Here is a 112864-nt window from a genome sequence, read left to right on the forward strand (position 1 = left end):
AAGGTGACGGCGGTGTCGAGCTCGCAGGCCCAGCGCGCCTATGTCGAGGAGCAGGCGCGGCTGCGCGGGCTGTTGAACCTGCGCGTGGTCGCGGCGGACATGAACGTGTTCGCGCCCGATGGGCAGTTCGACCGCATCGTCTCGGTCGAGATGTTCGAGCAGATGATGAACTGGCGCAAGCTGATGACGCGCGTACGGTCCTGGCTCGCGCCTGACGGGCGCTTCTTCATGCACATCGTCACCCATCGCTCCGGCTCTCATCTGTTCGACCGCGCCAATCGCGAGGACTGGATCGCGCAGCATGTCTTCATGGATGGATTGATGCCGAGCCATCACCTCGTCAGGCAATTCGGCGACGTCTTCAGGATCGAGAAGGAATGGTGCTGGAGCGGAACGCACTATCAGCGCACCGCGAACGACTGGCTCGCCAATTTCGATGCGCATCGCGACACGATCGAAGCGTCCCTGCGCAGCGTCCATGGCGAGGAGACCGCTTTGTGGATGCGACGCTGGCGCTGGTTCTTCCTCGCGACATCAGGACTGTTCGGCTACGCCGATGGCAGCGAATGGGGTGTCAGCCACTACCGGATGAAGGCGGGTTAGAGCGCGTACTCCCGAAAGAACTTGTTAAGCGTCTTTCGTTGCGCAAACGGCACACGCCGCGTGTATCTTCGGAGCAGCACGTTTCGATTGTTGTCTGATCGTTTCTGCTCGCCTAGCGTTGTGGTTGTACTTCGTGGACCACACGACAAGAAAATCCGCATCCTCGAACGGTGTGGACGCAATTGGAATAGTGCATGCGCGAATGCATCGGGGCTGCTGCGACGATCCGACGACAATCAGATGACATGCTTCGCAGGAGTCCGAATCGGACTCGGCATTGTTCCCCAGGCACGTCCCGGACTCGCATGCTTCGCTTGCTGCTGGCGAGCCTGTTGGTTGTGGCGCTGTCGGCGCTGTTCGCACGATCAGCCTCGGCCCAGGCCAATTGGACCGGCTTGACCAGCAACGATTGGATGGCCGGCGGCAACTGGACGACCGCGGCCCCTCCCGTCCCAGGTCAAACCGTCAACATCGGTATCCTGGGTGCGCCGCCGCAACGGGAGACGATCCTCGGCGTCGGCGGCCCGTTCAGTGTTTCGGTGGGGACCATGTCCATTGGCAACAGCGGTGCAACGGCCGGCAATCTGACGATCCAGAACGGCAGCACGCTGACGAGTACCGGCTCATCGCGGATCGGAATTTCGGCCGGAAGCACCGGAATCGTGACTGTCACCGGACCGGGATCGCGATGGAACGTACCCGCCGGAACCTTCTATGTCGGCTTTCTAGGCGTCGGCACGCTCAACATTCAAAATGGCGGAGCAGTCGCCACAGGAGTCGGCACGATCCTGGGCGGCAACGCCTCCTCTTCCGGCACGCTCAACATCAGTGGCGGCGGCATGCTGCAAACTCAATCGTTGCGGGGCGGCCCCGGCGCGAGCCAGGCCAATTTCGACAATGGTATCCTGCGGGCGACGGCCAGCAACGCGACTTTCATCAACGGATTTTCGGGCACCAAGCTCAACATCCTCGCGGGCGGGCTGACGATCGACAGCGGCGCGTTCACGGTCGGCACCGATGCCACCTCTGCCTTCACGGGTGCCGGCGGACTGACCAAGATCGGCAACGGCACCCTGAACCTTGCCGCCAGCAGCCCTTATGCCGGCCAGACCGTGATCCAGGCCGGTATCCTTGCGCTCACCGGTGCGGGCGCCATCAGCAATTCGAGCCGCGTCGTCACCAACGGGACGTTCGATATTTCCGGCATCACCGCCGGCGGCACCAGCATTCAGAGCCTCGCCGGCAGCGGCGGCGTCAGCCTCGGCGCGAAGAACCTGACGATCACCAACGCGAACGACACGTTCGCCGGCGTGATCGGTGGCACGGGCGGCCTGACAGTCAGCGCCGGGGCGCAGACGCTGACCGGCGCCAATAGCTACAACGGGGCGACAAACGTGAGCGGCGGTACGCTGCGCGCGGGAGCGGCGAACACGTTCAGCGCAGCGTCGGCCTTCAACGTGGCCGCCGGCGGCACACTCGACCTCGCCGGCTTCAATCAAACGCTCACCTCGCTCGGCAATGCCGGCACGGTCACCCTCGGCGGCGCGCCGGGAACCACGCTGACCGTGGCCGGCAATTACGTCGGCAATGGCGGCACGGTTCAGCTCAACACCCGGCTCGGTGGCGACGGCTCGCCGACCGACCTGTTGCGGGTGCAGGGCAGCACGTCGGGCTCGTCGTCGCTGCGTATCACCAATGTCGGCGGCACCGGCGCGCAGACCACCGAAGGCATCAAGGTGATCGACGTGGCCGGTACGTCCAACGGCAGTTTTTCGCTCCTGGGCAGCTATGTCCTTCACGGCGAGCAGGCGGTGGTCGGCGGCGCCTATGCCTATACGTTGCAGAAGAACGGCATCGCCACTCCCGGCGACGGCGATTGGTATCTGCGCTCGAGCCTGATCAATCCGCCGGCCTCGGTACCTCCCGGTCCGCTCTATCAGCCGGGCGTTCCGCTGTACGAGAACTACGCGCAGGTGCTGCTCGGCATGAACGATCTGCCGACGCTGCAGCAGCGCGTCGGCAACCGCTATTGGGGTGGCAGCGACGCCATGGCGCGCGCCGGTGCCGCGCCGGTGGCAGGCACCGTTTCGCCGGCGCCCACCGCGTTCTGGGGCCGCATCGAAGGTGGGCATTCCGACCTGCAGCCCTCCAACACCACCAACTCGACCTACAAGGCCGATCATCTGAAAGTGCAGACGGGACTCGATGGCCTTGTGCTGGAGAACGAGCGGGGCCGGCTGATCGTCGGCCTCACCGCGCAATATGGCCTGACGACCGCCAATGTCGCGTCGTTCTTCGGCAATGGCCGTATCCGTGTTGAAGGGACGGGCGTCGGCAGCACGCTGACCTGGTATGGCGACAATGGCTTCTATGTCGACGGTCAGGCGCAGTCGATGTTCTACCGCAGCGATCTGTCGTCCGTGCTGGCTGACACCCTGACCCACGGCAATGAAGGGTTCGGCTATGCCTTCAGCGCCGAAACCGGCAAGCGGATCGGCATAGGCAATGGTTGGTCACTGACGCCGCAGGCGCAGCTCTCCTATTCGAAAGTCGCCTTCGACAGCTTTGCCGATCGGTTCGGCGCGCAGGTAGCGTTGCGCGATGGTGACAGCCTGCTCGGCCGTGCCGGCCTTGCCCTCAACCATCAGAGGACCTGGAACGATGCCACGGGCATCGTGCGATCCGATGTCTACGGCATTGCCAATCTGCGTTACGAGTTCCTCAATGGCACCAATGTCGATGTCGCAGGCATCGGTTTTGCCAATGCGCAGGATCGGCTGTGGGGCAGCATCGGCGGCGGCGGCACCTATAGCTGGGCCAACGGGCGCTACGCCGTCTTCGGCGAGGTCTCCTACAATGCGAGCCTCAACAACAGCTCGGACAACCGCAACTACAAGGGCACCGGCGGCTTCCGCCTCACGTGGTGAATCCAGCGCTTTGCACCGGCGCTATGCCGGGCCGAAAGACGGTCGTCTTTCAGGTTCGTAACGTTTCGTTGCGATCTTCTGTCGCAGCTCGCGGTGATGGAACTCGACTCACAATCCGGTGAGTCCCGAAAAGCGCCCTGAACTCAGCAGGATAGGTCATGTGGCATTGAGCCGCCCGCGCAATGCGTTGCGTCGCAGCAAGTACGTTCTATTTTGACGGCACCAGCCGCATGGAATCGCCCAGAACGGGTTCGCGCGGAGCGTGATTTCAGTTTCAACAACATCGGGGCACTTAACTTCATGTCAGGACTTCGCGCGCGATCGGCATGCGTTGCAATCATGCTCGCGGCCTTTACGCCGCTGCTGGCGGGCTGCGACGAATCCGTCTCTGCGGTGTCCGCTGCCCAGCCCGCCGACCCTGACGTCAGCATCGTCATCGTCAAGCCGCAGCCGCGCGCCGTGGTGCGCGAGCTGCCGGGCCGCATCGCGCCGACGCGCGTCTCCGACGTGCGGCCGCGCATCTCCGGCATCGTGGTCGAGCGCCTGTTCCGCCAGGGCAGCGAAGTGAAGGCCGGCGATGCGCTCTATCGCATCGATCCGCGTCCGTTCGAGGTCGAGGTGATGGCCACCGAGGCGGCCGTCGCCAAGGCCGAGGCCGGGCTGATGCAGGCCAGGCAGCAGGCGCACCGCATCGCCACCCTCACCAAGGATCGCGCCGCCCCGGAAGCCGAGAACGAGAAGGCGATCGCGGCCGAGCGTCAGGCCCATGCCGAGGTCGAAGGGCGCAAGGCGGAACTCGCACGCGCCAAACTCAATCTCGACTACGCCACCGTGCGCGCGCCAATCGACGGCGTCGTCGGTGCGGCGCTGGTCAGCGAGGGTGCGCTCGCTGTGCAGAACGAGACCAATCTCGCCAGCATCCAGCAGCTCGATCCGATCTATGCCGACTTCACCCAGTCGGTGACCGAGCTCAACCAGCTCCGCCGCGCCTTCGAGAGCGGCGACCTCGAGCGCATCGCGGCGGATGCCGCCAAGGTGCGCCTCGTGCTCGACGACAACACCCTTTATTCGCTCGACGGCAAGCTGTTGTTCTCCGACGCCAAGGTCGATGCGCATACCGGCCAGGTGACCTTGCGCGGCGAATTCCGCAATCCCAAGCGCGAGCTGCTGCCGGGCATGTATGTCCGCGTCCGCATCGACCAGGGTCTCGACAGCGACGCGATCGCCGTGCCGCAGCAGGCGATCCAGCGCAATGGCGGCGGCGGCAGCGAGGTGTTCGTCGTCAAGGACGACAACCACATCGCCGTGCAGCCGGTCCGCACGGGGTCGGTGCAGGACGGACTCTGGTTCGTGACCGAGGGCCTGAAGGCCGGCGACAAGGTCGTGGTCGAAGGCTTCCAGAAGTTCGCCGCCGGCGACAAGGTGAAGCCGCAATCCTGGTCGGAAGCGGACGCCACCGCGGACAATCGGCACGCCCAGAAGCTGACGCGGTAACGCGCCATGGCGAGTTTCTTCATCGACAGGCCGATCTTCGCCTGGGTGGTCGCGCTGTTCATCTGCTTGATCGGCGCGATCGCGGTCCCGCTGCTGCCGATCGCGCAATATCCGATCATCGCGCCGCCCTCGATCTCGATTTCGACCAGCTATCCCGGCGCCTCGCCCGAAAACCTCTACAACAGCGTCACGCGGCTGATCGAGGAGGAGCTCAACGGCGCCTCCGGCATCCTCAATTTCGAATCGACCAGCGACTCGCTCGGCCAGGTCGAGATCATCGCCAATTTCCAGCCGGGCACCGATACCAGCGCCGCCTCCGTCGAGGTGCAGAACCGCATCAAGCGCGTCGAAGCGCGGCTGCCGCGTGCGGTGATCCAGCAGGGCATCCTGATCGAGGAAGCCTCGAGCGCCGTGCTCCAGATCATCACGCTGAACTCGACCGACGGCAGCCTCGACGAAGTCGGCCTCGGCGACTTCATGATCCGCAACGTGCTCGGCGAGATCCGCCGCATCCCCGGCGTCGGCCGCGCCACGCTCTATTCGACCGAGCGCAGCTTGCGCGTCTGGGTCGATCCGGCAAAGCTCGTCGGCTACGGGCTGACCGCGGACGACGTCAACAAGGCGATCGCCGCGCAGAACGCACAGGTCGCTTCGGGCAGCATCGGCGCCGAGCCGTCGACCTCGAGCCAGCGCACCTCCTCGCTAGTGCTGGTCAAGGGCCAGCTCTCGTCCCCGGACGAATTCGGCTCCATCATCCTGCGCGCCAATGCCGACGGTTCGACGGTGCGGTTGCGGGATGTCGCACGCATAGAGGTCGGCGGCCTCAGCTACCAGTTCAACACGCGCCTGAACGGCAAGCCGACCGCGGGCCTCTCCGTGCTGATGTCGCCGACCGGCAACGCGCTGGCGACCGCGAGCGCGGTCGAGGAGAAGATGAAGGAGCTGTCGCGCTTCTTCCCGGCCAACATCTCCTACGAGATCCCCTACAACATCACGCCCGTGGTCGAGGCCTCGATCAAGAAGGTGCTGACCACGCTGGTCGAAGCCGTGGTGCTGGTGTTCGTGGTGATGTTCCTGTTCCTGCAGAACATCCGCTATACCATCATCCCGACCATCGTGGTGCCCGTGGCGCTGCTGGGCGCGTGTACCACGCTGCTGCTCGCCGGCTATTCCATCAACATGCTCTCGATGTTCGGGATGGTGCTCGCGGTCGGCATCCTCGTCGACGACGCCATCGTCGTGGTCGAGAACGTCGAGCGCATCATGTCCGAGGAAGGCCTGCCGCCGAAGGAAGCGACGCGGAAGGCGATGGCGCAGATATCGGGCGCCATCATCGGCATCACGCTGGTGCTGATGGCGGTGTTCGTGCCGATGGCGTTCTTCCCCGGCTCGGTCGGCATCATCTACCGCCAGTTCTCGGTGACCATGGTCGCCGCGATCGGCTTCTCCGCCTTCCTCGCGCTGTCGCTGACGCCGGCGCTGTGCGCGACGATTCTGAAGCCCGTCGCGGCCGGCCACGGCCATGCGAAGCGGGGCGTGTTCGGCTGGTTCAACCGCATGCTCGAAGGCGGCAAGGAGGGCTATTCCCGCACCGTCGGCTTCTCGCTGAAGCGGACCGGCCGCCTGATGCTGGTCTATGTCGCGCTGCTGGTTGGTCTCTCCTGGGCCTTCGTCAGCCTTCCCGGCGGCTTCCTGCCGATCGATGACCAGGGCTTCGTCACCACCGACGTGCAGACGCCATCGGATTCGTCGTATCCCCGCACCGAGGCCGTCATCGAGAAGGTCGAGAAATATCTCGCCGAGCGGCCGGGTGTGAAGGATGTCACCTTCCTCACCGGCTTCAGCTTCTCCGGCCAGGGCATGAACACCGCGCAGGCCTTCATCACGCTGAAGGACTGGTCGGAGCGCGGGCCGAAGGACTCCGCCGCCGCGATCGTCAACGACATCAACCGCGATCTGTCGTCGTCGATCCGCGATGCAAAGATCTCTGCGCTCCAGCCGCCGCCGATCGACAATCTCGGCAACTCCTCGGGCTTCTCGTTCCGCCTTCAGGACCGCGGCCAGAAAGGCTATCCGGCATTGATGCGCGCCGCCGACCAGCTGATCGCGGAGGCCAATGCGAGCCCGGTGCTGCAGAAGGTCTATATCGAGGGCCTGCCCGAGGCCGGCGTGGTCAATCTCGTGATCGACCGCGAAAAGGCGGGCGCCTTCGGCGTCACCTTCGAGGACATCAACAACACGATCTCGACCAATCTCGGCTCGAACTACATCAACGACTTCCCGAACCGCGGCCGCATGCAGCGCGTCGTGGTGCAGGCCGATGCCCGCGACCGCATGCGGACCGAGGACATCCTCAACTACAACGTCAAGAACAGCCGTGGCCAGCTCGTGCCGTTCTCCTCTTTCGCCACGGTCGAATGGGCGCGCGGCCCGACGCAGATCGCGGGCTTCAATTATTATCCCGCAGTGCGCATCTCCGGCGAGGCGAAACCCGGCTTCACCTCGGGCGACGCGATCGCCGAGATGGAGCGGCTCGCCGGCAAATTGCCGCGCGGCTTCGGCTATGAATGGACCGGACAGTCGCTCCAGGAAAAACTGTCGGGCTCGCAGGCGCCGTTGCTGCTGGCGCTGTCGGTGTTCGTGGTGTTCCTGTGTCTTGCCGCGCTCTACGAGAGCTGGACCATTCCGCTCGCGGTGCTGCTCACGGTGCCGCTCGGCATCGTCGGCGCGGTGGCTGCGGCGATGCTGCGCGGCCTGCCCAACGACGTCTATTTCACCGTCGGCCTGATCACCATCATCGGCCTCGCGGCAAAGGACGCGATCCTGATCATCGAGTTCGCCAAAGATCTGCGGAAAGAAGGCAAGCCGCTGGTGGACGCCACCATCGAGGCCTGCCGCCTGCGCTTCCGCCCGATCCTGATGACCGGCCTTGCCTTCATCTGCGGCGTGCTGCCGATGGCGATTGCGCACGGCGCCGGCGGCGCCAGCCAGCAGGCGCTCGGCAGCATCGTGATGGGCGGCATGATCGCGGTGGTGATTTTGGCGCTGCTGATGGTGCCGGTGTTCTTCGTCTCGGTGCAGCGCGTGCTGGCTGGGGACAGGGAGCCGAAGGCCGCGAAGGAAAGCGAAGCGTACGGCCCGCCGGCGCGGGTGAAGCCGGGGCGCTAGTCTAGCCTGTCGGTGACGCGCTGGTGCTCTCTGCTGGTTTCGCCACCCAGACGCCAAAAAAAGCTGTGCCGCCGCTGGCGATAACCCCTGCAAAGGCAGTCAATAGTGCGCCGCTGGCATCGCCCTTCACCGCGACGAGGTATGCCAAGACGGAGGCGAAGAGTACAAAAACAAATGCCGCTATGTATAAGCTGAATTTCTTCAGGGAGTAGGCGGCTTCCTTTTCCGACCATGATGGTTGTTTGAATAGGCGGTCGAAATAGGCGCCGAGCGTTTCGAATGTCTGGAAATAGAGTATCTGCCCAGATGCCTCGACAACGAAGCGATTAGCAAACTGCTTATACTGGTCTTTGACCCAAATTTCGTGCACTAGGCAATTTGCGATTGAGGTCGGACCATAATTATCCTCCCAAACATCACTATCGTTGTTCTGCTTAATTTCCTTTTTGAGTTCGTCTTGGGTCATTGGCATCTCAAAAATTCCTCCGCCCAGAGCGGTGTACTATAGGTTGAGATTCTCCCTAATTGCTACGAAAGGGTCAATAGGCTTTCGCGAGGGCGATTTCCGCTTACCCTCCCGTTTATTTCCGCAAAATCTTCACCAGCTCCCCGTGCACGAACTCATTGCCGCACACGACATGCCCGGTCACCAGCGCATCACCCGGCGTTGCGATGTCGCTCACCGTGCCGCCTGCCTCGCGCACCATGATCATGCCGGCGGCGATGTCCCAGGATTGCAGGTTGCGCTCCCAGTAGCCGTCGAGGCGGCCGGCGGCGACGAAAGCGAGGTCGAGCGAGGCGGCGCCGAAACGGCGGAGGCCTGCGACACGGTCCTGGATCGCGGTCATCTCGCGGCGGAATTCCTCGTGGTCGCCGCGGCCGATATGGGGCAGGCCGCAGGCCACCACGCATTCGTTGAGCTGGCGGCGGCCGGCCACGCGCAGGCGCTGGTCGTTGAGGAAGGCGCCCTTGCCGCGCTCGGCGATGTAGAGCTCGTCATTGGCGGGGTTGTAGATCACGCCCGCAATGATCGTGCCCTCGCGCACGAGGCCGATCGAGATCGCGAATTGCGGGATGCCGTGCAGGAAGTTGGTGGTGCCGTCGAGCGGGTCGACGATCCAGGTGTGGCTCTTGTCGCTGCCTTCGCGGGTGCCGCCTTCCTCGCCGATGAAGCCGTAGCCGGGGCGGGCCTTGGCGAGGTCCTGGTAGAGGATCTCCTCGGCGCGCTTGTCGGCGAGCGAGACGAAATTCGCCGGCCCCTTCAGCGAGACCTGGAGATGCTCGATCTCGCCGAGATCGCGCTTGAGGCTGCGGCCGGCGCGACGCGCGGCCTTGACCATGACGTTGATAGTGGCGGAATACAGCATGTGCTCTGGTCTTGATCGGGGGAAATGGCGCGAAATCGCGCCTGTTTGAAGGATGGGGTGCCCTGCGAGGGCCTTTGCGTCAAGTCATTTGGTCCCGAGCCATTTTCTGGCGGCGGCCTCGGCCTTGCCCCGGTCCTCGGCCGGCAGGTCGGACAATTGCTTGTCGAGCTCCGGATCGCCCTTGCCGGAGGTTTTCGCCACCAGGTGCCATTTAAAGCCCTCGACCTTGTCCACGGACGTGCCCATGCCGTTGATCAGCACCCAGGCCAGGCGGTTCTGCGCGATCGCGCTGCCCTGGCGGGAGGCCTTGCGGAGCAACGCGACGGCGGCCGGCTGGTTCTTCACCGTGCCGGTGCCGTTGAACATGGCGATGGCATATTCGACCTCGGCATCGACATTGTCCGCCAGTGAAGCCGCCTGGAGCAGCCGCACCGCGCGTTCCGGGTCCTTCGGCACGCCGGTGCCTTCCTTGTAGAAGGTCGCCAGCGCGTATTGCGCCTCGGGCAGGCCGGCATCGGCGGCCTGACGCAGCAGCTCGGCGGACCGCTTGACGTCCTGCGGCAGGGTCTGGCCGTCGAGGTAAAGCAGCGCGAGGTTATAGGCCGCCTTGGGCTCGCCGAGCTTGGCGGCGGAAGCCATCAGCTTCACCGCCTCGCTCTTGTCGACCGAGCCGCCGCGGCCGGAAATTCGCAGCATGGCGAGCGCGAACATCGCCTCGCGGTCGCCGGCATCGGAGGCGCGCTTGTACCATTCCAGCGCCTTGGCGTAGTCGCGGCGGATGCCCATGGCGTTGGAATAGAGCTCGCCGAGCATGGTCATCGCCTTGGGATCGCCCGCTTCTGCGCGGGCGGTGGCAAGATCGAACGCCGTCTTGTACTGGCCGCGCTGATAGGCGCCGAACACCAGATCGACATTGGGATTGTCGGTTGCCGGTGCGGGGATCACGGTTGCGGGCAGCGCCGGCTTGGGCGAGGCGGCCGGCTTGGGCGAGGCCGAAGGTTTTGGCGCCGGCGCGGCCTCCTTCTTCTTGGCGGCCGGAGGCGGCTTGGGCTTCTGTTTCTCAGGCACAGCGCTCGGCGTGGCCACCGGCGGCGTGATCTGGAGCTGCGCGGCCGCGGGCGCCGTCAGCAGCAGCGTGGCCAGGATGGTGATGCGCGGGAGCTTCATGTCGGGCGCTAGCCGTGCTCCTGACCCGCAAGCGCAGCCGCATGGGCCTTCTTGATCTCAGCGTCGACCTCGATCAGCGCGGCCTTGGGACCGCGCGGATCGGACCAGACGAAATCGCCGACCAGCACGAAATCGGCGCCGCTGGCGGCGAAGTCGTGCGCCTCTTCGAGCGAGGTGGCAAAGCCGACGCAGGGCGGCTCGAACAGCTCGGCCCACCAGTCCAGCCGCTCGGCGATCGCCTGGGACGACGGGCGTTGGCCCTTTGCATCAGGTTCGCCGAACAGCACGTAGTCCGCGCCTATCTCGCCCGCATCCATGGAATGGTGCCGCGTCGTCAGCCCGCCGACGCCGGCGATGCGATCGGGCTTGAGCGATGGCAGCGCCTCTTTCAGCGCGGCGATGCCGGGTAGGTGCGCGCCGTCGGCGCCGCCACGTGCGACCAGTTCGGCATGACCTTCAACGAGCAGCGCGGCGCCCGCCTTCTGGACCGGCGGGGCCAGCGCCTTGATGCGCGTGATCATGGTGCGCTGGTCGGTCTCCTTCAGCCGCAGCAGCACGGCCGCGACGTCGGCGGCAGCGAGCAGGCCCGGCAGCTCGGCGGCGAACGCAGCGGGATCATCGATGGCAGGCGTCGCGAGATAGAGACGCGGCGCCGGGCGCGGCGGAGGCGATTTGTTCGACAAGATCTAGGCTGCTTTCTTTTCCAGGCTGCTTTGCCATTCGCCCTTGGACGCCAGACCATTCATCCGGGCGCGATGGCTGAATGCACTTTGGCCGGCTGCGACATTCTCGGCCTTGCCGGACCAGGCCTTCTGCGGCGCGGCCTGCAGCGCGCGGCCGTAGGAGAAGGTCAGGCCCCAGGGCAGCGGGCCGAGCTTGTGCATGGCGTTGAGATGCGCAGTCGCCTCTTCGTCCGACTGGCCGCCGGAGAGGAAGGCGATGCCGGGCACGGCCGCGGGCACGCAGGCCCTCAACAGCCGAATTGTCTTCTCCGCGACTTCCTCGACGGGAGCCTGCTTCGCGCATTTCTTGCCCGAGATCGCCATGTTCGGCTTCAGCACCATGCCTTCGAGCGCGACGCGCTGCACGCGCAATTCCTGGAAGGTCTTGTTGAGTACGCGGGTCGTCACTTCATAGCAGCGGTCGATGTCGTGATCGCCGTCCATCAGCACCTCAGGCTCGACGATCGGCACGATCTGCGCGGCCTGGCACAGCGCTGCGTAGCGGGCCAGCGCATGGGCGTTGACGCCGATCGCGGTCATGGAGGGAATGCCGCTGCCGATATCGATCACCGCGCGCCATTTGGCGAAGCGGGCGCCGCGCTCGTAATATTTCTTCAGGCGCTCGGCGAGCTTGTCGAGCCCGACGGTGACGAGCTCGCCCGGGCACATCGGCAAGGCTTGCGTGCCCTCGTCGACCTTGATGCCGGGGATGGCGCCGCTCTGTTCGATCAGCTTGACCAGGGGCGTGCCGTCCTTCGCATCCTGCCAGATCGTCTCGTCATAGAGGATCACGCCGGAGATGCACTGGCTCATGGCCTCCCTGGAGCGGAACAGCATCTCGCGATAGTCGCGGCGATTGCCTTCCGTCGATTCCACCCCGATCGCGTCAAATCGCTTCTTGATGGTGCCGGAGGATTCGTCGGCGGCAAGGATGCCCTTGCCGGGCGCGACCATGGCGGTCGCGATCCTGTTGAGCTCAGTCAGATTCATCGAGAGGTCCTCCCAAAACGATGCTGCCCTTGCCTGTGAAAATAGACCGTTCTCGGGCAATTGCCGAGTTAACGTTCGTCGCAGGGTAAAAGGGGGGCCCTCTGTCATTCCGGGATGCGCCGAAAGGCGCAGGCCCGGAATCCATAACCCCAGGCTGTGGTTATGGATTCTCAGATGCGCAATTGCGCATCATAGCCCACGCTTCGCGTGTCCCGGAATGACGGGAGGATGTGGCTGAAGGCCTTACGCCACCTTCGGATCCAGCTCGCCCTTGGCGTAGCGCTTGGCCATCTCGGCGGGGGTCAGGACCTTCTTGAACTTGGAGGCCTGGCCTGCGGTATTGAACTCCTGGAGCCGCTGCTTGCACAGCTTGGTCATCGCTTCCATCGCCGGCTTCAGGTACTTGCGCGGGTCGAACTCTTCCGGGTGCTCCTTGAACACCTTGCGGATCTGGCCGGTCATGGCCATGCGGTTGTCGGTGTCGATGTTGATCTTGCGCACGCCGTTCTTGATGCCGCGCTGGATCTCGGCGACCGGAACGCCCCAGGTCGGCTTCATCTTGCCGCCGAACTCGTTGATGATGTCCTGGAGGTCCTGCGGCACCGACGAGGAGCCGTGCATCACGAGATGCGTGTTCGGCAGCTTGCGGTGGATCTCCTCGATCACCTTCATGGCCAGGATGTCGCCGTCGGGCTTGCGGGTGAATTTGTAGGCGCCATGCGAGGTGCCCATCGCGATCGCGAGCGCGTCCACCTTGGTCTCCTGGACGAACTTCACGGCCTCGTCCGGATTGGTCAGGAGCTGGTCGTGGCTCAGCTTGCCTTCGGCGCCGTGGCCGTCTTCCTTGTCGCCCATGCCTGTTTCGAGCGAGCCGAGCACGCCGAGCTCACCCTCGACCGAGATGCCGCCGAGATGGGCCATGTCGGTCACGGTCTTGGTGACGCCGACATTGTAGGTCCAGTCGGCCGGGCTCTTGCCGTCGGCCTTGAGCGAGCCGTCCATCATGACGGAGGTGAAGCCGGCCTGGATCGCGGTCATGCAGGTCGCAGCCTCGTTGCCGTGGTCGAGATGCACGCAGACCGGGATGTGCGGATAGATTTCGGTGACCGCGTCCATCATGTGCTTGAGCATGATGTCGTTGGCGTAGGAGCGCGCGCCGCGCGAGGCCTGGATGATGACGGGCGCGTCGACCGTGTTGGCCGCGTCCATGATCGCCAGCGCCTGCTCCATGTTGTTGATGTTGAAGGCCGGTACGCCGTAATCGTTCTCCGCTGCATGGTCGAGCAATTGACGTAACGTGATCCGAGCCATCTGTCTTTTTCTCCGGTTTGGGCCTGCAAGGCCGACTTAAAAGGCCGACTGATTACTTGGTGCGCAGAACTTCGACGCCGGGAAGGGGCTTGCCTTCCATCCATTCAAGAAATGCGCCACCGGCGGTCGAGACATAGGTGAATTGACCGGCCACATGGGCCTGGTTGAGGGCCGCGACCGTGTCGCCGCCGCCCGCGATCGAGATCAGCTTCTTCGCCTTGGTGCGCTCGGCGGCATGCTTGGCCGCCGACACGGTTCCGCGGTCGAAGGGCTGCATCTCGAAGGCGCCGAGCGGTCCGTTCCAGACCAGCGTGGCGGCGTCGTCGATGGCGGCGTGGACGCGCGCGATCGATTGCGGGCCGACGTCGAGGATCATGCCGTCGGCCGGGATCGCATCGAGCCCGTAGGCATGCGAGGGCGCGTTCGCCGCGAAATGATAGGCGACGGTGGCGTCGACCGGCAGGATGATCGCGCAATTGGCGGCTTCCGCCTTCTCCATGATGCGGATCGCCGTCGCGGCGAGATCCTTCTCGGCCAGCGACTTGCCGATCCCAACGCCCTGGGCGTGCAGGAAGGTGTTGGCCATGCCGCCGCCGATCACGAGCGCGTCGACCTTGGTCACGAGGTTTTCGAGCAGATCGATCTTGGTCGAGACCTTTGCGCCGCCGATGATCGCGATGACGGGCTTGGTCGGCGAGCCCAGCGCCTTCTCTAGTGCGACGAGCTCGGCCTGCATGGTGCGGCCGGCATAGGCCGGCAGCTTGTGGCCGAGGCCTTCGGTCGTGGCATGGGCGCGGTGCGCGGCCGAGAAGGCGTCATTGACCCAGATGTCGCCGAGTTTCGCCAACTCGGCGACGAAGGCGGGATCGTTCTTTTCCTCTTCCTTGTGGAAGCGGGTATTTTCCAGGCACAGGATGTCGCCATCTTTCAGCGCCGCTACGGCCGTGGCCGCGGGCTCGCCGACGCAGTCGTCGGCGAAGGCGACGGGCCTGTTCACGACCTTCGACAGCGCTTCGGCAACCGGCTTGAGCGACTCCTTGGGGTCGCGTCCTTTCGGCCGGCCGAAATGCGCGAGCAGGATGACCTTGCCGCCCTTGTCCGAGATTTCGGTGATGGTCGGCGCAACGCGCTCGAGCCGGGTTGCGTCGCTGACGCGCCCGTTGTCCATGGGCACGTTGAGATCGACGCGCAGCAGCACGCGCTTGCCCTTCACATCGACGTCGTCGAGGGTGCGGAATTTGTTGGTCATCGGACACTCTCTTGTCCCGGGCGCATAGCTGCGCGGAGTGCCGCTATGCAGAACCGGGACCTACGCTGGAGGGACATGGGTCCCGGATCTGCGACGCAGCGTTTCACGCTGCATCGCGTCCGGGACACGAGAGCGGAGTTAGATCACCTTCGCGAACGCGACGGCGGTGTCCGCCATGCGGTTCGAGAAACCCCACTCGTTGTCGTACCAGGACAGCACGCGCACCAGCGTGCCGTTCTGCACCTTGGTCTGGTCCTCGTGGAAGGTCGAGGAGTGCGGATCGTGGTTGAAGTCGATCGAGACGTTCGGCTGGTTGGTGTAGCCGAGAATGCCCTTGAGCTGCTGCTCGGAGGCGCGCTTCATCGCCGCGTTGATTTCCTTGGCGTCGGTGGCGCGCTTGGCGACGATCTTGAGGTCGATGACCGAGACGTTCGGGGACGGCACGCGGATCGAGACGCCGTCGAGCTTGCCCTTCAACTCGGGCAGCACGAGGCCGATCGCCTTCGCCGCGCCGGTCGAGGTCGGGATCATCGACATCGCCGCCGCACGGCCGCGATAGAGATCCTTGTGCATGGTGTCGAGCGTCGGCTGGTCGCCGGTATAGGCGTGGATCGTGGTCATGAAGCCGGTCTCGATGCCGACCAGGTCGTTCAGCACCTTCACGACCGGCGCGAGGCAGTTGGTGGTGCAGGAGCCGTTGGAGACGACCAGATGATCCTTGGTCAGCGTGTCATGGTTGACGCCGTAGACGATGGTGGCGTCGGCGCCGTCGGCGGGTGCGGAGACCAGCACGCGCTTGGCGCCGGCGGCCAGATGCGCGGACGCCTTGTCCTTCGCGGTGAAGATGCCGGTGCATTCCATCGCGATGTCGACGCCGAGATCCTTCCAGGGCAGCTTCGAGGGATCGCGCTCGGCGGTCACCTTGATCTTGCCGCCGCCGAGGTTGATGGAGTCGCCATCGACGGTCACGGTGCCGGGGAAGCGGCCATGGACGCTGTCGAAGCGAAGGAGATGCGCGTTGGTCTCGACCGGGCCGAGGTCGTTGATGCCGACGACCTCGATGTCCTTGCGGCCGGACTCGGCAATAGCCCGCAGGATGTTGCGGCCGATGCGGCCAAAACCGTTAATTCCGACGCGGACTGCCATGTTTCATCTCCTTATGACCGTTCAATGACGTGTTCGATAACCCCGATCATCCCGCACAACGCGCTTAGCGCGCCTGCGAGGGTTTTTTAGGGCGGACGCCCGGTTCGGCCGGGCGATGCTTGATCATATGAGAGACTACGTAGTCCTTTTTTTTGGCAAGCTCAACTCTCAGCTAACGCGCTTCAGCACAGCGTTAACCGCAGCCTCGGCGGTAATGCCGAAATGCTTGTAAAGATCCTTCGCCGGCGCGCTCGCGCCGAACGAATGCATGCCGATAAAATCGCCATCCTGGCCGATCACGGCGTCCCAGCCCCAGCGCACTGCGGCCTCGATCGCGACCTTCACCGGCGCGTTGCCGATGATCTCGGCACGCTTGGCTTCTGGTTGCGCTAACAAAAGCTCGAGCGAGGGCACCGAGACCACCCGTGACGCGATGCCGCGCTCGGCGAGCTGCTTCTGGGCGGCGACCGCGATCTCGACCTCGGAGCCGGAAGCGAACAGCGTTGCCTTGGCTTCGCCCTGGGCGGCGACCAGCTCGTAGGCGCCGGCTGCGCAGGGAATGTCGTTCGGCGCATTGGTGCGGAGCTGCGGCAGGTTCTGACGTGTCAGCGCCAGCACGGTCGGGCCGTCGATACGATTGAGCGCAAGCTCCCAGCACTCGGCGACCTCGATGGAGTCGGCGGGGCGGAACACGCGCATGTTCGGGATGGCGCGAAGTGCCGCGAGATGCTCGACCGGCTGGTGGGTCGGGCCGTCTTCGCCGAGGCCGATGGAATCGTGCGTCATCACGTAGACGACGCCGGCGCCCATCAACGCGGCAAGGCGCATCGCGGGACGCGCATAGTCGGTGAACACCAGGAAGGTCGCGCCGTTCGGCGCGAAGCCGCCATGCAGGAAGATGCCGTTCATCGCGGCCGCCATGCCGTGCTCGCGGATGCCGTAATGGATGAAGCGGCCCTTGGGTGTCTTGGCGGAGAAGGCGGTCGCCGACTTCGCCTTGTTGTTGTTGGAGCCGGTGAGATCGGCGGAGCCGGCGAGGAATTCCATCGGCATCGCGCCGGCAATGACTTCGATCACCGCTTCCGAGGATTTGCGGGTCGCCGCGGTCATCGGCTTTTCCAGCAGCTCCTTCTTGTACGCGCGCACGGCCTTCGCGAGCGAGGCCGGACGCTCGTGACGCAGACGGCGCTCGAACTCGGCGCGCTTGCGGCTGCCGAGCTCGCCGAGCCGTCCTTCCCATTCCTGTCGTGCCGCCGCGCCGCGGCTGCCGGCTGCGCGCCAGGCCTTAAGCACGTCATCCGGCACCGAGAACGGCTCGAGCGAGATGCCGAGATTTTCCTTGGCGGCCTTGAGCTCGTCGGCGCCGAGCGCCTCGCCATGCGCCTTCGCGGTGCCGGCCTTGTGCGGCGCGCCGAAGCCGATGGTGGTGCGGCAGGCGATCAGCGTCGGCTTGTTGGATTTTTGCGCGCGGGTGATCGCAGCGGCGATGGCGGCCTGGTCATGGCCATCGATCTTTTCGGCGGCCCAGCCCGCGGACTTGAAGCGCTTCACCTGGTCGACGGAATCGGAGATCGAGGTCGGCCCGTCGATCGAGATGCCGTTGTCGTCGTAGAGCACGATCAGCTTGTTGAGCTTCCAGTGCCCGGCCATCGCGATCGCTTCCTGCGACACGCCTTCCATCAGGTCGCCGTCGGAGGCGAGCACGTAGGTGTGGTGGTCGACGATCTTCTTGCCGAACTCGGCGGCCAGCATCTTCTCGGCGAGCGCCATGCCGACCGCGGTCGAGATGCCCTGGCCGAGCGGACCGGTGGTGGTCTCGATGCCCTTGGTGTGGAAGTTCTCGGGATGCCCCGGGGTCAAGCCGCCGAGCTGGCGGAACTGCTTGAGCTGATCCAGCGTCATGCCGGCATTGCCGGTCAGATACAGCAGCGAATAGAGCAGCATCGAGCCGTGGCCGGCCGAGAGCACGAAGCGGTCGCGATCGGGCCAATCGGTGACTGCGGCGTCGAATTTCAGGAATTGCGTGAACAGCACCGTGGCGACGTCGGCAGCGCCCATCGGCAGGCCAGGATGGCCCGATTTCGCCTTCTCGACAGCGTCCATCGAGAGGCCACGGATCGCGTTGGCCATGCGGTTGTGGTCGACTTGCGTCATGTCTGAAATCCGTCTGAAATGAGGCGCTTGGCGGTGGTGCGGGCCGCGTGGGGGGAGCCTGGCGGCCACGGAAGGTTGGGCTGGGATAGCACCTCGGTTCCGGGAGTCCAAGGCAATCAAACGTCGGTTTGGCCGTAAAAGTTGGTTAGCAGTGCATAGTTTCGCGGCGGCGTTGCGCTCCGCTAGCTTGCCACGTAAATTTCTGCTTCTAACCGTTTGCCGAACCGAGTCTTTTGCCGGACGGCAAGCCCCACGGGCAAGGCCACAGGTTCCGCCGCTGACTGCATGAACGATCGCGTTTCCAACAGCTCTGCCATGACGGAGTCCTCGGCCGTCGAGATCGAGATCGCGACCCGCAGACTCATGGCGGCGCTCGACGCGCTCGAAAGCGCGGTGGAGCGGCGGCGCGATGCCGATCGCGACGAGAACGAGCTCGCGGCGCGAATCCAGGCACTGGGCGCGGATCGCTCGCGGCTTGCCGATGAGCTCGACGGCGCGCTGGTGAAGGCGCGCAAGCTCGAGCGCACCAATCGCGAAATCTCCGATCGGCTGGATTCCGCAATCGTCACGATACGCTCGGTGCTCGATACCGGAGAGGACGGATGAGCCACATCAACGTCACCATCAACGGCCGGCAATACCGCATGGCCTGCGAGGAGGGCCAGGAGGTGCGGCTGCTCAAGCTCGCCGAAAGCCTGGAGACGCGAATTCAGTCGCTGCGCGGAAAATTCGGCGAGATCGGTGATGCCAGGCTCACCGTGATGGCGGCGCTGACCGTCTGCGACGAGCTGGTCGACGTCGGCAACCGCGTCCGCACCATGGAGCAGGAGCTGACTGAGCTCAGGGATTTCCGCAACGCCGCCGTCGAGCGCGCCCGGATGACCCAGACCGCCGTGGTGAATGCGCTCAACGCCGCCGCCGAGCGCATCGAGAAGTCGACCCAGGTCCTGAACCGGACGGTGGGCAACGGGATCGCGATCGGCTGATTTTGGGCGGACCGCCCGTTGGGCTGGCGGTTCGTCAGTATCGTTGTTACATTGCGCGGGCGAGGCTGCGACGTGCGTCAGGAGCCATATATCCCCGGGGCCTTATCGATCCTTTAGGGAACTGTCCCTGGCCGGGCCCGTGGGCTCGGACATATGGTGCCCACCTACTTTCGTAGGGAACTCCGGGATCGAGTGCTTCAACGGCGTTCGCGGCTTCGCACTTTTGTTTGCTTGGTTTGTGCTTGTCGAAACAACTGCGGCCAGTTCGGTAGATGTCGTGCTCCGGCTCGCCCGGGGCATTCAGTACGCCGCGGCCTCTGTGTGAATCACCACCGCCTCTGGAATGCTGGATCACCCGTCCCGGTGCGCAAGGGCGCACAAGGTGGGTGATGACGTGGGGGACCAAAGCGCATGTCCAATTCGAAAGCCGAACTCCGTGCCAAAGCCCTCGCGGCGCGCGATGCGCTGAGCGAGAAGAAGCGCACCGCCGCCGCCGCAAAGCTCGCCAAGCGCGGGCTGCCGTTCCCGCTCCTGCCCGGCAGCATCGTCTCCGGCTATTCCCCGATCCGCAGCGAGATCGATCCGCTGCCGCTGATGAAGGCACTCGCCGAGGCGGGCGCAAAGCTCGCGCTGCCCTGCGTCACCGCCCGCGGCCAGTCGCTGATCTTCCGCATCTTCCATCCGAACGACCGCCTGATGCTCGGCCCGCTCGGCATTCCCGAGCCGTCGCCGGCCGCGGCCGAAGTCATCCCCGACGTCATGCTGACGCCGCTCGCGGCCTTCGACCGTCTCGGCCATCGCATCGGCTATGGCGCGGGGCACTACGACCACACCTTCGCGCATCTGCGCAAGACCAAGCAGATCGTCGGCATCGGGCTTGCTTTTGCGGCCCAGGAGATCAAGGCCGTTCCGGCACTATCGCACGACGTCGCGCTGGATTATGTGCTAACGGAATCGGACGTGTTCGATTTCCGGAGTTCTGAAGTTGCGCATTCTCTTCGTGGGTGATGTCGTCGGCCGTAGCGGCCGCAACGCCATCGCCGAATATCTGCCCGGCATGGTCAAGGACTGGTCGCTCGATTTCGTCGTCGTCAATGGCGAGAATTCCGCCGGCGGCTTCGGCATCACGGAAGCGATCTATCAGGAGTTTCTCGATGCCGGGGCCGACGCGGTGACGCTCGGCAATCATTCCTGGGACCAGCGTGAAGCCCTGGTGTTCATCGAGCGCGCCGAACGCCTGGTGCGGCCGACGAACTACCCGCGGGGCACGCCCGGCCGCGGCGCCGCGCTGGTGGAGACCAAGAACGGCAAGCATGCGCTCGTCGTCAACGCGCTCGGCCGCGTCTTCATGACCCCGTTCGACGATCCCTTTGCCGCGCTCGAGCGCGAGCTTGGTGCCTGCCCGCTCGGCGTTGCCGCCGACGCCATCGTCGTCGACTTCCATTGCGAGGCGACCAGCGAGAAGCAGGGCATCGGCTTCTTCTGCGACGGCCGCGCCAGCCTCGTCGTCGGCACCCACACCCATGTGCCGACCGCCGACCACCAGATTCTGTCAGGCGGCACCGCCTACATGACCGACGCCGGCATGACCGGCGATTACGATTCCATCATCGGCATGCAGAAGGAAGAGCCGCTGCGGCGCTTCACGTCGGGGATTCCCTCCGGCCGGTTCGAGCCGGCGGCTGGCGTCGCGACGCTCAGCGGCGTGGCGGTCGAGACGGACGATGCGACGGGACTCGCGCTGAAGATTGCGCCGGTGCGCGTCGGCGGCCGGCTGGAGCCAGCGACGCCGAAATTCTGGTTGAGCTGAAGTCTCGCGGTATTGGCCACCCTCCCCCTCCAGGGGAGGGTAAGAGCAGCGTCGCTCATTTCGACGCGCCTCACGCCGCGGCGCGAACGGCCTGCCAGAGCTCAAGCACGTCCGCACGCGCGATGCCGCGTGTGATGAACACGATGCGCGAGCGGCGATCGCTGTCGGGCCAGCCGCTGAGCGCGACCGGCGGATGGAAGACGTGATGCACGCCATGGATCACGATCGGCGCCGGTTCGTCACGGAGATTGAGGATCCCCTTCACCCGCAGCAGATCCTGGCCGCGCGCGTTGCGTAAATGCGCAAGCCAGTGCGTCACGGCCATCCAGTCGAGCGGCTCGTCGAACGCCAGCATGAAGCTCGCGATCGACGCATCGTGATCATGATGGCCATGATCATGGTGCGCGTGATGATCGTGATGCGAATGGCCGGCGTGCGCATCTGGTTCCGCGAAGGCCCGCTCGTTGAGCCAGCGCTCGACGTCTATCCTTTTCAGCTCGGGATCGATCAGGCCGGCGCCGAATAGCTGCGCGGGATCGATCTCGCCGTGACTGACGCTTTCGATTCTGGCGCCGGGATTGAGCCGCCGCAGACGCAGCTCAAGCGCCGCGATGTCCTCGACCAGGTCACTCTTGGTGATCAACAGCCGGTCGGCCAACGCTACCTGTTTCACCGCCTCATACTGCCGGTCTAGCTGATGCGGCGCGTTGACCGCATCGACCGTGGTCACGACCGTGTCGAGCCGCAGGAAGTGCGAGACGAGCGGATTGTTGAGCAGGAGCTGCACGATCGGCGCGGGGTCGGCGAGCCCGGTGGTCTCGACCAGGATACGGCGGAACGGCGGAATCTCGCCGCGGTCCCGCTTCACCAGAAGGTCTCGCAGCGTCTGCTCCAGGTCGCTGCGGATGGTGCAGCAGATGCATCCGCTCGCGAGCACGGCGACTTCGCCGTCGACGCGTTCGACCAGGAGATGGTCGAGGCTGACTTCGCCGTACTCGTTGATGATGACGGCGCTGTCTTTCATGTCGTCGTGGCGCAGCAAGCGATTGAGCAGCGTGGTCTTGCCGCTGCCGAGAAAGCCTGTGATCAGCGATACCGGAAGTCGCTGCGCGGATTTATCGCTTTCGAACAGGCCCATGGGAAGCTCTCGCGTCGGCCGTCTTATTTTTGTCGCTGGACAACAGCGTAGCGGAGGAGGAGGCTAGCGGAAACAATTTTAGAGTCAGACATTGTTCTGACCACAACCTGGGAGGGTGGAATGTCTAACGAGATCAATAACGTAGATCAAGACGGCGGCGGCTCCACGACGGATCGCCGGACCCTGCTCCGCACCGCGGGCATCGCCGGCGTTGCTGGAGCCGCGCTCGCCGGCTCGATGCACGGCAAGTTCGCGCTTGCACCGATCAGTGAGGCCCGGGCGCAGACTGCAACCTCCATGCCCAAGGGCACCGACAAGCCCTGGTGGCCATCGAAATGGGGTAAGGATGACGAGTCCGGCGCATCCAACCACATCACCCCGGCGAAGGTCCTCGACGCGGCGAAATGGATCAAGGACGGCAAGATCTACAAGATCGGCCGCGTCTACGAAGCCGCCATGCCGCTGTTTGGTGCGCGTATATTCGCACTGCGCATTCCCGGCAGCCCGACCGGCGGCCCGTTCGGTGACAATAAGATGGTCTATCACGACGAATTCCTGGCCACCGAGATCGGCCAGACCGGTACGCAGTTCGACGGCCTCGGCCATATCGGCATCCAGATGGGCAAGGACGGCGACAAGAGCGAGATGCGATTCTACAATGGCTTCACAGCCGAAGAAATTAGCGACGCGTACGGTCTCAAGAAGCTTGGCGTCGAGAAGCTTAAGCCGATCTTCACCCGCGCGCATCTGCTCGACATGGTCGCGCTCAAGGGCGGCATGATGGATGCGGGGCAGGAGATCACCTCGGCTGACATCAAGGCGGCGCTGGCGAAGCAGAACATCCCCGAGAGCGACATCAAGCCTGGCGACGCGATCATGTTCCACACCGGCTGGGGCTCGCTGTGGATGAAGAACAATGATCGCTTCAACAGCGGCGAGCCGGGCATCGGCCTCGATGCTGCGAAGTGGGTGGTCGAAAAGGATCTTGCGCTGACCGGCGCCGACACCTGGGCGGTCGAGGTGGTACCCAATCCCGACAAGTCGCTCGCTTTCGTGGTCCACGCCGAGCTGCAGACCAAGCACGGCATCCACAACCACGAGAACCTGATCTTCGACGATCTGATCGCCGAGAAGAAGTATCAGTTCGTCTATTCCTTCACCCCGGCGCCCATCAAGGGCGCGACGGGAAGCAACGGATGTCCGATCGCGATTACGTGAGGGGGAAGATCGGTGCGGGCGGGTGAAGCGTCCGCGCCGATGTTATGGTTGAGCTGAAAGCGGCGCCACATCCTCGGTGTCGTCCCCGCCTAGTGCGCAATTGCGCACGGGGGCGGGGACCCATAACCCCAGGGAGTAGTGTGGGGCACAGCTCCCACACCGAATCTTCGCCAAATCCCGCCCTGTGGGTATGGGTCCCGGATCTGCGCTTCGCTTGTCCGGGACGACGGCGGAGATTGGCGCGCGATCACGCGTCAATCTCGTCGTACACTACTCCGCCGTCTGCTCCCGCAGCTCCGCAACATCCTTCGCCGTCAGCTTCGAGCCCTTGGTGCCGAACCGTGCCGTGACGTAATTCGCCACCGCCGCGATCTCGTCGTCGCTATACGCATCGCCGAACGCCGGCATCGAGAGCGCGCCGTCGGGCGTATGCCGCTTGGTACCCGACAGCACGATCTGCGCGACGTTGGTGGCGGCGGGGTCGTTGACGGCCCAGGTGCCGGTCAGCGTCGCCATCGGCGAGACCGGGCTCTCGCCGCTCCAGCCGTGGCAGCTGGCGCAGGCGCTGGCGAACACCATCTTGCCGCGTGCGTCGGCCGTGACGCCGTCCTTGTGCGAGGCGGGCGCGGCCGGTGCCGTGGTGGCAGGCAGGTCGGGCGAGGCCACCGGCGGCACGCTGCGCAGATAGGCGACGACCGCGCGGATGTCTTCGGGAGCGAACTGGCTGAAGCTGCGGTCGACCGCTTCGCCCATCGGACCCGAGGCCGAGCCGTGGCCCGGAGCGTGGCCGAGCGAGAGATACGAGATCAGGTCCTCGTCGCGCCAATTGCCGAGGCCGGTGGCCTTGTCGGAGGAGATGTTGAAAGCGCGCCAGCCCGCCGTGATCGCGCCGCCGAACTTCTTGCGGTTGTCGAGCGCAAAGCCGAGATTGCGCGGCGTGTGGCACTCGCCGCAATGCGCCAGCGCTTCGGCGAGATACGCACCTCTGTTCCACTCCGGGCTCTTCGAGGTATCAGGCGCAAAGCGCGCGTCCGGATTGAACACGGCCGACCAGAAGATCATCGCCCAGCGCTGGTTGAACGGGAACGACAGCGTGTTGTCGGGCGCTTTCGCGCGCACCGCCGGCAGGCTGAACAGATACGCCTTCACCGCCAGCACGTCCTCGTCCGTCATGTAGGTGTAGGACGTGTAGGGCATGGCCGGATAGAGCCGCGCGCCGTCATGACGCGTGCCGCGCTGGACCGCGTTGAGGAAATCCTGGTCGCTGTAATTGCCGATGCCGGTGTCCTTGTCCGGCGTGATGTTGGTCGAATAGAGCGTGCCGAACGGCAGCTTGAAGCCGAGCCCGCCGGAATATTCCTTCTCGCCGGGCTTGGTGTGGCAGACCATGCAGTCGGCCGCCTTCGCGAGATACTCGCCGCGCTCGACCACACTCGCTTTCTCCAGCTTGGCCGGTACGCCGGTCGGCTTGCCCGCGCGATAATCCGCCAGCGCCACTTTGGTGCCGTCGGCGAAGTCGAGCGGGCCGGGCCCGCGGATGATCCAGACGCCGAGCGCCGCCACGACGATGGCGATCACGACCAGGCTTGTGAGGATACGCATCTTGCCGCTCATGCCTTCTTCCCCGCAGCCAGAAGTTTCCGGTCGATCGGCAGGCGCCGCAGCGCCACGCCGGTTGCGGCGTAAATCGCGTTGCGCAGGGCCGGTGGTCCGGCATTGACGCCGGCTTCGCCGATGCCGCCGGGCGCTTCGCCGCTCTTGACGACGATGACCTCGATCTTCGGCGTCTCGTTGATGCGCATCATGCGGTAGTCGTGGAAGTTCGACTGCTGTACGCGGCCCTTGTCGATGGTGATCTCGCCATAGAGCGCGGCGGTGAGGCCGAAGATCAGCCCGCCCTCGATCTGCGCCTTGATCGTATCGGGGTTGACCGCAATGCCGGTGTCGACCACCGAGGTGATGCGGCGCAGTGTGATCTCGCCGATGTCGTCGATCTCGGCTTCCACAACAGTTGCGAGGAAGCTCGCAAACGATGGCTGCAGGCAGACGCCACGGCCAACGCGGGCCGGCAGCGGTTGGCCCCAGCCGGATTTCTCCGCGGCAAGGTTGAGCACCGCGAGCGCACGCGGAGTCTTGGTCAGCATCGACCTTCGGAATTCGACCGGATCCTTGCCGGCCTTGCGCGCAAGCTCGTCCAGCGCGCATTCGAACGCGAACACATTGTTGTTCGGGCCGACTCCGCGCCAGAAGCCGGTCGGCACAGCCGGTGGCTCGGCACGGACATATTCGACGTGGAAGTTGGGAAAGTCGTAGGGCGTCTCCACGGCGGCGTCGACCGCGTCGATATCGACGCCCTTCTGGAACGCTGGCGGCAGCCAGCGGGCAATCACCGCAGAACCTGCGATCTTGTACTTCCAGGCCGCCACCTTGCCGTCGACCAGGGTCGCATTGACCTGGTCGCGATAGACCGGGCGGTAGACGTCGTGCTGGATGTCCTCCTCGCGGGTCCATATCACCTTGACGGGATAGTCGACCTGCTTGGCGATCTTGACCGCCGCAACCACCATGTCGGGTTCGAGCTTGCGGCCGAAACCGCCGCCGAGCAGGTGCTGGTTGACGATCACCTTCTCGACGGGAAGGCCGGCGGCCTTCGCCGCCTCCGACTGCACGCGCGTCATGATTTGTGTGCCGGTCCAGATCTCGCAGGCATCCGGCCTGACGTGAACGGTGGCGTTGATCGGCTCCATCGAGGCATGCGCGAGGAACGGCAGTTCGAAGCTCGCCTCGAACTTGTCTCCGCTGGCAAGCCCCTTGGCGATGTCGCCGACGGATTTCGCGATCGCGCCATCCTTCTCGCTGGCCTTGCGTAAATCGTCCCAGATGTCCTTGGTGGAGATCTTGGCGTTCGGTCCTTCGTTCCACTCGATCTTGAGCGCTTCGAGACCTTTCTTGGCCGCCCACATGTGATCGCCGATCACGGCGACGGCGTCGTCGAGCACGACGACCTTGCGCACGCCGGCGACTTTCATCGCTGCGCTGTCATCGACCTTGCCGACCTTGCCGCCGAACACCGGGCAATTGGCGATCGCGGCAATCTTCATGTTGGGCAGGATCGCGTCGATGCCGTAGACGACTTTGCCGTTGACCTTGTCCGGTGTATCCAGCCGCTTCAGCGGTTGGCCTATGAGGACGAAGTCCTTGGGGTCCTTGACCGGGACATCCTTCGGCGGTGTCTGGCTCTGTGCCGCCAGCGCGAGCTCACCATAGCCGAGCTTGCGGCCGCTTGCCGCATGGATGACTTCGCCCTTGGACGTCGTGCAACTCGCGGGCTCGACCTGCCATTGCGCGGCGGCGGCCTGCACCAGCATCGCGCGCGCGCTGGCACCCGCTTCGCGTAGCGGCTTCCACCAGGCGCGGATCGACGTCGAACCACCCGTCGCCTGCAGTCCGAAGGCGGGATTGGCGTAGAACTTGTCGTTTGGCGGCGCGTGCAACACCCCGACCTTTGCCCAATCGGCGTCGAGCTCTTCGGCCAGAACCATCGAGATCGAGGTGTAGATGCCCTGACCCATCTCCACCTGCGGCATGATCAGCGTGGTCTCGCCGGTCTCGTCGATACGGATGAAGGCGTTGGGCGCGAACTTGCCGTCGGTCGTATCCTTCGGCTGCTCCGGCTCGTTGACGGCGGCGCGCAGCGGCAGATGGAAGGCGAGCAGGACGCCGGTGGCGAGACCGCCGGTCAGCAGCGCGCGGCGGGAGACGTTGTTGTGTGCATTCATGGCGGACCTCACGACTGCCGGCCGGAGGCCGCCTGCTTGATGGCCTCGCGGATGCGGACATAGGTGCCGCAGCGGCAGATGTTGCCGGCCATCGCGGCGTCGATGTCGGAATCATCAGGGTGCGGCGTTGACGCCAGCAGTGCGGCCGCGGCCATGATCTGGCCCGACTGGCAATAGCCGCACTGGATCACTTCGGCATCAAGCCAGGCCTTCTGCACCTTCGCACCCGACGGCGTGTTGCCGACGGCCTCGATGGTGGTGATGGCACGGTTCGCGACTGCGCTGACCGGCAGCACGCAGGACCGCACCGCCTTGCCGTCGACATGCACCGTGCAGGCGCCGCATTGCGCGATGCCGCAGCCGAATTTGGTGCCGGTCATGCCGAGGATGTCGCGCAGCACCCACAGCAGCGGCATTTCCGGCGGCGCGTCGAACGATTTGGTTTCGCCGTTGATGGTGAGAGTTGTTGCCATAAGCATCCCCTTGCTCGCTTGATCGCTTGCGGCGATCTCGTCGGCGAATTCGTGCGCGACAATAATCATACTGATGCGAAACGATGAAGCGCCAGAATTTCCGGCGATGCATATTTGCGCTGCCGACGCGTCAGGCCATGACGTTCACGAATTGGTGCGGCGATCGCCGCAACGGAATTGGGCTAATTGATATGATAAGCGTCATGTTTTGACGCATTTTCGTCGCAGCACCGTTGAGCGCCGCAGATGATCGTGCGAATGCGGAAATTCATGCGATGACGAAATTCGTGCGATTGGGAAAGTCGGGCCGTGGCGCGTCCTTGCTCGCGGCCATCCTTCGAGACGCCCGCCTACGGCGGGCCCTCAGGATGAGGACCGAGTGTGCGGCCGTCGTTTTGACGAGCACCGATGCCGCTTAGCCTCATCCTGAGGAGACCGCGAAGCGGTCGTCTCGAAGGACGAGGCGCGCGCTCAGGTCGTGCAAAATGCCATACGCGATAGCTCCACTTTGCGGGAGTGGGCTGCTGCGCTGGCAGATGCAGACTGACCCGGGTGAGGGGTTTGTCTGCACGTATGGGTGATTTCGGAATAGTAGTATTATGCGCCTGTTTTGCCCGACGCGTCAAACTGCGTCCTGGCCTGCCGGCGTAAGTCCTTGATTCCCCAGGCCCCCGCTACTGTGCATGGGGTTGTTTTTCAGGTTTTTGATTCAGGGGGCCGCCGGAGCGACCCTCAGCTCTGCCGAAAACCCATCCGGAAGGCGCCCCAGTGCTTGCCGCGGATCACGATCGGCGAGGACAGGTCCTTCATCAGCACGAACTGTCCGCCGCCCATGTCGCGGCGATAGGTCTGGAGCAGGAACGGTTTTGTGTTGGCCGCGACCTTCTTCACCGCGCGGTCGCTGAACAGGCGGCGGTTGCGGCAATTGGCGTTGTTCCAGACGGGGTCCTTGCCCTGCGGGAGGCGGTAGTTCGGGTTGTGGGTCGGCAGATAACCGCCCTTGGCCCAGGCGACGCAGAACACGATGCGGGAATCGGACTTCTGGATCGGGTCCTGGATGGCGGGCAGCACGCGGTCGGTGAAGTCGACGTAGTTGGTCTTGTATTGCTTGGGATCGGTGCCGGGGATTTCCCGGTAGTTCTCGTCCATGAGCTGGTCGAGCGTGATCTCGCCGCGGTCGATTGCGGCCTCGAACTCGTCCGATATCCGCTTTGCGGTCTCGACGACGACGCGGATCAGCGGCGCATCCGATGTCTCCACGCCGCTGTCGGCGATCATTGCGATCAGCGCTTCGGAGGTGTCGAGCAGCTTTGTCACGCGCTGATCGGCGTTCTTGAGATCGCGCGAGGACAGGTCGACGCCCTTGGCGAGCTCGTTGAGCTCGCTGATGACCGTGTCGCAATGGCCGAGATTGGAGGTGGCGGCGCGCGTGACGCTGTCGATCTCCGCTTCCACCGAGGCAAAACCCTGCTGGACCCGCGAGATGATGCCGGAGATCTGCTGGGCGCCTTCGCCGGCAGTCTTGGCGCGTTGCGAAGCGTCGCTGCTCTCGCCGATCAGGCCTTCGATCTGGCCGTCGAGATCGCGCACGGTGTCGGAGATCTGATGCGTGGCCGCACGGGTAGCCTCCGCGAGATTCTTGACCTCGCTTGCCACCACCGCAAAACCGCGGCCGGCATTACCGGCGCGGGCCGCTTCGATGGTGGCGTTGAGCGCGAGCAAATTGGTCTGCTTGGCGATCGCCTCGATCGAGCCGGACACTTTTGCCACCTGCGCCAGCGCCGAGCCGACGGCGCTCAAGCGCGCCTCGATCCGCTCCACGGCCGCGACGAGCTCGGAGATGTGGCTGACCGCGGTGTCGACCGCGCCGCGCGACTGCGCGATCTCGCCGACCGCCGCCGATGCGGTCGATTGCACCGCCTGCGATGCGTTGGCGATATCGTGATTGGCCGAGACCATCGTCTCGGCCGTCTCCTGGAGATGATGGAACCGTTCGGACTGGTTCGCGACGCGGTTTGCGACTTCCTGGACGTTGCCGGCGATGTCGGCGAGCTCGACGCCGAGGCCGCCGATGCGGTCGGCGAGCTGGTCGATCAGACGTTCGGCAAGTGTCCGGTTGGAGCCGGTGTCCAGGACTGCCAGTTGTGCGACGGACATGTTTTGAGAGTCCTCCAGTCAGAGCCGTTCGCCGGCTCCCCGCGGCATTCCCATTCCAATTCCAATTCCAGCCTTAAAGGATGATTCGCGGCCGGCGTCTTGCCTGAGCGTGCACTACAGCTTGTAAGCCGTGCGGAATCCGCCCCAGTGCCGGCCCTGGACGCGGATCGGGACGTCGATCTCGCGCATCATCACGGTGTTGCCGTTGCCCATGTCGCGGGCATAGCTCTGGACCAGGTACGAGCGCAGGTTGCGCGCGGCGGCGAGCCCTGCCGGGTCGTTGAAGATCCGCCGGTTGCGGCTGTTGGCGGTGTTCCAGGCGACGTCGCCCGGCCGCTGCGGATGCGAATAGATCTTGTTGTGCACCGGCAGGAAGCCGTTGCGGTCGACCATGGCGCAGAATGCCATGCGCGGTTCCTTGGCGAGAAAGGCCTCCTGGAACGGCGGCAGCGCGCGGTCGGCCCAGTCCAGATATTTCGTGCGGTATTGCTGCGGATTGGTGCCGGCGATTTCCGCATAATCGGTGTCGAAGAGGTCGTCGATCTTGACCTCGCCGCGTGCAACCGCCTGCTCGAAAATCCGGGTCAGCGCCGTGCCGGCCTCCATGGCGCGGGTGACGAACTCGGTGTTCTCCTCGTGGATCGACCAGAGCCTGTCTTCGATCTTCTCGTTGAGATCGGCATTGGGGCTGACGAATTGCGCGCGGGCGCCGGCCTTGGACTGCTCGATCACGCGCAGGCGGCAGGCGCCGACGCCTTCGAGCGTGCCGTCGACGACGGCCTGCGTGGCAAGCTTCGCCGCCTCCGCGCCGCCGATCAGCACGCCGTCCATCGCGATCTCGTAGACCTGCAACACGCCGCGCGCGGTTTCGAACTTGAGATGGCAGGGCAGCCGCTCGGTCTTGCGACGGTCGTCGTGCTCGCTCTGGCGCAGCAGCACCGCGCAGCGCGATTTCAGCTTCCGTGCGAAGGCGGTGACGGCCTTGCCGGCGCTGGCGACGTTCTCGCCGTGGGTCTCGGCCGCCTTGGTCGCGGCGTCGATCTCGGCCGCGCTCTCGCCGACCGAGATGATGAACTGCGACGCGCTGGCCGCGTTGCCGGAGACCTCGCTGGTGGTGGCATTCTGCTCGGCGACCGCGCCGTTGACGGTGTCGAACACCGGGCGGATCGCCTCGATCGCCTGCGCAATGCGATGCACGGCGTCGGCCGAGCCGGCGGCGTCGCGCTGGAGCGCGTCGATCTTCCTGGTGATCTCCTCCGTCGCGCCCTGGGTCTGCACCGCGAGCGCCTTCACTTCGGTGGCGACGACCGCAAAGCCCTTGCCCGCCGCACCCGCGCGCGCGGCCTCAATGGTCGAGTTGAGCGCGAGCAGCGTCGTCTGCCGCGCGATCTGCGCAATCAGATTGACGACATTGCCGATGGCAGCGGAGGATTCGCGCAGGCGGTCGACATTGGCGCGGGCTTCCTGCGCCGCGGCGCTGGCTTCGTCGGCGAGCTTGCCCGCCTCGCGCACCTGCGCGCCGATGCCTTGCGCGGACTGGGTGAACTTGTCGGCGGCATGGGCGAAGGTCGAGGCGTTCGACTGCGCCGCATTGGTGCGGCCCGTGAGGGCGTCGGTGCGTTCGCGAATGTCCGCGAGCGTTGCCGCGGTCGCCTCCGCGCCTCCGGCCACCGAATTGGCGGCCCGCTCGAGCTGGCGGATCATGGCACCGAGCTCGAGCTCCAGCAGTTCCAGGATTTCCCTGGCGGAATCGCCCTCGGCCGACGGGGCGGGCGCGGGATCGACCGGCGACGGCGCGGCCTGTGGGGGTGCCACGGGCGCGGACAAGTCGGGCAGACGCTTCCGAAACAATGCGAACGCCATCAGGTCACTCTTGTCGGGGAACGGGCGGTTGCTATTTTCGCAAGCCGGAATGAAATCAGGGTTAACGGTGCCTGACTCCTAGGCACGGGGCACTACGGTATTACCTTAAGGTCGTAGAGCCTCTTTCATTCCGGTGGGTTGGCGGCCTATAAGGCCGCGCTTCCCACCCTCACCTTTGGCGCACGATTCCTTACGAGACACGCATGGCCGGACATTCCCAATTCAAGAACATCATGCACCGCAAGGGGCGGCAGGATGCGCAGAAGTCGAAGCTGTTCGGCAAGCTGGCGCGGGAAATCACCGTCGCGGCCAAGCTGGGCACCCCCGATCCCAACATGAACCCGCGCCTGCGTGCGGCCATCATCGCGGCGCGCCAGGAGAACATGCCGAAGGACAATATCGAGCGCGCCGTCAAGAAGGCGCTCGGCAATGAGGGCGAGAACTATGACGAGATCCGCTACGAGGGTTACGGCCCCGGCGGCGTCGCCGTCATCGTCGAGGCGCTGACCGACAACCGCAACCGCGCCGCCTCCGACATCCGCTCCTTCTTCACCAAATCGGGCGGCAATCTCGGCGAAACCGGCTCGGTCTCCTTCATGTTCGACCGCACCGGCATCATCGAATACGACCGCGGCGTCGCCTCCGACGACGCGGTGCTGGATGCCGCGATCGAGGCCGGCGCCGACGACGTGGTCTCGGGCGAAGGCGGACACGAGATCTACGCCTCAACCGAAGGCTATCGCGACGTCGCCAAGGCGCTGGAAGCCAAGTTCGGCGAGCCGCGCAAGGCCGCGCTGATCTGGAAGCCGCAGAATACGGTCGCGGTCGACGACGAGACCGGCGAGAAGCTCTTGAAGCTGATGGACCTGCTCAACGAGCACGACGACGTCCAGCACGTCTACGCCAATTTCGAGGTGTCGGACGCGCTGATGGCGAAGATTGGCGGCTGACGCCGCTAGCCCCAAATTCCGCTGTCGTCGCCCGGCTTGACCGGGCGACCCAGTATTCCAGAGACGCCAGAAGGATACGGAGAAGCCGCGGCGTACTGGATACCCCGCCTTCGCGGGGTATGACGCCGGTTTGTGGTTGGCAGCAGCGCTCCCCATCACTTCCCCTGTTACTTCCGTTCTGTTTCTGTTTCCCCCACCGCAGCCAGCCGCTATCACTGGCCCATGACTGCGCTCCCGATTCGTGGCCCCGTTCGCATCATCGGCATCGACCCCGGCCTGCGCCGCACCGGCTGGGGCGTGATCGAGGCCGAGGGCAATCGTTTGATCTACGTCGCCTGCGGCTCGGTGGAACCGCCGGACGATCTGCCGCTGGCGAGCCGGCTGCTCGCGATCCATGAGGGGCTTGCCGCCGTCCTGTCCGGTCACAAGCCGATGGAAGCCGCGGTCGAGCAGACCTTTGTGAACAAGGACGGCGTCGCGACGCTGAAGCTCGGCCAGGCCCGCGGCGTCGCCATGCTGGCGCCTGCGATGTTCGGCATCACTGTCGCCGAATACGCGCCGAACCAGGTCAAGAAGACGGTGGTCGGCGCCGGCCACGCCGACAAGCACCAGATCGCGATGATGCTGAAGATCTTGCTGCCGAAAGCCGAGCCGCCGTCAGCGGACGCCGCCGACGCGCTCGCCATCGCCATCACCCACGCCCATCACCGCCAGAGCACGGCGCTCAGGCTGAAGGTGGTGGGCTTATGATCGGCAAGCTCAAGGGCCTGATCGATTCCTACGGCGAGGATTATGTCCTCCTCGACGTCGGCGGCGTCGGCTATCAGGTGCATTGCTCGGCCCGAACGCTGCAGCATCTGCCGGCGCCCGGCGAGGCCGCGGTGCTGTCGATCGAGACTTACGTCCGCGAGGACCAGATCAAGCTGTTCGGCTTCCGCACCGACCAGGAGCGCGAATGGTTTCGCCTGCTCCAGACCGTGCAGGGCGTCGGCGCCAAGGTCGCGCTCGCGGTGCTCGGCACGCTGGCGCCTTCCGATCTCGCCAACGCCATCGCGCTGCGCGACAAGGCCGCGGTGGCACGCACGCCGGGCGTCGGCCCCAAGGTTGCCGAGCGCATCGTCACCGAGCTGAAGGACAAGGCGCCGGCCTTCGCCAATGTCGATCCCGCCGTCGTGCATCTCGCCGGCGCCGTCGACGACCAGCGCGCGCCGCGCCCGGTGGCAGATGCGATCTCTGCGCTGGTCAATCTCGGCTACGGCCAGCCGCAGGCGGCTGCCGCTATTGCATCCGCATCGCGCAGCGCGGGCGAGAGCGCCGAGACCGCGCAACTCATCCGGCTAGGCCTGAAGGAGCTGTCGAAGTGAGCGCGGCCCACTCCAATCCCGTCGCCGCCCTGTTTCGTCGCCTTTCGCGCGTGGCCGGTATCGTCGTGATTTTCTCCATTGTCGGGCCGCTGACGACCGCCGCGTTGGTTGCTGTGACGGTAACGGCGCTCGGCGCCGCGGTGCTGCAGATGTTTCTCGTGTTCCTCGAACTGGAAGCACTGCGTGCCCTGGTTTCGATCGCGGTCGTGCTGTTGGCCATCGTCACGATTCTCGCCTCGTTCCTTCCTGCAGTCGTCGCCGGCCTGATATTTGCGCTGGCGGCGGTCTACGCCGATCTCAACATGATCTGGATGGCGTGGCTCGCCGCGGCCGTGGGCGCGGCCGGCTTCGTCATGGTTGGCATGTTCGTCGTGCCCTCCGAAACCTCGGCGGTGATCGTGCCGAGTGTCCGTTCCGCGCCCGAGGCGCTGAAGCTTTCGGCGATGCTCGCCGTCGTCGCCGTCATTCCGGCCAGCCTGTGCTGGTGGCTCGCGAAACCGCTGCATCGTGTTATCCTGCCCGCATGACCACTCCCCCACGCATCGTCACGCCCGAGCGCCGCTCCGATGACGTCGGCGACACCGCGCTACGCCCGCAGTCGCTGTCCGATTTCGTCGGCCAGCAGCAGGCGCGCAAGAATCTCTCGATCTTCATCGAGGCGGCGCGCAAGCGCGGCGAGGCGCTGGATCACGTGCTGTTCGTGGGCCCGCCCGGCCTTGGCAAGACCACGCTGGCGCAGATCGTGGCCAAGGAGCTTGGCGTCGGCTTTCGCGCCACCTCGGGTCCGGTGATCGCCAAGGCCGGCGATCTCGCCGCACTCCTCACCAACCTCGAAGAGCGTGACGTGCTTTTCATCGACGAGATCCATCGCCTCAGCCCGGCGGTGGAAGAAGTGCTCTATCCCGCGATGGAGGACTTTCAGCTCGACCTGATCATCGGCGAGGGCCCGGCGGCACGCTCGGTGAAGATCGAGCTGTCGAAATTCACGCTCGTCGGCGCCACCACGCGCGCCGGCCTCCTTACCAATCCCTTGCGCGACCGCTTCGGCATCCCGGTCCGGCTCAATTTTTACACCATCGAAGAGCTGGAAAGCATCGTCACCCGCGGCGCGCGCGTGCTCAATGTCGGCATGAGCGCCGACGGTGCCAACGAGATCGCGCGCCGCGCCCGCGGCACGCCGCGCATCGCCGGCCGCCTGTTGCGGCGCGTGCGCGATTTCGCCTCCGCCGCCGATGCCGCCTCGATCGACCGCAAGATCGCCGACCACGCGCTGAGCGCGCTCGAGGTCGACGCCGCGGGCCTCGACGCCATGGACCGCCGCTACCTCACGACCATCGCGCAGAACTATGGCGGCGGCCCGGTCGGCGTCGAGACGATGGCCGCCGCCCTGTCCGAGCCGCGCGATGCGATCGAGGACATCATCGAGCCTTATCTCATTCAGTGCGGCTATCTCCAGCGCACCCCGCGCGGCCGCCTGCTCACCTCGCACGCCTTCCGCCATCTCGGCATCGCCGAGCCCTCGCGCGATGCCGCGGCACAGTTCGGCCTGTTCGGCTCGGACGAGAGCGACGACTGATCTCGCGCAAATGCCGGGTGCAGCTATCGTCATGAACTTCCGGTAACCTTTGTGCAAACGGTCTGCACGCGAATGCAGGCCGTCTGCACGAGCGGACCCCAATTCCGCTCCAATCGGACCGCATCACAAAGGTGCATCACCATCGGGCTTCCATGATCACGCGTCGTCATCTCATCCGTTCCATCGGCGGCCTGTCCGCGCTCGGCGTCTCGACCGCGGCCTATGGCGTCGGCGTCGAGCCGCTGCGGCTCCGCGTCACCCGCTATCACCCGACCCCGCGGCAATGGCCGGCGGATTTTCCGCTCAAGATCGCCATCGTCACCGACATTCATGCCTGCGATCCCTGGATGTCGCTGGAGCGGATCGAGGGCATCGTCGATCGCACCAATGCGCTCAACGCAGATGTCATCGTGTTGCTCGGCGACTATGTCGCGGGTGTTCACCAGGTCACGCGCATCATTCCGTCGAGCGAATGGGCCAAGGTGCTCGCGGGCCTCAAGGCACCACTCGGCGTCCATGCCGTCATGGGCAATCACGACTATTGGGTGGACAGGGCCGTGCAGCAGGCCGGGCACGGGCCGACAGCCGCCCATCGCGCGCTGGAGGCGGCCGGTATTCCCGTCTACGAGAACGACGTCGTGCGTCTCACCAAGGACGGACGCTCCTTCTGGCTCGCGGGCCTCGGCGATCAACTCGCCTACTATCCCGCGAAGCGCTATGGCCGCGTGCATCGGCTTGGCGCCGACGATCTCGCGGGCACGCTGGCGAAGGTCACCGACGATGCGCCGGTCATCCTGCTCGCGCATGAGCCCAATATCGCGCCGCTCGTACCCGCGCGCGTCGCGCTGCAACTGTCCGGCCATACCCATGGCGGCCAGGTCCGCCTGTTCGGCTGGTCGCCGGCTGTTTCGCCTCAGCACGGCGTGCGGCTCGCCTATGGTCACTTCCGGCTGAAATGCGACGTCATCGTCTCCGGCGGCCTCGGTTGCAGCATCATGCCGGTCCGCGTCGGCGTGCCGCCGGAAATCGTCGAGGTGACGCTGGGAAGGACGCCGGCCGTGGCATAACCTGCGCTTGCGCGGCCGGCTGTTTTTGCGCAAAACGGACCGGTTGCAAAAAGCGAAGAGGCTCGCGACGTGACAGCCCATCTCGACGGCGAGATCCGCGACGGCCGCCATCACATGCAGGTCCGCGTCTACTACGAGGATACGGACTTCTCCGGCATCGTCTATCACGCCAATTATCTCCGATACATGGAGCGCGGGCGCACCAATCATCTGCGGCTGATGGGGGCCGAGCAGCAGGCGCTGTTCGACCAGGTCGAAACGGAGGGCGCGGGCTTTGCCTTCGTGGTGCGCTCGATGCATCTGGACTTTCTGAAGCCCGCGCGGATGGACGACGTGCTCGACGTCGTGACGTGGCCGGTTGCGGTGAAGGGCGCCTCCATCATGCTGGCGCAGGAGGTGCGGCGGGCCGAGGACGTGCTGGTGAAAGCCGAGGTCCGCGTCGCCTTCATCAGCGGCGGCCGCGCTCAGCCGATCCCGAAATCGATCCGCGCCCTGATGAAGGCCGATCTGATTTCCTGATCGCCCGATAAGTGATCGGCCGATAGGTGATGGCCTATCGACTCCGCCAATTGCGGCGATAAATTGCGGCCCGGACCAACCGATGAGGCCACCATGTCGCGCCCGCCGCTTCCACCCTTCACCCGTGAGACCGCCGCGCAAAAGGCGCGCATGGCCGAGGACGCGTGGAATTCGCGCGATCCGGTGAAAGTCTCGCTCGCCTATACCGAGGACAGCCGCTGGCGCAATCGCTCGGAGGTGTTCCAGGGCCGGGAGGCCATCGTCGCGTTCCTCACCCGCAAATGGGAGAAGGAGCGGGAGTATCGCCTGATCAAGGACCTATGGGCCTTCGACGGCAATCACATCGCGGTGCGCTTCCAGTACGAATGGCATGACGCCAGCGGCCAGTGGTATCGCTCCTACGGCAACGAGCAGTGGGAGTTCGACGAGCACGGGCTGATGCGGCGCCGCGAGGCGTCGATCAACGATATCGCGATTGCCGAGAAGGACCGCCGGTTTCACTGGCCGGCGCCGGGACCGCGACCGGCGGATGTGCCGGGCTTGGGGACGGATCCGTTCTGAGGTTTGCGGAGATAGTGCAGCGAGCTCGCTGCACCCTCTCCCCTTGTGGGAGAGGGTGGCTCGCCGCGTAGCGGCGAGACGGGTGAGGGGTCTCCCTCCGCGAGTCCAACTCTTATTGAATGCGTGGAGAGAGACCCCTCATCCGGCGCTTCGCGCCACCTTCTCCCACAAGGGGAGAAGGGAAGAGCCTGCGCGGTGAGCGCCGCGGACTACGGAGCCGCGCGCCGCGCCAAAAACCGCGTGATCGCCCCACCCAGCTTCGCGTTGTCCATCGGCTCCGCCAGCGACTCCCTCGCGGTCGCAACGACATCCTCCGGCGCCTTGCCGTCGCGGAGCTCGCAGCACACTTGCGCAAACTCCACGTCGAATTCCGGATGCGGCTGCACGGTCAGCGTGGTGCCGTTGGCGTAGAGCAGGCCGGCATGCGGGGTGAATTCGGACGAGAGGATCGTCAGCGCATCGCTGGGCGGCTCGACCACCTGGTCCTGATGCGAGGCGGCGATCGCAACCGCTTTGCCGTCGACGACGCCGTTCTCCGGCAGCACCTGATAGACGTGGCGGCCGATGCCCCAGCCCTTCTCCGACTTCTGCACGGTGCCGCCGAGCGCCTGCGCGATCAGCTGATGGCCGAAGCAGACACCGACCATCGGCGTCTTGTTGGCGTAAGCCGTGCGCACGAAATCTTCCAGCAGCGCGATCCAGTCGAGCCCGTCATAGACACCGGCGGCAGCGCCGGTGATCAGCACGGCCTCGAGCTTGCTCGGGTCGGGGAGTGCGTCGCCATTGGGGATGCTGACGACGTCCACCGTGGCGGTCGGGTCCTCGGCGCGGACCATGCGCTCGAACATGTCGGGAAACGAGCCGTGCTGCTCGCGGTATTTCTGCGGGACCTGTCCGGTCTCGATGATGGTGATGCGTGCCATGTGCCCCCCGGGTCAAAAGGTTGCGAAGCTCAGTCGCTTTCTGCCCCATGTTGCTGGTGTGGCGCTGGGCGCGCCAGCAGTGCGCTCTCTTTCCGGACCTCGTTGAGAAACGCCTTGGCCAGGCGCGACAGCGGCTCGGCTTCCGACCATAGCATATAGGCAACCGCGTGCGTCGTGGGCGTGAACGGCCGCACCACGAGGCCGCTGCCGCCGTTCTGCCGCGGCGAGAACGGATCGACCACGGCGGCGCCGACGCCGGCGGCGGCGAGCACGCAAGCCGTGTTGCAGTAGCGCACCTCGACGGTCGGCTGGAACGGCGCGCCGGCGCGGGCAAAGCTGTCGCGCACGGCCTCGCCGAGGCGCGTGCCGCGCTCGAGCCCGATGAAGGGCATGCCGGACAGATCGGCGGCCGAGATCACGGGCTTGTCGGCAAGCGGATGCTGCGGCGGCAGGACGCAGACCATCTCACCGGTATGCACCACCTCATGCGCGATGCCGGGATGATGCGTCAGCCCCAGCGCGAAGCCGAGCTCGGCGACGCGGCTGAGCACCCCCTCGATGATGCCCTCATAGCGCCGCACGTCGAAGAACACGCGCGTCTCAGGGCGGCGGCGAAGGAAGCTTGAGAGCGCCGACGGGATGATGCTGTAGGCCAGCGGCGGCGTCGCGACGAGCGCGAGATGCCCGGAGCGGTTCTCGCGCAGATCGCGGACGCGGTTCTCGAGCTTGGCGTGCAGCGCGAAAATCGCTTCGCTCTCCTTGTACAGCGCCATCGCCTCCGCGGTCGGAAACAGCCGGTTGTTGACGCGCTCGAACAGCGCAAAGCCCGCCTGCGCCTCCATCGTCTTCAGCGCGTTGCTGACCGCGGGCTGCGACAGCGCCAGTTCGTCCGCCGCCGCCACCGTGGTGCGATGGCGGATGACGGCACGCAGGATCTCGAGCTGACGCAGGTTCATATCACTGCCGATTATACTCTGGGCCAAAACATCATAGCAGAACGAATTGATTTTGCAGCCCCGCTTCCGCGTAATGGTCGCGGATTTGCACGTCGCATCAAAGGGTTCATTCGCCCATTGAGGCAGCACTGCGCACATATTGGAGGCAATCTTGGTTCGTGTCCTTCGCGCCGCCGCAGCTCAAATGGGGCCGACGCAAAAAGCCGATACGCGCGAGCATACGCTGGCGCGAATGCTCGACATGCTGGAGGAGGCCGCCGGCCGCGGCGCCAGCCTCGTGGTGTTTCCCGAGCTTGCCTTCACCACCTTCTTCCCGCGCTGGCTGCTCGAAGGCGACGCGCTCGACCACTATTTCGAGCGCGGCATGCCGAACCCGGCCGTGGCAAAACTGTTCGACCGTGCGCGCGCGCTTCGCGTCGGCTTCTATGTCGGCTATGCCGAGCTGACGCCGGACGGCCGCCGCTACAATTGCGCGATCCTGGTCGATCGCGACGGCGAGATCCTCGGCCGCTATCGCAAGGTGCATCTGCCGGGCTCGGTCGAGCCGCGCGAAGGCGCGCGCTACCAGCAGCTCGAGAAGCGCTATTTCGAATATGGCGATCTCGGCTTTCCCGCTTTCCGCGCCGGATCGGCCTGGGCCCACGCCATCATGGGCATGATGATCTGCAACGACCGCCGCTGGCCGGAATCCTGGCGCGTGCTCGGCCTGCAAGGCGTTGAACTCGTCTGCATCGGTTACAATTCGGCGGCCTATGATCCCAATGGCGGCGTCACTGAAGACGCGTCCTTGCGCACCTTCCACTCGACGCTAGTGACGCAGGCCAACGCTTACATGAACGCGACCTGGGCGATCTCGGTGGCGAAGGCGGGTGAGGAGGACGGCTCCGGGCTGATCGGCGGCTCCTGCATCGTCGATCCCAATGGCCGCATCGTCGCGCAAGCCCAGACTTTGGCCGACGAGGTGATCGTCGCCGATATCGATCTCGATCTCTGCCGCCAGGGCAAGGACAAGATGTTCAACTTCGCCGCCCACCGGCGGCCGGAGCAATACAGGGTGATCACCGAACGCGCCGGCGTCATCGAGCCGGCCGTTCTCGACGCGGACTGACTGGCACGGCGCTGGCAAAGGACTCAAAGCAAAACGTTGGCAAAGGAGCTGACATGATACGCCTCTCGCTCTCTCTCGGTTTCGCAGTACTGGCTACCGTAACGTCGGCGCAAGCGGCGGAGCTTCCCGCGGAGATCAAGCAGGCGGGCGCGTTGAAGCTCACGGTCAACTCCACCTACGCGCCGATGGAGTACCGCGATCCCGCCACCAACGAACTCGTCGGGCTTGACGTCGATCTGGCCAACGAACTTGCGAAGCGGCTTGGCGTAAAAATCGTCTGGAGCGAGACGCCGTTCGCCGAGCTGATCCCGTCGCTCCAGACCAGGCGCGCGGACTTCATCATCTCCGGCATCTCCGACCGCGCCTCGCGGCGCGAGACCGCCGATTTCGTCGACTACCTCGCGACGGGCCCGCAGTTCTTCGTGATGGCGGACAATGCGGCCAAGGACGCGACGGATCTCTGCGGCAAGAAGGTCGGCACCACCCGCAGCACCAGCTTCCCGGTCGAGATCGAGAAGTGGAGCAAGCAGAACTGCGAGCCGGCCGGCAAGCCGGCGATTCAGTACGTCCCCGGCGAGAACTCGATCGACGTCCGCAACCAGCTCAAGCAGGGCCGCATCGACGCCGCAGTGCAGGGCAGCGAGACGCTGCCTTACGCGCAGACGCAGGAACCCGGCAAATACCGCGTCGTCGGCGAGCCCTTCGCCAAAGGCTACCAGGGCATCATGTTCCGCAAGGACGATGCGGCTTTGCGCGAGGTGGTGACGGAGAAGCTCACGGCGATGATCGCCGACGGCGCCTACAAGGCCGTTCTCGATAAATGGGGCCTGGGGGCCAACGCGGTGGCCCAGCCCATGCTGAATGCGGCACCGCAATGAAGCCGGTGCCGGCACTCGCGGAGGGTTTCCCTGACTTGTCGGGGATGCGGATCGCGCGCGAGCCGCACTGGTTTCGCTGGCTCAGCGCGGCCCTGATCGTCCTCGTGCTTGCGGCGATCGTGCGCGCCTTCGCCGGCGGCCAGATCGAATGGTCCTATGTCAGCCGCTTCCTGACCGCAAAAGTCATTCTCGAAGGCATCGTCAACACCATGGTGATGGCGGTGCTGGCGATGGCGCTCGGCATTGTCCTCGGCGTCGTCGTCGCGGTCATGCGGCTGTCCCCCAATCCGGTGCTGAAGACGGTCGCGGCCGGCTACACCTGGCTGTTCCGTGGTACGCCGCTGATCCTGCAACTGCTGTTGTGGTTCAACCTCGCGCTGGTGTTTCCGACCATCGGCATTCCCGGCCTGTGGTCTGCGCGCGCGGTCGACGTCATGACGCCGTTCCTTGCCGCGCTGCTCGGGCTCGGCATCAACCAGGGCGCCTATACGTCCGAGGTGATGCGTGCCGGCATGCTGTCGGTCGACATCGGGCAATACGAGGCGGCACAGGCGATCGGCATGGGGCGGTTGCGCGCGCTGCGCCGGATCATCCTGCCGCAGGCGATGCGGGTGGTGATCCCGCCGCTCGGCAACGAGTTCATCGGCATGGTGAAGGCGACCTCGCTCGCAAGCGTCATCCAGTATCCGGAACTGCTGCACAACGCCGAAAACATCTACTACGCCAATTCGCGCGTGATCGAGCTCCTGATCGTCGCCGGGCTCTGGTACCTGCTCGTGGTCTCGATCCTGACGCCGCTCCAGATGCTGCTCGAACGCCGTTTTGCCCGCGGCACATTGCGGTTGGCGCGATGACAAAACCCCTCGTCGCGATCCGCTCCGTCAGCAAGAGCTTTGGCGAGTTCCAGGCTCTCAGAAGCGTCTCGCTCGACGTCTGGCCCGGTGAGGTGATGTGCCTGATCGGTGCCTCCGGCTCCGGCAAGACCACGCTGCTCCGTTGCATCAACCAGCTTGCCGCGATCGATGCCGGCGGCATCTGGCTCGACGGCGAGCTGCTTGGCGTGCGCGAGCAAAGCGGCAAGCTCTATCGCCTCAGCGAGCGGGAGATCGGGCGGCAGCGGCTGAAGACCGGCATGGTGTTCCAGCGCTTCAACCTGTTTCCGCACAAGACCGCGCTGGAGAATATCATCGAAGGTCCACTTCAGGTGCAGGGGCGTAAATCCGACGAGGTGCGCGCGGAGGCGCTCGAACTGCTCCGGCGCGTCGGATTGTCCGCCAAGGCGGACTGGTATCCCGCGCAGCTCTCCGGCGGCCAGCAGCAGCGCGTGGCGATTGCGCGCGCGCTCGCCATGAAGCCGATGCTGATGCTGTTCGACGAGCCGACCAGCGCGCTCGATCCGGAGCTCGTCGGCGAGGTGCTTGCGGTCATGAAGGAGCTGGCGAAGAGCGGCATGACCATGATGGTGGTGACGCACGAGCTCGGCTTCGCGCGCGAGGTCGCCGACCGCGTCGTCTACATGGACCAGGGCGCGATCGTCGAGCAGGGGCGCGCCTCGGACGTATTGGGTGCGCCGCGCGAGGAGCGCACCAAGGCATTTCTTTCGGCTGTGATCTGAAATGGGGGCGTGTTGATGAAGAGACTTTGGGTTGCGGCGGCGCTGTTCGGCGCCATGACCGTTTCGGCCTTGTCCATCGAGCTGCCGGCGGAGATCGCCAAGCGCGGCAGCCTCAAGGTGGCGCTGGTGCCGAACTATCCGCCGATGGAGTTCCGCGATCCCGCCACCAACGCGCTGTCCGGCTTCGACATCGATCTCGGCGAAGCCATCGGCCGCAAGCTCGGCGTCAAGATCGAATGGCAGGAGACGAGCTTTGCCGAGTTCATGCCGTCGATCTCGACCGGGCGGGTGGACGCGATCCTGTCCGGCTTCACGGACTACGCGAGCCGTCACGACATCGCGTCCTTCGTCGATTATCTCAGGAGCGGCCCGCAGTTCTTCGTGCAGCAGTCGCGCAAGGCGGAGTTCAAGGACGCGGCATCGCTCTGCGGCAAGAAGGTCGGCGCCAGCCGCCGGACCATGTTCCCGGCGCAGATCGCGGCGTGGAGCGAGAAGAATTGCGGCAGCAATCCGATCCAGTTCATCGGCACCGACGGCTCGGCCGACGCGCGGACCCAGCTCAGGCAGGGCCGCATCGATGCCGCCGCCCAGGGCAACGAGACGCTGCCCTACATCATGGACCTCGAGCCCGGCGCCTATGCGTCCGTGGGCGAGCCCATCGCGCAGCAATTCACCGGCATTGCCCTGCCGGTCAAGGAAAAGGCACTTCAGCAGGCCATTCTCGAAGCGGTCGATGGGTTGATCGCCGACGGCACCTACAAGACCCTGCTTGCCAAGTGGAAACTGAACGACAACGGATTAGAGAAGGCGACCATCAATGCTGGACAGTAAGGCACTCAAGAGCATCCCGCTCGTTCCGGCCAACACCGCCGATCCCGCGCCGGAATATCCCTGGCCGAAGCCGTACACTTCGGCGATGTTCCTGTCCTTCGACGTCGACGCGGAGAGCGCGTGGACCAGCAAGGACGCGGTGCACGCGCAGCGGCTCATCACCATGAGCTATGGCGGTTACGAGGCGCGCGTCGGCACGCCAAAACTGCTGGAGCTGCTCGACCAGCTCGATCTCAAGGCGACCTTCTTCGTCACGGGATGGTCTGTCGACGCGCATCCGGCGATGGCGGAGTCGATCCTCAAGGCCGGCCACGAGATCGGCCATCATGGCTATCATCATCTGCTGCCGGATCCCGGCGATCCCTGGATCGAGGAGGAGCTGGAGCGCGGCTTCGAGGCGCTCAAGCGCCGGCTCGGGGTCAGGCCGACCGGCTATCGCGCGCCCTATGGCGAGTTCACCGAGGAGCTGCGCGCAGCACTCGTACGTCACGGCATCGTCTACACGTCCTCCTTCCGCGACGACGTGCGGCCTTACCGCCATCGTCTCGCCGACGGCAAGCCCGGCACGATCGAGCTGCCGGTCACTGCGAGCTATGACGACTGGATGCACGGCCTGTCGGCCCGCTTCAGCCCGCGCTCGATCTTCCCCAAGGAGCACGTACTCTCGATCTGGAAGGACGAGCTCGACGAAACCAGGGACTGGGGCGCGATGGTGACGACCGTGCTGCATCCCCAGTGCAGCGGCCGTCCGATGCGGCTGCGCCTGCTGCGCGAGTTCCTGACCTACGCAAAGTCGTGCCCCGACGTCTGGATCACGACCGGCGAGAAGATCGCGGACAACTTCCTGCGCCACGAAGCCGGTAACCGCTGAGCAGTACCATGACCCGTCGCCGCATCCTCGTCATCAACCCCAACTCCTCGGCGTCGGTGACGGCGGCGATCGACGAGGCGGTCGCGCCGCTGCGCATTGCCGGCGGACCTGACATCGAGGTGGTTGGCCTCGCCGAGGGACCGCCGGGCATCAGCTCGCAGCGCGATGCCGACAGCGTGGTCATGCCGCTGGTCAATCGCGTCACGCGCGACAATGCGGATGCCTTCGTGCTTGCCTGCTTCAGCGATCCCGGCCTGCATGCGGTGCGCGAGGCAGCGGGCGGACGCCCGGTGCTGGGCATCGCCGAATGCGGCATCTTTCGCGCGCTGATGCTGGGCGAACGCTTCGGCATCATCGCGCTGTCGCCATCGAGCATTCGCCGCCAGCAGCGCATGGCGCGGGTGATGGGCGTCGATAGCCGTTACGCCGGAAGCTGGTCGGTCGGCGCGAGTGCCGCGGAGACGGCGAGTGCCGACATCCGCGGCCGATTGATCGAGGCCGGCCGCGCGTTGGTCACCCAATGCCGCGCCGATGTCGTGGTGATGGGGTGCGCCGGCATGGCCTCGCACCGCGCGGCGATCGCGGATGCGATCGGCGTGCCCGTGATCGAACCGGCGCAGCAGGCGGTCGCCGCTGCGATCGGCGCGGTGTTGTTGAACACGTAAGATCCTTCAGGAGCCTTTTGTCATGCCGATCTCCCGCCGCTCGCTCCTCAAGGCCGCCGCCGCAATGCCGGCGCTGTCGCTGCCGGGCATCGTCCGCGCCGAAGCGCAGAGCACCTTGCGCTTCATTCCCGTCATCGACCTCGCCTTCGTCGACCCCATCTATTCGACCGCGCAGGTGTCGCGAAACCACGGCTTCATGGTCTACGACACGCTCTACGGCATGAGCTCCTCGCTCCAGGTCTCGCCGCAGATGTTGTCGGGCCACGCCATCTCCGCTGACTTGCTGCAATGGGACCTCAGCTTGCGTGACGGCCTGTTCTGGCACGATGGCGAACGTGTGCTGGCCCGCGACTGCGTCGCCAGCATCCGCCGCTGGGCGGCGCGCGACGGCTTTGGCGGCGAGCTGCTGGAGGCGACCGCCGAGCTCTCGGCTGCCGACGACCGCGCCATCCGTTTCCGTCTCAAGCGTCCGTTCCCGCTGCTGCCGCAGGCGCTCGGCAAGGCCGCGATCAATCCCTGCTTCATGATGCCGGAGCGGCTGGCGAGCCAGGACCCGTTCAAGCCGCTGACCGAAGTCATCGGCAGCGGCCCGTTCCGCTATCTCGCCGACGAGCGCGTGCAGGGCGCGCGCAACGCCTATGCCAAATTCGAGCGCTACCAGCCGCGCACCGACGGCAAGCCGGACTGGACCGCGGGACCGAAGATCGTGCACTACGATCGCGTGGTCTGGACCACAACGCCCGATGCCGGCACCGGCGTCGCCGCGCTCCAGACCGGCGAGCAGGACTGGCAGGAGACCACGCCGCACGATCTGCTGCCGATCATCAAGGCCGCCGGCGATATCGAGACGCGCATCCTTGACCCCAGAGGCTACGCCTGCATGCTGCGCCTCAATCATCTGCAGCCGCCCTTCGACAATCCTGCCGTGCGCCGCGCGCTGCTGGGTGCGATCGATCAATCCGCGTTCATGACGGCAGTGGCCGGTACCGATCCGGCCTTCCAGGTCTCGCCGATCGGCTATTTCGCGCCTGATACCCCGATGGCGAGCGACGTCGGCCTCGACGTGTTCCGTGGGCCGCGCGACTACGCCAAGGTCAAGGCCGAGCTGAAGGCCGCGGGCTACAACGGCGAGAAGATCGTGGTGCTGGTCCCCACCAACTCGCTGGCGCAAAAACCGCTCGGCGAGATCGCGGTCGACAGCTTGCGTAAGGCTGGCATGAACGTCGAATATGCCGGGCTCGATTTCGCCGTCGTCCTGCAGCGCCAGTTGAAGAAAGACCCGATCGGGCAGGGCGGCTGGAGTGCGGCGGTCGGCAATTGGCAGGGCATCGACTGGCTCAATCCGGCCGGCAACACCAACATCCGCGGCGAGGGCAAGGTCGCCGGCTGGTACGCGAGCGAGAAGATGGGGCCGTTGCGCGGCCAGTGGCTGGCGGCCTCCGAACTCGCCGAGCAGCAGCGCATCTGCCGCGAGATCCAGGCGGTCGCGTTCGAGGAAATCCCCTATATTCCGATCGGCCTGTACAAGCAGCCGACCGCCTATCGCAAAGCCATCACCGGCATTCTCGACGGCACCGCCGTCTTCTGGAACGTACGCCCCGCATGAGCACCACAGCAATTTTCGGCAGCTATGTGCTGTCACGGAAAGACGGCGCGCAGGATGTGCTGCACGACCATTGGGTCCTGGTCGAAGGCAAGAAGATCGCGGCAATCACGCGCAGCAAGCCGAGTGCGGATCAAACTTACGACCGCCCCGGCCGCTTCGTGCTGCCCGGTCTCTTGAACCTGCACAATCACTGCTTCTCCGAAGCGGTGGCGCGCAGCCACACCGAGGATGGCAACGGCCGCAAGAACAACCAGAGCATCGTCTATACGGTGCTCTTGCCGCTGACCAAGCGCGGTGCCGATATCCTGTCGGCGGAAGAGCGCCTTGCGGTCGCGCGGCTCGGCATCCTCCAGCTCCTCAAGGGCGGCGCCACCACCGTGATGGAGCCGTTCCGGAATTCGATCCCCGAAATGTTCGATGCAGCCGAGGAGATGGGCATCCGCTTCTACGGCGCGCCCTATCTGTTCTCGACGTCAGATGCCAAGGCGGGTCCTGACGGCGTGGTGCGCTATTCCGGCGACGACGGCACCGCCGACATGGCAACGTGGGACGCGCTCTATCAGCGCTGGAACAATCGCGGCGACGGCCGCATCAGTCTTGCGATGAGCCCGCACGCCACGGACACCTGCGGTCCCGATCTGCTGAAGGCCTGCGCCGCACGGGCGCGCGAGCTTGGCGTGCCCATCACGACGCACATGGCGCAGAGCCGCGCCGAGGTCGAGACCATCGGCAAGCGCTATGGTGGCCGCACGCCGGCGCAATATCTGGACTGGCTAGGCCTGCTCGCGCCCGACCTCATGGCCGCGCACTGCATGTTCAGCACCGACGACGATCTCAGGCTGATGGCCGCCCGCGGCATGACCGTGCTGAACTGCCCGCGCGTGTTCGCCCGCGCCGGCGTCACCGCGGCGTTCAGCCGTTTTGCCGAGCACGGCGTGCGCACCGTGGTCGGCACCGACGGCTACAACATGGATCTGCTGGGCGAACTCAATGCGGCGTCGCTGATCTCCAAGGTCACCGCAGCCCGCGCCGATGTCGCCAATTCGCCGGAACTGATCGAGGCCAACACGGCCGTGGCTGCCGACGTCATCAAGCGGCCCGATCTCGGCCGGATCGAGCCCGGCGCGACCGCCGATCTCACCGTCGTCGATTTCACCCATCCGCATCTTCAGCCGCTGTTCGATCCGCGCCGCGCGCTGATCGCGCTCGCCAACCGCGCCAATATCGATCAGGTCATGGTCGACGGCCGCATGCTGGTCGATGAGGGATGCTATCTCGGCGCTGACGAAGCGGCGATCACGGCAGCGGGTACCGCTGCGATCGGCAAGATCTGGGACCTGCCGGAGGCGCAGGCCGCGTTCAGCGGCTGAGCGCTGCGTCGTCCTCGAATTCCACCAGCGCCTTGCGCATGGTCTCGACCAGATCGAGCGCCACCGGCGAGGGGCTGCGCTGCGCCGGAAAAACGGCAGAGAATTCGAAGTCGATGCGCGGCAGGAAGCGGCGCACGACGACGCCGCGGGTGGAAAATTCCTGCGCGGTGAAGGGATCGCAGATCGCGACGCCAAGCCCTGATGACACCATGCCGCACATGATCTCCGACAGCGTGGTCTCGACCCTGAGCACGCGGCGGACGTCGTGGCGATGGAAGACCTGGTCGACGAGGTGCCGGCTCGACGACCCCGCCGACAGCGAGATGAACGTCTCGCCCTCGAAATCGCGTGGCTCCAGCACCTCTTTCTCCGCGAGGTGATGACCGGTCGGCAGCACCGCGACGCGCGCCAACGCCGGCAGCCGCTGGCTCGGCAGGCCGGAATGGGCGATCGGCACCTCAGCAAAGCCGATGTCGCATTGATTGTTGAGCACCCAATCGACCACGATCGGCGAGATCACGCCGAAGAAGGCGAGGTTGAGGTTGGGCCGTTCTCTCAGGAAATGTCCGGCGAGCCGCGGCAGATAGCCGTTCGACAGCGCCGGCAGCGCGGCGATGCGCAGCGAGCCGGTGCGGCGGCCACGGATTTCCTCGGCGGCCGCCGTGATGCGCTCGAGCCCGACGAAGGAGCGCTCCACTTCGGTATAGAGCGCCATCGCCGCGGCGGTCGGCACCAGCCCGGTACCGCGCCGTTCGAACAGCTCCATCTTGAGGAGCGCCTGGAGGTCGCGCAGCAGCCGGCTGACCGCCGGCTGCGTCACGGTCATCAGCGCTGCCGCCTCAGTCACGCTGCCGGTCAGCATCGTCGCGCGGAAGGCCTCCACCTGCCGCGAATTGATCCGCGCCATCCCAATTTCCATCCATAATATTTAGGCATGCAGAGGGTGCCATTATTCATTGGACGATGGAAGCCAGGGTTTGCGATCTTTTTCATCAGGACTGGAGACAGCCCGCTTTTTCGGCAGATTGGAGGGGTTCAAACCTCCAGATCGCGCCAAAACCTAGCGAACAGGGGCCGGAGCCCTGTCCGGAGGGGTTTGCGCGGAAGGAAATGCGGAAGGCGCCTCAGTCAGAGATTTTTCGGCACGTCACCTCATCTCGGTATTGGAGATCGGTCCATATGAAGACTCTCAGCCTTCTGACCGCGGTCAGCATCGCAGCGCTCATCGCCGTCTCGTCGGCCGCCTCGGCCCAGCAGAAAACGCTCTACGTCGCCGGTTACGGCGGCTCGTTCGAGAAGACCATCCGCGATGAGGTGATCCCGGCCTTCGAGAAGGAGAACGGCGTCAAGGTCGAGTACGTCGCCGGCAACTCCACCGACACGCTGGCCAAGCTCCAGGCGCAGAAGGGCAACCAGCAGATCGACGTCGCCATCGTCGATGACGGCCCGATGTACCAGGCGATCCAGCTCGGCTTCTGCGGCAAGCTCGAAGGCTTGCCGGCCGCCGATCTCTATGACACCGCCCGCTTCAAGGACGATCGCGCTGTTGCGATCGGCATCGTCGCGACCGGCCTGATGTACAACACCAAGGTGTTCGCCGAGAAAGGCTGGGCGCCGCCGACCTCCTGGAACGATCTCAAGGACACGAAATACGCCAAACAGCTCGTGATCCCGCCGATCAACAACACCTACGGCCTCGAAGCGCTGGTGATGCTGTCGAAGATGAACGGCGGCGGCGAGACCAACGTCGATTCCGGCTTCAAGATCTTCAAGGAGCAGATCAATCCGAACGTGCTCGCCTATGAGCCGTCGCCGGGCAAGATGACCGAGCTGTTCCAGTCCGGCCAGGCCGTGATCGCGGTGTGGGGCACGGGCCGCGTGCAGAGCTTCGCCAACACCGGCTTCCCCGTGGACTTCGTCTATCCGAAGGAAGGCGCGGCGACGCTGCTGACGACGGCGTGTCCGATCACCAAGCCGAATGCCTCGCCGCTCGCCTCCAACTTCGTCAAGATGCTGCTCGACCCAAAAATCCAGCTCGTGATGCTGAAGGACTACGGCTACGGCCCGGTGCTGAAATCACTGGTGGTACCGCCGGAGCTCGGCAAGATGGCGCCGATCGGCGAGCGCGCGGCAAAGCTCTATAATCCGGACTGGACTGTGATCAACGAGAAGCGCGAGGAGTGGACCAAGCGCTGGAATCGCGAGGTCGAGCGTTGATCTGATCGTTGCGGAGACAGCGCATGGCCTATCTCGAGCTCGATCGGGTCGCAAAACAGTTCGGCGCGCAGACTGTGGTCGATGACTTCAGTCTGTCGGTGGGGAAGGGGGAGTTCATCTCCTTCCTCGGCCCGTCCGGCTGCGGCAAAACCACGACCCTGCAGATGATCGCGGGCTTCCTCGATCCCACACGCGGCGCGATCCGCTTGGAGGGCAAGGACCTGACCGCGATCCATCCCGCGAAGCGCGGGCTCGGCATCGTGTTCCAGAGCTACGCGCTGTTTCCGCACATGACGGCGGCGGAGAACGTCGCGTTCGGCCTCGAGATGCGCAACGTGCCGCGCGCCGAAAGAGCCGAGCGCGTCCGCGCCGCGCTCGCGATGGTCGGGCTTGCCGGCTACGAGGACCGCCATCCGCGCCGCATGTCCGGCGGTCAGCAGCAGCGCGTGGCCCTGGCGCGCGCGCTGGTGATCAAGCCGAGCGTGCTCTTGCTCGACGAGCCGCTGTCGAATCTCGACGCCAAACTGCGCGAGGAGATGCAGATCGAGCTGCGCCAGATCCAGCGCACCATCGGCACCACGACGATCCTGGTCACCCACGACCAGAACGAGGCGATGTCGCTGTCCGACCGCATCGTGGTGATGAGCCAGGGCCGCATCGAGCAGATCGGCTCGCCGCAGGAGACCTATGAGAAGCCAGCCTCGGCCTTCGTCTCGCAATTCCTCGGCAAGACCAACGATTTTGCGGCGACGATTGATCGGACCGCGACGGCGGTGCGGCTGGTGGCTGGCTCCTGGAACGCGCCGGCGCCGGCCGGGCTCAGTGGCCCCGTCACTGTCAGCATTCGCCCTGAACGGATCGGCTTTGGCGATACGGGGCTCGGCGCAAAGATCGTCACGCGTATCTTCCAGGGCAATCACTGGCTGTTCCAGTGCGACAGCGAATGCGGGCCGGCGATCGTGATCCGCCAGAATGACGGGACGGCGCCGCCGGCTGAGGGCGAGGCGGTTCGCCTCGTCTGGCGGCCCGAGGACATGAGCGTGCGCGCGAGGGCCGGCGCATGAGCACGGCCGCTGACGAGCGCAACGCGCGTGCGCCATGGGCGCTGACGGCGCCCGCCTTGATGCTGTTCGTCGGCGTGCTGCTGATTCCGCTGGCGATGACGGTGATGCTGTCGTTTCACGACTGGGGTCAGTACAAGGGCATCGAGCCGGTTTTCATCCTGAAGAACTGGCACGAGATCGCGACCGATCCCTATTACGCCGAAATGTTCTGGCGGACGTTTCGCATCGCGATCCTGACAACGCTGCTCACCGCCTTGCTCGGCGCACCCGAAGCCTACATCCTCAACCGCATGAGCGGCCGCTGGAAGAGCTTTTTCCTGCTGATCATCCTCGGGCCGCTCTTGATTTCCGTGGTGGCGCGGACGCTCGGCTGGGCGCTGCTGTTCGGCGGCAACAACGGCCTCGTCAACAAGCTCCTGATGTCGCTCGGAGTGATCCGCTCGCCCATTCCCTTCATGTTCACCGAGACAGGGATGGTGGTTGCGCTCGCCCATGTGATGATGCCGTTCATGGTGCTGTCGGTGTGGGCCGCGCTCCAGCGGCTCAACCCGCAGATCGAGAACGCCGCGATGTCGCTCGGTGCGGGGCCCGTGACCATCATCCGCCGCATCATCATGCCGCAGATCATGCCGGGCGTGCTGTCGGGCGCGATCATCGTGTTTTCGCTCTCCGCCAGTGCCTTCGCGACGCCCGCGATCATCGGCGGCCGCCGGCTCAAGGTCGCGGCGACGCTGGCCTATGACGAATTCCTCAACACGCTGAACTGGCCGCTCGGTGCAGCGGTCGCAACCCTTCTGCTGGTCGCGCTGGTGCTGATCGTCGTCGGCAGCAACGCGCTGATCGAGCGCCGCTACGCGGAGGTGTTCCGATGAGCCGGAACGGCCCGCTCGCGCTGATCTTCCACACCATCTTCGTCATCGTCATGGTCGCCCCGATCCTGGTGGTATGCCTCGTTGCTTTCACGCCCGAAGGCTTCCTGTCGCTGCCGACCAACGGCTTTTCGCTGCGCTGGTTCAGGGCGATCGCCAACTATCCCGAGTTCATCCATGCCTTCTGGGTGAGCCTGGGGCTCGGTGCGCTCTCGTCCTTCGTGGCGCTGCTGTTCGCGGTGCCGGCGGCGCTGGCGATCGCGCGTTATCGCTTCCGCGGCCGCGATGCGCTCGCGGCGCTGTTCCTGTCGCCGCTGATGATCCCGCATGTCGTGCTCGGCATCGCCTTCCTGCGCTTCTTCACCTCGGCTGGCCTCGGCGGCAGCTTTGCCGCGCTGATCATCGCGCATGTCATCATCGTGTTTCCGTTCGCGTTGCGGCTGACCCTGGCGGCGGCGACCGGCATGGACCTCTCGGTCGAGATGGCGGCAGTCTCGCTGGGCGCCAACGGCTGGACGCTGTTTCGCCGCGTGACGCTGCCGCTGATCCTGCCTGGCGTCATCAGCGGCTGGGCGCTCGCCTTCATCCAGTCCTTCGACGATCTCACCATGACCGTCTTCCTCGCGGCACCCGGCACCGAGACGTTGCCGGTGCGCATGTTCCTTTATATCCAGGACAACATCGATCCGCTGGTGACGTCGGTCTCGGCCTGCGTGATCGCGATCACCATGACAGCCCTCATTCTGCTCGACCGCTTCTACGGACTCGACCGTGTGCTCGCCGGCAAGGGCGATACGGGACGATAGGAGAAATTTATGTCAGGAGACTACGACGTCGCTGTGGTCGGCGGCGGACTGCTCGGCTCCGCCATTGCCTGGGGCCTCGGCCGGCTCGGCAAGAGCGTGGCCGTGCTCGACGAAGGCGACATCACCAAGCGCGCCTCGCGCGCGAATTTTGCGCTGGTCTGGGTGCAGAGCAAGGGGCTCGGCATGCCGGCCTACACGGTCTGGACCGTGCAGGCGTCGCAAGCGTGGGGCCGGCTTGCTTCCGAACTCAAGCAACAGACCGGCCTGGATGTCTCGCTTCAACAGAACGGTGGCTTCCATCTGACGCTCGGCGACGACGAATTCGGCCAGCGCACCGAGCTGGTGAAGCGCATGTACAACCAGACCGGTGCTGCCGATTACAAGATGGAGATGCTCTCCGCCTCCGAGGTGAAGAAGTCGTTGCCGCTGATCGGGCCGGAAGTGTCCGGCGGCAGCTATTGTCCGCTCGACGGCCACGTCAATTCGCTGCGGACCTTCCGTGCCTTCCACACCGGCTTCAAGGCATTCGGCATCGACTATTTTCCGGAGCGCCCGGTCTCGGCGATCAGCAAGAGCGGTGGCGAATTCCGCCTGACCACGCCCAAGGGCGAACTGCGCGCCGCCAAGATCGTGCTCGCGGCCGGCAATGCCAACCAGACGCTGGCACCGATGGTCGGCCTCCACGCGCCGATGGGCCCGACCCGCGGCCAGATCGTGGTGACCGAGCGCACCATGCCGTTCCTGCCGCACCCGCTGACCACGATCCGCCAGACCGACGAGGGCACGGTGATGATCGGCGACAGCAAGGAGGACGAGCTCGACGATCGCACCCTGAAGCATTCCGTCAGCGCCGTGATGGCCGATCGCGCGCAAAGGATGTTTCCGCATCTGGCGCGGCTCAACGTGGTCAGGAGCTGGGCCGGCATCCGCGTCATGCCGCAGGACGGCTTTCCGATCTACGACCAGTCGGAGACGCATCCCGGCGCCTTCGTCGCCTGTTGCCATTCCGGCGTGACGCTCGCCTCCAACCACGCTTTCGAGATCGCGCGCATGGTCGCAGCTGGCGCACTCGAGCCGGAGCTGGTCGGCGCGTTCTCGGCCAGCCGTTTCGGCGCCGCCGGTGCTGCGAACAACAGCGGCTATTAGAGATATCTAAAGGAGCCAAGAGGCATCCCATGTTTAGACGATCCGAACAGGACAAGCGACCGCAGGTCCAGATCTTCGTGGATGGCGCAGCCATCGCGGCGCGCCAGGGCGACACCGTCTCCGCCGCGCTGCTGGCCTCCGGCTGTGATGCGCGCCGTTCCACCGCAGTGAGCAGCGCGCCGCGTCTGCCCTATTGCATGATGGGCGTGTGCTTCGACTGCCTCGTCACCATCGACGGTGTCGGCAACCGCCAGGGCTGCCTCGTGCCCGTCGCCGAAGGCATGCAGATCGAGATTCAGAAGGGCAAGCGGGAGATCGGAAAATGACTGTGGCTCCCAAGCGCGAAGCCTATGACGTCGTGGTGATCGGCGCCGGGCCCGCCGGCCTCGCGGCCGCTGCGACGTCCGCCGAAGCGGGCCTGTCGACGCTGCTGCTCGACGAGAACATCGGCCCCGGCGGCCAGGTGTTTCGCGCCATCTCGTCTACGCCCGTGACCGACCGCAACCAGCTTGGCGCCGACTATTGGGTCGGTGCCGATCTCGTTCAGTCGCTCCGCGCGAGCCGCGCCGAGATTATCCATCGCGCCACCGTCTGGAGTCTCGACCGCAACCTCGAGATCGCCGTATCGATCGGCGGTGCGTCCGCTTTCCTCAAGGCGCAGCGCGTGATCCTCGCGACCGGCGCGCTGGAGCGGCCGTTTCCGATTCCCGGCTGGACCTTGCCGGGCGTGATGACCGCGGGCGCGGCGCAGACGATGCTGAAATCGTCGGCCCTGGTGCCTGACGGACGCACGGTGATCGCGGGGCAGGGGCCTCTGCTCTGGCTGCTCGCCGCGCAGATCTTGCGGCTGGGCGGCCGCATCGATCGCATCCTCGACACCACCGAGCGCGGCAACTACTTCGCCGCGCTGCCACATGCCTTCGCCTTCCTGACCTCGCCCTATTTCACCAAGGGGCTGTCGATGATGCGCGAGGTAAAAACCAAGGTGCAGGTCGTCTCAGGTGTGACCGAGCTCTCGGCATCCGGTGATGGCCAGCTCGCGAATGTGAGCTATGTCGCCGGCGGCAAGCGCGAGACGATTCCGGCGGACCTGTTGCTGCTGCATCAGGGCGTCGTGCCCAACGTCAATCTGGCGATGTCGGCCGGAATCGAGCATCGCTGGGATGATCTGCAATTGTGCTGGTCGCCGGTGTTAGACGCGAGCGGCAATTCATCGGTCGCTGGCATCGCGATCGCTGGTGACGGCGCCGGTATCGGTGGTGCCAATGCGGCTGTGGTCCGTGGCCGCATCGCGGCGCGCGCGGCGGTGGAGGCATTGGCGCCTGCGGTTGCGACAAAGCTTGCGCCGATGGCAACGCTCCGCGCCGATCTCGCCAAGGCCGAGCGCGGCCGCGTCTTCCTTGACACGCTGTTCCGCCCCGCGCCGCAGTTCCGCATTCCCACGGGCGACACCATCGTCTGCCGCTGCGAGGAAGTCACCGCGAAGGACATTCTCGATGCCGTTGCCATCGGCGCGACCGGGCCGAACCAGCTCAAGGCCTATCGCCGCACCGGCATGGGGCCGTGCCAGGGCCGGCTCTGCGGCCTCACCGTCACCGAGCTGATGGCGCAGGCGCGGGGCAAGACGGCTCAGGAGATCGGCTATTACCGGCTGCGCGCGCCGGTCAAGCCGATCACGCTCGCCGAGCTCGCCGCCGTTCCGAAGAGCGAGGCCGACGTCAAGGCGGTGGTGCGCGGATGACCCAAAACGTGGATGCGATCGTCGTCGGCGGCGGCATCCACGGATGCTCGACCGCGCTGCATCTGTGTCTCGCCGGCATGAAGCCGGTGCTGATCGAGAAAGACTACGCCGGCCGCCATGCATCCGGCGTCAATGCCGGCGGTGTCCGCCAGCTCGCGCGGCACGTGCCCGAAATCCCGCTCTCGATCCGCTCGATGGGAATCTGGGAGAAGATCAAAGATCTCCTTGACGACGATTGCAGCTTTGAGAGTTACGGTCAGGTTCTCGTTGCGGAGAACGAGGAGGAGCTCGCGGTCTGCCGCGCGCGCGTCGCTGAGCTGAACGCGCTCGGCTTCACCCATGAAGAGCTGATCGACGCGACTGAATTGCGACGGCTGGTGCCGGCCGTGGCTGAGACATGTCCGGGCGGCGTGGTGTCGCGCCGCGATGGTGCCGCCAATCCGGCGCAGACAACGACGGCGTTCCGGCGCAAGGCCGAGCAGCTCGGCGCGACCGTGCGCGAGGGCGTGGCGGCCAGCAACATCCGTCAGAGCGACGGCCTCTGGCACGTCGATGTCGGCACCGAGACTTATGCCGCGCCGGTGCTCGTCAATGCCGCCGGCGCCTGGGCCGGGAACATCGCCGCTGCGCTCGGCGAGCCCGTTCCGGTCGAGACCGTGGCGCCGATGCTGATGATCACCTCGCGCGTGCCGCACTTCATCGACCCCGTCGTGATCCTGCGCGGACGCAAGCTCTCCTTCAAGCAATTCACCAACGGCACCGTGCTGATCGGCGGCGGTCATCTGGCGACGCCCTATCAGGATCGCAACGAGACGGTGCTGGACTGGAAGAGCCTCGCAACCAGCGCGCGCACCGTGTTCGAGCTGTTCCCGGTGATGCGCAGCGCGACGATCGTCCGCGCCTGGGCCGGCATCGAGGCGAAGATGAAGGACGACATCCCCGTGTTCGGCCCGAGCTCGCGACACAAGGGCCTCTATCACCAGTTCGGCTTCTCGCTGCACGGTTTCCAGCTCGGCCCCGGCGCCGGCGCCGTGATGGCCGAGCTGATCGTCAATGGCGGCACCCAGACCCGAATCGGCGATCTCGGCATCGATCGTTTCCATCCTTCCACGCTCTAAGAAGAGGACATCATGAGCATCACCCGCAGCATCCGCACGCCCATCATGCACCGCGCCGTCGAGGCCAACGGCTTCGTATTCATCGGCGGCACCATCGCCGACGACACCTCGGTCTCGATGGGCGAGCAGACCCGCAACATCCTCGGCAAGATCGCCGGCTATCTGAAGGAAGCCGGCACCGACAAGTCGCGCGTCGTCAGCACCTCGATCTTCGTCACGGATCTCTCCAAGAAGAAGGAGATGGACGCGGCCTGGACCGAGTTCTTCGGCGACAACCTGCCGACGCGCGCCACAGTCGGCGTCGCCGATCTCGGCGGCGGTGCATTGATCGAGGTGGTGGTCACTGCGCTCAAGGGCTGATTGCGCTCTTCTCACGGACCCGTGAAGAGAGCCGTCGATCCGAACATGACGAAGATGTAATGGTCTGGATTAGCTGCGGCGCTTTGACGCGCCGCAGTTTCCGTTTATCAGTAGGGGACTCGGCTGGAATGCCCAATGTCCTCGCAGAATAATAACAACAAGCTCGCGATCAAATTTCGCTGCCCCGGAGAACTCGAAGGCCTGCTGCCGCAGCCGGTGCCGGCGAATCTCGGCGTTCCCGACTGGCTCAAGGCGATGCCGACCACGGCCTTCAGTGCCCTCAATCAGCAGGATGACGAGACGGTCAAGCGCTGCCCGCCGTTCATCGACGCGATGACATGCGGCTTCCTGATCCCGCTAATCTGCGATATCAGGGTCGAGGATGGCGAGATCAGCTGGGACAACGACATCCCGCCCGGCGGTGAGATCGATTTTCCGCGCTCGCCGATCAGCTTTCACGATCAGGGCCAGCTCACCGGCTCGCCGCTGTTCGAGGCCGATCGCTTCGTCATCAAGTTTCACAATCTCTGGACCATCGAGGCGCCGGAAGGCTATTCGCTGTTCTTCACCCATCCGGTCAATCGCTTCGACCTGCCGTTCGTCACGCTGAGCGGCCTCGTCGATTGCGATCGCTATCGCGACAGCTGGATCCACTTTCCGGCGCATTGGCACAATACGGGCTTTCGCGGCGTGCTGCCCAAGGGCACACCGATCGCGCAATGCATTCCGGTCAAGCGTGAGGATTGGACGCGGCAGACCTCGGCCTTCACCGAGGATGAAGCGCAGAAGGTCCACGCCCTGCGCGCCGCGCTGAAGCGCGAGCCGGGTCTGTACCGGCGGAAATTCAGGGCGTAGCCCGCTCGGGCCTGGCTCCCAGGAATTTCGCCGCGGCGCTCGGGCGGAAGAAGAAGCGGCCGTGCGACGAGGCGGCGAGTGTGAGGGCGGCGCGGCTGAGCATCTGCGGCCGTCCGCCATACACGGACCGCAGCGCCGCCTCGCCGCCATCGCGTTCGCCCATCTCCATCAGGCAGATCGCGAGATTGGCGCGGGAGAGAGCGTCGTCCGGGCGAAGCCCGAGCGCGTGACGGTAGGTGTCGGCGGCCTCCGCATAGGCGCCGTCGAGAAGCTCGGCCCAGGCAAGTTCGGTCAGGATATCGGTGCGTCCCGGCCCGATCGCGCGCGCCGCGGTCAGCACGGTACGCGCTTTGGCGCGATTGTTATTCCGGACATGCATGCGGCCAAGGTCGAGTTGCAGATCGACGCTGGCCGGGGCGAGCGCGAGGGCTTGCTCGATCATCCCGACCGCCTCGCCAACCTCGCCGGCGTTCGCAAGCTGGCCCGCCAGCTCCTGGAACGCGGGCAGATAGGGCGGACGGCGCGCTGTGGTTCGCCGCAGTTGCGCCAGTCCATCGCTTCTGCGCCGCGCGGCACACAGCACATGGCCGAGCAGCGTCTCGATTTCGGGATCGCTATTGCGCTTCGCGGCTTTCTCCAGCGGCGCAATCGCCTCCTCCGCACGCTCCTGGCCGAGCAGGGCATGGGCGAGGATCAGCACGGCATTCCGGTCGGTGCGATTTGATTTCAGGGCTTCGGTCGCAAGCTGCCTTGCAATGTCGAACTGCTTTGCACGTAGCGCCAGAAAGGCTTGCTGAAGCAGTTGGGCGAGGGGGCTATTCGGCTTGCCGCTCAAGAGATGGCCTCTTGGTTGAGACACGTTGTTTTTTGCCCCTTACCGCATGCCCCATGCAGCGTCCATCAACAGCTTCGTGATGCTTCGCTGATTGGCCCGGACGCGTCGCACGGAATGCGCCTTGATCTCGGCGCCCGGCGGTATTATCAGCGAGACATCAATCAGGAGTTTCGCATCCATGGATTTCACCCCGACCGCAACGCCCATCCGCCTTGCTCACGGGGAATTCCATGCCTGCATCGATCATTCTGTCGAACCTCTCGCTGTCCACGCCTGACGGCCGTCCTCTCCTTTCCGACCTCAAGCTGACATTTGGTGCCGAACGGGCTGGTCTCGTCGGCCGCAACGGCGTCGGCAAGACAACGCTGCTTGCTGCGATCACCGGAGAGCACATTCCCCAAGCGGGACGCGTTCTCCTGAGCGGAACCGTGGGAATGCTCCGCCAGGACGTCCAGCTTCCTGCGGGCGCCGCGGTGATCGATCTGTTCGGCGCGCGCGCAGCGCTGGAGCTGCTTCGCCGTGCCGAGCGGGGCGATGCATTCGCCGACGAAGTCACCGACGTCGACTGGACGCTTGAAGCGCGGCTTGCGTCCGCGCTCGCGCGTGTCGGGTTCGATCCTGATACCGACACGGAGCTGGATCGTTTGTCGGGCGGGCAGATCACGCGGATCCGTCTGGCCGCGCTGGTCTTCGCCGAGCCGGACTTCCTGCTGCTCGATGAGCCCACCAACAATCTCGATCGGGATGGACGTAAGTCAGTGGTCGACCTGCTCGCAGGCTGGCGGGGCGGGGCGATCGTCGTCAGTCACGACCGCGACCTGCTCGAGACCATGGATGCCATCGTCGAGATGACATCGCTCGGGGCAAGACGGTACGGCGGCAATTGGAGCAGTTACCGTGAGCAGAAGGCCATCGAGCTCGCTGCCGTCAGGCACGACCTTGCGCATGCCGAGAAGCATCTCGCCGAGATCGACGGCAAGGCGCAGGAGGCAGCGGAACGCAAGGCGCGCAAGGACAGCGGCGGCAGGAAGAAGCGCGCCAAGGGCGACATGCCGCGCATTCTCGCCGGTGCACGCAAGGACCGCAGCGAGGACAGCGGCGGAAAGACCGCGCAGATCGCCGAGCGGCGGCGCTCGGAGGCGATCGAGGCCGTCGACACGGCTCGCCGGCGCGTCGAGATTCGCCAGCCGCTGTCGGTCAAGCTGCCCCCGACCGGCCTGCCGGCGGGCAGGGAGGTGGTATGGCTCGATCGCGTCAACGCCGGCTATCAGCCGGAGCAGCCGGTCCTGCGCGATCTCTCACTCACGCTCGTCGGCCCGGAGCGCGTCGGGGTCGTCGGGCCGAATGGTTCCGGCAAGACAACGTTGCTCAAGCTCGTCACAGGCGAGTTGCGCCCGTTTGCGGGCACCGTGCGGGTCAGGCCGGACTTCGCGCTGTTCGACCAGAAGGTCAGCCTGCTCGATCCCGCGATCTCCATCCTGGACAATTTCGGGCGTCTCAATCCGAAAGCGAGCGCGAACGAGTGCCATGCTGCCCTGGCCCGGTTCGCGTTTCGCGCCGATGCCGCCTCGCAGATCGTGGGGAGCCTGAGTGGCGGACAGCTGTTTCGTGCGGGCCTCGCCTGCGTTCTAGGCGGGTCGACGCCGCCGTCCCTGCTCATCCTGGACGAGCCGACCAATCACCTCGACATCGAGTCCATCGAAGCCGTCGAGGCAGGCTTGAGGGCCTATGACGGCGCGCTGCTCGTGGTCAGTCACGACGAGGCGTTCCTGCAGGCGATCGAGATCGCGCGCAGGGTCGAGCTGGTCGCCAACGCGACTCTCTGAGGCTCTACCGGCTGCGTGGCGCGGCCTATGAGGCCGCGCTGCCGCCCGGTTCCAGCGCCTCGCCCATCTCCAGCGGATGCGCCATGGTCTCGTGCAGCGCCTCGCGATCGAGCTCGCCTTCGGAGATGCTGATGACGACGCAGGCGATACCGTTGCCGATCAGGTTGGTCAGCGCGCGGCACTCGCTCATGAACTTGTCGATCCCGACCAGGATCGCGATCGACTGGATCGGGATGTCGGGAACGATCGAGAGCGTCGCGGCAAGCGTGATGAACCCGGCGCCGGTCACGCCCGAGGCGCCCTTCGAGGTGATCATGGCGATGCCGAGAATTCCGAGCTCCTGCCAGATCGTCAGATGGGTGTTGGTCGCCTGCGCCAGGAACAGCGTCGCCAGCGTCATGTAGATGTTGGTGCCGTCGAGGTTGAAGCTGTAGCCGGTCGGAATGACGAGGCCGACCACCGAGCGTGAGGCGCCGAGATGCTCCATCTTCTGGATCATCTGCGGCAGCACCGTTTCCGACGAGGAGGTGCCGAGCACGATCAAGAGTTCGTCCTTGATGTAGGCGATGAAGCGCAGGATCGAGAAGCCGGAGAGCCGCGCGATCGAGCCCAGCACGATCAGCACGAACAGGATGCTGGTGAGATAGAACGTGCCGATCAGGGCGGCGAGGTTGAGCAGCGAGCCGAGGCCGTAGGCGCCGACGGTGAAGGCCATCGCGCCGAACGCACCGATCGGCGCCACGCGCACGATGATGCGGATGATGCCGAAGAACATTTTCGCGGCCTTGTCGATCGCCTCCGCGATCGGCTCGCCGGCCTTGCCGAGGAAGGCGATGGCGAAGCCCGACAGGATCGAGATCAGCAGCACCTGAAGCAGGTCGCCGCGCGCGATCGCGCCCACATAGCTGTCGGGAATGATCGCCATCAGATGGGCGACGATGCCTTCCTCCTTGGCCTTGGTGACGTAGGTCGCGACCGACTTCGGATCGATCGTGGCGGGATCGATGTTGAAGCCGTGCCCGGGCTGGAGAATCTCGCCGACCAGCAGGCCGATGGCGAGCGCGACGGTCGAGACCGTCTCGAAATAGATCAGCGACTTCAGCCCGACTCGGCCGACGCGCTTGAGGTCGCCCATCGAGGAAATGCCGTGCACCACGGTGCAGAAGATGACAGGCGCGATCATCATCTTGATCAGCGCGATGAAGCCGTCGCCGAGCGGCTTCAGCTCCTTGCCGAGATCGGGATAGAAATAGCCGATGAGCACCCCGAGTGCGATCGCGATCAGGACCTGGATGTAGAGGATCTTGTACCAGGGTTGATGCCGGCGATGGACGGCTGGCTGGATCGCGACTTGTGTCATAGTGTGTGCCCCGGAACGCATTGATTTTTGATTCTGCAAGATCTCAATTTTGCAAGCTTTGAATCTTGCATGACTCGCATCATGTGATGGTCGCCGCAGAAGCGACAATCACATTTTTGTCGGATCGCACGAAGATCGGTCGCTGCACCGCAACGGGGGGAATATGACAACCACGATGGGCTCGGACGAGCAGCCGCAAAGCTATTTTCCGCGCTGGAAATTCAAGGCCTCGGGCGTGATCATGCCGGAGGAACGGCTGTCATGGGGCCAGACCGTCGTCTCCGGTCTCCAGCATTGCGTCGCGATGTCGGGCTCGACGATCATCGCGCCGCTGCTGATGGGGTTCGATCCCAATGTTGCGGTCCTGTTCTCCGGCATCGGCACGCTGATCTTCTTCGTCATCGTCGCCGGGCGCGTGCCGAGCTATCTCGGCTCGAGCTTCGCGTTCATCGCCGTCGTCATCGCCGCCACCGGCTATGCCGGGCAGGGGCCGAATCCAAACCTTTCCGTCGCGCTCGGCGGCATCGTTGGCGCCGGCGTGCTCTACGGCGTGATCGCGCTGATCGTGATGTGGTCGGGCGTCGGCTGGGTCGAGCGCCTGATGCCGCCGGCCGTCACCGGCGCCGTGGTCGCCGCGATCGGCCTCAATCTCGCGCCCGTGGCGGTCAAGGCGGTGAGCGTCAACGCGTTCGACACCTGGATCGGGCTCGCGACGGTGCTGATCATCGGCGTGGTGGCCGTTGCCGCTCCAGGCCTGTGGCGCCGCCTACCGATCATCCTCGGTGCGATCGGCGGATATCTCCTGTACCTGCTGTTCGCGAACGGCCTCGGCTTCGGCAAGCCGATCGACTTCGCGCAGCTCGCGGCCGCGCCTTGGCTGGGCATGCCAAGCTTTACCACGCCGACGTTCCACGCCGATGCAATCTTTCTGATCGCGCCGGTTGCGGTCATCCTCGTCGCCGAGAACCTCGGTCACATCAAGGCCGTCGGCGCGATGACGGGCCGGAGCCTCGATGCCTATCTCGGCCGCGCGCTGTTCGCCGACAGCCTCGCGACCATCGTGGCAGCCTGCGGCGGCGGCACCGGCGTCACCACCTATGCCGAGAACATCGGCGTCATGGCGGCGACGAAAGTCTATTCGACACTGTTGTTTGCATTCGCGGCCACGGTCTCGATCCTGCTCGGCTTCTCGCCGAAATTCGGCGCACTGATCCTGTCGATCCCGGGTCCCGTCATCGGCGGCCTCTCGATCGTGCTGTTCGGATTGATCGCCGCGATGGCGGGCCGGATCTGGGTTGAGAACAAGGTCGACTTCGCAAATCCGGCGAACCTGATCACCGTCGCTGTGGCGCTGACCGCGGGCGCGGGTGATCTCACGCTCAAATTCGGCGCGTTCACGATCGGCGGGATCGGCACGGCGACCTTCGGCGCCATCATTCTCTACCAGATCCTGACCTCGCCGCTCGCGCGCCGCGCCGAGTGAATCCCTGCGATGCGCAAGCGGGATGGAACAAAACGCCGGTTCCGTCCATGATGAAGCATCCCCGGAGAAAGCTCATGCCGCAGACCGATCGCTCGACCCCGTTTTCCTCCCGCCTCGTCGGCCAATACGCGCTGGTGACCGGTGCCTCGCAAGGCATCGGCCGCGCCGTCGCCATCCGGCTCGCGCAGGAGGGCGCGACCGTCGCCATCAATTATGTCGATCACCCCGAGCGGGCCGAGGAGACGCTCGCGCTTGCAAGGACAGGATCGGCTGACCGCGGCCACGGCAAGCTCGATCATGTCGTCGTCAAGGCCGATGTCAGCAATGAGCAGGAGGTCGCTGCGATGTTCGAGACGGTGCTTTCGCGCTGGAAGCGGCTCGACTGCCTCGTCAACAATGCCGGCTTCCAGCGGGAGTCGCCGAGCGAGGCGCTCGACATCGACACCTACCGCCGCATCATCGACGTCAATCTCAACGGCGCCGTGCTCTGCGCGCAGAAGGCGCTCGCCCATTTCGTCGCGCGCGGCGGAGGCGGCAGCATCATCAACTGCTCCAGCGTCCACCAGATCATCCCGAAGCCGGGCTATCTCGCTTATTCGATCAGCAAGGGCGGCATCGCCAATCTGACGCGCACGCTGGCGCTGGAATTCGCCGGCCGCGGCATTCGCGTCAATGCGGTCGGCCCGGGCGCGATCGACACGCCGATCAACGCGGCGTGGACGGGTGATCCCGCCAAGCGCGGCGTCGTCACCAGCCACATTCCGCTGGGACGGGTCGGCGCGCCGGAAGAGATCGCCGCCGTGTTCGCCTTCCTCGCCTCGGATGACGCCAGCTACATCACGGGCCAGACCATTTACGCCTGCGGAGGCCTGACGCTGTTCCCCGAGTTTCGCGAGAACTGGGCCAGCTAGAGTTGACCGGCTTCGACCGCGGGCGGCTGTCACGTTGCGGCGGCGGACATCTGGCAAAACGACACGGCGCAGACTACATCTGCGCCATGGCAAACCCTCCGCAGGCAAACCGTTCGCTCGAAGATTTTGTCGGCCGGCACGAACGTCTGTTCGTGCTGACCGGCGCCGGCTGCAGCACCAATTCGGGCATTCCCGATTACCGCGACAGCCATGGCAATTGGAAGCGGACCCAGCCGGTCAATTTCCAGGCCTTCATGTCGGAAGAGCCTACGCGCCAGCGCTATTGGGCGCGCAGCCTGATCGGCTGGCGGCGGTTCGGCCAGGCGAGGCCGAACGATGCGCATCATGCGCTTGCCCGGCTCGAGGCGAGCGGGCGCTGCGAGATGCTGCTGACCCAGAACGTCGACCGGCTGCATCAGTCCGCCGGCCACCGGCAGGTGATCGATTTGCATGGCCGGCTCGATCTGGTCCGCTGCATGGGCTGCGGGGCGAAGACCCCGCGCAACGAATTCCAGGACAGGCTCGGCTGTGCCAATGCGGAATGGCTGACGCTCGACGCCGCGGATGCGCCTGATGGTGACGCCGATCTCGAGCATGCGGATTTCTCGTCGTTCAAGGTGCCCGCCTGCGAAGCCTGCGGCGGCATCCTCAAGCCCGATGTGGTGTTCTTCGGCGAGAACGTGCCGCGCGACGTGGTCGCCGCCGCGCAGGATCATCTGGCGCAGGCCGACGCCATGCTGATCGTCGGCTCCTCGCTGATGGTCTATTCCGGATTCCGCTTCGTGCAGTCTGCCGCGAACCGGCAGATCCCGATCGCCGCGGTCAATCTCGGACGCACCCGCGCCGACGATCTCCTCACGCTCAAGGTCGAGGAGCGCTGCGAGGCGGCGCTTGCATTCCTGCTCTGAGCGCGTGGGCCGCACCCTTCTACCGCATAGGTGCCACGCAAAACGGCTCGGACGCTTCACCCCGGGCGTTGTCGCTGGTATGAAAATTGCTGCGGTTTTCGCGCAGTTTGTCGATCAGCACGGAGAATTTGGAATGCTTGAGGGAGCCGAGGTGCGGCTTGCCGTTGATATCGGTGGCACGTTCACCGACATCGTGCTGGACGTGGGGCAGGATCGCAAGACGCGCAAGGTGCTGACGACGCCGCAGCGGCCCGAGCAGGCGGTGCTGGACGGCATGCGTCTCATTCTCGCTGACGCGCGCGCGCATATGAGCGACATCGACGTCTTCATTCATGGCACGACGCTCGCGACCAATGCGATCATCGAGCGCCGCGGCGCCAAGACCGCGCTGATTGCGACCGACGGCTTTCGCGACGTGCTCGATATCGGCACCGAGAGCCGCTATGATCAGTACGATCTCGGCATCGACAAGCCGAGGCCGCTGGCGCCGCGGTCTCTCCGCTTCACCGTGCCGGAGCGGATCGACGCACACGGCGCCGTTCGCCTCCCGCTGGACGAGGCGGCAGTACGTGCACTCGCGCCAAAATTGCGCGCGCTGAACGTCGAGAGCGTCGCGATCGCCTTCCTGCACTCCTACGCCAATCCCGAGCACGAGCGCCGCACGGCCGCGATCCTCAGCGAGGAGATGCCCGGCATCTCCGTGACCGTGTCCTCTGCGGTGTGTCCGGAGATCCGCGAATACGAGCGCACGTCGACCGCAGTCGCCAACGCCTATGTGCAACCGCTGATCGACGGCTATCTCGCCCGCATGGCGGATGCCTTGCAGGTCGAGCAGTTCCGCGGCGCGATCTATCTCGTCACCTCCGGCGGCGGCGTCACCTCGATCGAGACGGCGCGGCGCTTTCCGGTGCGCCTCGTCGAATCCGGTCCCGCCGGCGGCGCGATCTTCGCGGCGCAGATCGCAGCGCGGCTCGGCGAGAGCAAGGTGCTGTCCTTCGACATGGGCGGCACGACCGCAAAAATCTGCCTGATCGAAAAATACCAGCCCGAGACCTCGCGCGTGTTCGAGGTCGATCGCGCGGCGCGCTTCCTGAAGGGCTCCGGCCTGCCGGTGCGCATCCCCGTGATCGAGATGGTCGAGATCGGCGCCGGCGGCGGCTCGATCGCGCATGTCGATGCAATGAAGCGTGTCACTGTCGGCCCCGAGAGCGCCTCGTCGGAGCCGGGACCTGCCTGCTACGGCCGCGGCGGCCAGCGTCCGGCCGTGACGGATGCGGACGTAGCCCTCGGTATGATCGATCCTGATGCCTTTGCGGGCGGCACGATCAAGCTCAACCCGGAGCTTTCAAAGGAGGCGCTGTTGCGCGCCGTCGGTGAGCCGCTGGGGCTGTCGGCGGAAACCGCGGCTTATGCCGTGCACGAGGTCGTCTGCGAGAACATGGCGAGCGCGGCGCGCGTGCATGCGGTCGAGCGCGGCGAGATCGTCGGCCAGCACACGCTGATCGCCTTCGGTGGTGCCGCGCCGCTGCATGCGGCGCGCGTCGCCGAGAAGATCGGCGTCTCGCGGGTCATCGTGCCCTCGAATGCCGGCGTCGGCTCGGCCGTCGGCTTCCTGGCTGCTCCCATTGCCTACGAGCTGGTGCGCAGCCGCCATGTCCGCCTCGATGATTTCGACACCGAGGGGGTCTCGGACCTGCTCCAGGAGATGGTGACTGAAGCGCGCGCGCTGGTGGAGCCGGGCGCGGCCGGTGCGCCGGTGCGCGAACGTCGCGCGGCCTTCATGCGCTATGTCGGCCAGGGCCACGAGATCTCGGTCGAGTTGCCGAACCGGCGGCTGACATCGGCCGATCTCTCCGGCCTGCGCCAGAAGTTCGAGGCCGACTATTCGGCGATGTTCGAGCGGCCGATCCCGGGCGCTGCGATCGAGGTCCTGAGCTGGTCGGTGCTCGCGACCACCGATGCGCACAATCCTTCTGTCGTCGCTTCCGTCGCGCGCAAGCCCGCCGGCAAGGCCTCGGGCAGCCGCAAATTCTTCGACGGACGCGCGGGGGAGGTGATCGAGATCCCGCTCTATCGCCGCGAGGACATGGCACCGGGCGCGACCATTGCGGGTCCCGCCGTGATCGCCGAGGACGAGACGTCCACCTTCGTCTCCAACAGTTTTGACGCGCATATCGACGGTGCCGGCAGCATCGTCATGGAACGAAAGGCGGCCTGATCATGACCAAGGCAAATGGCGCGAGCCTGATCGACCTCCAGATCATGTGGCACCGGCTGATCGCCGTGGTCGAGGAGCAGGCGCAGGTGCTGCTCCGCACCGCCTTCAGCCCGATCGTGCGCGAATGCGGCGACCTCTCCGCCGGCGTGTTCGACCTCAGGGGACGGATGCTGGCGCAGGCGGTGACCGGTACGCCCGGCCACGTCAACTCGATGGCGGAATCGGTCAAGCACTTCATTGCGCATTTCCCGATCGAGACGATGAAGGAAGGCGACGCCTACATCACCAACGATCCCTGGATGGGCACAGGTCATCTCAACGACTTCGTCGTCACCACGCCCTGCTTCAAGGACGGCAAGCCGGTCGCGCTGTTCTCCTGCACCAGCCATCTCATGGACATCGGCGGCATCGGCTTCGGCCCTGACGCCACCGACGTGTTCATGGAGGGGCTCTACATCCCCATGCTCAAGCTGATCGACCAGGGCGTCGTCAACGATACGCTAATGGCGATGATCCGCACCAACACGCGGCTGCCGATCGACACCGAGGGCGACACCTATTCGCTCGCCGGGTGCAACGACGTCGGTTGCGAACGCCTGGTCGAGATGATGACCGAGTTCGATATCGACACGCTCGACGAGCTCGGCGACTATATCTGCGACCGCTCGCGCGAGGCCGTGCTGGCCGAGATCGCGAAATTGCCGAAGGGCAGCTGGCACAACACCATGGTCGTCGATGGCTATGATGCGCCGGTGACGCTCGCGGCGACGCTGACGATCTCCGAGACGGGCATCCATGTCGATTTCGACGGCACCTCGGCCGCCTCGAAGTTCGGCATCAATGTGCCGCTGTCCTACACCACGGCCTACACCGTGTTCGGCCTCGGCTGCGTCGTCGCCTCGCAGATCCCGAACAATGCCGGCTCGCTCTCGCCGCTGACGGTGTCGGCTCCCGCGGGCGCGATCCTGAATGCGCCGAAGCCGGCGCCCGTGGCGTCGCGTCATATCGTCGGACAGATGCTGCCGGACGTGGTGTTCGGCTGCCTGCGCCAGATCATTCCCGAGCGCGTACCCGCGGAAGGTACCTCGTGCCTGTGGAATCTCAACGTCCGCGGACAGACCCGCTCAGGTGCCGGCGGCAATTACGGGTTCTCGATGGCGGTAACTTCGAATGGCGGTACCGGCGCGCGCTTTGCGAAGGACGGGCTGTCGGCCACCGCCTATCCCAGCGGCGTGCGCGGCACGCCGGTCGAGATCGCGGAGACGCAAACGCCGCTGATCTTCTGGCGCAAGGAGCTTCGCCCGGATTCCGGCGGGGCAGGGCGCACCCGCGGCGGCCTCGGCCAGATCATCGAGGTCGGCAGCGGCATCGATGCGCCCTTCGACATCCTCGCTGCATTCGATCGCATCGATCATCCGCCGCGCGGTCGCGACGGCGGCAAGAACGGCGAGGCCGGCTATGTCGGATTGAAGTCCGGCCAGAAGATGCGTGGCAAGGGCTTTCAGACCATTCCACCGGATGACCGGCTGCTGGTGATGACCCCGGGCGGCGCCGGTATCGGCGACCCCAAGGAGCGCGATCGTGCAGCGATCAAGGATGACGTTGAGAGCGGTCTCGTGTCGGCTGACAACGCTGTTGCCGCTTATGGGTAGCTAACGCTCCGGCAACGACTGCGGCGATTACCCGCCGCAGTCGTTCGGCGCCGGCTTCCCGGCAAAGCGGTCGGTCATCCAGTTCACAGCGGCCATCGTGCTCGCCTGTGCGGCGCGGCCGTGTCCGATGTTGGGAAGGGTGACCATTTTCACGGGGCTGCCCGCCTTGCACAGCCGGCCCATATAGGCGCGCGTCACCGCGGGCCGGATGATCTGGTCGACAGTCCCTTGAGCGAGGAACACTGGCATGCCGGCGGGCAACGTGCCGGCGCTGTTCTTCTCCAGCAGCGAGCGCCAGGGCTCGCGCTTGGTCGGATCCGGCACGGTCAGAAAATATTTCTGGAGCGGCCGCTCGGTCCGCTGCCGGATGAAGATATCGAAGGGGCCTTCGATGCATTCGCGTGCCAGCCGGTCGATCACCGGCAGCGCGCGCGGATCGAGGACGCCGTCGAGCGCGGCGCCGTAGACGCGATGCCACGACCATAGCGTCATCGCCGTGATGTTCTTGCCACCGACGGAGTTGATGTCGTCGCTCATCAGCGTGGCAAGATCGGTTGCAGGCGCTGCAGCCGCAACGCCGAGCAGATGGAGATCGGGTGCATAGGTCGGCGCCAGCTGCCCGGCGAACAGCACAGCCTGTCCGCCCTGCGAGTGTCCCCACAAGGTAAAATCCTTAGTCCCGCCGGCGCCCGGCAGATCGCGCGCGACGCGCACGATGTCGAGCACGGCGCGGCCCTCGCTCTCGCCGACGAGATAAGGATGCGGACCCGGCGTGCCGAGCCCGGGATAGTCGGTCGCCGCGACGATGTAGCCACGCGCCACCATCGAGCGCAGTCCCTGGATCTGCTGGAACAGGAAGATCGCGAGCGACGGCGCGCAGCGCGGCACAATGCCTGACGTTGGATGCGCCCAGGCCACGATCGGGCGGCCGCCCGGTGGCGGCGGTCCTTGCGGCACGATGACGACGCCCGAGACGAGAATGGGCTCGCCTTTCAATCCGGTCGATCGGTAGAGCACGCGGTAGCTCGAGGCGCCGAGCGGCGCGCCATCCATCGGCTCCTGTCGCACCAGGCTGCCGGGCGGACCGTCCGCGAGCGATGCGGGCGCGTCGTAGAAGGGCGATTGCGCGCGTGCCGCTACCAACCCGGCGAACATGACGAGTGCGGCCATCACCGCGCGGCCGAATAGGCTCAGCATCTGCAAGCCGGTCCTGCGCATGGTCACATCCCGTACAGGATTTTCAGCTCGCCGCTGGCGCGCAGAGCGAGCGTCAGACCGTCGGCCAGCAGCAGTGCCTTGTCGAACTGAACCGACGACAGCTTTCCTTCTGCGCGAAAGCCGTCCTTGAGTGGCCGCGTCAGTCGCTGGTTCGCCGCCATCAGCAGGTTCTGGTAGGAAATGCCGTAGTCGATGTTCACGGCCTGCTTCAATTGCGCGACGATCGGTTGCAAGGCTGTGTCGCTCTGTCCGCCGTCCTGTGTGGCGACGTCGAGATCGCCAAGACCTACGCTCTTATTGCCGTCGTCAATCTTGAGCGCAGCGGCGAGATAACTCCATTGCCCCGCATTGGGATCGCTGTCAGAGGTATTCGCAAGACGAAGGCCGATCACAAGCTTGCCCGACGACGGATAGACCTGCACCTCGCGCAAATTCGTGTCCTGCGCCGGCAGCACTGCGATCGCCTGGTTGATCTTGTCCTTGATCGCGTCATAGCCGATGCGAACGGGGAGGATGACGTCGAACGTGCCCGGTGCGGCTACGTTGGTGCCTAGCGTCGGCAGCGGAGTCGGCACGACGCTCGCTCCCGGTTGTCCGATTGACGTCACTGCAGTGCCGGAGAGTTCGAGCGAGCCCGACAGAACCTTGTCGTTGGCGCGGACGCCGGCGAAGGCTGCGCTCTGCGGCGTCACTTGCAGCCACACCGGCGGCTCGTCGGCGAGCTTCATCGGTTCGAACGCATGCGTCCAGGCAGCAGCCGCCTTGTCCCGCAGATTGAGTTTCCTTGCCGCCGCCAGCGCACGTGATCGCACGCGCGCGAGCTGCGTACGGATGCGCGGCTCGACGTAGGGCGCAAGATCGAACTCGCGGCCGAGCACGTGCAAATAAGGTGCTTCGCTCCAGTGGAAGGAGTCGCTGAAATTCAGGTCGAGCGACCAGTCCTTGCGCAGCGCGGGCCGTGCCTCGGCCTCGATGGTCGCGCGCGCTTCGGTCTGGCCGCGGATGCGCGCGGTGAAGCGGTTGGCGCCCTGGCCTTCGGCCGCGCCGTAGATCGAGACTGCACCATAGACGCGGTCGCCGCGGCCATAGAGCGAGACGCCGCTGGTGCGATTGACGAAGCCAAACACGTCGCAATTGGCGTTGACACGGAACATCAGTACGCGGCGGTGCACGCAGTTGACGCGCTCGTCGATGGTGGCAAGCCGCTTGGGGATATCCTGCTCGATCGCCTTGGCGAGCGCCGGCAAACCGAACTCGATGGTTGCGGACACCCGCGAGGTCGTGGCGAGCGGCGCCGGCGGATCGGGAGCGAGCGGCGGCTTGTCGGCGGCGTGCGCGGCTTGCGCGAGTGCGGTGAGGGCGAGCGCAACAAGGCCGGCACGTTTCGTCGAACGAACAATTCGTAAAGAAACGGGCATTCTTCTTATTCCAGCTTGGCCCTGCTTCGCGCCCAGGCCGCCGGCCGCGGTGCCGTTCGGTCTTCAGAGCAAAATCGCGGAAGGAGAGGATGGTCAGTGGATCAATTATTGCTTGTATTCAATGGTCGCGTATCGCGGCACTTGTATGGCGCGGCGTCGCGCTTTGAGCAAGGCTTTGTATATCGCTCCGGTATGATGGCCGTTCTTGAATTGCTCAAAAGAGATTGACGCCGCCCCCGTCCAAATGATCACGCGATGAGGCTTCTCCGTGGGCGCTGCGATTTTTGAGTCCGAGATCTGCGGCCAAGACGAAACGGTCAGCGAAGCTGACGTTTCAAATTCGTGCTGCGCGTTAAATTCGCGCCGCTCGCGCATTCCATCTTTGCGCCCTCCCTCATCCGGCGTACTCTGTGAGAGCGAGCAGGAGTGCAACAGCAACCAGTCCAGGAAACGTAGCTCCTTTTGGCGATGTCCGCCGAGAGAGATCGAGAGCTGTTGGCAGCTCATATGCGATGGAGAAGAACCGACACTTAGCGAGCTGCAAACATCCCTCGCAGCGTCTGCGAGACGCGAGTTCAACAAAACACAAAAGCGGGAGGAACGGATGAAGAAGCGTTGGTGTAATTCTGGTCTACCTCTTGTTGTCGGCGCGACACTTGCGGCGTCGGCGGCGTTGGCCCAATCCGTGGATACTGCCCGGATCGAGAACGCCGGTCAGAACGATTGGCTCACCTATCATGGTTCATACAAATCCCATCACTACAGCCCGCTCGCGCAGATCAATGCGAGCAACATCGGCAATCTGGGCGTAGCCTGGACGCACATTCCCGGACGATCGACGCGCGGCCTGCAGTCAATGCCGCTCGTGGCCGACGGCGTGCTCTATTATTCGGGTTCGTACAGTCGGGTCTTTGCGCTGAACGGCGCGACCGGCGAGGTCATCTGGTCGTTCTTTCCGGAACTCGATGAGGCGCTCATCAGCCGACAGACCCACTCGCCCTACAACCGCGGTGTAGCCCTTGGTGAAGGCAAAGTCTTCGTCGGTACGATGGATGGTCGTCTGTTCGGGCTCGATGCGAAGTCGGGAAAGGTTCTCTGGGAAACCAGGCTGATCGACTCGCAGAAGCTCACGGTCGGCTTCACTGGCGCGCCACTTTACGCGAAGGGAAGCGTCATCATCGGCTCGCAGGGGGGTGAATGGCCGGGCCGTGGCCCGATCTTCGCCGTCGATGCCACCACCGGCAAGAAAAAGTGGGAGTTTCTGACGGTCGCGGGCACCGACGAGGCCATGAAGACCTGGGGCAACGATTCCTGGCGCACGGGCGGTGGCGGCGGCTGGATGCCGGGCACCTACGACTCCGAGACCAACTCCGTCCTGTGGGGCACCGCGAACCCGGCGCCGCTCTACGATTGGTCGGGCGCTGATTACAAGACGCAAGGTGCGCGTCCCGGCGACAATCTCTATACGAGTTCGGTCATCGCTCTCGATATCGATACCGGAAAGCTGAAATCCTACCATCAGGAACTGCCTCACGACGCCTGGGACTTCGACAGCGCCGTCGGCGAGTTCGTGATGCTCGAGCGCGACGGCCAGAAATACGTGGTTCATCCGAACAAGGGCGGCTTCGTCTTCGTCTACGACCGTAATCTTGGCGTGAAGAACGTCTGGCGGCTGGTTGAGAACATCAACTTCGTCAAGGATATCGATCCCAAGACGGGCGCGCTGATCGGCCGTCGCGATTTCCCTGTCGGGAAAGTCACTGAAGTACCGCTGTGTCCCTTCATTGGCGGCGGCATCAGCTGGAACGCCGGCTCATACAACCCGAAGACCGGTCTTTACTACAAGATCGGCCAGGAATGGTGCATGACGCTGGATATTCAGAAGACGACGCCGGTCACCGCGCCTCAGGTCCAGCTCAATATCGGCGCCGACTTCAAGATGGTGCCGCCTCCGAGCGGCGAGATCTACGGACATCTCGACGCGCGCGACCCGATAACGGGCGCGAAGAAATGGGAGGTTCGCTTTCCCGAGCCGCCGCTTGGGAGCGTTTTGTCGACCGGGGGTAATCTTGTGTTCGTACCCGACTCCCGTGGCATCCTTCACGCCTACGATGCCGAAACCGGGGCCGAGTTGTGGAAGCACAACAACGGCACCGGCCACCAGGGCGGTATCGTCAGCTACTCCGTCGGCGGCAAGCAATATATCGCCGTGGCGGCCGGCTTCGGCGGCATGCTGGCGGACGAATATGCGCCAAACTTCGGCGGCGTCTACAAGAGCATGCCGCGTGACGACGGCGCCCTCGTCGTCTTCAGCTTGAAATAGTCTGTCTCAAACGATCTGCCGAGGAGCGGGTGCAAACCCGCTCCTCGGTCGATTGCAGCGGCCGGGCGTGATTCAGGAATGGAGCGGACGTGTTGAAACTGCATTTGAAGTCGCTTCCGGCGGTGCTGGGCGCTTCGTTGCTGTGCGTTGTGGTGGCTCGAGCTCAATCTGCCACGCCGGCGCCGGACAACGGGTCGTTGGACGTCGAGCAGTTGTTCGCGGGGACCTGCGGCTTTTGCCACTCCGACGGCGGCCGGGCTGCTGGCAGGGGACCGCAACTGATGAATTCGCAACGAGACGACGAATTTCTGCACAACCGTATCAAGATCGGCAAGCAAGGTGCGATGCCGGCATTCGGCGAGAGCTTCAGTGACGCGCAGATCGACCAGATCGTCAAATATATCCGCGCCTTGAAGCCGCGCGAGGGCTGACCCGCCGGGACCTGATCCATCCAGATGAGACGCGGCATGAAGGCAATTGTCCTGATTATCGTCGGTGCCGCCATCGGGCTGTCCGGACCGGCGCACGCGCGAACCCTGGAGGCGATCCGCGCGAGTGGCGCGCTCGGACTATGCGCGCATCCCAACTCGCTTCCTTTTGCGCGCAAGGGCGGCGATCCATCCGGCTTTCAGGTCGAGTTGGGACAGGTGCTGGCACGCGAGCTCGGTGTCTCGCTACGGCTCGACTGGATCATCACGCAGTACCAAATGCGCAGCGCCAATTGTGACATTCTTCTGGATGTCATCGCCGATCGCGAAGCGCAAGGCGAGACCCGCTTGAGGATCTCGAAACCGTACTATCGCACGGGCGTCGCGCTCGCGGTGCCGTCATCCAGCGCGCTCACATCGTTCAAGAGTCTCGGCGAGCATACCAAGGTGGGGGTGCAGGTCGGCTCTGTCGCCGCCATGATCATCGGTCAACGGCACGTGCCCATATCGATCTTCGGCTTCGAGACCGACAGCCTCGACGCCGTATCAAACAAGGAGATCGATGCGGCTGCGGTCACGCCCACCGCGGCGGGCTATTTCAATCTGACGCATCCCGACAAGGCACTCCGGATCCTGGATCGCGACGAGGGCGTGGCCGACCTCAACTGGAATGTCGCCGTCGGCATGGTCCGCCCGGATGATGCGTTGCGCGAGGCGATCGACGGAGCGCTGGAACGGCTGCGCAACGACGGCACGATCGATCGGATCTACGGTCGCTATGGGATCGTGCTGCAAGCGCCGAGGTAGTCGATTGCCGAAAGAACGACGCCGTCCCGGTTTGGCCAGGACGACGTCGCTTTGCGAAGATATCGCTTTGGCCTTAAGCCGCCGCCTTCTTCCGCGCCTGTTCGGCCTTGTACAGCTCGAACTCTTCGGCGATCGCCTTCGCGACCGACGGCCGCTGGCGCAGGCGGTCGTGATACGCCTTCACGTTCGGCCATTTGGCGAGCTCGATCGGCGGGGTCGCCATGGTCCAGTTGATGACCGTGACGAGATAGGCATCCGCCACGCTGAAATGGTCGAGCAGGAAGTCGCGCCCCTTCAGGTAGTTGTCGAGATAGTCGAGCCGCGACAGGTTCTTCTCCAGTGCATAGGCCTTGGTTTCCTGCGGCGCCTTGCGGTCGAGCAGGGGGATGAACAGGCCCTTGTGCAGCTCGGTGCCGATAAAGCAGAGCCATTGATGCAGCCGGGTGCGATCGATGCCCTGGGCCGCACCGAGGCCGGATTGCGGGAACCGATCCGCGACATATTGCAGGATCGCGGCGTTCTCGGTCAGCACCACGCCCTCGTCGGTGCGCAGCGTCGGCACGAGGCCTATCGGGTTGACCGTGCGGAAGTCGGTGCCGTCGTTCAGCACTGTCTTGGTCGGCGGATCGACTTCGAGATAATTCGCTTCGGCGCCGGCTTCATACAGCGCGACGCGGGTCGCCATCGAACAGGCGAGCGGCGAGAAATAAAGATCCATCTTGGGCCTCCTTGGGCAATTCCTCTTTGGGTGTCGCTCAACCTGGCCAGATTGATTTTTGTACCATCTTGTATAATATGGCGGCGGTCAAGGATTAATTTGCGAAATGGTACAAAAATCGAAGCCGCCTGCTGCCGCCAATGAGCCGAAGCGGCGTGGCCGTCCGCGCGCCTACGAGCCCGACGTCGCGCTCGGCAAGGCGCTCGACCTGTTCCGCAGGCAGGGTTTTGCGGCGACGTCGCTGGACGATCTCAGCGAAGCGACCGGCATGAACCGGCCGAGCCTCTACGGCGCCTTCGGCGACAAGCGCGAGCTCTACATCAAGAGCTACCAGCGCTACCGCGAGGACGCGCGCGCTTCGATGGTGGAGATCTTTCGCCAGGAGATGCCGGTGCGCCAGCGGCTCGAGCGCATCTTCGCGTCCGCGCTGAACATCTATCTCTCCGGCGAGACCGGTCCGCGCGGCTGCTTCACCGTGGTGACCGCGGCGTCCGAAGCCGTCGGCGATCCCGAGATCCGTGCCATGGTGTTGGATGGACTGACCGAGCTCGATAAGGCCTTTGCCAGTTGCTTCCGCCGCGCCAAGGAGAAGGGCGAGCTGCCCGCGAGCGTCGACCCGGCCGTGCTGGCGCAGCTCGCCTCCGCAACCGTGCATTCTATCGCCATCCGCTCCCGCGCCCGCGTGTCGCGCAAGGAGCTCGAGGCGATCGTGAAGGGTGCGATTGACGTGATGGTGGGGGCCAAAAGTTAGGCCGTCGTCCCGGGGCGCGCGTAGCGCGAGCCCGGGACCCATAACCACAGGGAGTGGTTTGGCGAAGGCTGGTCGTTCGGTACTGCGACCATCCGCAACGATAAATCACGCGGTGTGGGTCCCCGCGTACGCGGGGACGACAGCGAGGGTGGGGCGCGTGCGTGCCTCTCTCAGCCTGCCGAAGCGTCTAATATCCCCGTGCCCGGTCCACCACGTTCTCCAGCGCACCGCCGGCCTCGAACTTTGCGATTTGCTCGGCGACATAGGCCGAGATTGCATCGGCGTCGGTGTCGGCCGCGTTGTGCGGGGTCAGCAGCACCTTGGGATGGGTCCAGAACCGGCTGTCGGCAGGCTGCGGCTCCTGCACGAAAACGTCGAGCGAGGCCGCGCCAAGCGTGCCGTCGTCGAGGCAGGCCAGGATATCGGCCTCGTTCTGCAAGCCGCCGCGACCCGCATTGATCAGAACGGGCGCGCCGAGCGGGCTGCTGCGGTTGAGCTTGGTGAAGACGTCGCGGTTGAGGATGCCGTGCGTATCCGGCGTCAGCGGCAACAGTGAGACCAGGATGTCGGTCTTGCGCAGGAACGCGTCGATCTGTGCGGCGCCATGGAAGCATTCGACGCCCTCGATCGTGCGCGGGCTGCGGCTCCAGCCGGCAACGCGAAAGCCGAGCCGGCGCAGCACGTCGGCGGCATCGGCACCCAGCGTGCCAAGCCCCATCACGCCGACGGTGACGGCGCTCGCCGGCCACTGATATTGCGGCTCCCAGCGTTTTGCGCGCTGCGAGTCCCGCAAGTACAGCTCCTGGCGGTGGTGCATCAGCACGTGCAGCACGACATATTCGGTCATGCGATTGGTGAGATCAGGCACGGCGACGCGCACCAGCGGCACGTCGGGCAGGCTCTTGTCGGCCATCAGCGCGTCGACGCCGGCGCCCAGATTGAAGATCGCACGCAGATTGGGGAAAGAGCTGAGGTCGCCCGGCACCGGCTTCCACACCGCGGCATAGTGCACCTCGGCCGGATCGAGCCCGGCGTCGGGCAGCAGCACCACGCGGCGGCCACTGCTGACCGCGTCGAACCGGGCCTTCCAGCGCTCCGGCAGCCAGTTCTGCTGCGTGCTGTTGATCAGGACGGCCAGTGTGCCCATGCTCATTCGAAGTGCCTCGTCGGTTCCGTTTTGAAAACCCTCCTTGGCACGATCCGACGGATTTTTCTCGCAAATTTTTTCCGCAGCCCTGTCGGGGCGGGGCATATTGGCTCGTCTTAAAAACAAGCGTTCAGGAAGGTGCTGCCCATGCTTTATGCGATCCTCTGCTATCACGACGAGGACTTCGTCGGCTCCTGGAGCAAGGACCAGGACGAGGCCGTGATGAAGAAGCTCGCCGTGGTGCAGGACAAGCTCACACAGCAGGGCCGGCTCGGTCCGGTGGCGCGGCTGTTGCCGACCACGGCGGCGGCGACGCTGCGCAAGGAAGACCCGCCGCTGGTGCTCGACGGCCCCTATGCGGAGACCAAGGAGCAATTGCTCGGCTTCTACATCGTGGATTGCAAGAACCTCGACGAGGCCCTCGACGTTGCGCGCGACCTCGGCGCGGCCAATCCCGGCGGCGCCTATGAGGTGCGCCCCGTCGGCGTATTCCGGCCCGGAGGAATTTCGACGTGAGCGAGGCCGACACCGCCTGGATCGAGACCGCGCTGACCTCGGCGCGACCCCAGGCGGTCGGCGCGCTGCTGCGCTATTTCCGCGATCTCGACACCGCCGAAGAGGCCTTCCAGAACGCCTGCCTGCGCGCGCTCAAGACCTGGCCGCAGAACGGGCCGCCGCGCGATCCCGCGGCCTGGCTGATCATGGTCGGCCGCAACGTCGCGATCGACGAGGTCCGCCGCGCCCGCAAGCAGCAGCCGCTGCCCGAGGATGACCAGGCCATCTCCGATCTCGACGACGCCGAGGGCGCGCTCGCCGAGCGGCTCGACGGCTCGCACTACCGCGACGACATCCTGCGGCTGATGTTCATCTGCTGCCATCCGCAGCTGCCGGCGACCCAGCAGATCGCGCTGGCGCTGCGCATCGTCTCCGGCCTCACCGTGAAGCAGATCGCGCGCGCCTTCCTGGTCTCGGAAGCGGCGATGGAGCAGCGCATCACCCGTGCCAAGGCGAAGGTCGCCGAGGCCGGGGCGCCGTTCGAAACGCCCGGCGCGGTCGAACGCTCCGAGCGCCTCGCCGGCGTTGCCGCGATGATCTACCTGATCTTCAACGAAGGCTATTCGGCCAGCGGCGACACGGCGGAGATCCGAAAGCCGCTGTGCGAGGAAGCGATCCGGCTGGCGCGGTTGCTGCTGCGGCTGTTCCAGAGCGAGCCGGAGATCATGGGGCTCGCGGCGCTGCTGCTGTTGCAGCATGCGCGCAGCGCCGCGCGCTTTGCCGCGGACGGCGCGGTGATCCTGCTCGACGACCAGGATCGTACGCTGTGGAACGGCAACATGATCGCGGAAGGCCTGGCGCTGATCGACAAGGCGATGCGCCATCGCCGTAGCGGCCCCTATCAGGTCCAGGCCGCGATCGCCGCGCTGCATGCGCGTGCGTCGACGCCCGAGGAAACCGACTGGACGCAGATCGATCTGCTCTACGGCGCGCTCGAAGTGATGCAGCCTTCGCCGGTGGTGACGCTCAACCGCGCGGTTGCGGTCTCCAAGGTGCGCGGGCCGCAAGCGGCGCTCGAACTGATCGAGCCGCTGGCGCCGAAACTCACCAACTACTTTCATTTCCACGGCGTGCGTGGTGCCTTCCTGATGCAGCTCGGCCGTAACGACGAAGCCCGCATCGCCTTCGACCACGCCATCGCACTCGCCAATACTTCGGCGGAAGCCGCCCATATCCGCATGCATATTGATCGCCTGATCCGGGATAGCCAGCCGAAGGGCGCCAATGGCGGCGCCAGGCAGGGCGCAAAGGCAAAGTGACGGCCAAAAATTTCGTCCCGCCGATTGTCGGCTCCCGCCGTTCCCCTTCGTCTTAATTCCATATCCAGGGAGCCACTCATGCTGAAAGCCATTGCCATCATCGCCGTCGTCCTCGCCGTCGGCATAGCCGCGGTCCTCGTCTTCGCATTGACAAAACCCGATACGTTCCGTGTCGAGCGATCGCTCGCCGTGAAGGCGCCGGCCGATGCGATTTATCCGCACGTTGCCGATTTCCATTTCTGGATGAGCTGGTCGCCCTATGAGGATCGCGACCCCGGCATGAAGCGGACCTTCGGCAGAACCGCGTCAGGCAAGGGCGCGACCTATGCCTGGGACGGCAACAACAATGTCGGCGCCGGGCATATGGAGATCCTCGAGGCGAGCACGCCGTCGAAGCTTCGCATCAAGCTCGATTTCGAGCGCCCGTTCGAAGGCCACAACACCGCCGAGTTCACCTTTGTGCCGCAAGGCGATGCCACACTGGTCACATGGGCGATGTACGGTCCGGCGCCGTTCATGTCCAAGGTGATGCAGGTGTTCATCAATATGGACAACATGATCGGCAAGGACTTCGAGGCCGGCCTCGCCAGCCTGAAGAAGCTCACCGAGAAGTAGCAAGGCTTGCTGCCCCAAGGAGCAGCCAAGGAACCGACAAGAAAACGAAGAGGAGAGAAACGATGATCAATGCCTATCTGTTCTATCAGGACACCTGCGAAGCGGCGTTCAACTTCTATGCCAAGGTTCTGGGCGGCAAGATCGACGCCATGATGCGCTCATCGGAAGCGCCGCCGGACATGCCCGCCGCGCCCGGCCGCGAGAAGATGATCATGCATGCGCGGATGTCGCTGCCCGACGGCAGCGTGCTGATGGCCTCCGACGCGCCACCCGAGCATTTTCAGAAAGCCCAGGGCTTTTCGGTCTCGCTCACGGTCACGGACCCCGCGGATGGCGAACGCAAGTTCAACGCGCTCGCCGACGGCGGCACCGTCATCATGCCCTTCAGCAAGACGTTCTGGGCCAAGGGCTTTGGCATGTGCGTCGACAAGTTCGGCATTCCCTGGATGGTGAACTGCCCGGCCGAGGGCATGTGACGGGCGCGTCGGCCTGACACGCCAAGCCGCGATCCCACTCCCGTTGTTACGGGAGTGGGTCACTCATGCCGTCGTCATGTCACACGGCTGATCGCCGCGTGCTCGCTCACCGGAGCGATCCGGTCGCGTCATCGCTTGGCGGCGGCGATTCAACGCAGCGAGGGCAGATCACGAGTTTCGTGCCAAGCTGCCTGTCGTTCTCCGCCTCGATTTCGTCATGGACCACCCACCACGCCTCGGAGAACGGGCGCAACGTGCCGAGCACTCTTTCCCGCTCCTGATTGGGATTGTCCTGCGCAGGCGCCGGGTTCGCGGCGCGCCGCTTTGTGACAGAGGAGCGGTGAGGGGCCTGGTTCGGATCCCGGCCGAGGCCGTCCCATGCGATCGGTCGGCGCTCCTGCGCCGACGCCGCCGCGCATCCGAGGAGCGCTGCGCAAAAAGTGAGCAAGACGAAGCCGTGACGCAGCATGCCGGACCCTTGGTGCGGTACGCGACACGCAAACTCCGCATGCGGAGCCTTGCATCGCGCCGGTTAAATGGAACCTAAGGGAAACGACGTGGCCGCCATGGCCCAATATGGAATCGTGCTCTCGCATCACATTGCGAGAGCAGTGAGGCCGCTTCGTGAAATCATGCGGATCGCATCGCACAACAACTGGCGAAATATTAGGCTGTAAACTCCACGACAGAATCGCTAATAATTTCTTCATAAATTCTACAAACTGGGGTGGGCGTAACTTGGGAAGGGAGCGACCGATGGCAGCGGCGCTACAAATCAATTTTGCACTTTGGGGCATGCTCATCTGCGCGACCTTGGAATTGGCGCAGACCATCCAGAGGCTCTACTAGGCTAGGCCCGACGAAATGCGTGACCGGCGCAATTTCGCCGTCGCGCTTGCCTGCTAGCTCACCAGCAACGCGATGAGCGTGAAGCTGACGCTCGCGATCACGATCATCGAGAGGATGTAGTTGCGCGGCCGTGCCGTTCGCGCACGCGGCGGTCTCCGCCGCTGCAGTGGCTCGCTCGCCTGCCACGTGGGCTCCGACGGCGCGAGCGCGGCCTCTGCGCCCGAGCCGATATATTTCACATAGAGCTCGAGCAGCCGCAGCTCGGACGGCAGGTCCATCAGGCCCTCGCGGTGGCTCCGCGACAGCAATTCGAATTCGACGGTTTCCTGGGAGCTCAACTGGCCAAGGACAATGCGTCCCTGGTCCGACAGGCGGTAGTGAAAATCGATGGGCTGCACGGCCTGCGACCGGTTTGAAAATGAGTAATCTTGAAAAAGCGGATCCATCCTAGTCTGTGACCATTGCTGAGATTATGACGGCCCTGCAGCCATCGTGACCCAAGCGGCCTCAATCTGGACGGGACCATCATAGACGGTCGGGAAAGGCCGCAAACCGCGTAAATTGGGCAGGCATTGCCAAGCGGTTGAGCGGATTCGTGTCCGGATCGTCGGGATTTTGCAAAACTGCCTAATCGCCGGACAGCGGCGGATGCAACCGGTCACATCGCTGGCGGCCGCCTGTTGCTCAGCGGCAGCGCGGATAGATCGCCGCGAGGTCGCGGCCCTTCAGCAAAAGCAATCTGGACGAGAGGCCACCGTGCCGACTGATCCAGTCGCGCACCGGGCCGGGATAGGCCTGCAGCACCGCGTCGGAGGCTTCGGGCTCGGCATAAAAGCGCCCGCGCCGGTCGACCGAACGCGCCGCGTGGAAGCCGAGTATCGCGCGTTTGGTGACGCAGATGCGCTCGCCCGGCACGATGCTGAGCACCAGCGTGCAGGCGGACAGGCACGGACCGTCGATCACCACGCGCTCGCCGCTCTCGCGCACCTGCTCGAACAGGTCGAGGAACGGCCCGACCTCTCCGCCCGGCGACTGGATGATGCGGATTTCGGCCATGGCGGGTGTGGTGGTAAAGAGCGCAGATGCGAGCATCCAGGCACCCACAAAGAACATGCGTCGCATGGAGCACTCCACTAACTCGATCCCGTAGGGTGGGCAAAGCGTAGCGTGCCCACCAATGGCATCGCAAATCTGGAGGGAAGGTGGGCGCGGCGCTTGCGCGCCTTTGCCCACCCTACGACGTTCACCCGTTCCGCCGTTCGCCGCGCAGCGTCGGCAGGCCGATGCCAGCCGCATCGAAGCCGCCATCGACGGCCAAAATTTGGCCGGTGATGTAGCTCGATCGTTCCGAGCACAGGAAATAGATCGCTTCGGCGAGTTCCTCCTCCAGGCCGTAGCGGTTGAGCGGAATGGCGTCGTGATAGTCGGCGCGGATCTCCCTGCTGTGCACCTGCTTCGCCATCGCGGTGTCGACCGGCCCCGGCGCGACTGCGTTGACGCGGATGTTGAGCGAGGCGAGCTCGACCGCGAGCTGCTTGGTCAGGTGCGCAAGGCCCGCCTTGCTGGTGCCATAGGCCGAACGCAGGGTCGAGGCGCGCACCGCCGAGATCGAGGTAACGTTGACGATGGCGCCGCCGCCTTGCTCGCGCATCAGCGGCGCGGCCGCCTTGGTGCACAGGAACGGGCCGGTGAGATTGACCGCCATGATCCTGTTCCAATCGGCGTCGCTGGTCTCCAGCACTGGCGCGAACACGGCGACGCCGGCGTTGTTGACGAGAGCATCGAGCCGACCGAAGCGGCTCATGACCGCCGCCATTGCAGCTCCCACGGCGGCTGCGTCGGACACGTCGCAGGTGATTGCCAGCGTGTTATCGGGATTCTTCAGGGCCGCCGCCGCGGCTGCCTGCAACTCCCCCTCGATATCGAGCAGCGCGACGCGCCACCCTTCGGCCAGGAATTTCTTGGCCGTCGCCAGCCCGATGCCTCGCGCGGCTCCGGTGACGAGGGCGACGTTTTGTGGGGCCTGCGGCATTTGCTAATCTGTCCTGTGTCCGAAAGGGGGCGCTTACGAGCGCCGGCTCCTTTTACTTCGCTTTCGTCCCGGCAAGAAGGGCTCCAGGCCATGCTCATCGATCCCAGCACGATCCCGCTCGAGGAATGGCGGCCAGGTGTGAAGACCCGCATGGTCACATCCGCGCGCAACGGCGCGACCGCGCTCTGCATCTTCGAGCAATGGGTCGATCCCGGCGCCGGCGCGCCGACGCACAGCCACACGGTCGAGGAGGTGCTCACCGTGCGGGCGGGCGAGGCGGAGATGTGGATCGAAGCCCGGCGTATCACGGTGACGGCCGGACAGGCGCTGCTGGTTCCCGCCGGCCGCAAGCACGGTTTTCGCAATTCGGGAGCGACCATGCTGCATGTGCATGCGGTGTTGGCCTCGCCGGTCTTCGAGATGCTGCCGGAAGGGGCGAGTGAAGCGACGCGACGCTGGGAGCGGTAGGATAAGGACGTCGGTCCCTCTCACCGTCACCCCTGAGGTGGCCGCTTCTTCAGCGGCCCTCGAAGGATGACGGGGATCGTGATAAAGCGAGAGCTTACGCCAGCTCCGCCGATGCGCGCTGCATGTTCGACGACATGTCGGAGGTCACGATGCTCTGCTCCTCGACTGCGGCCGCGGTGGAGGCGATGAACTCGTTGACGCCGGCGATCGCGGCCTTGATCGCGGTGAGCGAGCTCGCAACGTCGCCCGAGATGGTGTTCAGCGCGTCGATCTCGGAGGTAATCGTGTCGGTGGCCTGCTTGGCCTGGCTGGCGAGGTTCTTCACCTCGGAGGCGACCACGGCAAAGCCGCGGCCCGCTTCGCCCGCCCGCGCCGATTCGATCGTGGCGTTGAGCGCAAGCAGGTTGATCTGACTGGTGATGCCCGAAATCATCTCGACGATGCCGCTCATGGCCTGCGCGGCCGCGTTCAGTCGCTGGGCCTGACCGTCGGCGGCGTCGACCCGGCTGCTCGCGACCTTGGAGTTCTCGCGCGATTTCGCCATGGTCGCGGAGATCTCGCGGATCGAGGCGCTCATCTGCTCGCTGCCGGCCGCGACCGCCTCGATCAGCCCGCGCGCGTTGTCGGCCTTCTTGCGGCCGATCGCCTGCGCGGTGATGTCGGTGGCGTATTTCACCACCTTGTAGGGTTTTCCGTTGAGATCCAGAATCGGATTGTAGGACGCCTGGATCCAGATCTCGCGGCCGCCCTTGGCGATCCGCCTGTATTCGGCGGCCTGGTATTCGCCGCGGTTGAGCGTCTCCCAGAACTGGCGGTAGGCCGCCGAATTCCTCTCGTTCGGCTCGACGAACATGGAATGGTGCCGGCCCTTGATCTCGGCCAGCGAATAGCCCACCGCCTTGAGAAAATTCTCGTTGGCGGTGCGGATCGTGCCGTCCATGTTGAACTCGATCACCGCCTGCGACTTCTGGATCGCGGCGAGCTGGCCGTCATTGTCGGCGGCCTTCATCTTCTGCGCGGTGATGTCGGTTGCGAACTTCACCACCTTGAACGGCTTGCCGGTCTCGTCGAGGATCGGGTTGTAGGTCGCGAGAATCCAGATCTCCTTGCCGCCCTTGCCGAGCCGCTTGTATTCGGCCGCCTCGAACTCGCCGCGGTTCAGCCTGGCCCAGAATGCGGCATAGGCCGAGCTCGCGCGGTCCTCGGGCGTCACGAACATGCTGTGATGCTTGCCCCTGATCTCGTCGAGCGAATAGCCCATCGCGCCCAGGAAGTTCTCGTTGGCGGTGACGATGGTGCCGTCCATGTTGAACTCGATCACGGCCTGCGCGCGGTTGATCGCGGCGATCTTGCCGGAGTCTTCCATGGTCTTGATCTTGTACGCCGTGATGTTGGTGGCGAACTTGATGAAGCTGACCACCTTGCCGTTCTTGTCCAGCAGCGGGGCGTAGGAGGCATGAACCCAGACTTCCTTGCCGTTCTTGCCGAAGCGCTTGTATTGCGTGGTCTGGAATTCGCCGCGGTTCAGGCTGGCCCAGAAGTCGCGGTAGCGGGCGCTCTCGCGTTCGGCCGGGCTGACGAAGATGCTGTGATGCTTGCCCTTGATCTCGGCGAGCGAATAGCCGCTCATTTTCAGAAGGTTCTCGTTGGCATCGAGGATGGTGCCGTCGAGATCGAATTCGATGACGGCCTGCGAGCGATCGAGGGCGTCGACTTCCGCGAGCGCGTGCTGGATCCTGGCCTGCTGTTGAAATTGAACACTTGAAGATCCCCGGAGTGGTTCAACTATGCGTCGGCCGAGCTGCAACTGGCCTTCTCGAAAAAGTTGCATGCACGCGTTGATCAACTGTAAACCCTTGCAGCAAGCTGCGTGGTCTCCGTAGTTCCGCGTGCGCTGGCCATGTTGTTCTGCTTTCGAAGATTCTCGTCCTATATGCACGGCGGTGGACATAGTCGGTCCGTAATCGTACGGACCCGCCTCGCGATATTTTCGCATCGTCCCTGTTGAAATTCGGCAAGCAATGTCGGGGCACGCGTTCGTGCATCGTCTTCAAGAGGATCTTCTCTGCGGAGACCATCAATGCCCGACGACCGCGAGCGCCTGATTCGAGACCTCTTCGCAGCCTATCTCGGCAACGACCGGCAACGGGTCGCCGACGCATTGGCCGACGATTTCCGCTTCACCAGTCCGTTCGACGACGACATCGACAAGGCGGCCTATTTCGAGCGCTGCTGGCGGGACACCGGCTGGATCGCGCGACACGACATCGAGCGGATTTTCGTCCAGGGCGACGAGGCCTTCGTCACCTATCTCTGTCTGGGGACAGATGGCAGAAGCTTTCGCAACACGGAGCTTTTCCGGTGGCAAGGTCCGCCGCATCGACGTCTATTTCGGCGCGGCCCGGAAGGATGGGCGTTTCCTGCCGCAGCCGCGCTAGCGGTCGGCGCAATGACCTCCGGAATAATTTTCATCACCTTGTCGGTTCCGTAAAGGTTGGTTCGTCTTAGAGGTAAGGGTGGGCGGCCCGGGCCGCCGCTCCCGTCCTTCCGGGGGTGGCGCCGCGCCGCGCAAACCCGAAACGACAAAGCAAGCAAGGACTGCTCATGCGATTCATGATGCTGATGATTCCGCTCGGCTACGAGACCGCGCCGCCGGACGTGCAACTCGATCCCGAACGCGTCGCCGCGATGATGCGCTACAACGAGGCGCTGAAGGATGCCGGCGTGCTGATCACGCTCGACGGCCTTCACCCGCCGTCGATGGGCGCGCGCGTCTCGTTCGCGACCGGCGCGCCCATCGTGACCGACGGCCCCTTCGCCGAAGCCAAGGAAGTTCTGGGCGGCTACTGGATGATCGAGGTTGCCTCGCGCGAGGAGGCGATTGCCTGGGCGAAGAAGTGCCCGGCCTCCGCCAATGAAGTCATCGAGATCCGGCAGGTGCAGGAGATGGCCGACTTTCCGCCGGAGGTGCAGGCAGCCGCCGCCGGTTTCGACGATCTGAAGACGTAGCCGAGACGGCCGCGGATCAATTCGCGGCTCGTCAATCCATCATCCATCAACAAAGGAGAGAACCAATGAGCACCGATACTTATCTCGCCGTTTTCCTCGGCAGCAAGACCAGCCCGCAATGGGCCGCATGGAACGCGATGTCCGAGACCGCGCGGAAGGCGAAGGAGCAGGAGGGCATGGCGGCCTGGAAAGGCTGGGTCGAGAAGCATCAAGGCGCGATCCAGGCCATGGGCGGCCCTCTCGGCAAGACCAAGAAGGTCGACGGTAAGGGCGTCGCCGACATCGCCAACGAGATGGGCGCCTTCACCGTGGTCCGCGCCGCGTCCCATGAGGCCGCAGCCAAGATGTTCGAGAACCACCCGCACTTCGCGATCTTCCCCGGCGAACGCGTCGAGATCATGCCGGTGCTGCCGATTCCCGGCGGCTAGGCCGTGTCATTCCGGGGGCGCGCACACGCGCGAACCCGGAAATCTCGAGATTCCGGGTTCGGCTCGTCGAGCAGCCCCGGGTCGAGCCGCCCCCGGAATGACGAGTTGGCCGGTTAATCAAATCCGGCCTGCGCTAGTGACTTCACGCCCGGCTCATGTAAAAGCTGTTCACATGAGCTGGCGTAAGGACCAGGGCCGCACCGAGCGCGGCTATCACCACGGCAATCTGAAGGAAGCCCTGTTGCAGGCTGCCCTCGGGCTGATCGCCGAGAAGGGCGCGGCCGGCTTCACCTTTGCCGATGCCGCGCGCATGGCCGGCGTCAGCGCGGCGGCGCCTTACCGGCATTTCCGCGATCGCGAGGAGTTGCTGTCCTCGATCGCGCAGCGCGGCTTCGAGCAGTTCGAGCAGCGCCTGACCGCGGCCTGGGACGACGGGCGCCCGGATACGGTCACGGCGTTCGAACGCGTCGGCAAGGCCTATCTCGCCTTTGCCCGCGAGGAGCCTGCCTTCTACAACGCGATGTTCGAATCAGGCGTGCCGGTCGATTCAAATCCGGCCCTGCAGGCCGCCAGTGAACGCGCCTTCAACATCATTCGCGCCGCCGCCGAACGGCTTGCGGCGCTGGCGCCGCCCGGCACGCCGCGGCCACCAGCCATGATGATGGCGTTGCACATCTGGTCGATGGCCCACGGCGTGGCCTCGCTGTTCTCACGCGGCGACGCCGCGCGGCGAAAATTGCCGATGTCGCCGGATGACCTGCTCGAAGCCGAGGTGCTGATCTATCTCCGCGGCCTCGGCTTCCCGACCGACCGCCGTCCGCCGGCACGAAGCGCCGAGCCGCCGCCGGTGCCACCGGAGGCATCCTCCGGTTCTGGCCTGCCGCCCGGCGGCCCCTGGGGCAAGCCGAAATAAAATTGCGCAAATAATTCGGCGACCCTGTCAGGCGGCCGGCTTGACAAAATCGCGGGATGGTCTAGCTATGTAAATGTTATTTACATTCACAACGGCGCTGGTGCCGTGATGGAGATGGAAATGGCCTACACCGCTGATGTCAATCGATGGCGCGGTTCCTCTGACGAACGCTATGAGCGCCCCCACATGCTCGATACGCCCTGGCATCCCGGCTGGATCGCCGTGACCATCCTCGGCTTCATCATCTGGTGGCCGATCGGACTTGCCCTTCTCTTTTTCACACTCGGGAGCAGAAAAATGGGTTGCTGGAGCCACCAGGATCGCTGGCAGAACAAGATGGAGCGGATGCAGTACAAGATGGACCGCATGCGCGGCCGCATGGAGCGCCGTGGTTTCGGCTTCGGCTTCGGCCCGCCCTCGAGCGGCAACCGTGCCTTCGACGAATACCGCACCGAGACGCTGCAGCGGCTCGAGGAAGAGCAGGTCGAGTTCAGGAATTTCCTCGACCGTCTGCGTCACGCCAAGGACAAGGAAGAGTTCGACCAGTTCATGGCGCAACACAAGACGCGCCCGACCCCGCCGCCGACCGACCAGCCGCAAGGCTGATCTAAAAAGGCTGATCTAAAACGGCTGATCCGGGGTCTGCCTCTCAAAGCCTTCAGGCGCATGCCCCCAAAGTCCTGATGGCCCCGAGCCGCCCGCCTGCGCAACCCGCAGGCGGGCGGTTTGGTCTCAGGGGACCAGAACCAACTGCCGACGATCCGACACCAAGACTTGCGCGTGCCACCTCAATCCGCCGCGCTGCTGGACGACGCGCATCATGGACCTCTACACCCGCCTGCTGCTTGCCGTGACCGCCCTGGCGGTGCTGGGCTACATCGGCTTGGTCTATGGCAGCTGCGCGTCCGATCCCGATTGCCATTTTCGCCTCTGCGCCGGTGGGCGTGCGTTCTGCGGCGTTGATCACGTACATGTGCAGGACCGGTAGAACCCGATCCGCACCACGCCCGACCAAGCCCTGACGGCGCATCTCCCGCGCGCTGACGGGTACGACCATGACCAACGCCGGACGCAAAGAGATCAGTAATAGCATCGCGCTCCTCGAGCGCGCCTCGGCGCTGTTCGACCGGTTCGGAAACACCGTGCCGGTGGCGATCGCGTTCCTCAATGGATGGCCGACGGAAGTCCAGCTCTATCCGCAGTGGCAGCTCGGCGAATCCTGGCGGTTCTTTCTCAGCCTTTATCTCTATTGGTTCGCCTCGTTCGCACTCAGCCGCGCGGTCTCGTTTGCGAAGGGGAGTATCGCCCCATGATCCTGCTCCGCGATTTCGCGCTCTTCGTCCTGCCGGTGCTCATCGCGGCGGGCGGCTGGCTCTACGCGCTCAGCCTGCGCGAGCGGGCCCGGCCCGGTCTTGAGGGCGAGAGCAAGCGCGTCCCGGCGGCGTGACTGGCGCCCCGATCCGGACCGCCTATATTCGCCTTCACAAGAGTGGGCGGACCGGAGGCGACAATGGCGGAAGCTGCGATCACGGCGAGCGACGGCCTCTGGCGACAGATCCGCAGCGAGGCGCAGCGCGCGGCCGATGCCGACCCCGTGTTCGGCAAGGCCCTTGCGCGTGCCATTCTCGCTCACGATGATTTTGCCGCCGCTTTGGCCGATTTGATCGGGCAGCGGCTCGGCAGCGGCACCACCGGGCGCACGCGCTTCACGTCCTATTCCCGCGACGCCTTTCAAGGCGAGCCAGACCTGATCGAAACCGCCAGCCGAGATCTGCAGGCCATCGCATTGCGCGATCCCGCCATCACCGACCTGCTGCCGCCGCTGCTGCATTACAAGGGCTATGTCGCGCTGCAAGCCTGGCGCGTCTCGAATTGGCTCTGGCGTCACGACCATCGCGACGCGGCGCTGCTGTTTCAGAACGAGGCGTCCAACCTGCTGCAGATCAGCATTCATCCGGCCGCATCCATTGGATCGTCCGTCTATCTCGACCACGCCACCGGCATCGTGATTGGTGCGAATGTGGTGATCGGCGACGAGGTCACCATCCTCCAGAGCGTCAGCATCGGCCGTCGCGGTGAATTGCCGACGCGCTCGCCGCGCATCGGCCGTGGCGTCTACATCGGTGGCGGCGCGACCATTCTCGGTGACATCAATATCGGTGATTTCGCAAAGATTGGCGCCGGCGCTGTTGTGACCGGTGATGTGCCCGCTGGCTGCACCGCGATCGGCAATCCCGCGCGATTGACCAATTGCCCCGAGCCCGCCTCGGCGGCTTGAGCCATCAATCGATCCCTAGGAGACATGCAAATGAAGACGGCAATCGTGATCGGCGTTGGACCGGACCGCGGGGTCGGGGCCCGGCTTTGCAAGCGTTTTGCGGCCGATGGGCTCAAGGTGATCGTCGCGGGCCGGACGCTGTCTGCCTTGCAGGCCGTTGTAGACGACATCACGAAGGCGGGCGGCGCAGCCGTGCCCTTCGTTGCCGATGCGACCAGGGAGGGGGACATCGTCGCGCTGTTCGATGCCGCCGGCGACAACCTCGACCTCGCCATCTACAACGCCGGCAACAACACGCCCGGCAAGATCATCGAGATGGAGGCCGACTATTTCGAGAACGCCTGGCGCGTGGTCTGCTTCGGCGGCTTCCTGTTCGGCCGCGAGGCGGTGCGGCGCATGGTGCCGAAGAAGACCGGCACGCTGCTGTTCACTGGCGCCAGTGCCTCGCTGCGCGGACGCTCCGGCTACGGCGCCTTCAACTCGTCCAAGGCCGGCCTGCGCACGCTGGCGCAGGCGATGGCCAAGGAATACGCGATCGCCGGCATCCATGTCGGCCATGTCGTGGTCGATGGCGCGATCGCCGGCGACAAGATCTTTTCACGATTCCCGGATGCGGCCGGCCGCGAGGACAGCCTGATCGACATCGATGGCATCGTCGATGCCTTCGCCTTCCTCTATCGCCAGCCCGAGCGCGCCTGGTCGTTCGAGCTCGATGTGCGGACCTCGAAGGAGAAGTGGTAGAGGGGCGGCCCTCGACCATTTCTACCGCCGTCATTGCCCGCGAAGGCGGGCAATCCAGTATTCCAGAGACAGCATTGAGATGCGGAGGAGCCGCAGCGTACTGGATACCCCGCTTGCCGCCTACGCTAAAGCTTCGGCGCCCCCGGACCGCAGCCCCGGCGAAGCCTTGGCGTAGCCGGGTCGCGGGGTATGACAGTCGTAAGGGTGGCGTAGATCAATACCCTGCCGCCAGCCCACTGTTTCGGCGTGGATCGTTCGCACCGTAGTAACGATTATTGCCGACTTGCTCGCCGTTCAGCGACGGCGCGCCGACGATGATGACCGCCAGATGGTTGGCCGGCTGCGGCGGTCCGAATTTGTGGCCCATGCCTTCCAGGATATTGCGCGTGTCCGGTGACAGCGCATAGTCCTCGACATTGGTCATATCAGGCAGCCATTGCTGGTGGATGCGCGGCATGTCGACGGCCTCCTGCGCGTTCATGCCGTAGTCGATCGCATTGATCATGGTCTGCAGGACCGCCGTGATGATGCGGCTGCCGCCGGGCGTGCCCACCACCATGACGGTCTTGCCGTCCTTGGTGACGATGGTCGGGCTCATCGAGGACAGAGGACGCTTGCCGGGAGCAATCGCGTTGGCCTCACCCTGCACCAGGCCATACAGGTTCGGCACCCCGACCTTGGCCGTGAAGTCGTCCATTTCGTCGTTCAGCAGCACGCCGGTCTTGGCCGCCGTCACCTTGGCGCCGAACCAATCGTTCAGCGTGTACGTCACCGATACCGCGTTGCCGTCCTTGTCCGCGATTGAATAGTGCGTGGTGTTGCTGCCCTCGTGCGGCGCGACGCCCGGCTTGATGTCCTTGGAGATTGCGGCCTTGTTCGGATCGATCACGGCGCGGATCTTGGTCGCGTAATTCTTGTCGAGCAGGCGGTCGAGCGGATTCTTCACGAAATCCGGATCGCCGAGATAGCTGTTGCGGTCCACGTAAGCATGCCGCATGGCCTCGATCTGCACGTGGACGGCCTGCGCGGAATGGTAGCCCAGCTCCTTCAGAGGGTAGCCCTCCAGGATATTTAGGATCTCGCAGATGACGACGCCGCCCGAGCTCGGTGGCGGCGCGGAAATCACGTGATAGCCGCGATAGTCGCATTCGACAGGTGCGAGCTCGCGCGTCTTGTAGCCGTCGAGGTCGTCCTGCGTCAGCAGGCCCTTGCCGGCCTGGCTCGATGCCACGATGGCGCTGCCGACCCAGCCCTTGTAGAAGCCGTCGGTGCCCTTGCTGCTGATCTCGCGCAGGGTTTTCGCCAGTTCGGATTGCAGCAGTCGATCGCCCACGCCGAACGGCTGGCCGTTGTTGAGGAAGATCGCGCTCGATGCTGGATCGTCCTTGAAATCGTCGGTTGCCGAGCGCAGCAGGTCGATGTCCCCCTGGTCGAGTACAAATCCCTGTTCGGCGAACTGGATCGCGGGAGCGAGCAGGTCGGCGCGCTTCATGGTGCCGTATTTTTCGCGCGCATATTCCATGCCCGAGACGGAGCCTGGCACACCCACAGCCAGATGTCCCTTGGTCGAGATGCCCTTGATGACGTTGCCATCCTTGTCGAGATACATATTGGCCGTCGCCGCCTTGGGCGCGGTCTCGCGGAAATCGAGGAAGGTCTTGCGGCCGTCGGCGAGCTGGATCGTCATGAAGCCGCCACCACCGAGATTGCCGGCGGCCGGATAGACGACGGCCAAGGCATAACCGACGGCCACAGCGGCATCGACGGCATTGCCGCCGCGCTTCAGCACGTCGACACCGACTTGGGTCGCCAGATGCTGCGCGGACACCACCATGCCGTTTTGCGCGGCGACCGGCGCGACCGACGCCGCGTGCGCGGGGTCAAAGGCTGTGAGGCAGATCGATACGATCGTGGCGTTCAGCCACCGCAGGCGTGTTCCCGCATTTTGCACGGCTTGCTCCCTTGGCGAGGCCGGCTGTCCCGGCCCTTGTTGATCTATGCAAGCGCAGCCTATCAGGCGGAATCCGTCGGGCAAATCGGCCGCTGATGGCAGCGCTGATCGAACGGTCAGCGATAAGAAATCGGGTGCCCGCACGGAGCACACTGCGCTCCCTCCCCCCCTTGCGGGGGAGGGCGGGGGAGAGGGGTAGCCCAGGAAAAGGTGCTCGTTGCGTGTGTTCGATTTCGGTGGGAGCCCCCGTGTGGTACCCCTCTCCCTAGCCCTCCCCCGCAAGGGGGGAGGGAACCGACCTCGCCAGTGGACCCGGCTCCGATCCGTCGCCGCCATGTCCCGCGGCAAAGCGGCCAACCGCCTGCGCTGCCTACCTTTCCGGCAGCCAAATTCGGCCGTGGTAACCGCACGTTAACCATCGGCGGGCTCTGGTAATTGCGGACAGTCGTGCCCGGAGCCTGCTCAAGGCCCATAGTTTTGACATCTTGGCAGGGAATGCAGACGGCCGGCTTTGGACGAGCCCCTGTACCCCAGAAAGACAAGGCTTTGAGCGGGCTTGCCGGCCGCGCCGGTTCTAGCGCGGCTGTTGGGGAACCGGCAGCCATTTGCTGGCCGGAGAGGTCAGGGAAATGATCGCCTTGAGAGGATACTGCTTATGAATCCGGCCGACGTGGCTCAGTCAGCCCTTCCGGTTGCCGCTTCCGCGGACGTGTCGCTGATTGCGCTGTTCTGGCAGGCTCACTGGATCGTGAAAGCAGTGATGCTGGGGCTTCTCGCCTGCTCGGTCTGGGTTTGGGCCATCGCGATCGACAAGATCTTTCTTTACGCGCGCACGCGGCGCTCGATGGACCGGTTCGAGCAGGCCTTCTGGTCCGGCGAGTCGATCGAGGAGCTTTATCGCACGCTCTCGGCCAAGCCGACGCATTCCATGGCGGCCTGCTTCGTCGCCGCCATGCGCGAGTGGAAGCGCTCGTTCGAGAGCCACGCCCGCTCGGTCGCGGGCCTTCAGATGCGCATCGACAAGGTGATGAACGTCTCGATCGCGCGCGAGGTCGAGCGGCTGGAACGCCGGCTGCTGGTGCTCGCCACCGTCGGCTCCGCCGGCCCCTTTGTCGGCCTGTTCGGCACGGTCTGGGGCATCATGTCGAGCTTCCAGTCGATCGCGGCGTCGAAAAATACCTCCCTGGCGGTGGTCGCGCCAGGCATCGCGGAAGCGCTGTTTGCGACCGCCGTCGGCCTTATCGCCGCCATTCCTGCCACTATTTTCTACAATAAGTTCACTTCCGAGGTGAACCGGCAGGCCCAGCGGCTCGAAGGTTTCGCCGATGAATTTTCCGCCATTCTGTCGCGTCAGATCGACGAGCGGGGCTGACGGACGGCATGTATAGTGTGAGGGGCAATTTGGGCACTCGATCATGGCGATGAACGTAGCTAGTTCGTCCGGAGGCGGCGGGCGCCGTGGCCGGCGCAAGCCCGTCGTGGCCGAGATCAACGTCACGCCGATGGTGGACGTGATGCTGGTGCTGCTCATCATCTTCATGGTGTCGGCTCCGATGTTGACGGTCGGTGTGCCGCTCGACCTGCCGCAGACCCAGGCCAAGAGCCTCGAAAACAACGACCAGAAGCCAATCCAGATGTCGGTCGACATCAAGGGCAAGGTCTTCATCAACGACGCCGAGATCGCGATCAACGAGTTGATCCCGAAGCTGAAGGCGATCACGGACGCGCGCGGCGGGCTCGAGGAGCGCATCTATCTGCGCGCCGACAAGAAGGCGGATTACGGAACGGTGGCCAAGGTCATGGGCCTGTTGTCCGGCGCGGGCTTCAAGAAGCTGGCGCTCGTGACCGAGGCGGATCAGGGGTAAACCGGTGAAGGTGAACGTCGACAAGACACTCGTTGCGTCGATTGCCCTCCACGTCCTCGTGCTTGGATGGGGACTGGTCACCTTTAGCAGCAAGGCCTTTGTCGCGGAAGAGTCGCTTCCGATCGACATTATCTCCACCGATCAGCTTGCGCAGATGATGTCGGGGCAGAAGACCGGCAAGAAGGAAGAGCCGAAGCCCAAGGTCGAGAAGATCGCCGAGGCCAAGCCCGAGGAAGATGCGGTCGGCAAGGTCACCGAGAAGAAAGAGCTGATCAAGACCAACTCGACGCCCGAGCCGCCGCCGAAACCCGTCGAGAAGCCGGTCGAGAAGAAGCCCGAGCCGCCGAAGCCCGTCGCCGAGGCGAAGCCGAAGGAAGAGCCGAAGCCGCAGGAAAAGAAGCCTGATCCGGCCAAGGAAGATCCGATCGCCGAGCTCCAGAAGAAACTGGAGACCAAGAAGCCTCCGCCGAAGCCCGTCGAGCAGAAGGTCGCGGCGGTGCAGCCGCAGCAGCAACCGAAGCCCAAGGAGCGCAGCTTCGATCCCGCGCAGATCCAGCGCGACCTCGACAAGCGCGCGGCGACCCGGCACGAGCTCTCCGGCGCGGCGCTGAATGCGTCGGCTGCGCTGGGATCGACGACCGGGACTGCTGCCAACAACGTTGCGACGTGGGGAGGCGCGTTCACGAATGCGGTCCGGCGCTGCTTCACGCCCACCTATAACGGGCAAGACGCCGAGCAATACGAAGCTGACATCGATATCCCGATGAAAATCGACGGCTCGCTTGCGTCCGAGCCGGTTATCGTCGCGGTTCGCGGCCCGTCTCGGTCGATTGCTCAGGCGGTGGCGGAGAGCGCCAAGCGCGCCATCGTGCAGTGTCAGGTCTATTCGTTCCTGCCGAAGCAGCAGTATGACACCTGGAAGACCATTCCAATGCGCTTCGGCCTGAAAGATATGTTGTGACATCCGAACAAAAGAATTTTGCGATGAATGACGTCCTATCGATGAACCGCCGCCGCTTCATGACGCTGACAGGATCGGCGCTCGCGACGCTCGGGGGCGGACACGCCCTGGCCCAGGGCCAAAAGCGGCTCGAACTCAATCCAACGGAGTTTCGGCCGATCCCGATCGCGATCTCCAACTTCGTGCCGGGCTCGCCCGCCGACGGCGACGTCAGCAACGGCGTCACCCAGGTCATCACCAACAATCTGAAGCGGTCGGGCCTGTTCGCACCGATCGACCAGGCCGCCTTCATCGAGCGCATCAGCAACATCGACGTCGCGCCGCAATTCCAGAACTGGAAGACCATCAACGCCCAGGCCCTTGTCACCGGCCGCATGACGCGGGGGCAGGACGGAAGGCTCAAGGCGGAATTCCGCCTGTGGGACGTCATCACGGGCCAGCAGCTTGCGGGCCAGCAATATTTCACCTCGCCGGAATATTGGCGCCGTATCGCCCACATCATCTCCGACCAGATCTATGAGCAGATGACCGGCGAAAAGGGCTATTTCGACAGCCGCGTGGTGTTCGTAGACGAGACCGGTCCAAAGGAGCGTCGCGTCAAGCGGCTCGCGATGATGGACCAGGACGGCGCCAATGTGCGCTATCTGACCCGCGGCTCCGACCTCGTGCTGACGCCGCGCTTCTCGCCGAACTCGCAAGAGATCACCTACATGGAGTTCGGCCAGGGCGATCCGAAGGTCTATCTCTTCAACATCGAGACCGGCCAGCGCGAGATCGTCGGCAATTTCCCCGGCATGACCTTCGCGCCGCGCTTCTCGCCGGACGGCCAGCGCGTCATCATGAGCCTGCAGCAGGGCGGCAATTCGAACCTGTTTGTGATGGATCTGCGCTCGCGCTCGACCACGCGCCTCACCGACACGCCGGCGATCGACACCTCTCCGTCCTACTCACCCGACGGCACGCGCATCTGCTTCGAATCCGATCGCGGCGGCAGGTCGCAGATCTATGTGATGGCCGCGGGCGGCGGACAGGCGCAGCGCATCTCCTTCTCCAAGGACGACACCAACGCCACCTATTCGACGCCGGTGTGGTCGCCGCGTGGCGATTACATCGCCTTCACCAGGCAGGGCGGCGGGCAGTTCTCGATCGGCGTCATGAAGCCGGACGGCTCCGGCGAGCGTCTGCTCACCTCGGGCTATCACAACGAAGGGCCGACCTTCTCGCCGAACGGCCGCGTGCTGATGTTCTTCCGCGATCCCGGCGGCAGCGGCGGGCCGTCGCTGTTCTCCGTCGACATCTCCGGCCGCAACGAGCTCAAGGTGCCGACGCCGGGCTTCGCCTCCGACCCGGCATGGTCGCCGCTGCTGTCCTCGACACCCGGCTAGAACGCTTGCGAGCGAAGCGGATACAGGTTCGCGTGAAACATCGGGGCTAAGACATTGCGCGTTCAGACGCGCGATGTTTTCGAAAAAACATGCCGATTTTTTCGGGGTTTGGTGCAGGACGCAAGCTTTCCTTCACCTTGTGTCCGGCAACGCTTGCCTAGTTGCTTGATATTTCAGCGGAAACATGTTCGCTATTGCCGAAAAACAACTCGACTTTAACGATGTTCCCTCAGAAAGGCTTCATCAGGTCTGGGTAAAAGTACGCGCCAAACAGGACGCGTAACAAGCCGATGCAGCTGGCCGACCAGAAGCAGAGCGATCGAGACGAGCTGGAGCCGATACTCTACGCCGCTCTCATCAACTCTATGGTGCAGAATTTCTGGGCGATTTTCCTGGGCTCGGCCTCCGCGGCCGTGGCCGCGGTCATGACTGCGCTGAAGACAGGCGATGTCTGGCTGTGGCCGCTCGCATTTCTGCTGATCGCGATCGGCACCGCGCGCGCGTTCCAGATGCGCGGATACGAAAACCGCACGCACCCACTGTCGTTCGAGGAAGCCAAGCACCTGGAGCCGCGCTACTGGCTCGGCGCGCTCAGCTATGCGGCGGTGCTCGGCCTGTGGTCCTTCGTCGTCATCTACAACAATGACGATCCGATTGCCGACATGCTCTGTGTCGCCATCGGCATCGGCTACACCGCGGGCGGCGCCGCCCGCAATTACGGCCAGCCCCGGGTGATCCAGTGGCACGTCGCGCTCGCCTGCGCACCGATGTCGCTCGCGCTGCTGCTGCATGGCGGCTTCTACCACATCGGGCTCGCCGTCCTGCTCGTGTTCTTCTTCGTCGGGCTGAAGAACATCAATCTCAGCCTGCATGCGATCTTCGTCAAGGCGCTGACCTCGAGCTTCCGTGAGTCCGCGCTGGCAAGCCAGTTCGACACCGCGCTCAACAACATGCCGCATGGCCTGTGCATGTTTCGCGCCGACGGCCGCCTTGCGGTGATGAACCATCGCTTCGGCGAGCTGATGGCGTTGCCCGAAGATCTGGTCAAGCGTGGCGCCACCGCTGCCGACATCGTATCGGCCTGTATCGCCGCCGGCTCCATCTCGGCGGAGAGCGGCAAGCAGATCCTGGCCGAGATCGAGCATGCGCGGATCTGCGAGATCGTCACCACCGACCCGGATTCCGCGCGCGGCCGCGCGCTCGCCTGGACGTTCCAGCCGATGACTGGCGGCGGCACGGTGCTGCTGCTGGAAGACATCACCGAGCGCACCAACGCGGAAGCCCGGATCACTCATCTCGCCCGCTATGACGAGCTCACGGCGCTGCCCAACCGGGTCTCGTTCCGCGACGAGATCGAACGGTTGCTGGCGATCTCGCACGACGCCGAGCGCCTCTCCGCGCTGCTGTTCGTCGACCTCGACCAGTTCAAGCAGGTCAACGACACGCTCGGCCATCCCTGCGGCGACCAGCTCCTGTGCGCGGTCGCCAACCGCCTGCGCGAGATGCTGCGCCCCGAGGATTTCGTCGCCCGCTTCGGCGGCGACGAGTTCGTCGTGTTCCAGCAGAACATCAGCTCGGCCGAGGATGCCGCGAGTCTCGCCCGCCGCATCGTCGAACGCCTGAGCGAGCGCTACCGCATCGACAATCACCTGGTCGAGATCGGCGCCAGCGTCGGCATCGCGCTGACCTCGCCGGACGGCGACGTCAGGGCCGACACGCTGCTCAAGAACGCCGACATGGCGCTCTATCGCGCCAAGGCTGACGGCCGCGGCACCTTCTGCTTCTTCCGCGACGAGATGGCGGCGACCGTCGAGGCCCGCCGCATCCTCGAGCTCGACCTGCGCAAGGCGCTGGCCAACGAGGAGTTCGAGCTGTTCTACCAGCCGCTGGTCAATCTGAAGTCCGGCAAGATCACGACCTGCGAGGCGCTGCTGCGCTGGAATCATCCGGTGCGCGGTACGGTCTCGCCGGTCGACATCATCCCGGTCGCCGAAGACATGGGGCTGATCGTCGATCTCGGCCGCTGGATCCTGCGCCGCGCCTGCATGGAATGCATGAAGTGGCCCGACGGCGTCAGCGTCGCCGTCAACTTCTCGCCGCAGCAATTCCACCAGCGCGACGTGCTCAGCGAAATCCGCTACGCGCTCGAGGTCTCGGGGCTGCCGGCCCACCGGCTGGAGATCGAGATCACGGAGTCCTCGCTGCTTCGTAACACCCAGCTCACCCACGACACGCTGTCGCAACTGCATGCGCTCGGCGTGCGCATCTCGCTCGACGATTTCGGCACCGGCTATTCCAGCCTCAGCTATCTGCACAATTTCCCGATGCAGAAGGTGAAGATCGACCGCTCCTTCCTCGAGGGCATCGACACCGACCGGCCGCTGACGCTGCTGCGTGGCGTGGCGCGGCTGTCGGCCGACCTCGGCATGGCCGTGGTGGTCGAGGGCATCGAGACCAATGAGCAGCTCGAGCTGATCAGCGCAGACGGCACCGTCTCCGAGGCGCAAGGCTATCTGTTCAGCCGTCCGGTGCCCGCCGTGCGGATGCGCCAGCTCCTCAACGCCTCGCATGGACGGCGCGGCGAGGGCCTGCTCCAGGTTGTCAGCTCACGCTCCTTCGCCTGAGTCCACATCCAGAAATTGCACGTCGTTTCAGGCAGTTGCTGAACCGACCGTAGTGCTACGGGGGTTAACCCTATCGCGTCGATTGCTTTGCATCGTCGTTAAGGAGGTGTTAATAAATCGTCACGCGCGCGCAAGTTGTTCAGCGGCAAATGGCCCAGGTTCGCGTGGTGGTGTTGTTGGTGGTGGGTAAGGAGTTCGAATGCAGTCCTCAGCCAGATCTGTCATTTCGGCTGTTGGACGGGGAGCGGAGCTTCTGACCGACGTCGACTATCATCTCGCGGCGACGGACGCGGAGAAGGAGCAAATCTACAACCTCCGCTACCGCGCCTATCTGCGCGAGGGTGCCGTCAGGGAATCCGCGGAAGCCCGCGTCACCGACCGCTACGACGAGCTGCCGAACGCGTGGACCTTCGGCGTCTATCTCCGTGGCCAGCTCTGCAGCTCCGTGCGCATCAGCGTGCTGACTTCGGAATGGCGCGAGTCCACCTCGGCCGACGTCTTCCCCGACATCCTGCTGCCGCGGCTCGATCGCGGCGAGGTCATGATCGACCCGACCCGTTTTGTCGCCGATCCCGACCAGGTGAAGCGGGTTCCGGAATTGCCCTATCTGACGACCCGGCTCGCCTACATGGCGTGCGAGCACTTCAATGCCGATCTCGGCCTCGCCATCGTGCGTCCCGAGCATCAGGCCTTCTACCGGCGGGTGTTCCTGCACGAGACGATCGCCGAGCCCCGCCTGGTGCCGGGTCTCACCAAGCCCTTCGGACTGATGGCAGCGGATTTCCCGACTTTCCGGAAGAAGGTGTTCGAGCGTTATCCGATCATGCGCTCCACCGCCTTCGAGCGGCGGATGCTGTTCGGGCGCGGCGGACAGCGCGAGATCCCGCAGCGGTCGTCACTGGTGCCGGAAGCCGCTCACGTCTGATTGCCTGCCGTCACCGCCTCGAGCCGCCGCGCGCCTTTCGGCCGGGGCTCCGTTCATCCCCATCATCGTCCGCGCCCAAAATTCCAGCAAAAGCCTGCACTTTTGCCGTTGCTGCAGGTTGCTTCACCCTCGCGCCACATTTAGAACCCATTAACCATGACGGTTGCTTTTCGCGGTTTGGGGGCATTTGACCGGCTGAAGCAAGGTTCCATCAAGGTTGACGGAACGTTCGCTTAACCAACCCCCTGTAGACCGGACAGCAGTGGACGAACGTGAGCGTGGAGGCTCCGGAATGAAATACCCTATGCGTATCCTCCAGGGATTGAAGCTGGCTGCGGTGGTTGCGATCGCGCTGTCGATGGGCGCATGCGCGAACAAGAACGCAGCGACGGATGCGATGGCCAATGCTGCGACGCCTGGCAGCCAGCAGGATTTCGTCGTTAACGTGGGCGACCGCGTGTTCTTCGAGAGCGACCAGACCGATCTGACGCCGCAGGCGATCGTGACCCTGGAGAAGCAGGCTCAGTGGCTCCAGAACTATCGGCAGTACAGCTTCACCATTGAGGGGCATGCCGACGAGCGCGGCACCCGCGAATACAACATCGCACTCGGCGCCCGCCGCGCCCAGTCGGTGCGTTCGTTCCTCGCCTCGCGCGGCATCGATCCGAACCGCATGCGCACGATCTCCTACGGCAAGGAACGGCCGGTCGCCGTCTGTAACGATATTTCCTGCTGGTCGCAGAACCGTCGCGCCGTCACCGTGCTGAACGCGAGCTCCTGACGATCAGTCAGGCGCCGTTCATCTTCAGGAACCGATTATGCCGGCGCCCTCTCGGGCGCCGGTTTCGTTTCAGCCATCTGTGACCGAAACCCCGTGGTGCCAGTCACATTTTTGGCGTACTGCCTTTCAATGTGTGGCGCGTCGCAGGTTCCGTCGCAGATTTCGTTTTCGTCGTCAGGGCAAGATGTCATCCAGATCCAAGGTCTTTACCGGCACCGTGGCGATCGCCGCGCTGTTCTCTTTGTGCTCGCCCGCACTGGCGCAGTCGGACGATGACCCCGAGATGCGGATCGAGCGGCTGGAGAACCAGCTGCGCCAGCTCACCGGCCAGAACGAGGAGCTGCAATACCGCAACCGCCAGCTCGAAGAGCGGCTGCGGGCGCTTGAGGGTGGCGCGCAGGCCGCGCCCGGACAGGCGCCGGTCCAGCCCTCGGTCGCGGCCGTACCGCCTGCGCAGTCCGCGCCGGCCTATCGCCAGCAGCAACAGGCCCAGCCGAATTACGAGCAGCCGCAGATCGCTGCTCCCGCGCCGATCGTTCAGGAGCAGCCGGCGCCCGGTGCGCCCGGCGTGCGCCGCCGCGGTGACTCCTTCGATCCGAACCAGAACCCGAGCGCGCCCGGCGCGCCGCGCGCGCTTGGTGGCGGGCAGCAGCCGATGCCGGCAGGCGCCCCTGGCGGCGCGCCCGGCGGGCGCGCTGCCGGCGAGCCGCTCGATCTCGCCAACACCAGCCCGCGCTACCAGCAAGGCGTGCCGCCGGCAGCCCAGCCCGGCTATCCGCCGGCACAATCGGGCTATCCAGCGCCATCGGGCGGCACCGGCCTGACGACCCTGCCGCCCTCGGCAACGCCGCGCGACGAGTTCGACCTCGGCATCGGCTACATGCAGCGCAAGGACTATGCGCTGGCCGAGCAGACCATGAAGAATTTTGCGCAGAAACATCCGAGCGATCCGCTGCTCGGCGACGCGCAATACTGGCTCGGCGAAAGCTATTTCCAGCGCCAGCAATATCGCGACTCCGCGGAAGCCTTCCTCGCCGTCACCACCAAATACGACAAATCCGCCAAGGCGCCGGATGCCCTGCTGCGGCTCGGCCAGTCGCTGGCCGCGCTGAAGGAGAAAGAGGCCGCCTGCGCCGCCTTCGGCGAGGTCGGCCGCAAATATCCGCGCGCCTCCGCCGGCGTCAAATCCGCCGTCGATCGCGAGCAGAAGCGGGTGAAGTGCTGACGCGTGGCATTTGCGCCCTGACAATGCGGATGGCGCTGCGCTAAATTGTCTGGTGATTGCCTGGGCAGCGTCATGTCAGACGACGACAACTCACCGATCTCGGCGCGCGCGGCGAAGCAACTCTTCGCCGGGCTCAGAAACGCGCCGGCACTGGTGCTTGCGGTCTCCGGCGGACCCGACTCGGTCGCGCTGATGTGGCTCGCCGCGCGCTGGAAGCGCGGCCTGGCACGCGGTCCGCAACTGACCGTCGTCACCGTCGATCACGGCCTGCGGCCGGAGGCGGCGCGCGAGGCGCGCGAGGTCAAGCGGCTGGCGACTGAACTCGGCCTGCCACACCGGACCCTGCGCTGGCGCGGTGCCAAGCCGAACACGGGACTGCCCGCCGCTGCGCGCGAGGCCCGCTACCGCCTGCTTGCGCAGGCCGCGCGCAACGCCGGCGCGAGCCATGTGCTGACCGCCCACACCCGCGACGACCAGGCCGAGACCCTGTTGATGCGCCTTGTCCGCGGCAGCGGGCTTGCCGGGCTGTCGGCGATGGCGCGCCTCACGGAACGCGACGGCTTGGTGCTGGTGCGCCCGCTGCTCGATGTCCCGAAGTCGCAGCTGATCGCGACCTTGAGGCGGGCGAAGATCGGCTTTGCCGATGATCCCACCAATCGCGACACCGCCTTCACCCGGCCGCGGCTGCGCGCGCTGCTGCCGCAGCTCGCGGCCGAGGGGGGCGACAGCAGGAGCCTGGCACGGCTCGCAGGCAGGCTGGCGCGCGCCAATGCGGCGGTCGACGTGCTGGTCGATGGCGCCGAACGCTTCCTTCAGCTTCGGGCGCGCGGCGATGCGCCGCAGGCGGGCGTTCGCAGCTTCGAGGCCTCGGCATTCGCCAATCTGCCCGAGGAGGTCCGGCTGCGACTCCTGCTGCGGGCCGTCAATGCCCTTGGTCATGAGGGGCCGGCGGAACTCGGCAAGGTCGAGACCCTCCTGGCGGCGCTCGATCAGGCCATAGCTGCAAGTTTGGCTGCAAGCCCCCGCGCCGCCGCAAATGGCCGGCCGTTCCTGAAGCAGACCCTTGCGGGAGCCTTGATCAGCCTTGCCGGGGGGCGTATCCACATCGCACCGGCGCCCGCCCGGCGGTCCAAGGGACGGATGAGGGCGGATCAGGGCGGATCATGACACCGGCCGTTTCGGCCGCGTGCCGTCAGGACACCTTAACCAGGCAGGAAAAACCCCGGGCAGATCGCCATTATTTCAGCGGGAATCGCTCTAAGATGGGATAAATAGTCCCATCACGTTCCCTTGGCAGCGACCGGGGCGGCACCTAAATTGTATCCGTCTAACCAAGAGGATTCCTTGGGGATTTCCTCGCACTGACAAAGTAACTGCTACCGCCCAAGGATCAGGCCGCGATCCGCGCGACCATGAAGGAAGATCGATGAACGCCAATCTGCGCAATTTCGCCCTCTGGGTCATCATTGTCTTGCTGCTGTTGGCGTTGTTCACGCTCTTCCAGAATCCGGGTCAGCGCGCCTCCTCGCAGGACATCGCCTTCTCCCAGCTCTTGAGCGAAGTTGACCGCGGCAATGTGCGCGACGTCGTGATCCAGGGCCCGGACATCCACGGCACCTTCACCAACGGCTCGAGCTTCCAGACCTATGCGCCGAACGATCCGACGCTGGTGAAGCGCCTCTATGACAGCAAGGTCCAGATCACCGCGAAGCCGCCCGGCGACAACGTGCCGTGGTTCGTCTCGCTGCTGGTCTCCTGGCTGCCCTTCATCGCGCTGATCGGCGTGTGGATCTTCCTGTCGCGGCAGATGCAGGGCGGCGCCGGCAAGGCGATGGGCTTCGGCAAGTCGCGCGCCAAGATGCTGACGGAGGCCCATGGCCGCGTCACCTTCGAGGACGTCGCCGGCGTCGACGAAGCCAAGCAGGACCTGCAGGAGATCGTCGAATTCCTCCGCGACCCCGGCAAATTCCAGCGCCTCGGCGGCCGGATTCCGCGCGGCGTGCTGCTGGTCGGCCCTCCCGGTACCGGTAAGACCCTGATCGCGCGTGCGGTCGCGGGCGAAGCCAACGTGCCGTTCTTCACCATCTCGGGTTCGGACTTCGTCGAAATGTTCGTCGGCGTCGGTGCTTCCCGCGTCCGCGACATGTTCGAGCAGGCCAAGAAGAACGCGCCCTGTATCATCTTCATCGACGAAATCGACGCGGTCGGTCGTCACCGTGGCGCCGGTCTCGGCGGCGGCAATGACGAGCGCGAGCAGACGCTGAACCAGTTGCTGGTCGAGATGGACGGCTTCGAGGCCAACGAGGGCGTGATCCTGATCGCGGCGACCAACCGTCCCGACGTGCTCGATCCCGCGCTGCTGCGTCCGGGCCGCTTCGACCGTCAGGTCGTGGTGCCCAATCCGGACGTCGTCGGCCGCGAGCAGATCCTCAAGGTTCACGTCCGCAAGGTGCCGCTGGCGCCGGATATCAACCTCAAGACCATCGCGCGCGGCACCCCGGGCTTCTCCGGCGCCGACCTGATGAACCTCGTCAACGAAGCTGCCCTGACTGCCGCCCGCCGCAACAAGCGGATGGTGACGCAGGCCGAGTTCGAAGAGGCCAAGGACAAGGTGATGATGGGCGCCGAGCGCAAGTCGCTCGTCATGACCGAGGAAGAGAAGCTGCTGACGGCCTATCACGAGGGCGGCCACGCCATCGTCGGCCTCAACGTCGTCGCGACCGATCCGATCCACAAGGCGACCATCATTCCGCGCGGCCGTGCGCTGGGCATGGTCATGCAGCTGCCCGAACGCGACAAGCTGTCGATGTCGCTGGAGCAGATGACCTCGCGCCTCGCCATCATGATGGGTGGCCGCGTCGCCGAAGAGCTGATCTTCGGCCGTGAGAAGGTGACCTCGGGTGCATCCTCCGACATTGAGCAGGCGACGCGGCTTGCGCGCATGATGGTGACGCGCTGGGGCCTCTCGGAGGCGCTCGGCACCGTCTCCTATGGCGAGAACCAGGACGAGGTGTTCCTGGGCATGTCGGTGTCGCGCACCCAGAATGCGTCGGAAGCCACGGTCCAGAAGATCGACACCGAGATCCGGCGCTTCGTCGAAGAGGGCTACAACGAAGCGACCCGCATTCTCACCGAGAAGCGCGCCGATCTTGAAGCGCTCGCCAAGGGCCTGCTCGAGTTCGAGACGCTCTCCGGCGACGAGATCATCGACCTGCTCAAGGGCAAGAAGCCGAACCGCGAGTCCGTGCTCGAGCCGACCACGCCGCGCGCCTCCGCCGTGCCCCCGGCCGGCAAGTCGCGTCCGCGCCCCGATCCGGATCCCGGCCTGGAGCCGCAGCCGCAGGCGTAATCGAGAAGCGGCCAATCGAATTGAAAAACGCGGCGGAAACGCCGCGTTTTTTGTTGGCCGATGTTGATGCAGTTGCGCTTCAGACTGCGGTCTCGTGCCCCGGACGCAGCGCAGCAGCGTTGCACGCAGCAGCGCGTCCGGGACACGAGAGAGGTGCGCCCTAGCCGCAAACTCCGTCATTGCGAGCGCAGCGAAGCAATCCAGAATGTTTCCATGGCAGCAGTCTGGATTGCTTCGTCGCTTCGCTCCTCGCAATGGCGGCGTGGATGCAGTTGGGCTCGTAATGGCTCTGCACCGGTCTCGTAGGGTGGGCAAAGGCGCGTAGCGCCGTGCCCACCATCTCTCGGCAATTGCGATAGGCGCGGTGGGCACGCTTCGCTTTGCCCACCCTACGATATCTCACTTCGCCGCGTCCTTCCGTTCCAGAAAATGCAGCACGTCGTCGCTGAACTGCTCGGGATCCTGCAGGAACGAGAAGTGACTGACCTCCGGCTGGATCAGCAGGCCGGCGCCCGGAATGTTTGCCGCCATGAACTCGGTGTTCTCGCGCTTGATCGCCTCGTCGTGGTCGCCGTCCACGATCCAGGTCGGAACCTTGATGGAAGCGAGGTCCGAGGCCGTCCATTTCGGCTGGCTCTCCCACATTTTGGTAATCTCGGCGACGAAGCTCTTGTACTCGGTCGGGGTCGGCGACAGGCGCTTGTACTCCTCGCCTGCTCTCGCGATGTAGGCGTTGAAGACGTCGCTCGACGCGATGTCTGCAACGCCCGATGGATCCGAATTCGCCGCGAAGGCGAACAGCTTGCTCACCCGCTCGGGGTGCTTCATCGCGATGTCGAGGCCGATGATCGCGCCGTCGCTCCAGCCCACGATCGCAGCTTTCCTGATCTTCAGGTGATCGAGCAGCGCAACCACGTCCGAGGCCATCAGATCGTAGCCATAGGGCTCCTGATTGCGGCTGCTGCGCCCATGCCCGCGGCTGTCCATGACGATGACCTGATAGTGCCGTTGCAGCGCGCGGACCTGGCGGCCCCAATAGTTGGCGTTGGCGAGGCCGCCATGCAGCAACAGGACGGGCTCGCCGCGGCCGAAAATTGCGTACCAGACCTTGATGCCGTTGACGGGTGCAAAACCGCTCTGCGTCGCCCTGGGCAGGGTCGGCGTCGGCGGCAGGTTCAGCCATTGCGGCGCCGCATGTGCCGCGCTGATCGCGATCGTGACGACAAGCGCGGCGAGAAGATTGCGAAACATCATGATACGCCCTCCGGTTCGATCGGATATTTGCGCACGGCAAGTTGGGCGCGTCACGTCGCAACACGGTCCACCACCGAGACGTGAAGCCTCGTGATCTCCATTGCCGGGCAGACGACATCGATCCCACAACGCAACATCCGGGCTCAAATGGGGCGCGCGCTCGGTCTGACTTGTGTCATCGCCACGCCTGCGATCGCAAGCAGCCCGCCGGCGATCAACTTCGGGGTCATGCGCTCGCCAAGGAACAGCACGCTCGACGTCAAGGCGAACACCGGAAGCAGCAGGCCGAACGGCGCGACGCGGCCCATGGAGCAGCGGGCGATCAGCCAGAACCAAAGGCCGAACCCGACAATTCCGCCGATGAAAATCGTATAGGCGAGCGCCAGCCAGCCGCGTCCGTCCGCCGTGACGAGGCTCGCCAATTGTCCGTATTCGAGCAGCAGCGACATCGACATGACCTGCGGCACCGTGAACAGCGACGACCACCCCATCAGCATCAGGGGATCGAAAGGGCCGTAGCGTTTCGTCAGGACGTTGGACACCGCGAACGCGAAGGCGGCCCCGACCACGAGCAGCAGCGGAAGCGCGTTTGCCGACAGGCCAGGCTCCGCCGCCAGCACGACCACGCCGGCGAATGCGAGCAGCACGCCGGCGGACGTGGTGAGGGACGGCCGCTCGGCGAGCAACGGCCAGGCCAGCAGGACGGTGAAGGGCGTGGCGAGTTGATACGCGACGGCCGACATGCTGCCCGAGCCGAGCCCAAGGCCGACATAGAACAGCCCGAAGTTCAGACCGCCCAGGAAGACCGAAATGGCTGCGACAGGGCCGAGCTGCGCGCGCGTGGGCCTCTTCACGAACGGAACGAGCAGCAGCGCGATGGCCAGGAAGCGCAGCGCGAGGAAGAACAGCGGCGGAAACTCCGCGACGCCCACCTTGATGGCCACGAACTGATAACCCCAGAGCAGGGCAACGGCTACCGCGCAGACGATCTGGATGGCAGACATGGCATCCTTTCTTTCAAGACCGATTGGTCCAGATATTGACGCACCAAGTGCGGAGGCGTCCGGGGTGTGTTGACCTGATGGGGTTGCTACCTGACGAACCGATCGAGCAGAGCGTCAGCGGTGGCTTGCGATGTGGCCCGCGCCGGCGCCGTCTTGCCGACCACGCGCAGGCCCTCGACGAAACAGACCAGAATTTTGGCGGCACTCGCGGGATCGACACCGTCGGCCAGCTTGCCCGCCACATTCGCACGGGACAGGGCATCGGCCAGGCGGGCCTCCATGGCCCTGAAGAAGCCCGCGACGCGACGACCAATCTCGGCATCCTGGCCAGCCAGCTCCATGGCCGTGGCCACCAGCAGGCAGCCGCGCCGGCCGTTGGCACCGCTGGTGCGATCGACATAGCCGGCAAGATAGGCCCGCAGGGCGTCGACCGGCTCCCTGCGGGGCGCGAGCTCGACATCCATCCGTGTCACGGCATCGGCAATGTAGCGATCGAGCGCGCGCAGGAAGAGCGAGTGCTTGTCGCCGAACGCCGCATAAAGGCTGCCACGCGAGAGTTTTGTCGCGCGAAGCAGGTCCGGCAGCGCCGTGGCGTGATAGCCGCGCGACCAGAACACCCCCATCGCGCGTTCGACCGCGGCGTCCACGTCGAAGCTTCGGGGGCGGCCACGGGGCAACTGCACTGGGGTTTGGCGGCTCATGATCGATATATAGACCGATCGGTCGTTAAATCGCAAGTGCCCGCTTCGGGGCGAAAGCTGGCGTCAGCTTCGAACGCCGAATTGGCTGCTCAGGGCTAGTTGCAGACATCCGACAGCCGTGTGACCATGGCGGCCGTTGTTGCAGCCGACGATCAAGAAATTCCCAAAAAGTGATGGTTGGCTGAGACAAAGGCTCCGCGAGATCGACGAGTCATCGAGGCCCGCCGGAGGGCATATATTTGAGAAACTCAAGCAACGCTGCGCGTCTTGGCGAAGGTGCAATCCAGATCGGCGGTCGATCACTGGCTTACCTTCAGGTAGGCGACCCGAACGGTCCGCTCGTACTTCACAATCATGGTGGACCATCGAGCCGGCTGGAAGCCAAGGTTTTTGCGTCTCACGCGCTCAAACTTGGTTTGAGATTCGTGTGCGTCGACCGTCCAGGCCAAGGCAAATCAGATCCTCAACACGGTCGCACCTTCGCAGGCTGGGCCGCAGACCTGGGAGCGATTGCCAACGCTTTTGAGACCGATCGCTTTGCGGTCACAGGCTGGTCTGAGGGTGGTCCTTGGGCGCTCGCGGCAGCGGCGTACCTCGATCCCGCGAAGCTGATACACGTGGCCAGCATCGCTCCCGGATCCTACGGCGCATTCGGTACGAATTGGGCGGCGAAGGATCTGTCCTCGACCGACGCCATGGGCGGGTTCCTTGCACTGCATTTCCGGCCGGGTTTCCAGCTGATGTATGACCTGATCGATCTCGCTGCGACGCGGTTTCCGGAGCAGTACAAGAAGGCATTGCTGAAGGCGAGCTGCCCCGCTGACCTCGCGGCGCTTGCTGATGACGATGTGTTGAGTGCCATCGTGGAGTCTGGACGCGAGTGCTTCCGGCAAGGCGTTGACGGTCTCGTGGCCGATGCGCAGATGCTCTACCAACAGTGGCCATTCGACGTCACGGCGATCCATAGGCCGGTTCATCTGTGGCAAGGCAGCGCCGATACGTTTGTGCCTTACGTAGTGAACAAACCGCTGGGTGAGCGGATGCCTGGAGCGGTATGGCACGAAGTCGCTGAAGGCGGGCACTTTATCGCGATTTCACATGCCGCCGAAATATTGGCGGTCGTTGCCAACGATCTGGCAGCAACGGCGTGATTTCGGTCTCCCATCGTCCCGATGGGAATGTCCGCTACGGGCCAAAATGCGAAGAACGCAGAGCGGGCAAAGTCAGTCCGCTCTACCCCACCAAGCGGACCTCAATGAAAGGTGTCGTCACTTCGCTGATGGGCCAAGAGCCGACATCAACCCCTGGCATCCCGTCAAGGCGTGCTTGGCACTGCCGTCTGATCCGTCATACAGTGTGCTGTGGGTTGGATAGCGTGCCATGGCAGAAGAGCGGCCGGTCCGGGTCGAGCGCAGGTTGTCGGCGATATTGGCCGCCGACGTGGCTGGCTATTCGCGGCTCATGCACCATGACGAAGAAACGACGCATGCCAAACTGACGGCACTCCTAGCGGACGCTGTTGAACCGAGTATCGCCGAGCACGGTGGCCGCGTGGTGAAGAACACCGGAGACGGGTTCTTGGCGGACTTTCCGAGTGCGGTCCAAGCGGTTCGGGCTGCTGTTCAGTTTCAAACCCGCATCAAGGAACTTACAATTGGTGACGCGGAAGACAGACGCATTGCTTTGCGCGTGGGCGTCAATATCGGCGACGTAATTGTCGAGCCCCATGACATCTTTGGAGATGGCGTCAACGTCGCGGCGAGACTTGAGAGCATCGCAGAACCCGGCGGCATCTGCATCTCGTCTTCTGCCTACGATCAAGTCCGAGGCAAGGTCGGGGTTGAGTTCACCGATCTGGGCGAGCAGAACCTCAAGAATATTGCTCGTCCGATCCGAGCCTATGCCGTGGCCCGAGAGGGACTTAGCCCGGTGACAAAGGTCGGCAGCACGACGCCAAGCTCGCTTTCAGCGCCGCATCTGTCCATGGTGGTGCTGCCGTTTGCGAATATTGGTGGCGATCCCGAGCAAGACTATTTCGTTGACGGCGTGACCGAGAGCCTGACCACAGACTTGTCGCGCATCAATGGCTCATTCGTGATTGGCCGACACACCGCATTTACGTTCAAAGGCAAAGCGGTTGATCTCAAGCAGATCGGGCGCGAGTTAAACGTCCGCTACGTACTGGAGGGCTCGGTGCAGCGTGGTGGCAACCGGCTTCGCGTGAATGTTCAGCTGATCGACGCCGAGACTGGCAAACACCTGTGGGCCGAACGGTTCGATAAGCCAGTCGCTGATCTATTCGATATGCAGGACGAAATCGTATCGAGGCTCGCCAACACGCTAAATACTCAACTTGTTGAAGCTGAGGCGCGGCGGGCGGAGCGTTCGCTGCATCCCGATGCGATGGATTTGATTTTCCAGGGCATGGCTTGCTTAAACAAGGGAAGGACTTCCG

General features: G+C 64.8%; 106 protein-coding genes, 1 other RNA gene and 1 pseudogene (2 of these 108 cut by a window edge). 74 read left to right on the top strand and 34 right to left on the bottom strand.

Annotation, left to right across the window (positions count from 1 at the left end):
• The 4 genes from IVB46_RS15490 to IVB46_RS15505 all read left to right on the top strand — a co-directional run.
• Window positions 1-603: the 3' portion of a cyclopropane-fatty-acyl-phospholipid synthase family protein gene (locus IVB46_RS15490; RefSeq protein ID WP_247343068.1), read on the top strand. The gene continues 423 nt to the left of window position 1, outside the view; the window shows 603 of its 1026 coding nt (coding positions 424-1026); its start codon lies off the left edge, out of view; its stop codon occupies window positions 601-603.
• 305 nt (window positions 604-908) lie between these two features.
• A complete protein-coding gene (locus tag IVB46_RS15495; protein ID WP_247302272.1) occupies window positions 909-3530 on the top strand; it encodes an autotransporter outer membrane beta-barrel domain-containing protein in 2622 nt (873 codons plus the stop codon).
• A 300-nt stretch (window positions 3531-3830) separates the two neighbouring features.
• The gene (locus IVB46_RS15500; protein ID WP_231143938.1) at window positions 3831-5024 is read left to right on the top strand and encodes an efflux RND transporter periplasmic adaptor subunit; all 1194 of its coding nucleotides are present in this window, start codon (window positions 3831-3833) and stop codon (window positions 5022-5024) included.
• A gap of 6 nt (window positions 5025-5030) precedes the next feature.
• On the top strand, window positions 5031-8192 hold the full coding sequence (locus tag IVB46_RS15505; RefSeq protein ID WP_247302274.1) for a multidrug efflux RND transporter permease subunit: 3162 nt from the start codon (window positions 5031-5033) through the stop codon (window positions 8190-8192).
• 1 nt (window position 8193) lies between these two features.
• On the opposite strand, the gene IVB46_RS15510 is transcribed toward IVB46_RS15505, so the two are convergent.
• The 9 genes from IVB46_RS15510 to tkt all read right to left on the bottom strand — a co-directional run bounded on the left by IVB46_RS15510 (window position 8194) and on the right by tkt (window position 18298).
• Window positions 8194-8658 carry a hypothetical protein gene (locus IVB46_RS15510; protein ID WP_247302276.1) on the bottom strand — a complete coding sequence of 155 codons (465 nt, stop codon included), beginning with the start codon at window positions 8656-8658 and terminating at the stop codon, window positions 8194-8196.
• 115 nt (window positions 8659-8773) lie between these two features.
• Window positions 8774-9559, bottom strand: coding sequence for an inositol monophosphatase family protein (locus IVB46_RS15515; RefSeq protein WP_028150910.1), 786 nt, complete (start codon window positions 9557-9559; stop codon window positions 8774-8776).
• A gap of 84 nt (window positions 9560-9643) precedes the next feature.
• Window positions 9644-10726 carry a tetratricopeptide repeat protein gene (locus IVB46_RS15520; protein ID WP_208073093.1) on the bottom strand — a complete coding sequence of 361 codons (1083 nt, stop codon included), beginning with the start codon at window positions 10724-10726 and terminating at the stop codon, window positions 9644-9646.
• An 8-nt stretch (window positions 10727-10734) separates the two neighbouring features.
• The gene (locus tag IVB46_RS15525) at window positions 10735-11409 is read right to left on the bottom strand and encodes a thiamine phosphate synthase (protein ID WP_247302278.1); all 675 of its coding nucleotides are present in this window, start codon (window positions 11407-11409) and stop codon (window positions 10735-10737) included.
• Window positions 11410-11412: 3 nt separating this feature from the next.
• The gene (locus tag IVB46_RS15530; protein ID WP_247302280.1) at window positions 11413-12438 is read right to left on the bottom strand and encodes a class I fructose-bisphosphate aldolase; all 1026 of its coding nucleotides are present in this window, start codon (window positions 12436-12438) and stop codon (window positions 11413-11415) included.
• 243 nt (window positions 12439-12681) lie between these two features.
• A complete protein-coding gene (gene fba / locus IVB46_RS15535) occupies window positions 12682-13749 on the bottom strand; it encodes a class II fructose-bisphosphate aldolase (protein ID WP_071916654.1) in 1068 nt (355 codons plus the stop codon).
• Window positions 13750-13801: 52 nt separating this feature from the next.
• On the bottom strand, window positions 13802-14998 hold the full coding sequence (locus IVB46_RS15540; protein WP_063981025.1) for a phosphoglycerate kinase: 1197 nt from the start codon (window positions 14996-14998) through the stop codon (window positions 13802-13804).
• A gap of 138 nt (window positions 14999-15136) precedes the next feature.
• The gene (gap, locus tag IVB46_RS15545; protein ID WP_247302282.1) at window positions 15137-16144 is read right to left on the bottom strand and encodes a type I glyceraldehyde-3-phosphate dehydrogenase; all 1008 of its coding nucleotides are present in this window, start codon (window positions 16142-16144) and stop codon (window positions 15137-15139) included.
• Window positions 16145-16312: 168 nt separating this feature from the next.
• Entirely contained in the window at window positions 16313-18298 is a 1986-nt protein-coding gene (tkt, locus tag IVB46_RS15550) for a transketolase (RefSeq protein WP_247302284.1), read from the bottom strand.
• A gap of 315 nt (window positions 18299-18613) precedes the next feature.
• Between tkt and IVB46_RS15555 the strand changes: the two genes are divergently transcribed.
• From IVB46_RS15555 to IVB46_RS15575, 5 genes are all read left to right on the top strand, one after another.
• On the top strand, window positions 18614-18904 hold the full coding sequence (locus IVB46_RS15555) for a DUF4164 domain-containing protein (protein ID WP_011084341.1): 291 nt from the start codon (window positions 18614-18616) through the stop codon (window positions 18902-18904).
• On the top strand, window positions 18901-19284 hold the full coding sequence (locus IVB46_RS15560; RefSeq protein WP_028150902.1) for a cell division protein ZapA: 384 nt from the start codon (window positions 18901-18903) through the stop codon (window positions 19282-19284). The genes IVB46_RS15555 and IVB46_RS15560 overlap by 4 nt, the downstream gene beginning before the upstream one ends.
• Before the next feature lie 59 nt (window positions 19285-19343).
• Window positions 19344-19504: non-coding RNA, 6S RNA (ssrS, locus tag IVB46_RS15565), on the top strand.
• A gap of 191 nt (window positions 19505-19695) precedes the next feature.
• The gene (locus IVB46_RS15570) at window positions 19696-20292 is read left to right on the top strand and encodes a 5-formyltetrahydrofolate cyclo-ligase (protein WP_247302286.1); all 597 of its coding nucleotides are present in this window, start codon (window positions 19696-19698) and stop codon (window positions 20290-20292) included.
• Entirely contained in the window at window positions 20270-21094 is an 825-nt protein-coding gene (locus IVB46_RS15575) for a TIGR00282 family metallophosphoesterase (RefSeq protein ID WP_028150900.1), read from the top strand. Before IVB46_RS15570 ends, IVB46_RS15575 begins: the two co-directional genes overlap by 23 nt.
• Before the next feature lie 70 nt (window positions 21095-21164).
• Here the strand turns inward: IVB46_RS15575 and IVB46_RS15580 are convergent, their stop codons facing one another.
• Complete coding sequence (locus tag IVB46_RS15580) at window positions 21165-22232, bottom strand: GTP-binding protein (RefSeq protein ID WP_247302288.1); 1068 nt, start codon at window positions 22230-22232, stop codon at window positions 21165-21167.
• 120 nt (window positions 22233-22352) lie between these two features.
• Here IVB46_RS15580 and IVB46_RS15585 point away from each other — a divergent pair, with 120 nt between their 5' ends.
• Entirely contained in the window at window positions 22353-23450 is a 1098-nt protein-coding gene (locus IVB46_RS15585) for a cyclase family protein (RefSeq protein WP_247302291.1), read from the top strand.
• Between the two features lie 270 nt (window positions 23451-23720).
• Here the strand turns inward: IVB46_RS15585 and IVB46_RS15590 are convergent, their stop codons facing one another.
• The 5 genes from IVB46_RS15590 to IVB46_RS15610 form a co-directional block, all read right to left on the bottom strand.
• Window positions 23721-25064, bottom strand: a complete 1344-nt coding sequence (locus IVB46_RS15590; RefSeq protein WP_247302293.1) for a cytochrome c — start codon at window positions 25062-25064, stop codon at window positions 23721-23723.
• Window positions 25061-27229: a xanthine dehydrogenase family protein molybdopterin-binding subunit gene (locus tag IVB46_RS15595; protein ID WP_247302295.1), complete on the bottom strand. Its 2169-nt coding sequence runs from the start codon at window positions 27227-27229 to the stop codon at window positions 25061-25063. Before IVB46_RS15595 ends, IVB46_RS15590 begins: the two co-directional genes overlap by 4 nt.
• Before the next feature lie 8 nt (window positions 27230-27237).
• Window positions 27238-27702, bottom strand: coding sequence for a (2Fe-2S)-binding protein (locus IVB46_RS15600; protein ID WP_247302297.1), 465 nt, complete (start codon window positions 27700-27702; stop codon window positions 27238-27240).
• A 732-nt stretch (window positions 27703-28434) separates the two neighbouring features.
• Window positions 28435-29859 carry a methyl-accepting chemotaxis protein gene (locus IVB46_RS15605; RefSeq protein WP_247302299.1) on the bottom strand — a complete coding sequence of 475 codons (1425 nt, stop codon included), beginning with the start codon at window positions 29857-29859 and terminating at the stop codon, window positions 28435-28437.
• Window positions 29860-29973: 114 nt separating this feature from the next.
• Entirely contained in the window at window positions 29974-31722 is a 1749-nt protein-coding gene (locus IVB46_RS15610; RefSeq protein WP_247302301.1) for a methyl-accepting chemotaxis protein, read from the bottom strand.
• 203 nt (window positions 31723-31925) lie between these two features.
• On the opposite strand from IVB46_RS15610, the gene IVB46_RS15615 reads away from it, so the two are divergent.
• The 8 genes from IVB46_RS15615 to IVB46_RS15650 all read left to right on the top strand — a co-directional run bounded on the left by IVB46_RS15615 (window position 31926) and on the right by IVB46_RS15650 (window position 37759).
• Entirely contained in the window at window positions 31926-32672 is a 747-nt protein-coding gene (locus tag IVB46_RS15615) for a YebC/PmpR family DNA-binding transcriptional regulator (protein ID WP_247302303.1), read from the top strand.
• Between the two features lie 222 nt (window positions 32673-32894).
• Window positions 32895-33422, top strand: a complete 528-nt coding sequence (ruvC, locus tag IVB46_RS15620) for a crossover junction endodeoxyribonuclease RuvC (protein ID WP_247302305.1) — start codon at window positions 32895-32897, stop codon at window positions 33420-33422.
• The gene (gene ruvA / locus IVB46_RS15625; RefSeq protein WP_247302306.1) at window positions 33419-34036 is read left to right on the top strand and encodes a Holliday junction branch migration protein RuvA; all 618 of its coding nucleotides are present in this window, start codon (window positions 33419-33421) and stop codon (window positions 34034-34036) included. The genes ruvC and ruvA overlap by 4 nt, the downstream gene beginning before the upstream one ends.
• Window positions 34033-34563, top strand: a complete 531-nt coding sequence (locus tag IVB46_RS15630) for a hypothetical protein (RefSeq protein WP_247302308.1) — start codon at window positions 34033-34035, stop codon at window positions 34561-34563. Before ruvA ends, IVB46_RS15630 begins: the two co-directional genes overlap by 4 nt.
• On the top strand, window positions 34560-35612 hold the full coding sequence (gene ruvB, locus IVB46_RS15635; protein ID WP_063981038.1) for a Holliday junction branch migration DNA helicase RuvB: 1053 nt from the start codon (window positions 34560-34562) through the stop codon (window positions 35610-35612). The genes IVB46_RS15630 and ruvB overlap by 4 nt, the downstream gene beginning before the upstream one ends.
• 152 nt (window positions 35613-35764) lie before the next feature.
• Entirely contained in the window at window positions 35765-36679 is a 915-nt protein-coding gene (locus IVB46_RS15640) for a metallophosphoesterase (protein WP_166345069.1), read from the top strand.
• 69 nt (window positions 36680-36748) lie between these two features.
• Window positions 36749-37198: a tol-pal system-associated acyl-CoA thioesterase gene (gene ybgC / locus IVB46_RS15645; protein WP_084794960.1), complete on the top strand. Its 450-nt coding sequence runs from the start codon at window positions 36749-36751 to the stop codon at window positions 37196-37198.
• 93 nt (window positions 37199-37291) lie between these two features.
• A complete protein-coding gene (locus IVB46_RS15650) occupies window positions 37292-37759 on the top strand; it encodes a nuclear transport factor 2 family protein (RefSeq protein WP_063981040.1) in 468 nt (155 codons plus the stop codon).
• 209 nt (window positions 37760-37968) lie between these two features.
• On the opposite strand, the gene IVB46_RS15655 is transcribed toward IVB46_RS15650, so the two are convergent.
• Both IVB46_RS15655 and IVB46_RS15660 read right to left on the bottom strand, forming a co-directional pair.
• Entirely contained in the window at window positions 37969-38682 is a 714-nt protein-coding gene (locus IVB46_RS15655; protein ID WP_247302309.1) for a type 1 glutamine amidotransferase, read from the bottom strand.
• Between the two features lie 29 nt (window positions 38683-38711).
• Window positions 38712-39638, bottom strand: a complete 927-nt coding sequence (locus IVB46_RS15660; protein ID WP_247302312.1) for a LysR family transcriptional regulator — start codon at window positions 39636-39638, stop codon at window positions 38712-38714.
• Window positions 39639-39789: 151 nt separating this feature from the next.
• Between IVB46_RS15660 and IVB46_RS15665 the strand changes: the two genes are divergently transcribed.
• The 9 genes from IVB46_RS15665 to IVB46_RS15705 are packed head-to-tail and all read left to right on the top strand — an operon-like array spanning window position 39790 to window position 48582.
• Window positions 39790-40746, top strand: coding sequence for an N-carbamoyl-D-amino-acid hydrolase (locus IVB46_RS15665; RefSeq protein ID WP_166344532.1), 957 nt, complete (start codon window positions 39790-39792; stop codon window positions 40744-40746).
• Between the two features lie 53 nt (window positions 40747-40799).
• Window positions 40800-41624 (top strand): ABC transporter substrate-binding protein, encoded by an 825-nt coding sequence (locus IVB46_RS15670; protein ID WP_247302313.1) that lies wholly within the window; start codon window positions 40800-40802, stop codon window positions 41622-41624.
• Window positions 41621-42478 (top strand): amino acid ABC transporter permease, encoded by an 858-nt coding sequence (locus tag IVB46_RS15675; protein WP_014492344.1) that lies wholly within the window; start codon window positions 41621-41623, stop codon window positions 42476-42478. Before IVB46_RS15670 ends, IVB46_RS15675 begins: the two co-directional genes overlap by 4 nt.
• Entirely contained in the window at window positions 42475-43239 is a 765-nt protein-coding gene (locus IVB46_RS15680) for an amino acid ABC transporter ATP-binding protein (RefSeq protein ID WP_247302314.1), read from the top strand. Before IVB46_RS15675 ends, IVB46_RS15680 begins: the two co-directional genes overlap by 4 nt.
• Window positions 43240-43254: 15 nt before the next feature.
• Window positions 43255-44070 carry an ABC transporter substrate-binding protein gene (locus IVB46_RS15685; RefSeq protein WP_085401802.1) on the top strand — a complete coding sequence of 272 codons (816 nt, stop codon included), beginning with the start codon at window positions 43255-43257 and terminating at the stop codon, window positions 44068-44070.
• Complete coding sequence (locus IVB46_RS15690; RefSeq protein WP_038932298.1) at window positions 44057-44941, top strand: polysaccharide deacetylase; 885 nt, start codon at window positions 44057-44059, stop codon at window positions 44939-44941. The genes IVB46_RS15685 and IVB46_RS15690 overlap by 14 nt, the downstream gene beginning before the upstream one ends.
• 8 nt (window positions 44942-44949) lie before the next feature.
• Complete coding sequence (locus tag IVB46_RS15695) at window positions 44950-45606, top strand: aspartate/glutamate racemase family protein (protein WP_247302315.1); 657 nt, start codon at window positions 44950-44952, stop codon at window positions 45604-45606.
• Between the two features lie 22 nt (window positions 45607-45628).
• Complete coding sequence (locus tag IVB46_RS15700; RefSeq protein WP_247302316.1) at window positions 45629-47212, top strand: ABC transporter substrate-binding protein; 1584 nt, start codon at window positions 45629-45631, stop codon at window positions 47210-47212.
• Window positions 47209-48582 (top strand): amidohydrolase family protein, encoded by a 1374-nt coding sequence (locus IVB46_RS15705; RefSeq protein ID WP_247302317.1) that lies wholly within the window; start codon window positions 47209-47211, stop codon window positions 48580-48582. The genes IVB46_RS15700 and IVB46_RS15705 overlap by 4 nt, the downstream gene beginning before the upstream one ends.
• On the opposite strand, the gene IVB46_RS15710 is transcribed toward IVB46_RS15705, so the two are convergent.
• Window positions 48572-49489, bottom strand: a complete 918-nt coding sequence (locus tag IVB46_RS15710; RefSeq protein ID WP_247302318.1) for a LysR substrate-binding domain-containing protein — start codon at window positions 49487-49489, stop codon at window positions 48572-48574. The genes IVB46_RS15705 and IVB46_RS15710 overlap by 11 nt on opposite strands.
• A gap of 272 nt (window positions 49490-49761) precedes the next feature.
• Between IVB46_RS15710 and IVB46_RS15715 the strand changes: the two genes are divergently transcribed.
• The 10 genes from IVB46_RS15715 (at window position 49762) to IVB46_RS15760 (ending at window position 58758) form a co-directional block, all read left to right on the top strand.
• Window positions 49762-50799 (top strand): ABC transporter substrate-binding protein, encoded by a 1038-nt coding sequence (locus tag IVB46_RS15715; RefSeq protein WP_247302319.1) that lies wholly within the window; start codon window positions 49762-49764, stop codon window positions 50797-50799.
• Between the two features lie 23 nt (window positions 50800-50822).
• On the top strand, window positions 50823-51863 hold the full coding sequence (locus tag IVB46_RS15720) for an ABC transporter ATP-binding protein (protein WP_247302321.1): 1041 nt from the start codon (window positions 50823-50825) through the stop codon (window positions 51861-51863).
• A complete protein-coding gene (locus tag IVB46_RS15725) occupies window positions 51860-52735 on the top strand; it encodes an ABC transporter permease (RefSeq protein ID WP_063981056.1) in 876 nt (291 codons plus the stop codon). Before IVB46_RS15720 ends, IVB46_RS15725 begins: the two co-directional genes overlap by 4 nt.
• Entirely contained in the window at window positions 52732-53538 is an 807-nt protein-coding gene (locus IVB46_RS15730; protein WP_071909709.1) for an ABC transporter permease, read from the top strand. Before IVB46_RS15725 ends, IVB46_RS15730 begins: the two co-directional genes overlap by 4 nt.
• Window positions 53539-53547: 9 nt before the next feature.
• Entirely contained in the window at window positions 53548-54684 is a 1137-nt protein-coding gene (locus tag IVB46_RS15735) for an FAD-dependent oxidoreductase (protein WP_247302324.1), read from the top strand.
• 29 nt (window positions 54685-54713) lie between these two features.
• Complete coding sequence (locus IVB46_RS15740) at window positions 54714-55010, top strand: (2Fe-2S)-binding protein (protein WP_247302326.1); 297 nt, start codon at window positions 54714-54716, stop codon at window positions 55008-55010.
• Window positions 55007-56425: a (2Fe-2S)-binding protein gene (locus tag IVB46_RS15745; RefSeq protein ID WP_247302328.1), complete on the top strand. Its 1419-nt coding sequence runs from the start codon at window positions 55007-55009 to the stop codon at window positions 56423-56425. The genes IVB46_RS15740 and IVB46_RS15745 overlap by 4 nt, the downstream gene beginning before the upstream one ends.
• Window positions 56422-57543, top strand: coding sequence for an FAD-dependent oxidoreductase (locus IVB46_RS15750; protein ID WP_247302330.1), 1122 nt, complete (start codon window positions 56422-56424; stop codon window positions 57541-57543). The genes IVB46_RS15745 and IVB46_RS15750 overlap by 4 nt, the downstream gene beginning before the upstream one ends.
• Window positions 57544-57555: 12 nt before the next feature.
• Window positions 57556-57903, top strand: coding sequence for a RidA family protein (locus IVB46_RS15755; RefSeq protein WP_247302332.1), 348 nt, complete (start codon window positions 57556-57558; stop codon window positions 57901-57903).
• Window positions 57904-58038: 135 nt separating this feature from the next.
• Window positions 58039-58758 carry a hypothetical protein gene (locus IVB46_RS15760; protein WP_247302334.1) on the top strand — a complete coding sequence of 240 codons (720 nt, stop codon included), beginning with the start codon at window positions 58039-58041 and terminating at the stop codon, window positions 58756-58758.
• Here the strand turns inward: IVB46_RS15760 and IVB46_RS15765 are convergent.
• Together IVB46_RS15765 and IVB46_RS15770 are read right to left on the bottom strand one after the other, a co-directional pair.
• Window positions 58748-59593, bottom strand: a complete 846-nt coding sequence (locus tag IVB46_RS15765) for a tetratricopeptide repeat protein (RefSeq protein ID WP_084794962.1) — start codon at window positions 59591-59593, stop codon at window positions 58748-58750. The two genes, IVB46_RS15760 and IVB46_RS15765, sit on opposite strands and share 11 nt — an antisense overlap.
• Before the next feature lie 39 nt (window positions 59594-59632).
• Entirely contained in the window at window positions 59633-59800 is a 168-nt protein-coding gene (locus IVB46_RS15770) for a hypothetical protein (protein ID WP_247302336.1), read from the bottom strand.
• 23 nt (window positions 59801-59823) lie between these two features.
• Between IVB46_RS15770 and IVB46_RS15775 the strand changes: the two genes are divergently transcribed.
• Window positions 59824-61419: an ABC-F family ATP-binding cassette domain-containing protein gene (locus IVB46_RS15775; RefSeq protein ID WP_247302339.1), complete on the top strand. Its 1596-nt coding sequence runs from the start codon at window positions 59824-59826 to the stop codon at window positions 61417-61419.
• 25 nt (window positions 61420-61444) lie between these two features.
• Here the strand turns inward: IVB46_RS15775 and IVB46_RS15780 are convergent, their stop codons facing one another.
• Window positions 61445-62779 carry a dicarboxylate/amino acid:cation symporter gene (locus tag IVB46_RS15780; RefSeq protein ID WP_071909716.1) on the bottom strand — a complete coding sequence of 445 codons (1335 nt, stop codon included), beginning with the start codon at window positions 62777-62779 and terminating at the stop codon, window positions 61445-61447.
• A 163-nt stretch (window positions 62780-62942) separates the two neighbouring features.
• On the opposite strand from IVB46_RS15780, the gene IVB46_RS15785 reads away from it, so the two are divergent.
• The 5 genes from IVB46_RS15785 (at window position 62943) to IVB46_RS15805 (ending at window position 69951) form a co-directional block, all read left to right on the top strand.
• Entirely contained in the window at window positions 62943-64262 is a 1320-nt protein-coding gene (locus IVB46_RS15785) for a solute carrier family 23 protein (RefSeq protein ID WP_247302341.1), read from the top strand.
• Window positions 64263-64336: 74 nt separating this feature from the next.
• The gene (locus IVB46_RS15790; protein ID WP_247302342.1) at window positions 64337-65173 is read left to right on the top strand and encodes an SDR family oxidoreductase; all 837 of its coding nucleotides are present in this window, start codon (window positions 64337-64339) and stop codon (window positions 65171-65173) included.
• A gap of 86 nt (window positions 65174-65259) precedes the next feature.
• Entirely contained in the window at window positions 65260-66081 is an 822-nt protein-coding gene (locus tag IVB46_RS15795) for an NAD-dependent protein deacetylase (protein WP_247302344.1), read from the top strand.
• Window positions 66082-66214: 133 nt separating this feature from the next.
• Window positions 66215-68299: a hydantoinase/oxoprolinase family protein gene (locus IVB46_RS15800; protein ID WP_247302347.1), complete on the top strand. Its 2085-nt coding sequence runs from the start codon at window positions 66215-66217 to the stop codon at window positions 68297-68299.
• A gap of 2 nt (window positions 68300-68301) precedes the next feature.
• Complete coding sequence (locus IVB46_RS15805; RefSeq protein WP_247302349.1) at window positions 68302-69951, top strand: hydantoinase B/oxoprolinase family protein; 1650 nt, start codon at window positions 68302-68304, stop codon at window positions 69949-69951.
• A gap of 27 nt (window positions 69952-69978) precedes the next feature.
• Here the strand turns inward: IVB46_RS15805 and IVB46_RS15810 are convergent, their stop codons facing one another.
• The gene (locus IVB46_RS15810) at window positions 69979-71169 is read right to left on the bottom strand and encodes an alpha/beta fold hydrolase (RefSeq protein ID WP_247343072.1); all 1191 of its coding nucleotides are present in this window, start codon (window positions 71167-71169) and stop codon (window positions 69979-69981) included.
• A 2-nt stretch (window positions 71170-71171) separates the two neighbouring features.
• On the bottom strand, window positions 71172-72587 hold the full coding sequence (locus tag IVB46_RS15815) for a DUF4403 family protein (RefSeq protein WP_247302353.1): 1416 nt from the start codon (window positions 72585-72587) through the stop codon (window positions 71172-71174).
• Window positions 72588-73191: 604 nt separating this feature from the next.
• On the opposite strand from IVB46_RS15815, the gene IVB46_RS15820 reads away from it, so the two are divergent.
• From IVB46_RS15820 to IVB46_RS15830, 3 genes are all read left to right on the top strand, one after another.
• Window positions 73192-74910, top strand: a complete 1719-nt coding sequence (locus tag IVB46_RS15820; protein WP_063981075.1) for a PQQ-binding-like beta-propeller repeat protein — start codon at window positions 73192-73194, stop codon at window positions 74908-74910.
• 89 nt (window positions 74911-74999) lie between these two features.
• A complete protein-coding gene (locus tag IVB46_RS15825; RefSeq protein ID WP_135214749.1) occupies window positions 75000-75341 on the top strand; it encodes a cytochrome c in 342 nt (113 codons plus the stop codon).
• A 36-nt stretch (window positions 75342-75377) separates the two neighbouring features.
• Window positions 75378-76145 carry a transporter substrate-binding domain-containing protein gene (locus IVB46_RS15830; RefSeq protein WP_247302355.1) on the top strand — a complete coding sequence of 256 codons (768 nt, stop codon included), beginning with the start codon at window positions 75378-75380 and terminating at the stop codon, window positions 76143-76145.
• 73 nt (window positions 76146-76218) lie between these two features.
• On the opposite strand, the gene IVB46_RS15835 is transcribed toward IVB46_RS15830, so the two are convergent.
• Window positions 76219-76863, bottom strand: a complete 645-nt coding sequence (locus IVB46_RS15835; protein ID WP_208084621.1) for a glutathione binding-like protein — start codon at window positions 76861-76863, stop codon at window positions 76219-76221.
• Between the two features lie 106 nt (window positions 76864-76969).
• Between IVB46_RS15835 and IVB46_RS15840 the strand changes: the two genes are divergently transcribed.
• Window positions 76970-77614, top strand: coding sequence for a TetR/AcrR family transcriptional regulator (locus IVB46_RS15840; RefSeq protein WP_071909728.1), 645 nt, complete (start codon window positions 76970-76972; stop codon window positions 77612-77614).
• A gap of 187 nt (window positions 77615-77801) precedes the next feature.
• Here the strand turns inward: IVB46_RS15840 and IVB46_RS15845 are convergent, their stop codons facing one another.
• Window positions 77802-78767, bottom strand: a complete 966-nt coding sequence (locus IVB46_RS15845) for a glyoxylate/hydroxypyruvate reductase A (RefSeq protein ID WP_247302357.1) — start codon at window positions 78765-78767, stop codon at window positions 77802-77804.
• 141 nt (window positions 78768-78908) lie between these two features.
• On the opposite strand from IVB46_RS15845, the gene IVB46_RS15850 reads away from it, so the two are divergent.
• The 4 genes from IVB46_RS15850 (at window position 78909) to IVB46_RS15865 (ending at window position 81666) form a co-directional block, all read left to right on the top strand.
• Window positions 78909-79277, top strand: coding sequence for a YciI family protein (locus tag IVB46_RS15850; RefSeq protein WP_063981079.1), 369 nt, complete (start codon window positions 78909-78911; stop codon window positions 79275-79277).
• Window positions 79274-80575 (top strand): RNA polymerase sigma factor, encoded by a 1302-nt coding sequence (locus IVB46_RS15855; protein ID WP_166079988.1) that lies wholly within the window; start codon window positions 79274-79276, stop codon window positions 80573-80575. Before IVB46_RS15850 ends, IVB46_RS15855 begins: the two co-directional genes overlap by 4 nt.
• Before the next feature lie 78 nt (window positions 80576-80653).
• On the top strand, window positions 80654-81190 hold the full coding sequence (locus IVB46_RS15860; protein ID WP_063981081.1) for an SRPBCC family protein: 537 nt from the start codon (window positions 80654-80656) through the stop codon (window positions 81188-81190).
• Window positions 81191-81252: 62 nt separating this feature from the next.
• Window positions 81253-81666: a VOC family protein gene (locus IVB46_RS15865; RefSeq protein ID WP_247302359.1), complete on the top strand. Its 414-nt coding sequence runs from the start codon at window positions 81253-81255 to the stop codon at window positions 81664-81666.
• 106 nt (window positions 81667-81772) lie between these two features.
• Here the strand turns inward: IVB46_RS15865 and IVB46_RS15870 are convergent, their stop codons facing one another.
• From IVB46_RS15870 to IVB46_RS15885, 4 genes are all read right to left on the bottom strand, one after another.
• Window positions 81773-82135 carry a hypothetical protein gene (locus IVB46_RS15870; protein WP_085401831.1) on the bottom strand — a complete coding sequence of 121 codons (363 nt, stop codon included), beginning with the start codon at window positions 82133-82135 and terminating at the stop codon, window positions 81773-81775.
• A gap of 433 nt (window positions 82136-82568) precedes the next feature.
• Window positions 82569-82913 carry a hypothetical protein gene (locus tag IVB46_RS15875; protein WP_247302361.1) on the bottom strand — a complete coding sequence of 115 codons (345 nt, stop codon included), beginning with the start codon at window positions 82911-82913 and terminating at the stop codon, window positions 82569-82571.
• 286 nt (window positions 82914-83199) lie between these two features.
• A complete protein-coding gene (locus tag IVB46_RS15880) occupies window positions 83200-83637 on the bottom strand; it encodes a hypothetical protein (protein WP_247302362.1) in 438 nt (145 codons plus the stop codon).
• Between the two features lie 121 nt (window positions 83638-83758).
• Complete coding sequence (locus IVB46_RS15885) at window positions 83759-84547, bottom strand: SDR family oxidoreductase (RefSeq protein WP_166079991.1); 789 nt, start codon at window positions 84545-84547, stop codon at window positions 83759-83761.
• A gap of 90 nt (window positions 84548-84637) precedes the next feature.
• Between IVB46_RS15885 and IVB46_RS15890 the strand changes: the two genes are divergently transcribed.
• Window positions 84638-85015 (top strand): cupin domain-containing protein, encoded by a 378-nt coding sequence (locus IVB46_RS15890; protein ID WP_247302363.1) that lies wholly within the window; start codon window positions 84638-84640, stop codon window positions 85013-85015.
• Window positions 85016-85109: 94 nt separating this feature from the next.
• Here IVB46_RS15890 and IVB46_RS15895 read toward each other — a convergent pair whose 3' ends face one another.
• Window positions 85110-86846 carry a PAS domain-containing methyl-accepting chemotaxis protein gene (locus IVB46_RS15895; protein ID WP_247302364.1) on the bottom strand — a complete coding sequence of 579 codons (1737 nt, stop codon included), beginning with the start codon at window positions 86844-86846 and terminating at the stop codon, window positions 85110-85112.
• Window positions 86847-87095: 249 nt separating this feature from the next.
• On the opposite strand from IVB46_RS15895, the pseudogene IVB46_RS15900 reads away from it, so the two are divergent.
• From IVB46_RS15900 to IVB46_RS15945, 10 genes and pseudogenes are all read left to right on the top strand, one after another.
• A pseudogene (locus IVB46_RS15900) lies at window positions 87096-87453 on the top strand (nuclear transport factor 2 family protein).
• 166 nt (window positions 87454-87619) lie between these two features.
• A complete protein-coding gene (locus tag IVB46_RS15905; protein WP_247302365.1) occupies window positions 87620-88024 on the top strand; it encodes a YciI family protein in 405 nt (134 codons plus the stop codon).
• A gap of 65 nt (window positions 88025-88089) precedes the next feature.
• Entirely contained in the window at window positions 88090-88452 is a 363-nt protein-coding gene (locus tag IVB46_RS15910; protein WP_063981089.1) for a YciI family protein, read from the top strand.
• Between the two features lie 172 nt (window positions 88453-88624).
• Entirely contained in the window at window positions 88625-89365 is a 741-nt protein-coding gene (locus IVB46_RS15915) for a TetR/AcrR family transcriptional regulator (protein ID WP_063981090.1), read from the top strand.
• A 120-nt stretch (window positions 89366-89485) separates the two neighbouring features.
• On the top strand, window positions 89486-89971 hold the full coding sequence (locus IVB46_RS15920; RefSeq protein WP_028152211.1) for a DUF2852 domain-containing protein: 486 nt from the start codon (window positions 89486-89488) through the stop codon (window positions 89969-89971).
• Between the two features lie 214 nt (window positions 89972-90185).
• Window positions 90186-90353, top strand: a complete 168-nt coding sequence (locus IVB46_RS15925) for a hypothetical protein (protein ID WP_144030761.1) — start codon at window positions 90186-90188, stop codon at window positions 90351-90353.
• Between the two features lie 67 nt (window positions 90354-90420).
• Window positions 90421-90678 (top strand): hypothetical protein, encoded by a 258-nt coding sequence (locus IVB46_RS15930; RefSeq protein WP_247302366.1) that lies wholly within the window; start codon window positions 90421-90423, stop codon window positions 90676-90678.
• Window positions 90675-90812 carry a hypothetical protein gene (locus IVB46_RS15935; protein WP_247302367.1) on the top strand — a complete coding sequence of 46 codons (138 nt, stop codon included), beginning with the start codon at window positions 90675-90677 and terminating at the stop codon, window positions 90810-90812. The genes IVB46_RS15930 and IVB46_RS15935 overlap by 4 nt, the downstream gene beginning before the upstream one ends.
• A 63-nt stretch (window positions 90813-90875) precedes the next feature.
• Window positions 90876-91643, top strand: coding sequence for a serine acetyltransferase (locus IVB46_RS15940; RefSeq protein WP_247302368.1), 768 nt, complete (start codon window positions 90876-90878; stop codon window positions 91641-91643).
• Between the two features lie 30 nt (window positions 91644-91673).
• Window positions 91674-92384 (top strand): SDR family NAD(P)-dependent oxidoreductase, encoded by a 711-nt coding sequence (locus IVB46_RS15945; RefSeq protein WP_247302369.1) that lies wholly within the window; start codon window positions 91674-91676, stop codon window positions 92382-92384.
• Window positions 92385-92598: 214 nt separating this feature from the next.
• On the opposite strand, the gene ggt is transcribed toward IVB46_RS15945, so the two are convergent.
• Window positions 92599-94335, bottom strand: a complete 1737-nt coding sequence (gene ggt, locus IVB46_RS15950; protein WP_247302371.1) for a gamma-glutamyltransferase — start codon at window positions 94333-94335, stop codon at window positions 92599-92601.
• A 655-nt stretch (window positions 94336-94990) separates the two neighbouring features.
• Between ggt and tolQ the strand changes: the two genes are divergently transcribed.
• The 10 genes from tolQ (at window position 94991) to ftsH (ending at window position 107450) form a co-directional block, all read left to right on the top strand.
• Window positions 94991-95707, top strand: a complete 717-nt coding sequence (gene tolQ, locus IVB46_RS15955; protein ID WP_014492404.1) for a protein TolQ — start codon at window positions 94991-94993, stop codon at window positions 95705-95707.
• 43 nt (window positions 95708-95750) lie between these two features.
• On the top strand, window positions 95751-96200 hold the full coding sequence (gene tolR, locus IVB46_RS15960) for a protein TolR (protein ID WP_028152217.1): 450 nt from the start codon (window positions 95751-95753) through the stop codon (window positions 96198-96200).
• 4 nt (window positions 96201-96204) lie between these two features.
• Complete coding sequence (locus tag IVB46_RS15965; RefSeq protein WP_166080000.1) at window positions 96205-97161, top strand: protein TolA; 957 nt, start codon at window positions 96205-96207, stop codon at window positions 97159-97161.
• Window positions 97162-97184: 23 nt separating this feature from the next.
• A complete protein-coding gene (gene tolB / locus IVB46_RS15970; RefSeq protein ID WP_028152219.1) occupies window positions 97185-98546 on the top strand; it encodes a Tol-Pal system beta propeller repeat protein TolB in 1362 nt (453 codons plus the stop codon).
• A gap of 290 nt (window positions 98547-98836) precedes the next feature.
• Window positions 98837-101170 carry an EAL domain-containing protein gene (locus IVB46_RS15975; RefSeq protein WP_247302374.1) on the top strand — a complete coding sequence of 778 codons (2334 nt, stop codon included), beginning with the start codon at window positions 98837-98839 and terminating at the stop codon, window positions 101168-101170.
• Between the two features lie 199 nt (window positions 101171-101369).
• A complete protein-coding gene (locus tag IVB46_RS15980) occupies window positions 101370-102095 on the top strand; it encodes a hypothetical protein (RefSeq protein WP_063981096.1) in 726 nt (241 codons plus the stop codon).
• A 292-nt stretch (window positions 102096-102387) separates the two neighbouring features.
• On the top strand, window positions 102388-102876 hold the full coding sequence (pal, locus tag IVB46_RS15985; RefSeq protein WP_028152222.1) for a peptidoglycan-associated lipoprotein Pal: 489 nt from the start codon (window positions 102388-102390) through the stop codon (window positions 102874-102876).
• Window positions 102877-103060: 184 nt separating this feature from the next.
• Complete coding sequence (gene ybgF, locus IVB46_RS15990) at window positions 103061-104101, top strand: tol-pal system protein YbgF (protein ID WP_247302376.1); 1041 nt, start codon at window positions 103061-103063, stop codon at window positions 104099-104101.
• Between the two features lie 72 nt (window positions 104102-104173).
• Window positions 104174-105268: a tRNA lysidine(34) synthetase TilS gene (gene tilS, locus IVB46_RS15995; protein WP_247302378.1), complete on the top strand. Its 1095-nt coding sequence runs from the start codon at window positions 104174-104176 to the stop codon at window positions 105266-105268.
• Between the two features lie 259 nt (window positions 105269-105527).
• Window positions 105528-107450: an ATP-dependent zinc metalloprotease FtsH gene (gene ftsH, locus IVB46_RS16000; protein ID WP_071909744.1), complete on the top strand. Its 1923-nt coding sequence runs from the start codon at window positions 105528-105530 to the stop codon at window positions 107448-107450.
• A gap of 399 nt (window positions 107451-107849) precedes the next feature.
• Here the strand turns inward: ftsH and IVB46_RS16005 are convergent, their stop codons facing one another.
• From IVB46_RS16005 to IVB46_RS16015, 3 genes are all read right to left on the bottom strand, one after another.
• Window positions 107850-108704 carry an alpha/beta hydrolase gene (locus IVB46_RS16005; RefSeq protein ID WP_247302379.1) on the bottom strand — a complete coding sequence of 285 codons (855 nt, stop codon included), beginning with the start codon at window positions 108702-108704 and terminating at the stop codon, window positions 107850-107852.
• 143 nt (window positions 108705-108847) lie between these two features.
• On the bottom strand, window positions 108848-109708 hold the full coding sequence (locus IVB46_RS16010) for an EamA family transporter (RefSeq protein WP_247302380.1): 861 nt from the start codon (window positions 109706-109708) through the stop codon (window positions 108848-108850).
• A gap of 86 nt (window positions 109709-109794) precedes the next feature.
• Window positions 109795-110409, bottom strand: coding sequence for a TetR/AcrR family transcriptional regulator (locus IVB46_RS16015; protein WP_247302569.1), 615 nt, complete (start codon window positions 110407-110409; stop codon window positions 109795-109797).
• 239 nt (window positions 110410-110648) lie between these two features.
• Here IVB46_RS16015 and IVB46_RS16020 point away from each other — a divergent pair, with 239 nt between their 5' ends.
• Both IVB46_RS16020 and IVB46_RS16025 read left to right on the top strand, forming a co-directional pair.
• Window positions 110649-111560 (top strand): alpha/beta hydrolase, encoded by a 912-nt coding sequence (locus IVB46_RS16020; protein WP_247302381.1) that lies wholly within the window; start codon window positions 110649-110651, stop codon window positions 111558-111560.
• Between the two features lie 229 nt (window positions 111561-111789).
• Window positions 111790-112864 carry the 5' portion of an adenylate/guanylate cyclase domain-containing protein gene (locus IVB46_RS16025; protein WP_247302382.1) on the top strand. The gene runs 716 nt beyond the window's last position, so 1075 of the gene's 1791 nt are visible here — the first part of the coding sequence; its start codon is at window positions 111790-111792; the stop codon falls past the right edge of the window.

It is taken from the genome of Bradyrhizobium sp. 61 (assembly GCF_023073075.1).
Taxonomy (GTDB): domain Bacteria; phylum Pseudomonadota; class Alphaproteobacteria; order Rhizobiales; family Xanthobacteraceae; genus Bradyrhizobium; species Bradyrhizobium barranii.

Excerpts from the sequence above, each read along its gene's own strand:
- IVB46_RS15770 (WP_247302336.1), bottom strand. The coding sequence starts at position 59,800 with ATGGGCGTTGCGGTCGGGGTGAAATCCATGGATGCGAAACTCCTGATT.
- IVB46_RS15680 (WP_247302314.1), top strand. The coding sequence starts at position 42,475 with ATGACAAAACCCCTCGTCGCGATCCGCTCCGTCAGCAAGAGCTTTGGC.
- IVB46_RS15915 (WP_063981090.1), top strand. The coding sequence starts at position 88,625 with ATGAGCTGGCGTAAGGACCAGGGCCGCACCGAGCGCGGCTATCACCAC.
- IVB46_RS15725 (WP_063981056.1), top strand. The coding sequence starts at position 51,860 with ATGAGCACGGCCGCTGACGAGCGCAACGCGCGTGCGCCATGGGCGCTG.
- IVB46_RS15555 (WP_011084341.1), top strand. The coding sequence starts at position 18,614 with ATGACGGAGTCCTCGGCCGTCGAGATCGAGATCGCGACCCGCAGACTC.
- ybgF (WP_247302376.1), top strand. The coding sequence starts at position 103,061 with ATGTCATCCAGATCCAAGGTCTTTACCGGCACCGTGGCGATCGCCGCG.
- IVB46_RS15850 (WP_063981079.1), top strand. The coding sequence starts at position 78,909 with ATGCTTTATGCGATCCTCTGCTATCACGACGAGGACTTCGTCGGCTCC.
- IVB46_RS15590 (WP_247302293.1), bottom strand. The coding sequence starts at position 25,064 with ATGAGCGGCAAGATGCGTATCCTCACAAGCCTGGTCGTGATCGCCATC.
- IVB46_RS15810 (WP_247343072.1), bottom strand. The coding sequence starts at position 71,169 with ATGCGCAGGACCGGCTTGCAGATGCTGAGCCTATTCGGCCGCGCGGTG.
- IVB46_RS15515 (WP_028150910.1), bottom strand. The coding sequence starts at position 9,559 with ATGCTGTATTCCGCCACTATCAACGTCATGGTCAAGGCCGCGCGTCGC.
- IVB46_RS15570 (WP_247302286.1), top strand. The coding sequence starts at position 19,696 with ATGTCCAATTCGAAAGCCGAACTCCGTGCCAAAGCCCTCGCGGCGCGC.
- IVB46_RS15675 (WP_014492344.1), top strand. The coding sequence starts at position 41,621 with ATGAAGCCGGTGCCGGCACTCGCGGAGGGTTTCCCTGACTTGTCGGGG.
- IVB46_RS15785 (WP_247302341.1), top strand. The coding sequence starts at position 62,943 with ATGACAACCACGATGGGCTCGGACGAGCAGCCGCAAAGCTATTTTCCG.
- IVB46_RS15795 (WP_247302344.1), top strand. The coding sequence starts at position 65,260 with ATGGCAAACCCTCCGCAGGCAAACCGTTCGCTCGAAGATTTTGTCGGC.
- IVB46_RS15530 (WP_247302280.1), bottom strand. The coding sequence starts at position 12,438 with ATGAATCTGACTGAGCTCAACAGGATCGCGACCGCCATGGTCGCGCCC.
- IVB46_RS15945 (WP_247302369.1), top strand. The coding sequence starts at position 91,674 with ATGAAGACGGCAATCGTGATCGGCGTTGGACCGGACCGCGGGGTCGGG.
- IVB46_RS15520 (WP_208073093.1), bottom strand. The coding sequence starts at position 10,726 with ATGAAGCTCCCGCGCATCACCATCCTGGCCACGCTGCTGCTGACGGCG.
- IVB46_RS15865 (WP_247302359.1), top strand. The coding sequence starts at position 81,253 with ATGATCAATGCCTATCTGTTCTATCAGGACACCTGCGAAGCGGCGTTC.
- IVB46_RS15880 (WP_247302362.1), bottom strand. The coding sequence starts at position 83,637 with ATGCGACGCATGTTCTTTGTGGGTGCCTGGATGCTCGCATCTGCGCTC.
- IVB46_RS15790 (WP_247302342.1), top strand. The coding sequence starts at position 64,337 with ATGCCGCAGACCGATCGCTCGACCCCGTTTTCCTCCCGCCTCGTCGGC.
- IVB46_RS16010 (WP_247302380.1), bottom strand. The coding sequence starts at position 109,708 with ATGTCTGCCATCCAGATCGTCTGCGCGGTAGCCGTTGCCCTGCTCTGG.
- IVB46_RS15940 (WP_247302368.1), top strand. The coding sequence starts at position 90,876 with ATGGCGGAAGCTGCGATCACGGCGAGCGACGGCCTCTGGCGACAGATC.
- IVB46_RS15585 (WP_247302291.1), top strand. The coding sequence starts at position 22,353 with ATGTCTAACGAGATCAATAACGTAGATCAAGACGGCGGCGGCTCCACG.
- IVB46_RS15820 (WP_063981075.1), top strand. The coding sequence starts at position 73,192 with ATGAAGAAGCGTTGGTGTAATTCTGGTCTACCTCTTGTTGTCGGCGCG.
- tkt (WP_247302284.1), bottom strand. The coding sequence starts at position 18,298 with ATGACGCAAGTCGACCACAACCGCATGGCCAACGCGATCCGTGGCCTC.
- IVB46_RS15510 (WP_247302276.1), bottom strand. The coding sequence starts at position 8,658 with ATGACCCAAGACGAACTCAAAAAGGAAATTAAGCAGAACAACGATAGT.
- IVB46_RS15930 (WP_247302366.1), top strand. The coding sequence starts at position 90,421 with ATGACCAACGCCGGACGCAAAGAGATCAGTAATAGCATCGCGCTCCTC.
- ruvC (WP_247302305.1), top strand. The coding sequence starts at position 32,895 with ATGACTGCGCTCCCGATTCGTGGCCCCGTTCGCATCATCGGCATCGAC.
- IVB46_RS15730 (WP_071909709.1), top strand. The coding sequence starts at position 52,732 with ATGAGCCGGAACGGCCCGCTCGCGCTGATCTTCCACACCATCTTCGTC.
- IVB46_RS15605 (WP_247302299.1), bottom strand. The coding sequence starts at position 29,859 with ATGTCCGTCGCACAACTGGCAGTCCTGGACACCGGCTCCAACCGGACA.
- tilS (WP_247302378.1), top strand. The coding sequence starts at position 104,174 with ATGTCAGACGACGACAACTCACCGATCTCGGCGCGCGCGGCGAAGCAA.
- IVB46_RS15905 (WP_247302365.1), top strand. The coding sequence starts at position 87,620 with ATGCGATTCATGATGCTGATGATTCCGCTCGGCTACGAGACCGCGCCG.
- IVB46_RS15830 (WP_247302355.1), top strand. The coding sequence starts at position 75,378 with ATGAAGGCAATTGTCCTGATTATCGTCGGTGCCGCCATCGGGCTGTCC.
- IVB46_RS15755 (WP_247302332.1), top strand. The coding sequence starts at position 57,556 with ATGAGCATCACCCGCAGCATCCGCACGCCCATCATGCACCGCGCCGTC.
- IVB46_RS15495 (WP_247302272.1), top strand. The coding sequence starts at position 909 with ATGCTTCGCTTGCTGCTGGCGAGCCTGTTGGTTGTGGCGCTGTCGGCG.
- IVB46_RS15740 (WP_247302326.1), top strand. The coding sequence starts at position 54,714 with ATGTTTAGACGATCCGAACAGGACAAGCGACCGCAGGTCCAGATCTTC.
- IVB46_RS15750 (WP_247302330.1), top strand. The coding sequence starts at position 56,422 with ATGACCCAAAACGTGGATGCGATCGTCGTCGGCGGCGGCATCCACGGA.
- IVB46_RS15660 (WP_247302312.1), bottom strand. The coding sequence starts at position 39,638 with ATGAACCTGCGTCAGCTCGAGATCCTGCGTGCCGTCATCCGCCATCGC.
- tolQ (WP_014492404.1), top strand. The coding sequence starts at position 94,991 with ATGAATCCGGCCGACGTGGCTCAGTCAGCCCTTCCGGTTGCCGCTTCC.
- IVB46_RS15840 (WP_071909728.1), top strand. The coding sequence starts at position 76,970 with ATGGTACAAAAATCGAAGCCGCCTGCTGCCGCCAATGAGCCGAAGCGG.
- IVB46_RS15845 (WP_247302357.1), bottom strand. The coding sequence starts at position 78,767 with ATGAGCATGGGCACACTGGCCGTCCTGATCAACAGCACGCAGCAGAAC.
- IVB46_RS15910 (WP_063981089.1), top strand. The coding sequence starts at position 88,090 with ATGAGCACCGATACTTATCTCGCCGTTTTCCTCGGCAGCAAGACCAGC.
- IVB46_RS15800 (WP_247302347.1), top strand. The coding sequence starts at position 66,215 with ATGCTTGAGGGAGCCGAGGTGCGGCTTGCCGTTGATATCGGTGGCACG.
- IVB46_RS15870 (WP_085401831.1), bottom strand. The coding sequence starts at position 82,135 with ATGCTGCGTCACGGCTTCGTCTTGCTCACTTTTTGCGCAGCGCTCCTC.
- IVB46_RS15720 (WP_247302321.1), top strand. The coding sequence starts at position 50,823 with ATGGCCTATCTCGAGCTCGATCGGGTCGCAAAACAGTTCGGCGCGCAG.
- IVB46_RS15890 (WP_247302363.1), top strand. The coding sequence starts at position 84,638 with ATGCTCATCGATCCCAGCACGATCCCGCTCGAGGAATGGCGGCCAGGT.
- ftsH (WP_071909744.1), top strand. The coding sequence starts at position 105,528 with ATGAACGCCAATCTGCGCAATTTCGCCCTCTGGGTCATCATTGTCTTG.
- IVB46_RS15745 (WP_247302328.1), top strand. The coding sequence starts at position 55,007 with ATGACTGTGGCTCCCAAGCGCGAAGCCTATGACGTCGTGGTGATCGGC.
- pal (WP_028152222.1), top strand. The coding sequence starts at position 102,388 with ATGAAATACCCTATGCGTATCCTCCAGGGATTGAAGCTGGCTGCGGTG.
- IVB46_RS15540 (WP_063981025.1), bottom strand. The coding sequence starts at position 14,998 with ATGACCAACAAATTCCGCACCCTCGACGACGTCGATGTGAAGGGCAAG.
- IVB46_RS15650 (WP_063981040.1), top strand. The coding sequence starts at position 37,292 with ATGTCGCGCCCGCCGCTTCCACCCTTCACCCGTGAGACCGCCGCGCAA.
- IVB46_RS15775 (WP_247302339.1), top strand. The coding sequence starts at position 59,824 with ATGCCTGCATCGATCATTCTGTCGAACCTCTCGCTGTCCACGCCTGAC.
- IVB46_RS15760 (WP_247302334.1), top strand. The coding sequence starts at position 58,039 with ATGTCCTCGCAGAATAATAACAACAAGCTCGCGATCAAATTTCGCTGC.
- IVB46_RS15500 (WP_231143938.1), top strand. The coding sequence starts at position 3,831 with ATGTCAGGACTTCGCGCGCGATCGGCATGCGTTGCAATCATGCTCGCG.
- IVB46_RS15920 (WP_028152211.1), top strand. The coding sequence starts at position 89,486 with ATGGCCTACACCGCTGATGTCAATCGATGGCGCGGTTCCTCTGACGAA.
- IVB46_RS15685 (WP_085401802.1), top strand. The coding sequence starts at position 43,255 with ATGAAGAGACTTTGGGTTGCGGCGGCGCTGTTCGGCGCCATGACCGTT.
- IVB46_RS15610 (WP_247302301.1), bottom strand. The coding sequence starts at position 31,722 with ATGGCGTTCGCATTGTTTCGGAAGCGTCTGCCCGACTTGTCCGCGCCC.
- IVB46_RS15710 (WP_247302318.1), bottom strand. The coding sequence starts at position 49,489 with ATGGCGCGGATCAATTCGCGGCAGGTGGAGGCCTTCCGCGCGACGATG.
- IVB46_RS15860 (WP_063981081.1), top strand. The coding sequence starts at position 80,654 with ATGCTGAAAGCCATTGCCATCATCGCCGTCGTCCTCGCCGTCGGCATA.
- IVB46_RS15655 (WP_247302309.1), bottom strand. The coding sequence starts at position 38,682 with ATGGCACGCATCACCATCATCGAGACCGGACAGGTCCCGCAGAAATAC.
- IVB46_RS15640 (WP_166345069.1), top strand. The coding sequence starts at position 35,765 with ATGATCACGCGTCGTCATCTCATCCGTTCCATCGGCGGCCTGTCCGCG.
- ruvB (WP_063981038.1), top strand. The coding sequence starts at position 34,560 with ATGACCACTCCCCCACGCATCGTCACGCCCGAGCGCCGCTCCGATGAC.
- IVB46_RS15925 (WP_144030761.1), top strand. The coding sequence starts at position 90,186 with ATGGACCTCTACACCCGCCTGCTGCTTGCCGTGACCGCCCTGGCGGTG.
- IVB46_RS15735 (WP_247302324.1), top strand. The coding sequence starts at position 53,548 with ATGTCAGGAGACTACGACGTCGCTGTGGTCGGCGGCGGACTGCTCGGC.
- IVB46_RS15885 (WP_166079991.1), bottom strand. The coding sequence starts at position 84,547 with ATGCCGCAGGCCCCACAAAACGTCGCCCTCGTCACCGGAGCCGCGCGA.
- IVB46_RS15505 (WP_247302274.1), top strand. The coding sequence starts at position 5,031 with ATGGCGAGTTTCTTCATCGACAGGCCGATCTTCGCCTGGGTGGTCGCG.
- IVB46_RS15700 (WP_247302316.1), top strand. The coding sequence starts at position 45,629 with ATGCCGATCTCCCGCCGCTCGCTCCTCAAGGCCGCCGCCGCAATGCCG.
- IVB46_RS15815 (WP_247302353.1), bottom strand. The coding sequence starts at position 72,587 with ATGCCCGTTTCTTTACGAATTGTTCGTTCGACGAAACGTGCCGGCCTT.
- IVB46_RS16005 (WP_247302379.1), bottom strand. The coding sequence starts at position 108,704 with ATGATGTTTCGCAATCTTCTCGCCGCGCTTGTCGTCACGATCGCGATC.
- gap (WP_247302282.1), bottom strand. The coding sequence starts at position 16,144 with ATGGCAGTCCGCGTCGGAATTAACGGTTTTGGCCGCATCGGCCGCAAC.
- IVB46_RS15975 (WP_247302374.1), top strand. The coding sequence starts at position 98,837 with ATGCAGCTGGCCGACCAGAAGCAGAGCGATCGAGACGAGCTGGAGCCG.
- IVB46_RS15670 (WP_247302313.1), top strand. The coding sequence starts at position 40,800 with ATGATACGCCTCTCGCTCTCTCTCGGTTTCGCAGTACTGGCTACCGTA.
- IVB46_RS15780 (WP_071909716.1), bottom strand. The coding sequence starts at position 62,779 with ATGACACAAGTCGCGATCCAGCCAGCCGTCCATCGCCGGCATCAACCC.
- IVB46_RS15615 (WP_247302303.1), top strand. The coding sequence starts at position 31,926 with ATGGCCGGACATTCCCAATTCAAGAACATCATGCACCGCAAGGGGCGG.
- IVB46_RS15580 (WP_247302288.1), bottom strand. The coding sequence starts at position 22,232 with ATGGGCCTGTTCGAAAGCGATAAATCCGCGCAGCGACTTCCGGTATCG.
- IVB46_RS16015 (WP_247302569.1), bottom strand. The coding sequence starts at position 110,409 with ATGAGCCGCCAAACCCCAGTGCAGTTGCCCCGTGGCCGCCCCCGAAGC.
- IVB46_RS15895 (WP_247302364.1), bottom strand. The coding sequence starts at position 86,846 with ATGCAACTTTTTCGAGAAGGCCAGTTGCAGCTCGGCCGACGCATAGTT.
- tolR (WP_028152217.1), top strand. The coding sequence starts at position 95,751 with ATGGCGATGAACGTAGCTAGTTCGTCCGGAGGCGGCGGGCGCCGTGGC.
- tolB (WP_028152219.1), top strand. The coding sequence starts at position 97,185 with ATGAATGACGTCCTATCGATGAACCGCCGCCGCTTCATGACGCTGACA.
- IVB46_RS15980 (WP_063981096.1), top strand. The coding sequence starts at position 101,370 with ATGCAGTCCTCAGCCAGATCTGTCATTTCGGCTGTTGGACGGGGAGCG.
- fba (WP_071916654.1), bottom strand. The coding sequence starts at position 13,749 with ATGGCTCGGATCACGTTACGTCAATTGCTCGACCATGCAGCGGAGAAC.
- IVB46_RS15835 (WP_208084621.1), bottom strand. The coding sequence starts at position 76,863 with ATGGATCTTTATTTCTCGCCGCTCGCCTGTTCGATGGCGACCCGCGTC.
- IVB46_RS15595 (WP_247302295.1), bottom strand. The coding sequence starts at position 27,229 with ATGAATGCACACAACAACGTCTCCCGCCGCGCGCTGCTGACCGGCGGT.
- IVB46_RS15560 (WP_028150902.1), top strand. The coding sequence starts at position 18,901 with ATGAGCCACATCAACGTCACCATCAACGGCCGGCAATACCGCATGGCC.
- ruvA (WP_247302306.1), top strand. The coding sequence starts at position 33,419 with ATGATCGGCAAGCTCAAGGGCCTGATCGATTCCTACGGCGAGGATTAT.
- IVB46_RS15715 (WP_247302319.1), top strand. The coding sequence starts at position 49,762 with ATGAAGACTCTCAGCCTTCTGACCGCGGTCAGCATCGCAGCGCTCATC.
- IVB46_RS15705 (WP_247302317.1), top strand. The coding sequence starts at position 47,209 with ATGAGCACCACAGCAATTTTCGGCAGCTATGTGCTGTCACGGAAAGAC.
- IVB46_RS15805 (WP_247302349.1), top strand. The coding sequence starts at position 68,302 with ATGACCAAGGCAAATGGCGCGAGCCTGATCGACCTCCAGATCATGTGG.
- IVB46_RS15935 (WP_247302367.1), top strand. The coding sequence starts at position 90,675 with ATGATCCTGCTCCGCGATTTCGCGCTCTTCGTCCTGCCGGTGCTCATC.
- IVB46_RS15695 (WP_247302315.1), top strand. The coding sequence starts at position 44,950 with ATGACCCGTCGCCGCATCCTCGTCATCAACCCCAACTCCTCGGCGTCG.
- IVB46_RS15600 (WP_247302297.1), bottom strand. The coding sequence starts at position 27,702 with ATGGCAACAACTCTCACCATCAACGGCGAAACCAAATCGTTCGACGCG.
- IVB46_RS15690 (WP_038932298.1), top strand. The coding sequence starts at position 44,057 with ATGCTGGACAGTAAGGCACTCAAGAGCATCCCGCTCGTTCCGGCCAAC.